Consider the following 113,085-nt stretch of genomic DNA (forward strand, 5'->3'; position numbering starts at 1 on the left):
CGTCGACTGATTCCCCTGCGCCCCCGGCCGGTCTGGCTGGGGGCGTGTTCCTGCGCCCCCCGGCAGCCAGGCATGGCCTGGCTCTACTGTCGGTTTCCCGGGGTAGTGCCGGCCGCTGGCCGGCAACCTCGGCGGACCTGCAGCCAAGGCATGGCCTGGCTCTACTGTCGGCCCCGGCCGGGGTATGCTGGCCGCATGCAGACCACCACCCAGCTTGCGCGTCCGATCGACCGCTATTTCGCCAGCTACTCCGACGACCACCGCAATGTGGTCAACCAGCGCATCCACGTGGTGGCGGTGCCGGCGATCCTGTGGTCGGTGGTGGCCCTGCTGTGGTGCGTTCCGCCGCTGATCACCTGGTTCCAGTACGGCATCTGGTCGGCGTTCGCGATGTTCAGCGCCTGGTGCTTCTACAACAAACTGTCGCGTCCGCTGGGCATCGGCATGCTCATCCAGTTCTTCGTGTTCGGCTGCCTGTGCCGGCTGCTGGAAGCGGAAATCGGCCTGCACAATCTGCTGTGGCTGGCCATCGGCGTCTTCGTCGTCGCCTGGATCGCGCAGTTCATCGGCCACAAGTTCGAAGGCCGCAAGCCCAGCTTCCTGACCGACCTGACCTACCTGCTGATCGGCCCGGCCTGGGTGATGGCCAAGGCCTATCGCAAGCTCGACTGGCGCTACTGACCGGCGTCGCCGCATCGACGGCTTTGTTTCCTGAACGGGCAGATGCCATCACCCACACTGCACGGCGTGCCTGCCAGCCTGCCGCGGTGACCTCCTCTCCCAGCCCCGCCCGACGGCGGCGGTCCCTGTGCGACAGGGGCTGCGGTCTCCCTGCGTGGGCGTAGGGTGGACCCGTCAGCCAGGTCCTGACGGGTCATCCACGCGGCATGCTGCATCGCAGAAAAAATGAATCAGCGCACGTTACATGCAATTGATCGCTGTTCAATGGGTTTCGGCGACATTTGGCAGCCTGTTATGCTCCCTGACCTGCTCGTGAATCATGGATTCCCTGCATGCTCCCCAGCCTGCCCCTGCTGCTGGCCCTGCCGTTCCTCATGGCAGTGGCTGTCGCAGCCTTCCCCCGTAGTTCGCGCTCGACTGCTGCCTGGCTGGCGGCGCTGGCGCCGTTGGGCGGGCTGGCGATCCTCGCCTGGCTGACCCCATCGGTGCTCGATGGCCAGGTGGTGCGGACGATGGTGCCGTGGCTGCCGCAGATCGGCCTGGACTTCACCCTGCGCCTGGATGGGCTGGCCTGGATGTTCGCGGGACTGGTACTGGGCATCGGCGCACTGGTGGTGCTGTATGCGCGCTACTACCTGAGCCCGCAGGACAGCGCGCACCGCTTCTATACCTACCTGTTGCTGTTCATGGGCGCCATGCTGGGCATGGTGCTGTCGGGCAACCTGTTGCTGCTGATGATCTTCTGGGAAATGACCAGCATCAGCTCGTTCCTGCTGATCGGTTTCTGGTCGCATCGCCAGGACGCCCGCGAGGGCGCGCGGATGGCGCTGGTGATCACCGGCGGCGGCGGCCTGGCCCTGCTGGCCGGCGTGCTGCTGATCGGCCGCATCGTCGGCAGCTTCGACCTGGACGTGGTGCTGGCTGCCGGCGAGCAGATCCGCGCCAGCGCGCTGTACCCCTACGCGTTGTTCCTGGTACTGGCAGGCATCTTCACCAAGAGCGCGCAGTTCCCGTTCCACTTCTGGCTGCCGCACGCGATGGCCGCGCCCACCCCGGTGTCGGCCTACCTGCACTCGGCCACCATGGTGAAGGCCGGCGTGTTCCTGCTGGCGCGCCTGCATCCGGCATTGGCCGGCAGCGATCTGTTCTTCTACACGGTCAGCGGCATCGGTGCGATCACCCTGCTGATCGGTGCCTGGAACGCGATCTTCCAGCATGACCTGAAAGGCTTGCTGGCCTATTCGACGATCTCGCACCTGGGCCTGATCACCCTGCTGTTCGGCCTGTCCACGCCGATGGCCGTGGTCGCCGGTGTGTTCCATATCCTCAACCACGCGACATTCAAGGCGTCGCTGTTCATGGCCGCCGGCATCATCGACCACGAGACCGGCACCCGTGACATGCGCAAGCTGGGTGGCCTGCGCAGGCTGATGCCGTTCACCAGCGCGCTGGCGATCATCGCCTCGCTGGCGATGGCCGGCATCCCGCTGCTCAACGGCTTCCTGTCCAAGGAAATGCTGTTCGCCGAAGCGCTCTCGGCCGGCGGCACCGACACCATGCGCACGGCGGTGTCGATCGCTGCGCTGCTGGCCGGTGTGTTCGGCGTGGCCTACAGCCTGCGCTTCGTGCACGACACCTTCTTCGGCAAGGGCCCGCATGGCCTGGACCGCGTGCCGCACGAGCCGCCGCGCTGGATGAAGGTGCCGGTGGAGATCCTGGTGGTGATCTGCGTGGCGGTGGGCATCGCCCCGGCACTGACGGTGGCGCCGGTGCTGCACGCGGCGGCTGCCTCGATCCTCGGCAACGCGATGCCCGAGTACAACCTGTCGATCTGGCATGGCTTCAACCTGCCGCTGGCGATGAGCGCCGCGGGCGTGGTCGGTGGCGTGGCCCTCTACTTCGGCCTGCGCAAGCTGATCGACCTGCATGGGGTAACCAACACCACGCCGGGGCGCAACGTCTTCCACCACCAGCTGGACCTGCTGTCGGCCGGTGCGCAGCGGTTGACCGCCGGCATCGCCAACGGCAGCCTGCAGCGCATGCTGCTGGGCCTGGTGCTGGTGGCGATCGTGGTCGCCGCCGCGCCCTACATCGCCAACCCGGCCTCGCCGGACTGGACCCAGCCGCAGCCGATACCGCTGCTGGGCTGGGCACTGTGGCTGGTGATGATGTCCTGCGCGGTGGCGACCCTGCGCATGTACAAGCAGCGCCTGCTGGCGGTGCTGCTGGTCGGCGGTGTCGGCCTGATGGTGGCGCTGACCTTCGTGTTCCTGTCCGCACCGGACCTGGCGCTGACCCAGCTGCTGGTGGAGATGGTGACCCTGGTGCTGATGCTGCTGGGCATGAACTACCTGCCCGCACAGTCGGGCCCTGAGCGGCCGCGCTGGCGCAAGCGCCGTGATGCGCTGATCGCGATCGTGGCCGGTGCCGGCCTCGGCGCGCTGGCCTACAGCGCGATGACCCTGCCGCCGAACACCATGGCCGGCGAACTGCTTGCCCGCGCCCTGCCCGAGGCGTACGGCCAGAATGTGGTCAACGTGATCCTGGTCGACTTCCGCGGTTTCGATACCTTCGGCGAGATCACCGTGTTCGGCATCGCCGCACTGGTCGTGCATGCGCTGCTGCGGCGTACGCGGATGGCGCCGGAGCAGATCATGCCCGGCCCGCCGATCAAGCTGCCGGTGCCGGCCGATCTGGCCCAGATCATGTTCCCGCTGACCCTGACGGTCTCCATTTTCCTGTTCCTGCGCGGCCACAACGCGCCGGGCGGCGGCTTCATCGCCGGCCTGGTGCTGGCAGTGCCGCTGCTGATCCAGTACGTGATCCAGGGCACCGCATCGGTCGAGTCGCGCTTCGGCTTCGACTACATCCGCTGCATCGGCACCGGCCTGCTGATCGCCATCCTCAGTGGCGCCGCGTCGATGCTGTTCGGCGTGCCGTTCCTGACCAGTGGTCACCTGGACCTGCATCTGCCGTTGATCGGTGATGTACCGCTGGCCAGCGCGATTGGTTTTGATATCGGCGTGTACCTGGTGGTGTTCGGTGGCGCGATGCTGATGCTGTCGATGATGGCCACCGTCAAACCCTCGCGGACGCGCACCGCGCGCAAGGGCGAGATCGACCTGCAACGCCGCTCGGCACGAACGGGGGAGATGCACTGATGGAACTGGCCCTGGCCTCTGCGATCGGCGTGCTGACCGCCATCGCCATCTACCTGCTGCTGCGCGCGCGCAGCTTCGATGTGATCCTTGGCATGACCTTCCTGTCCTACGCCACCAACCTGCTGATCTTCGCCGGTGGCCGCGTGGTGCAGGGCAAGGCGCCGGTGCTGCAGGAAGGCGTGGAGAGCCACCTCGGCAACTACACCGATCCGCTGCCGCAGGCACTGGTACTGACTGCGATCGTGATCGCCTTTGCGATGACCGCCGTCAGCATCGTGCTGGCCATGCGCAGCCGCAGCGACAACCACAGTGACCATGTGGACGCGCACGAGCCGGACGAAGATGCACCGCCGCGCCGGGGCGAGGACCGCGCATGAATCATCTGGTGATCCTGCCGATCCTGGTACCGCTGCTCGGCGCTGCGCTGTCGCTGTTCGTCGAACATCGCCGCTATGGGCCGAAGGTACAGCGTGCCGTGGCGTGGACCTCGCTGGGCGCGCTGGCGGTGGTGGTCGGCCTGTTGTTTGCCGACACCGCGGGCGGCGACATCCGCGTGTACCTGCTGGGCGACTGGCCGTCGCGGCTGGGCATCGCGCTGGTCGCCGACCAGCTGTCCGCCTGGATGCTGCTGACCACCCTGCTGCTGGCCATTCCCTGCCTGCTGCATGCGTGTTCGGGTTGGGACCGGCGCGCACCGCACTTCCATGCGCTGTTCCAGTTCCAGCTGGTGGGCCTCAACGGTGCCTTCCTGACCGGCGACATCTTCAACCTGTTCGTGTTCTTCGAGGTGATGCTGATCGCCTCCTACGGCCTGCTGCTCAGTGGTGGCCGCGGCCTGCGCATGCGCATCGGCCTGCACTACGTGGTGTTCAACGTCACCGCCTCGACCCTGTTCCTGATCGCGCTGGGCCTGCTGTACGCCTCGCTGGGGTCGTTGAACATGGCCGAGCTGTCGCAGCGCATTGCCGAGGTGCCGCCTGCGCAGCTGACCCTGGTGAAGGCGACGATGGGCCTGTTGTTGTTGGTGTTCTGTGCCAAGGCCGCGCTGATGCCGCTGTACCTGTGGCTGCCCGAATCGTATGCGCGTGCACCGGCGGCAGTAGCGGCGCTGTTCGCGATCATGACCAAGGTGGGCCTGTATGCCGTGCTGCGCATCCAGATGCTGTGGTTCGGCGAGGATGCGGGTGCGATGGCCGGCTACGGCCGCGACTGGCTGCTGTGGGCCGGCGTAGCGACGCTGGTGCTGGGCGGCCTGGGTGCGTTGGCCGCAGCGCGCCTGCGCGTGCTGATTTCGTACCTGGTGATCGTCTCGGCGGCGACGCTGTTCATCGCCTTCTCTGTCGGCACGCCGAAGGTGCTGTCGGCCGGCCTGTACTACCTGCCGCACAGCAGCTTCGTCGCCGCCGCACTGTTCCTGGTCGCCGACCTGATCCGACGCCGCCGTGGCGGCGCCAGCGACCGCAAGGAAGTGATCGCGCCGATGCCCGGCAAGGAGACGCCCGCCGTGCTGTTCCTGATTGCGGCGGTGTCGGTGGCCGGCCTGCCGCCACTGTCCGGCTTCCTGGCCAAGGCCGCGCTGTTGGCCGGCATGCCTGCCCAATACACCGGCGCGGTGTGGACGGCGGTGCTGGTCAGCAGCCTGCTGGTCATCATGGGCCTGACCCGCGGCGGCATCCGCCTGTTCTGGCGCGTACCGCTGCCTGATCCCGATGCACCGCCACCGCGCAAGGCACCACTGCGCCGCGTAGAGCTGTTTGCCGCCTGCATCCTGCTGGCCTACGGCATCGGCATGACGCTGTTCGCTGCTCCGCTGATGCAGCACACCGACGCCATCGCCACCCAGCTGCTGCAGCCGGGCGATTACGTGCAGCAGTTGCGCGCGACCACACCGGAGATCCGCCAGCCGTGACCGCCAAGCGCTCCCCGATCCGCCGCCTGCTGCCCTCGCCCGCGCTGAGCGTGATGGTGGTGGTGTTCTGGCTGCTGATGTCCGACAGCTTCACGCTCGGCCAGTTCCTGCTGGGCCTGCTGCTGGGCGTGGTCATTCCATTGTTCGCTGCGCGCCTGGACCGCGAGTTCGCCCGCATCGGCACCCTGCGGCCGCTGCCGAAGCTGCTGTTCGTGACCCTGTGGGACATTCTGATGTCCAACATCCGCGTGGCCATCCAGGTGCTGGGCCCGGAAAAGAACATCCATCCCGGTTTCATCTGGCTGCCGCTGGACATCGCCAACATCCACGGCATTGCCGCGCTGACCAGCATGATCACCCTGACCCCCGGCACGGTGTCGGCCGCACTCAGCGACGACCGGAAGTTCCTGCTGGTGCACGTGCTGCACCTGGAAGACCCGCAGGACCTGATCGACACCATCAAGCGCCGTTATGAAGCCCCATTGATGGAGATCTTCCCATGACTGGATTCCAGATCATCCAGACCACCCTGGTGGTATGCATGCACGTGGTCGGCCTGGCCATGCTGCTGGCCACCTGGCGCCTGCTGCGCGGGCCGACCGTGCCCGACCGCATCCTGGCACTGGATACGCTGTCGGTGACCGCCATCGCCGAGCTGATGCTGTTCGGCATGTACCTCAATTCGGCGATCTACTTCGAGGCGGCACTGATCATTGCCATGCTCGGCTTCGGCAGCACGGTGGTGCTGAGCAAGTTCGTGCTGCGCCGGGACATCGTCGAATGATCACCTTCATCCAGATCGCGCTGTCGATCCTGCTGCTGTTCGGCTGCTTCTTCATCCTGGTCGGCGCGCTGGGGCTGGTGAAGCTGTCCACCTTCTTCAAGCGCCTGCACGCACCGACCAAGGCCAGCACGCTGGGCGTGGGCTGCGTGCTAGTGTGCTCGGTGTGTTACCACATCTTCCTGGGCCAGGATCCGCAGCCGCGCGAGCTGCTGATCACCGTGTTCCTGTTCATCACCGCGCCGATCAGCGCGCACCTGATGGCCAAGGCGGCACTGTCGCTGCTGATGGAAACGCGCCCCACTCTGCCGGGCAACGAGCGGGCGGAAGAAGAGCAACTGCCGCCGCCGGAACCAGAGCGGGAAGAGGAAACCACCGCGCGTTGACGGTGGGTGCCGACCGTTGGTCGGCACGACCCCGGATAACCGCCAGTAGAGCCAGGCCATGCCTGGCTGCGGGTTCGCCGAGGTTGCCGGCCAGCGGCCGGCACTACCGGGTCCACGCGCGGGGTGGACCCATCGCAGCGGTCAGACCGGTGTGACCAGCGCGATTTCCAGCCCCAACCAGGCCACGAACGCCCCCAGCAGTACTGCACCTTCGATGCGGCTGATGCGCAGGTCGCCGCGCAGCATCGGGTACAGCACCAGGGCGAAGGCCAGCAGCGCCGGCAGTTCCAGACGTACGAACGAGGCCGGCAGCGCCAGCGGCTGCAGCAGCCCCATCGCACCGATCACCAGCATCAGGTTGACCACGCTGGAACCAAGCACGTGGCCCAGCACCATGTCGCCGTGGCCACGGCGCGCTGCAGCGACGGCGGCTGCCACCTCCGGCAACGCGGTGCCGATCGCCACCGGCAGCAGACCGACAAGCAGCGGCGTCCAACCCAGCGCAGTGCCGAAATCAGCGGCAGCACCGACCACCAGGCGCGCGCCCCAATACAACGCCAATGCGGCAATCAGCACGCGCAGCACATTCAAGGGCAGGCTGGTGCGGCTCAGTGCCGACTCGGCGATGATCGCCTGCACCTCGGCGCTCTCATGGCGCCCGCGTCGCAGCAGCAGGAACTGCACCACCACGAACCCGGCCACCAGCACGCCGGCCTCCCAGCGCAGCAGGCGGCCATCGAGCCCGAACACGATCAGCAGCAGGCCCGCGGCCAGCAACGCCCACCACAGCACCGTCTGCAGGCGGGCACGCAACAACAGCGGCGCGGCAATGGCAGCCATTGCCAGGGTCAGGCCAAGGTTGACCACGCTGCTGCCGACGGCGTTGCCCAAGGCCAGCTCCGGCTGGCCCATCACCAGCGCGCGGGCGTTGACCGCCAGCTCCGGCAGCGAAGTAGTGATGCCCAGCAGCAGCAGGCCGGCGGTGAATGCGCTGGCACCGAAGCGCTGCGCCAGGCCGGAAACGGCTTTGACGATGGAGTCCCCACCCAGGGCCAGCAACAGCAGGCCGAGCAGGAACCAGGCAATGGCAATGGCGATCATCGAGCACTCCCCAGCGGTCGTGGCGCGATTCTACGCTCGGCCCACCCGTTGCGGGTGAGCCGAGGAGGGAGGATCAGCCGCAGCCTTCGGCGTAGTCCACCTGCGGGGTCCTGCCGACCCGCCAGGCGCCGACCTTGCCGTCAGCGCCTAGTGCGAAATCGATGATCGCCGCGCCCTCCTGCGCCGGCCGCACGCGCAGGTGCTGGGCCTTGTCGTCGTACTTGTCCGGGCCGACGTCTGCGCGCTCGGGATAGAGCACCTGCAGCTCGCCCAGGGTCATGCCGACACGGCCGCCACCGGGGGCGACAATGGACGGGCTGCGTACGTCGTAGCGGACCAGCTTGCGCGCCTCGAACATCAGGCGCGGGTCTTCGGCACCCTGCGGGCGCAGGAAGTAGCAGCGTTCATTGGCATCGTCGGCAGGCAGCGGCTTGCCGCCGGCATCGGTACCCAGGCCCTGCAACGGCGTGCCGAAGCCACTGCGGACCTCGGCGATGCCTGCGCCCAGCGTGGCGCCGCCGAAGCCATCCAGGCGTGCCGGGCTGTCGCTGCGCGGGTCCACCGGCGAAGCGGTGGCCAGATCGGCGTCGGCCGGAACGGAAGCATCCTTCGCCGGTGTGGTGGCGGCGGCAGGTGCGTCCGGCGCGGCGGTTTCGGGACTACGGTTGCAGGCGGCCAGCGACAACAGCAGCAGGCCGGCAATCGGGAGGTGCTTCATCGGTGCGGATCCTTGGCACAGGGTGGGTGCACGCTACCCCAGCGCGCGTGCAGGCGCTGCATTGTCATCGCGGTTTCATCGCCCTCATTCAGGCTGGGCGAGCACCGACTTGGCTGTCCACCCCATGCAACCGCGCAAGACCGACCTCGCCCGAACCGCGCTGCAGGCCCACCGCGCGCCGCTGGACATGCGCCAGCGACGGCTGCTGATCCTGTGCGATGGCCAGCGCAGCATCGCCGAGCTGACCGCACTGCTGGGGCAGGACGCGGCAGCGATGGTGATCCAGCTGATCCAGGCCGGATATCTGGTGACCGGCGCGGACGCCGCCGTTTCCACGCAACCTGCGCCGAGTGTGGCTGCTGCCCCGCTGGCGCCGTCAGCCGCCGCAGCGTCCGCCGCGCCAGTCGAGCGACGCCGCTCGCTGGTCGCCGCGCGCATCTATGTGCTGGGAATCCTGGAGATGCAGCGGCACCCCAACGCAGCGGCGTTGTTCCGCGACCTGCAGCAGGCGCGCGCCGAAGGCGAGGTCCTGCAGGTGATGCAATCAGCGCTGCAGGTGCTGCCGGCGCTGACCTCGGAAGGCTACTGCCAACGCGTGCGGCAGCGGCTGATGGAGGCGCTGCCGGTGGAGCATTGCAGCGCGTTCGCGGCCATCGCCTGATCCGGCGAACAGCATCCACGCATGGCGTGGATCTACTGCATCACGAACCCGGTTGGATCCACGCCGCGCGCGATATCACGCTTCGCAGTAGATCCACGCCATGCGTGGATGCGGTATCGCGCCACCCGGTAGATCCACGCCATGCGTGGATGCGGACGATCAACGGAAATTGTTGCGCAGGCCGTTCCAGCACTGCTGGTAATCGCCCTGCCGGTGGCCCGCAGCCAGCGCCTGCACGGTCGGGCGGATCACGCCGCGGGTCTCGAACATGAAGGCCATGGTGTCCTTGATCACGTCCGGCTTGGACAGGTCGGCACTGGAGGCCTTATCGAAGGTCGGCGCATCCGGACCATGACCGCTCATGCAGTTGTGCAACGACGCACCGCCCGGCACGAAGCCTTCGGCCTTGGCGTCGTAGGCACCGTGCACCAGGCCCATGAACTCGCTGGCGATGTTGCGGTGGAACCACGGCGGGCGGAACGTGTTCTGCGCCACCAACCAGCGCGGCGGGAAGATCGCGAAATCCATGTTGCTGGTGCCCGCGGTGTCGCTGGGCGAGTGCAGCACCAGGAAAATCGACGGATCCGGGTGGTCGTGGCTGATCGAGCCGATGGTGTTGAAGCGGCGCAGGTCGTAGCGGTACGGTGCGTAGTTGCCGTGCCAGGCCACAACGTCCAGCGGCGAATGGTTGATCGGCGCACGCCACAGGCGCCCATCGAACTTGGCAATCAGTTCGAAGTCGCCGTCGACGTCTTCGAACGCCGCATGCGGGGTCTCGAAATCGCGCGGATTGGCAAGGCCGTTGGAGCCGATCGGGCCCAGGTCGGGCAGCTTCAGCAGTGCGCCGAAGTTTTCGCAGATGTAGCCACGACTCGGACCGTCAGGCAGCTCGACACGGAAGCGCACGCCGCGCGGAATCACCGCGATCTGCTGCGGTTCGATCTCGATCACGCCCAGCTCGGTCAGCAGGCGCAGGCTGCCCAGCTGCGGCACGATCAGCAGTTCGCCGTCGGCGTCGTAGAAGTAGCGGCCGACCATGTCACGGTTGGCGGCGTACAGATGGATACCAACACCGGCATGCGCATCGGGCGAACCATTGCCGCCCATCGTGTACAGGCCTTCGACGAAATCGGTCGGCAGCTCCGGCAGCGGCAGCGGGCTCCATCGAAGCTGGTTCGGCGAGGCTGGCTGCGCACCGAAATCGCACTGCAGCTGCGATTGCGCGAACGGAGTGAACTCACCGTGGGTCACCGCCGGACGGATCCGGTACAGCCAGCTGCGGCGGTTGCTGCCGCGCGGTGCGGTGAACGCGGTGCCGGTCAGCTGCTCGGCATACAGGCCATGGGCCACCTTCTGCGGTGAGTTCTGGCCGACCGGCAGTGCGCCAGGCACTGCCTCGCTGGCGAACTCGTTGCCGAAACCGGACTGGTAGCCGCGGGCGGTGATGGCGCTGGACATGGGGGGCTCCTGGGTACGGCGGGACCGGAACGGAAAGCAGCCGAGCATGGCTCGGCTCTACAGATAGGCAGGCGCCGGAACTGGCCCGGCGCTACCGAAGACCTTACAGCACGCCGCGACGAATCTGGTCGCGCTCGATGCTCTCGAACAGCGCGGTGAAGTTGCCTTCGCCGAAGCCTTCGTTGCCCTTGCGCTGGATGATCTCGAAGAAGATCGGGCCGATGCAGTTCTGGGTGAAGATCTGCAGCAGCTTGCGCTGATGGGTTTCCGGGTCGGCGTCGATCAGGATCTTGTTCTTCGCCAGGCGGGCAACGTCCTCACCGTGATTCGGTACGCGCTGGTCGATCACGTCGAAGTAGGTCTCCGGCGTGTCGAGGAAATCCACGCCCTGCGCGCGCATTGCTTCAACGGTCTCGTAGATGTTCTCGGTGAAGCAGGCGATGTGCTGGATGCCCTCGCCCTTGTACGCGTCCAGGTACTCGTTGATCTGGCTCTTCGGGTCGGACGACTCGTTCAACGGAATGCGCACGATGCCGTCCGGCGCGGTCATCGCCTTGGACACCAGGCCGGTCTTCAGGCCCTTGATGTCGAAGTAGCGGATTTCGCGGAAGTTGAACAGGCGCTCGTAGTAGTCCGACCACTGCTGCATGTTGCCGAAGTACAGGTTGTGGGTCAGGTGGTCGATGAAGGTCAGGCCGAAGCCCTTCGGGCGCAGCTCGGCGCCGGCGATCAGCTCGTAGTCGCCATCGAAGATGCTGCCGGCATCGCCGTAGCGATCCACCAGGTACAGCATGCAGTCGCCGATGCCCTTGATGACCGGGGCGTTGACCGCCTTGCTCTCCGGCTTGAAGGCGATGGCTTCGGCGCCATTGCCCAGCGCGGTCTGGTAGACCTCCGCGCCCGGCTTCTTGAAGCGGATGGCGAAGCCACAAGCGCACGGGCCATGCTTTTCAGCGAAGTCGGCAGCGAACGAATCGGGGTCTTCATTGACCAAGAAGTTGACGTCGCCCTGGCGATAGACGGTAATCGGACGCTGCTTGTGCTTGAGCACCGCGCTGAAGCCCATCTTGCGGAAGTACTCGTGCAGCTCGGCACCACGGCCGGCCGGTGCGGCGAATTCGACGAACTCGAAGCCGTCGATGCCCATCGGGTTTTCGAAGGTGGTGACCTGCATGCCGGGGTTGGGATGCGAGGCGGACGGGACTGCGGTATTCATGGCGTGGCTCCGAATCGGTGCCGCATCGGCACAAACCAGGTGCGGGCGGGGTTGGACCCGGCGAGAATGCAGGGTACGGACCCAACACTTATAGTTACACTTGAAACCACCAGCAAGGTGCACCGCAACATGAGCCCCGCCGATCCCGCTTCCACCCGCCTGCGTGCCTCCCACGTCCTGCTCGACCTGGAACAGTTCCTGCCGTACCGGCTGAGCGTGCTGTCCAACCGGGTCAGCGGCAACATCGCCAAGCTGTACGGCGACCGTTATGGCCTGGCCATCCCGGAGTGGCGGGTGATCACCATCCTGGCGCTGTACCCCGGGTCGTCGGCCAGCGAGGTCTCCGACCGCACGGCGATGGACAAGGTGGCGGTCAGCCGCGCGGTGGCGCGCCTGCTGGAACGGGGTTTCATCAAGCGTGAGACGCATGGCGATGACCGCCGTCGTTCGGTGCTGGCGCTGTCGGCGGCGGGATTCGAGGTGTACGAAACGATCGCACCGATGGTGATCGAGATCACCCGCAAGCTGATGTCGGTGCTGAGCGAGGAAGAGGAGCAGGTGCTGGAGAAGCTGATCCTGCGCCTGGCCGGGGATGGCCTGGAGCGGATGGGCGAAGGGGTCTGACCCCTTCGGGGCGGCGCCCACCCCGCCGCTCTTGGTAGGTGTCGACCTTGGTCGACACATGGACCCACGCCAGGCATGGATGATGTCGCGGGCTGCGCTGTGAGGGGTCAGGCGCAGGCCATTGATGACGTGCAACGCGCGGTGTTCATGTCCCGCCGACGAACGGTCTTTCGGCCGGGTTCGACTCGACGTGTCGCGTTTACCACCTGATGTTTCGGCATCGGGCCGGTAGAGTCCTGATCGACAGAGCCGTTGTATCGAAATTCGCGCATCGAATGGCATTGCCTATTGGACGGCCGGTCCCATCGGCCCGAGGGTAGGCGCGCAGCGGAGCACCGCTGCCGGGGTTGAAAGCCCGATGATCAAACGCGTAACGAGGCTGCACCAATGGAGCCCATCTGACGGTGGGCGCCATTCTGCAGCCGGGTCTGCCTTATGGCGGGCGGTGCGTGGGGCCTGGTGCCCACCGTTTTCGCGTTTGAGCGGTCTTTCAACCACGCATCGCCTGCCGCCTTTCCGGCGGCCTCTCCCCGGAGCTTCGCCATGACACGCCCCCATCACCCCACTGCCGACCCCATCGACCGCGAAGCCGACCTGCAGCGCATCGATGAGGCGTTGGCCACGTTGGAAACCGTCACCCAGGCGTGGTTCGAACATCAGCGCCTGAAGGCCTGCCAGCCGGGCCTGCTGCTGTCGTTGAACCGGCTGCTCGACCTGACCAGTCTCGCCAAGGGCTATGCCAGTGCGCTGAGGGTGATTGCCGAACCCTGACCCTGGTGGAAGGCACCTCATGGATGACACGCCGCCCCTCACCCTGCCGCATACCCACGATCTGCTGGCTGATATCCGGGAACTGATATCCACGGCCCGCGCCGGGATGGTCAGGACCGTCAATGCCGAACTGACGCTGCTGTACTGGCGCATAGGACGTCGCATCCATGTCGATCAGATGGGTGGACGTCGGGCACGCTATGGAGAGGTCCTGTTCAAGCGCATCGCCAGGACACTCTCTGCCGAGTTCGGCGGTTCGTTCGGTGAAAAGAGCCTGCGCAGGATGGTGCAGTTCTCCATCGCATTTGCCGACGAGCAGATTGTCGTATCACTGCTACGACAATTGAGCTGGACCCATTTCATCGCGCTGATCCCGCTGTCTGATCCGCTCAAGCGCGACTTCTACGCCCAGATGGCCAGCACGGAGGGCTGGAGTGTCCGCATGTTGCGCCAGCGCATCGACTCGATGCTGTACGAACGTACAGCACTTTCCAGCCAGCCCGAGCAGACCATTGCCAATGAGCTGTCGGCGTTGCGCCGGAACCAGCAGCTCTCCCCGGGCCTGGTCCTGCGCGACCCGTACGTCCTGGATTTTCTCGGGCTGAAGGAGTGCTGGGACGAGCAGGAACTGGAAGGCGCCATCCTGCGTGAAATGCAGGGATTCCTGCTTGAACTCGGGGCAGGCTTCAGTTTCGTCGCCCGCCAGAAACGCATCCAGATCGACGACGATGACTTCCATCTCGACCTGCTGTTCTACAACCGCCGCCTGCGCAGGCTGGTAGCCGTCGAACTGAAGATCGGTGACTTCAAGCCAGCATACAAGGGCCAGATGGAGCTCTATCTGCGTTGGCTGGATCGTTATGAGCGGGAGGAAGGTGAAGAGGCACCGCTGGGCATCATCCTTTGCACAGGCAAGAAGGCAGGCCAGATCGAGTTGCTGGAGCTGGACCGCTCAGGCATCCATGTGGCGGAGTACCTGACATCCCTTCCCTCCCGTGAAGTCCTCAAGCAACGGCTGCAGGCCGCCACGGAGCGTGCGCGGCAACGCATGGAGTTCACTGCTGCAGAGATCGACCGTTAGGGGATCAACAGATCTACACCACGCGCGGATGGCCCACGCACTCAGCTCAGATGCTTGCGCCGTGCATGGATCCACGGCACCGCAAGCGCGCCGATGGCGCCGCCGGCAAAGCCCAGCGAGGCGGCAACGGTGGCCGCTTCAACAGCCCCGGGCAACGCCAGCGCGGCAGTGACCAGCAGCAGCGACGGCAGGCCGACGAAGGTGCCCAGGAAGAACGGCCAGCGCGGCGACCAGGTGTTGAGCTGCAGCAGGCTGACCGGCTGCCATGCCTCGGACGAGGCGTCTTCGGCGATCTTGGCGACCACTCTGCCCAGATCCACTTCCGGCAGCAGCTTGCCCGGACGCGCGGCGGCAATCGCTTCGGCCACGGCTTCAACGGGCGGGAAGCTGCCCGGCCAAGCCACCGCTGCGGGCACGCCATAGGCGGTCAGCAGGGGCACGCTCAGCCACGGCGCCACCAGCGGGCGCAGCCTGCGCCGGCCATGCACGCACCAGATCTGGGACTGGCCGTGCGCGGTCACGCTGTACAGCGCCAGCTCGCTCGGCGGCGGATAACCCAGCATGGTCACCCGCGCCGCCAGGCTGTCCTGGTCCATCGCACGCAGGAAGCCGGGGCGGCTGCGCCCTTCCTGCATCCAGGCCAGGCCCAGCGCGCCGACCAGATAGGCCTCGGCGACATCCTTGCTGCCCGCGTTGGCGCGGTCATCGCTGGCCAGGTACCAGGCCAGTGACTTCGGTTCGGGTACATCGACCAGGCCCCAGCGGCTGTCATCGCCCAGCACATGGCGCACCGGCAGGCGGGCCGGTGCGGTTTCACCACGCTCGGCGGGCTGCAGGAACGGCAGCACGCCCTGCACGAAACTGGACAGGTCGATCGCGCGCACGCCGTTGCCGTGCCATTCCGGTGGCAGCAGACCGGCCAGCTGCCCTTCGGCGGCCAGTCGATCCAGCCGCGCCTTCTGTTCCACCAGCTTCTGCACTGCGCCCTTCAGCACCACGTTGTCGGGCAAGGCGATCTGCGGCAAACGGTGCCGCGGCGGTGCGAGTTCAAGCGTTGCTGCGCCGGTGCCTGCGTCATCCAGCAGGGCTTCCTGCGGTGGCAGGGTCACGCCGTCGCCTGCTCCGCCTTCGGCCAGTTCAGTGGCAGGTTCGTGCAGACGTTCGGCGTGATCGCTGTGCATGGGCGTTCCGGTAGGTTGCATCGACGGGTCGTCGACTGAAGTCCTTGCCGGTAACGGCGTGCGCACGCTGAAGTTGAGATGTGGAGTCGGAGAGTGTGACGGCGCGCGCAGTAGATCCACGCCATGCGTGGATGGCCGGGCAGCGGAGAGGCTGCCGGGCAGGCCCGGTGCTACCGGTCAGGCGCCCACTGCTTGAGGAACGCCATCACGCGTGCGGTCTGCACGGTCTTGCCCTTGCGCATCGCTTCGCTGGGCTGCGGCGCCAGCAGCGTGCCGTCGGCATCGATCACCAGCAGGTGCGGATGCTCGCCTTGCAGCGGCGGGAACTGGCCCAGGAAGGCCGCGTTCGGATTCTCGGCGCTGTCGTTGACCTTGACCCACACGTAGTGGGCATCACGGAAGCGGCGCAGATCGCCATTGCCTTCCACGGCTTCATCCAGCGCATGGCAGGGCTCGCAGGCGGCGTTGCCCACTTCCAGGATGATGCGCTTGTTGCCGCGCTGGGCTTCGACCTTGGCCGTTTCCAGGTCGGCAACGGGATTGCGGGCCGGGTCGAACTGCGCGCCAAGCCCGGCGATGGCGGCGATATCGGCCGCCGCCGGGGTGTTGCCCGAGGCCACCGGTTCGCTGGGGTCAGCGACCGGTGGCTCGGTGGGGCGGGTATCCAGGGGCTGCGTGGGCTCGGGGGCAGCGGGAGGTTGAGGCTGCGAACAGGCGCCGATCAGCGCCGCACACACCACTGCCACCACTGCACCACCGAACGTTGTACGCATGCCCACTACCCTCTCATTACTTCACGCCGTGCATCAGCTTGTTGATCAGCGGCGCGACCAGGAACAGGACCACACCCGAACCGATCAAGGCCCAGAACCCGAAGGTATACCCCTTCAGTGCCGATTCGACCGTCATGCCGCCTTCACCACTGACCGCGCCGGCGAAGATGCCCGACAGGTTGTTGCCGATGCCGGTGGACAGGAACCAGCCGCCCATGCCGAAGCCGACCAGGCGCACCGGGGCCAGCTTGGTCACCATCGACAGGCCGATCGGCGACAGGCACAGCTCACCGACCGACTGGATGACATAGACCATGAACAGGGTCCAGAACGGGATCTTGCCGTCCACGACCATGGTCGACAGGGCGAACATCAGCAGTGCGAAGGCCGCGCCGTTGAACAGCAGGCCGAGGCCGAACTTGCGCGGGATGGACGGATTGGCGCGGCCCAGGGCCACCCAGATCCAGGCGATGATCGGCGCCAGGGTGATGATCGCCACCGAGTTGACCGACTGGAACCATGCGGTCGGGAAGGTCCACTCACCCAGCTGGCGGTTGACGATGTTCTCGGCCAGGAAGGTGAAGGAGCTGCCGGCCTGTTCGAAGAACATCCAGAACATGACGTTGAAGGCGAAGATGATCAGCATGGCGATCACGCGGTCGCGCTGCACCTTGCCCTCGCGGATGCCTTCCACCAGCAGCAGCACGGCCAGCGCGGCAAACATCACACCGAGGATCCAGGCCAGCGCGGTGGCGCCGGTGGCGAGCAGGAAGTAAGCCACCGGAATGGCGAACAACGAACCGACCAGCACCATGATGACGCGGCCGAAGCCTTCAGCACCGGCCGGCGGTGCGCCGATGCCCTTCAGGCCGGCACGACCGATGTAGAACCACACCAGCGAGACCAGCATGCCCACGCCGGAAGCGATGAACACGACCTTGTACGACGGCATTTCCGAGGTGCCGAAGACCTTGCGGGCCAGGTACTCGGTCAGCACCGGAGCGATCATCGCGCCGATGTTGATACCCATGTAGAAGATGGTGAAGCCCGAATCACGACGCTCGTCCTTCAGCCCGTACAGCTTGCCGACCATGGTCGAGATGTTGGGCTTGAACAGACCGTTGCCGACGATGATCGTGGCCAGGCCGAGCTTGAAGATGTGCTCCTGCGGCAGCGAGATCATGAACAGGCCGATGGCCATGATGACCGCGCCGGTCAGGATCGAGCGCTGGTACCCCAGTACCCGGTCGGCCACGTAGCCGCCGAAGATCGCGGCGGCGTACACCAGCGCCAGGTAGGCGCCGTAGATGCGGCTGGCGTCGCCTTCACCGGCGGCGTTGCCGTTGTAGAACTGGGCAACGATGTACAACACCAAGGCCCAGCGGATGCCGTAGAACGCAAAGCGCTCCCAGAACTCGGTCATGAACAGCATCCACAACGGGCGCGGGTGGCCCATCGTGGTGTTGAAGTCCGGCAGCGCCGGCTCTGGGGTGTTCGCAGTGGCGTTTACGCTCATGCGGAATTCCTGGTTCGGTGGATGGAGGCACGTCCGATGTGCGGTGAAGCAACGCGCGAGGATCACCGACTTCTGGCGTTCACGTCAAATACACGCCGTTTGAGGCAGGTTGCGGCCTGCTCGCTGAACTTGCATCTGAAACGATCCAGCCAGCCGCAGGCGGCCAAGCTGAATGGGGATCAGGCCAGATCGGGTGGGGGCGCGACCTGCAGCGTGGTGCGCACCTGGAACAATTCGGGGAAGAAGGTCAGTTCCAGCGCCTTGGCCAGGAAGCCCACGCCGGATGAGCCGCCGGTGCCGCGCTTGAAGCCGATCACCCGCATCACCGTGCGCATGTGTCGGAATCGCCACAGCTGGAAGGCTGTTTCCAGGTCCACCAGGTCCTCGCACAGCGAATACTCGCGCCAGTAGCGATCGGTGTCCTGGTAGATGCGTTCGAAGACCGGCTGCAGTGCATCATCGGCCACATGCGGCTGGGTCCAGTCGTGCGCCTCGTACACCGCCGGCACGGCGTGGCCGAAGCGGGCCAGGTACTTCAGGAACTCCTCGTACAGGCTCGGCGCCTCCAGCACGGTGCGCAGCTGCGCCTGCCCGGCCGTGTCGTGCTCGAACACCTGCAGCATCTGCGCGTTCTTGTTGCCCAGCAGGAACTCGATGTAGCGGTACTGCAGCGACTGGAAGCCCGAGGACGGGCCCAGCACGTCGCGGAAACCCATGTACTCGGATGGGGTGAGCGTTTCCAGCACCGACCACTGCTCGGTCAGCTGGCGCAGTACCTGCTTGCTGCGCGCCAGCACCTTGCGGCACTGCCAGACTTCATCGCGCTGCAGGAAGCCGATTGCCGCACCCAGCTCGTGGCCGAGCAGCTTCAGCCACAGCTCGGAGGTCTGGTGCTGGATGATGAAGAGCATCTCGTCGTGATGCGGCGGACTGGACAGCGGCTGCTGCGCGCTGAGCAGCTGGTCCAGCCGCAGGTAGCCGCCGTAGGTCAGGCGCCCCTGCAGATCGGTGTGGATACCGGCTTCGAGATCGCGTTGGTTGTTGTCGACGGACATGGGCGGGACCAGATCGGGGGCGGCAAGGGTAGCGCGTTGCTGCCGCGCTGGCAGCCGCGATGACCGTACCGGGGCGTGCGGTGCGGCTGTGGAACGGCCGTTGCGCGTGGAACCGTTTGCGCCGTTCTACTGGCGCTCAGCCCAAGGCCGTTTGTGATGCTTTGCAGCAATGGCTGAATACGCTGAAGTTATTGGCATCAAGCACCCGGAAGGGGGTACAAAGGCCGGTAGGCCGTGCTGCGCCGCAGGAGAGCTTTTTCGTACGCATTCCTTAACATGGCGATTCATATCATTTGTAACTTCTCTGTCGAAGGTGCAGTACGCAATGACGGTTGCCGCTGAGTTCAAGATCGAATACCTGCAGTATCTGGACACGGACGGCACGCTCGTCCGCGATGATCTGCCCGAAGCCCTGCGCGACCCGCGCGCGTTGCTGCCGATGTTCAAGCAGATGCTGTTCGTGCGCGTGTTCGACGGCAAGTCGATCGCGCTGCAGCGCACCGGCAAGCTGGGCACCTACGCCGCCTGCCTCGGCCACGAAGCCGCGCATGTGGGCATCGGCGCCTCGATGCAGAAGGACGACGTGTTCGCACCGTCCTACCGCGAATACGGCGCCATGTTCATGCGTGGCGTGCGCCCGCACGACGTGCTGATGTACTGGGGCGGCGACGAGCGCGGCAACGACTACGGCGGCAATGCGGCCAAGGACTTCCCGTTCTGCGTGCCGATTTCCACCCAGTGCCTGCACGCCGCAGGCGCTGCGCTGAAGTTCAAGCTCAACAAGGAACAGCAGATCGCGGTGGCCGTGTGCGGCGACGGCGGCAGTTCCAAGACCGACTTCTACGCCGCACTGAATTCGGCCGGCGCCTACAAGCTCCCGCTGATCCTGTGCATCGTCAACAACGGCTGGGCCATCTCGGTCCCGCGTTCGGCGCAGACCGGTGCCGAGACGCTGGCACAGAAGGGTCTGGCCGGCGGCCTGCACTGCCTGCAGGTGGACGGCAACGATCTGATCGCGGTGATGGCCGCCATGCTGCAGGCGCGCGAACGTGCGCTGGCCGGCGACGGTGGCACCGTGCTGGAACTGATGACCTATCGCCTGTCGGACCACACCACCGCTGATGACGCGCGCCGCTACCGCGACGACGCCGAAGTGAAGGATGCCTGGCAGCGCGAGCCGATGCTGCGCCTGCGCAAGTACCTGACCAACGCCGGCGTCTGGAGCGAGGAAGAAGAAGCTGCCTGGACCGCCGAGTGCGGCAAGCGCGTGGACGAGGAAGTGAACCTGTACCTCAACACGCCGGTGCAGCCGGTCGAGGCGATGTTCGATTTCCTCTATGCCGATCCGCCGCAGGACCTGCTGGCCCAGCGCGCCCAGGCGATCGCCCTGGAGCAGCGCCATGGATGAGATCAAGAATGGCGCGTCCAGCGCGCACACCAACGCCGCCGACAGCGCTGCCGTCGCGCGCGGAGAACAGAACATGACCGACACCCCGATCACCCTCATCGAAGCCATCACCCAGGCGCTTGCCTGGGAGCTGGAGCATGACAAGTCGGTGCTGGTGCTGGGCGAAGACGTGGGCGTCAACGGCGGCGTGTTCCGCGCCACCGCCGGCCTGCAGCAGCGCTTCGGCGCCGACCGCATCCTCGACACCCCGCTGGATGAAACCACCATCGCCGGCCTCACCATCGGCCTGGCCGCGCAGGGCATGAAGCCGGTGGCCGAAGCCCAGTTCGATGGCTTCATGTACCCGATGGTCGACCACATCATCTGCCACGCCGCGCGCCTGCGTTACCGCACCCGTGGCCGCCTGCACTGCCCGATGGTGCTGCGCGTGCCGTGGGGTGGTGGCATCCGTGCGCCGGAACACCACAGCGAAGCCAACGAAGCGATCTTCACCAACGTGCCGGGCCTGCGCGTGGTGCTGCCGTCCTCGCCGCAGCGCGCCTATGGCCTGCTGCTGGCCGCGATCCGCGAGCCGGATCCGGTGATCTACATGGAGCCCAAGCGCATCTATCGCCAGTACAAGGAAGTGGTCGTCAACGACGGCGAAGCCTTGCCGCTGGACGTGTGCTTCGTGCTGCGCGATGGCACCGACGTGACCCTGGTGACCTGGGGTGCGCAGGTGAAGGAAGCACTGGAAGCGGCCGACAAGCTGGCCGGCGAAGGCATCAGTGCCGAAGTCATCGACGTGGCCACGCTGCGCCCGCTGGACTTCGCCACCATCGCCGAGTCGGTGGCCAAGACCGGCCGCTGCGTGATCGTGCAGGAGGCCCCGAAGACCGCGGGCTTCGGTGCGGAAATCGCCGCACGCCTGGCCGAGGAATCGCTGTACGACCTGCTGGCTCCAGTCGAGCGCGTTACCGGTTACGACACCCACATTCCGCTGTTCCGCCTGGAGATGAAGTATCTGCCGAGCGTGGAGCGGATCGTGGCGGCGGCCAAGCGCGCGGTGGCGGCAGGCTGACATGCGGGCCCGCCTTCTCGGGGCTTACCGCAGCCAGTATCCCAACCCGCTCCGGTTCCGCACCGGCCAGATCGTCGAAGTAGGCGTACGTGACGAGGAATGGCCGGCGTTTGCCTGGGTGCGCACCAGTGATGGGCGCGCCGGATGGGCACCGGTAGCGTGGTTGCAGCTGTTGGACGATGGTCGCGCAGAAGCCCTGCGCGACTATGACGCCCGCGAGCTGGATGTGGAGAACGGCGAGATGGTCAAGCTTCATCACGAACACGGCGGGTGGTGGTGGTCCGAGCGCGCCAATGGCGCGACGGGCTGGTTGCCTGCCCGCGAACTGGAACTGCTGGAAGAGAACTGCAAATGAGCCAGACCAAGAACTTCAACCTGCCCGACCTGGGCGAAGGCCTGCCGGACGCGACCATCGTCGAATGGTTCGTCAAGGAAGGCGATGTGATCAAGCTGGACGAGCCGCTGGTCTCGATGGAGACCGCCAAGGCCGTCGTCGAAGTGCCCTCGCCGTTCTCCGGCACGGTGCTGAAGTTGTCCGGCGCTGCCGGCGACATCATCCCGACCGGCGCGGTGCTGGCCAGCTTCGCGCTGGACCCGAACCTGCCGCAGCGCGCTGACGGCCAGGACACCGGCCACAGCCACGGCCATGCCGCTCCGGCGGCACCAGCCGCACCGACGCCGCCGCCGCTGCCAACCGCAGCCGCCCCGGTAGCTGCTGAAGAAGCCAAGCCGGCCGCCGCCGAGCGTGATGACGCCGGCACCGTGGTCGGCGCGATGCAGAGCTCCAACGCGGTGCATGCCGAACAGGCGCTGGCCGTTGGCGGCGTCAAGGCCGTGCCGGCCGTGCGTGCCACCGCGCGCAAGCTGGGCGTGGACCTGAGCCGGGTGCGTGCCACCGGCACCGATGGCGCAGTAACCATGGCCGACGTCAAGCAGGCCGCTGCCGATGGCAGCGCGAAGATCGGCGCCGCACCGGCAGCGGTTGCTGCACCGGCGGCTGCCGCACCGGCTCCGGCCCAGGTGGCCGCGCCGGTACAGTCCGACGCACGCACCCCGCTGTCTGCCGCTGGCAAGCCGATGCGCACCCAGCCGCCCGGCGTGGTTGCCAAGGGCCAGCCGGAGCCGCTGAAGGGCGTGCGCCGCAACATGGCCCGCGTCATGGCCGATGCGCACAGCAAGGTCGTGCCGACCACGCTGAACGACGACGCCGACATCCACGCCTGGCTGCCGGGCAACGACGTCACCGCGCGCCTGGTGCGCTCGATCGTGGTCGCCGCGCAGAAGGTGCCGGCGATGAACGCCTGGTTCGACGGTGAAGCGCTGACCCGCACCCTGCATGCGCAGGTGGACATCGGCATCGCCGTTGATACCGACGACGGCCTGTTCGTGCCGGCGCTGCGCAATGCCGACATGCTGGATGCACGCGGCATCCGCGAAGGCGTGAACCGTCTGCGCGAGCAGGTGGAAGCGCGTTCGATCGCAGCGTCGGAACTGAGCGGCTACACCATCTCGCTGTCCAACTTCGGCATGTTCGCCGGCCGCTACGCGACCCCGGTCGTGGTACCGCCGTGCGTGGCCATCGTCGGTGCCGGCCGTGCCCGCCACCAGATGACCCCGGTGATGGGCGGTGTGGAAGCGCACAAGGTGATCCCGCTGTCGGTGACCTTCGACCACCGCGCTGCCACCGGCGGTGAAGCGGCCCGCTTCCTGCGCGCGATGATGGACGATCTGGCGCTGGCCAGCTGATCCGGTAGGTGCCAACCTTGGTTGGCACATGAATGAAAAACGCCGGGCAATGCCCGGCGTTTTTTGTGCGTCTTCATCCACGCATGGCGTGGATCTACTTCGCGCTGATCAATCGCGCGCGACCATGCCCTCGGCGCGGCTGTAGACACGCAGGCGATGGCCATCGGGATCGACGCCGACGAAGGTGTGACCGAACTCCAGCGTCACCGGCGCCTGCGCGATCTGCACACCGAGTGCGCGCCAGGCATCGTGCAGCTGCCGTACTTCATCAGGATTGGCGACCACCATCGCCAGCTCGGCTGCACCGCCCTCCGCACTCACCGACGGCTGCACGTCATCGCGTTGCCACAGGCCCAGCGCTGCGCCATCGCCGAGCAGGAACAGGGCAAAGCCGGGCGACTGCTCGACCGGCGGCATGCCGAGGATGCTGCTGTAGAAGGTGGCGCTGGCGGCGACGTCGCGCACGTACTGCAGCAGGGTGCTGGGCTTGAACATGGGGAAGCTCCGTTGTTGGGAGCATTCATGGTGGCCCTGCCCTGCTGACAGTTCCTGTCAGCAGTGTCGAGCTTGCTCGCGCCCTGGCTCTGGTAGATGTCGAGCTTGCTCGACTGCTGTTGCCCTGGCTCTGGTAGATGTCGAGCTTGCTCGACTGCTCTTGCTGTTCGCGGAGAGCCGTCGAGCAAGCTCGACATCTACCAAGAGCAAAGAGCAAAAGCGTCGAGCAAGCTCGACCTCTACCAAAGCAGGTACGTCACGAACGGTCCAGCCAATCCGGGGCGATGCCCTGCGCCTTCTGCCAGCGCCGCAGCAAGGTGGCACGCGGCACAAGATAGTGATCCGGCAGTGCGCGCACATGGCGGATGCGATCCAGGCGGAAATGGCGGAAGTCCTCGCGACCCTCGCACCACGCCGCCAGCATCGGCACTTCATCGAAGTATCCCAGTGCGAACGGCCAGACCACGCGCTCGCTGCGCCGTCCCTGTGCATCCTCATAGGCGAACTGCAGCCGCTGCTGCGTGCCCACCGCTTCGCGCACGGCCTGTAGGCGCGCCGGGGGCACCTTCGCCGCCGCACGCGAAGGACCCACCCGCAGGCCGCTGTCACGCAGTGCTTCGCGGCGTGCTGCCGGCAGCACGTGCGCGATGCGCGCCAACGCATCACGCGCGGCCGCGGCCAGCGCCGGCTCGGTGCGTGCCGCCACCCAGCGCAAGCCCAGCACCAGCGCGTCGATCTCCGCCGGTGGCAAGGTCAGCGGCGGCAGCACATCGCCCGGTTCCAGCTGGTAGCCGACACCGGCTTCCCCACGCAGGTCGGCGCCCTGCTCGCGCAGCGTTTCGATATCGCGGTACAGCGTGCGCAGGCTGATGCCCAGCTCGTCGGCCAGTGCCTGCCCGGCGACCGGTCGGCGGTGGCGACGCAGTACCTGCAGCAGCTGGGTCAGACGCAGCGCGCGCGACATCAGTCCACCAGGTCTTTCGAAGCCACCACGTGCTCGCCCGGTGCCGGCGCCAGTGCCGCGTTCACCAACGCCCGCGCAATACGCGCGGCCGGGTTGATACGCCACGCACGCGGCAGCACCGGCCGCAATGCACCCAGCACCTGCAGGGCGAACTGTTCGCCGCGGCGCGCCTGTGGGCGGTGGCCGCCGATCAGGCCCGGCCGGACCAGAGTCAGCGAAGCGAAGCCCAGCGCGCGCAGGTCGCGCTCCAGCTCGCCTTTTACCCGGCTGTAGAAGATGGCCGAACCCGGATTGGCCCCCGCCGCCGAATTCAGTACGAAGGCACGGGCGCCCTGGGTCCTGGCCAGGCGGGCGAAGGCGAGCGGGTAGTCGTGGTCGATCCGGTAGAAGGCCTCGCGGCTTCCCGCCTGGGCCATGGTGCTGCCCAGCGCGCAGACCACCGCATCCACCGGTGCCCAGCCGGGCGCATCCGGCAGCTGATCGAAGTCCAGCACCGGGGCGTGCAGTTTCGGGTCGCGCAGGTCCAGCGGCCGTCGGGTCGGGGCCACCACAGCGCGGCAGCGTGGGTCGTCCAGCAGCATCGGCAGGGCCAGCCCGCCCACCAGCCCCGTCGCCCCCAGCAACATCACACGCATACCCACCTCCACTGCGGCATCCTGTCGCCCATCCTATCGGTTCAAGCCACCGCCAGTTGCGCCGATATGCTGTGACCAGCCTCCCTGCCACCCCAGGATTCGTTCCATGACGGACCAGCCCGACCCCCGCCCTGCCCCCGGCACCGCCATCGGACCGCCTGCGCGCGTGCGCGCGGTTGTCGACGACGGGCGCGGCGACCGGGTGGTGCTGCAGGGTGGGAACAGCGTGGCGTTGCAGCAGCTGTTTGCCGGGGCCGATGCACCCGAGCCACTGCTGGCTGCCTTCGCCAATGGCATGGCCACCCTGCCCGGCGAGCTGGGCGACATGGGCGACCGCCTGCAGTCGGCGCAGGCCAGTGCCGACTGGCCGCGCTATGGCCGGGCGATGCGGCAGCTGATCGACAAATACATCCGCACCATCGACCAGCATTCGCCCGATGGCCAGCCCGACAGCCTGCGCCTGTCCGAACAGCTGCGGTTGCTGCTGGGCGGCGCTGTGGTGGCGCTGCTGCAGCACGATCCTGATCTGCGCGAGCAGGCGCAGGCGTTGGCCGTGCGCCTGCGCCAGTGGCAACCGGGCGCGGCGCTGGAGCCGATCGAACAAGGTGCGCGCGAGCTGGGTCACCAGATCGGCGTGCGCGCCGAGAGCTGGCAGGAACAGCAGGCACTGCTGCTGGAATTGTTTGCACTGCTGCTGGAGAACGTCAGCGAGCTGCTGGATGACCGCAGCTGGCTGCAGGGCCAGATCGCAGCCGTGCGCCAGTTGCTGGCCGGGCCGCTGGAAGCCGAATCGGTCGAGCGCACCCGCGCCGAGCTGCGCGAAGTGATCTACAAACAGGGCCTGCTGCGGCAGGGAATCGACGATTCGAAAGCGGCCATGCGTAGCTTGATGGGCGAGTTCATCGAGCGCATGGACGGCATGGCTGCCAGTACCGGTGAATACCACGACCGCATCGGCAGCTACGCGCTGCAGCTGCGCGAGGCGCGCAGCATCGCCGACCTCAACCACCTGCTGCAGGAAGTGATGCAGGACACCGGCAAGGTGCAGCAGCAGGCGGCGCAGGCGCGTGATCACCTGGCCAGCGCACGGCAGGAAGTGGAACGCGCCGAACAGCGCATCAACCAGCTGGAACAGGATCTGCGCGCGGCCGGCGATCTGGCGCGTATCGATCCGCTGACCCAGGCCCTGAACCGGCGTGGTCTGGATGAACTGCTGCAACGCGAACTGGCACGCGCCGCACGCAACAACTCGCCGTTGGGGCTGGCGGTGATCGATCTGGATGATTTCCACCAGACCAACGACGAACACGGCCACGCCGGCGGCGACGCGCTGCTGCAGCATCTGGTGGCGGTGTGCCGGCTGCTGCTGCGTGCTACCGATGGCATCGCCCGGCTCGGTGGCGACGAGTTCGTGCTGGTACTGCCGGAAACCCCCGGTGCGGACAGCATGGCCACCGTGCAGCGCCTGCAGCGTTCACTGGCGCATCGCGTGCTGACCGTGCAGGACCGGCGGGTACCGGTGCATTTCAGTGCCGGGCTTTCACAATGGCAACCGGGCGACGACGCGGATTCGATGCTGCGACGCGCCGATGACGCCCTGTATGTGGCCAAGCGCGAAGGCAAGAACCGGGTGCACGCCGGGTAGTACCCCGGCGCACCGGAAACCGCTTGGTAGGTGCCAACCTTGGTTGGCACGCGCAGGAATCAAACCGCCGACCAAGGTCGGCCTCTACCGGGCAAGGCACCGGAAACCGCTTGGGTAGGTGCCAACCTGGGTTGGCACGCGCGGCAAACAAACTGCCGACCAAGGTCGGCCCCTACCGGGCAAGGCACCGGAAACCGCTTGGTAGATGCCAACCTTGGTTTGCACGCGTGGCAAACAACCCGCCGACCAAGGTCGGCCCCTACCGGGCAAGGCGCCGGAAACCGCTTGGTAGGTGCCAACCTTGGTTGGCACGCGCAGGAATCAAACCGCCGACCAAGGTCGGCCTCTACCGGGGAAGGAGCTGGCGCTACTTGCCGCGCAGCTTCTGCACGCCGGTCACCACCGCCAGCACGATCGCACCGGCAATGATGCCGACCACCATGTTGCCCAGCGCGTTGACCAGCCAGCCCCACTGGCCTTCGCCGCCCAGCGCCTGCACCGCGTGGTGCAGCGCCGGCACGTTGTGCACCAGGATGCCGCCGCCGACCAGGAACATCGCTGCGGTGCCGGCCACCGACAGGAACTTCATCAGCCATGGTGCCGACACCAGCAGGCCACGGCCGACCGCCGCCAGCGCTGCGCCCTTGCGCGACAGGTACAGGCCCAGGTCGTCCAGCTTGACGATGCCGGCGACCAGCCCATAGACGAACACGGTCATCCCCAGCGCGATCACCACCAGGGTGCTGACCTGGTTGATGAACGACGCCGTGGCGACCACCCCCAGCGACAGCACGATGATTTCGGCCGAGAGGATGAAGTCGGTGCGGATCGCGCCCTTCACCTTGTCCTTCTCCCACGCGACCATGTCCACCTGCGCATCGGCCAGCGCCTTGCGCCGCTCGGCCTGGTGTTCGGCGTCCTCATCGGCTGAATGCAGGAAGCGGTGCGCCAGTTTCTCCACGCCCTCGAAGCACAGGAAGGCACCGCCGATCATCATCAGCGGCACGATCAGCGGCACGTTCCAGCCGCGGCTGTGCAGCCAGGCTTCCAGCGCGCTGATCGCCAGCGCCGCCGGCACCAGGATCACCTTGTTCACCAGCGAACCCTTGGCCACCGCCCACACCACCGGCAGTTCGCGGTTGGCGTTGACGCCGGTCACCTGCTGCGCGTTCAGCGCCAGGTCGTCGCCCAGCACGCCGGCGGTCTTCTTGGCGGCGACCTTGGTCAGCACCGAGACGTCGTCGAGCAGGGAGGCGATATCGTCGAGCAGGGCAAACAGGCTGGCACCGGCCATGGGGGATCCAGTTAAGGGAATGAGCGGATTCTGACCGATACCGGGGCGGCTGCGGTAGCGGTCGGATTCACCGCATGCCTACCGCCCCCCGGCGACACTGCGAAATCCGGTAGTGCCGGCCGCTGGCTGGCAACCGCGCAGTTCCGGACATTGCCGGCCAGCGGTCGGCACTACCTGTCCTAGTCGCATGGGAGTTCCGCTTGAGCAATCCGCCCACCGCCAATGGCAATCCCCCGCTGGTCAAAGGCATGAACCGGCGCAGCCAGATCCTGCGCCTGTTGATGCGCTATCGCCATTCCGGCGTGTTCTCCGGCATGAACCTGGACGCTGCCGGCAGCCACACCGATGTGCCGCCTGACGGCAATCCCGAGCAGTTCGTCAGTGACCTGGAAGCGCTGGGGCCGACCTTCGTCAAGCTCGGGCAGATGCTGTCCACCCGCCCGGACATGGTGCCGGTGGAGTTCGCCACCGCGCTGGAGCGGATGCAGGAGAAGGTGGCCGAGATCCCGGTCGAACGCATCCACGCCATCGTCGAACAGGAACTGGGTGCGCCGGTGAACAAACTGTTCGCCGCATTCGATCCGCAGCCGCTGGGGTGCGCGTCCATCGCCCAGGTGCATCGCGCGGTGCTGCATGACGGCCGCGAGGTGGCGGTGAAAGTGCAGAAGCCGGAAGTGGCCGCGCAGCTGCGTTCGGATCTTGAAGTGCTGCGCAGCTTCGCCCTGGCCGCCGACCACCTGACCCAGATAGGCCGCCGCGTGCGCCTGCGTGACTGGCTCAACGAGTTCTCCAAGACCCTGATGCAGGAGCTGGACTACCACGCCGAGGCTGAGAACCTGTCGCGCTTCGGTCGCCATCTGAAGCCGTTCCGGCGCCTGTGGATTCCGCAGCCGCTGTGGGATTACTGCAGTCATCGCGTGCTGACCATGGAACTGGCCAGCGGCGTACGCGTGGATGCCATTCCCGATGTGCGTCGCACCGAACAGGCAATGGACCCGCTGGCGGCGGCGCTGATCCGCGGCTATCTGGACCAGATCTTCGTGCACGGCGAGATCCATGCCGATCCGCACCCGGGCAATCTGCGGGTACTGCCCGATGGGCGCCTGGCGATCTTCGATCTGGGCATGGTCGCGCACATGCCGCCGCGCCTGCGCGAGCGACTGCTGAAGATCCTGTTCGCCGCCGTCGATGGCCGTGGCGAGGAAGTGGCCGACGACCTGATCAGCATCAGCACCCGGCTGGAGGCGTTCGATGAAGAGCGTTACCTGCGCGAGACCGGCCAGCTGATCGCACGCTATGCGGCCAGCGCGAATTTCTCCGAAGGGCGCGTGGTGCTGGACATGGTGCGCATCGCCACTTCGTCCGGATTGCGTACGCCGCCGGAGCTGAGCCTGCTCGGCAAGGCCCTGCTCAATCTTGAAACCGTATGCCGATTGCTGGCACCGGATCTGGATACGCGGCGCATCGTCGAACGCCAGCTGCAACACGTCATGCGCGCGCGCCTGAAGAAATCCCTGTCGGCCGCCAACCTGGCCAGCGAAGCCATGGAGGTGCAGCAACTACTGCGCGACGGGCCGCGCAAGCTCTCGGACATCATGGCGCTGCTGGCCGAGAACCGCCTGCAGATGAAGGTGACCGGGCTGGAAGAGTCGCGGCTGATGGAGAACCTGCAGAAGATCGCCAACCGTGTGGCCGCCGGCATCATCAGCGCAGCGTTGATCATGGCGGCGGCGATGATGATGAAGATCGATACCGGCTGGCATGTGCTCGGCTATCCCGCCATCGCCTTGGTGCTGCTGTTGATCGGCGTGGTGCTTGGTCTGGGCATCGTGACCAGCGCATTGCTGTTCGATCGGCGCGCGCGTTCGCGCGAGGAACGCGGGCACCGATAGCGTTGACGCGTTGTCGTACCCACGCGTGTCGTGGATCTACGAAAACAGCGCATTCATGCGGTTTTTAATGCAATCGAGCGTGAGTTTTCACGCTCGATTTACGTTCGCGGCGTGATATCGCACGCGCGATTTCAACAAACATTTCAGTCAGGTTCGTGCATGCACTATCGGGTCATCGGCCTGTCATGCAGATGTGCTTGCAGCAGCGCCGGTTGGATGGACACGCGTCGGTACGACGTCCATCGCCACCCCGTCACTGCCGAAGCTGCCCATGCTCTGGATTCTGCTGCTGTCGCTGTTGTTGTTGTCCTGGTTGTTCCTCGCGTCCGCAAAGTGGGTGTGGTGGAAAGCCTGCTTGTTCTCGCTGTTGCTGCTGGCGCTCAGTGCCTGGTGGCTGATCGACAAGCTGTCCGGTGACGGACTCAACGCCGCCACCCTGTACCACCTGGGTGCGGACATGGAAGGCGCCGGTGTCGCCGACTTCAAGGGCTATATCGCCGGCTTCATCGTGCTGGCTGCCGTGTCGCTGCTGCCGCTGTTCGCGACGCGGGTGAAGCGTTGGCGCCGCCCCACGGCCGGTGGTGCGTGGTTTGCCGGTTTCGCCGCGCTGTGGGTGGCCACGATCATGATCAGCCCACTGGCACGCGATGGCCAACGCCTGTACCAGCAACTGCGCCCGGTGGATTTCGCTCGTATCGCCCCCGAATACCAGGTACCCACTCAGGCCCTGCAGCGCCCACGCAACATCGTCTGGATCTACGGCGAGAGCCTGGAGCGCACCTATCTGGATGAGGCGGTGTTTCCCGGCCTGATGCCCAATCTCAACCGCTTGGCGGCCAAGTCGCTGGATGTGCGCGGGCTGGCCTCGGCCGAAGGCGGCGGCTGGACCATCGCTGGCCTGGTGTCGTCGATGTGCGGTGTGCCGCTGACCACCTCGCAGGGCGATGAGAACAGCATGGACCGGATGGGCAGCTTCCTGCCCAAGGCCGTGTGCCTGGGCGACTACCTGAAGCAGCAGGGCTACACCAACCACTATCTGGGCGGCGCCAACGGCCAGTTCGCCGGCAAGGGCCAGTTCCTGGCCAGTCATGGCTTCGATGAAGTACATGACCTGGCCTGGTTCAAGCAGCAGAAGAAGATCGGCCGCATCCACTATTCGGCGTGGGGCGTGCATGACGACGTGCTGCTGGACACTGCCTACCAGCGCTTCGAGCAGCTGTCGCGGCAGGACGCACCGTTCATGCTGACCACGCTGACCATGGACACGCACCACCCGGCCGGGCATCTGCCGGTGGCCTGCAAAGGCACGCGTTACCAGAGCCAGCACGGCAACATCGGCATGCTCAATGCGCTGAAGTGCACCGACCGCCTGATCTCGCAGCTGGTGGAGCGTATCCAGGCCAGTCCGTATGGCAAGGACACGCTGATCGTGATCGCTTCAGATCACCTGGCCATGCCCAATGATCTCAGCCATATCCTGACCAGGCAGAAGCGCGAGAACCTGCTGCTGTTCCTGGGTGACGGCGTGACCCCGCGCCAGCTGGCGGCCGAAGACGGCTCGACGCTGGATTCCGGTGCCACCCTGCTCAGCCTGCTCGATCCGAACCTGCAGACGATGGGCTTCGGCCGGTCGCTGCTGGACGACAAGCGCACGCCGAGTGCCAGCGCCGCCGCGCGCCGCGATGGCGGCCGCGACTATCCGCAATACCTCGCCTTCGCCCGCTCGCTGTGGCTGGGTGAACCGACCCGGCAACTGAAGATCGACGGCGATGACCAGGTAGTGGTGGGTCTGCAGCACGTGCAGCCGCCGGTGCTGCTGGAGTACGACAAGGACTGGGAGCTGAAATCGGTGTACCTGGAAAACACCTCACGCCAGTTCGACGATGCCGACCCGGACAACACCCTGGCCTACGTCGATCGCTGCACCGCGTTCGAGGATGGCTCGGCCGACGGCGACTGGTGCGCGCTGCTGGTGAACCGCGACAACGGCATCAAGCTGTACCGCGATGGCCAGCTGCGCAACGGCATCGACGTGGATGCACCGCTGGATGCCTTCCAGGGCCCCCGCCCCAGCGTGCGCCAGGCACACATGATCACGCAGAAGGGCCGTCGTACCCGGGCCGGCCAGTACATGCTGCAGCTGGTGGCGAGCACGCGCCCGGATCGCGGCTTCTGGATCGAAGCGGTTTCTTCGCAGCGCAAGGTGGTGCTGGCCCAGCAATGGGTGCAGCCCGATGCCGACGGCAAGATCAACGTGTCGTTCGGTCTTGACCACGAAGTGGACGATCTGGAAATCCGCGCGTGGTTGAACCACGCCGAGAAGCTGGCAGTGGATACGTTTGCCCTGGTGCCCTCGCGCGGGCGACCGCGGGGGTAAAGGGGGTTCGGCAGGGCTGCGCCCTGCACCTGCCGAGGCCGAAGCAAAAGCAACGGCCAAATCGGCTCTGGGTTGTCTGTGGTTGGGCAGGGCGGTGTGGGTGTGCAGGACACGCCGTAAACCCATCCCTGGGGGCTCGATGGCGCCATCCATGGCGCCAACGGTCCTGCACACCCACACCGCCCCACCCCCGAAAGTTTCCCGGTGACGGTTGGTGGTAGATCCACGCCATGCGTGGATGAATCTCCATCGAAATCGAATATTTCGACAATTGAACGAAAAACATCCACGCATGGCGTGGATCTACCGTGTCGACCAAGGTCGACACCCACCAAGAGCAGGCCATGACATTCCGACAGATCGCGGGAATCTGTCGAAGGCGGGGTGGGTCCGGTTGCGGGGGTGTAAGCACCATGGATGGCGCGCCCAAGCCTACAGGGACGTACTTGCGGCGTCCCCCGCAACCGGACCCACCCCGCCATCCCACAGGAAACCCGCTTTTGCTTCGGCAGTTGCTGTTGCTTCGGCTTCGGCAGGTGCAGGGCGCAGCCCTGCCGACCCACCCTCTTACTGCTGCGGATCTCGGGTGATGTGGATGTCCGTCGGCGTGGACAACGGAATGTTCCGCTCGGCCAGGATCTGCAGCAGGCTGAAATACAGATCGCTGCGCGTGCCATACACCTGTCGCGGGCTGGCCACGTAGGCGAAGCTGTTGATGGTGATCTGGCCGCCAGCAATGCTGTCGATGTACACCGACGGCGCCGGCTGCTGCAGCACCGTGTTGTGCGCACCGTAGGCATCCAGCAGCGCCTGCCGCAGGCTCGCAACGTCGGTGCTGGCCGGCACCGCGAACTGGATCTGGATGCGGCCCTGGTTGTTGCCCATCGTCATGTTGCGGATGGTCTTGGTGATCAGTTCCGAATTGGGCACGATCAGGGTGGACTTGTCGCTCACCTGGATCTCGGTCGAACGCACGTTGATGCGCTTGATATCACCTTCCTGGTCACCCAGCTTCACCCAGTCACCGATCTTCACCGGGCGTTCGGTCAGCAGGATCAGGCCGGACACGAAGTTCTGGATGATCGCCTGCAGGCCGAAGCCGATACCCACCGAGAGCGCACTGACCAGCAGCGCCAGGTTCTTCAGGTTCAGGCCCATCGCGGTCAGCGCCCACAGGCCCACCAGGATGATGCCGACGTAGCCGGCGATGGTGCTGATCGAATTTCGTGCACCCAGGTCGAGTTCGGTCTTGGGCAGGTAGGTATCGGTCAACCAGCGCTGCAGCAGCTGGGTCAGGCCCATGCCCACCAGCAGCACCAGCACGCCGGTGACGATGCGGCCCGGCTGCAGCGTCAGGTCCTTGTTGATCACGATGCCATTGGCCAGCGAGGCAATGCGTTCAACGATCGTGCCGATGTTGCCGAACGGTGCGGCCAGCGCCAGCAGGGCGATCAACACCACCAGGGTGCGCAGCATCGCCGACAGCAGCACGCCCGCCTGTTCCAGCTTCGACACACTCAGTCCGGTGCTGAGCAGGATGGTCTGGCCAACCTTGCTGTCGGCGTTGAGCAGCCAGGTGGAGAAATCGTCGACGAACTTGAACAGCAGCGTTGCCGCCAGCACCACGATGCTGCCGCCGATCAGCTGCTGGTTCACGAACTTGGCGAAGTTCACATAACCCAGCAGGGTGGCGATGATCGCGGCGACCACGGCGATGTTGCCGGCCACGCGGGCCAGCACCAGCCAGCTGCTGCGTCGTACCGGCAGCTGTGCGCCAAGACCGTCGGCCTGTGCTTCCAGCTTCGCCTCGGCCTCGGCGGTCTGACGCCGGTGCAGGCGCGCCAGGGTCACCAGCATGGCCATGATCAGGCCCAGATAGGTCAGCGCGATCACACCATCCAGCGCCACCGTGGTGACATCGCTGGTGCGCGTGGCGCGATCAAGTGCCACCAGCACCGTGCTCAACCAGGCCAGTGCCGCAGCACCCCAGGCGTACTTGCGCAGTTTCAGCGCGGCAGTGTCATCGAGGTTCAGCAGCCGCCAGGAAGGCCGCTTGGGCACCAGCAGGCAGGCGCTGAGCGCGGAAATGAAGGCCGCCGCGAACGTCGCCGCCTGCACACCTTCAGCCACGCTCTGCAGTCGCGGCGGAATCGCGCCAATGGCATCCAGCGCGGCCACCAGCACTACCACGGCGTAACCGGGCAGCAGGGTACCCACCAGCAGCAGCCACATGGCCAGGCCGGAGCGGCGCAAGCGGCCGTCGGGGGCGCGCTCGGACGCGGCGAAACGGCGCCCCAGCGCGCGCAGCCACAGGCGCAGCGGGAACATCATCACCAGTGCCGCCGCCAGCCCCAGCAGCAACGTGCCCCAACCGTGGGTGGCAATGGCCGTGGTCAGCGCAGCACGGCCCTGCTGGGCCAGGGGCGTGACGCGGGCGATGTCGTTTGGCAGCTGGTCGGCCACCTGTCGCCACAGCGTCGGTGACAGCGGCGAGGCGACCTTGCGCCCCAGTTCCTCGGTGCGCTGCGCGTTGCGCTGCTTGTCGATGTCCGCGCTCAGCTGCTGCGCGCGCACGGCGCTGGACTTCGCCTGGGCAATCGATGCCACCAGGGCATCGCGCTGGCGGGTCAGCGTGCGCCGCTGCGCGGCCAGCTCCGGCGGTTCAGCGGTGTCCTTGGGCGCATCGCCCAGCTGCGTCAGCTGCTCGTTGAGCTGGTCCAGCTGCGGCTGCAGGGTCTTTTCCAGCGCCTCGGCATCGCGCTTGGCCTGTGATGCATTTTCCGAAAGCGTGCCCAGCGTTTCGGTGGCCTCGGCGTCAACGCGCTTGCGTGCAACATCCTTCAGCGTGCTGTCGATCTGCGCCAGCTGCTGCTTCGGTGTGGGGTCATCATCCTGGGCCAGTGCTGGCACAGCCAGCAGCAGCGTGCAGCACAACAGCAGGCCCAACCAGGGGCCACGCACCAGGATCGTTCGGAAGAAAGAAGACAAGCCAGCCACACCGGTTCACGCGGACCACCGCGCCTGCGCGCGACTATACGGCAGGTGCTGTAAACGGCGGATGCGCAGGCGCTGGCGGGTGGCTGCGGCTCAGTACTTCAGCCGCAGCTCTTCCACCTGTGGCTGCTGCAGCGCGTACCACTCCTGGAATTCTTCCTCGGTGATCTCATCCGGCGCGTACACCGCGATCGGGTGCCAGGCATGGTCGGTCGGCAACGGCTGGCGCGGCCCGGCGCGCAGGCTGTAGGCCACGCCTTCGTAGTCCACCAGATCGTCGACCTGCGGCCACTGCTCGCGGGCGAACTGGGTTTCACTCTTCAACAGGATCACCTGGTACATCGGCACCTCCACTGCGGTTGGATCGGAAAAACGCGGCGCTGGCGGAAGCATACCGCTGCGCCGATGACGGCACGCGCTCCGTCGGGGCGACGGAACGTTCTGGACATGGCCCTCGCCCCGGCTTCACCCGCCCGTGGCAGCGCCCTCGTCATCGTGGAGGTCCTCTCCTGCCACGCCTGACAATGACCGACCTGCCGCCCCTGAAGACCGTCGCCGACCTCAAGCTGCCCCGCTACCTGGGCACCTGGTACGAGATCGCCCGCCTGCCGATGCGCCATGAGCCGGAGGGCTGCACCGACGTGTCGGCCCATTACCAGCTGCTCGACAACGGCAACGTGGGTGTCACCAACCGCTGCCGCATGGACGGCGAGGTCGAGGAAGCCACCGGTGAGGCCTGCGCGATCGACAACGACAGCGCGCGGCTGGAAGTCAGCTTCCTGCCCAAGGGCCTGCGCTGGCTGCCCTTCGCCAAAGGTGACTACTGGGTGATGCAGGTGGCGCCGGACTACAGCGTTGCCCTGGTCGGCAGCCCGGATCGCAAGTACCTGTGGCTGCTGGCGCGTGAGCCCCGACTGGATGCCACCGTGCAGGATCATTATCTGGCAGCCGCACGCCTGCAGGGCTTCGATCTGTCCGAACTGATCCAGACCCCGCATACCGGCCACCCCACCGCCTGAGCACGAACCCGCATGGACCTGAAGAGTGGCTACCCGTGGTGGGCGGTGCGCAACGGCCTGATCCAGGCCTTCCCGCCGCTGGAACAGGATCTGCACTGCGATGTGCTGGTGGTCGGTGGCGGCATCACCGGCGCGCTGATCGCCGATGAGCTGTCGGCCCATGGGCACGACGTTGCAGTGATCGAGCAGCGCGACATCGGCTGGGGCAGCACCGCAGCCAGTACCGCGTTGCTGCAGTACGAGATCGACACCCATCTGCTGGAGCTGGCCTCGCAATATGGCGAGGACGCTGCGGCGCTGGCGTACCAGGCATGCGCGGATGCGATCCCCGCCCTGCGCCAAGTGGCACGCGGCCTGAAGGACGTGGATTTCAAGCAGATGGACAGCCTGTACCTGGCCAGTCGCCGCCGTGACGTACCGCGGCTGATGGCCGAAGGCGAGGCGCGCCGTGGCATCGGCCTGGATGCGCGCTGGCTGGACCGGGAGGCGCTGCAGGAACGTTTCAGCGTCGATGCCGGCGGCGCGTTGCTGACCCGGCAGGCCGCGCGCGTGGATCCGTACCGTCTGGCCTATGGCCTGCTCGAGCGCGTGCGCAAGCGCGGCGGCGTGGTCCATGACCGCACCGTGCTGCATGCACTCACCCCCAGCGCGCGCGGCGTGACTGCGCGCACCGAATCCGGCATGCAGATCCGTGCCCGCCACGTGGTGCTGGCGATGGGCTATGCCAACCAGCAATGGCTGGACCCACGCGTAGCACGCAACCGCAGCAGCTATGCCTTCATCACCGACCCGATCAACGCCGACGAGCTGGGCTGGCTGCAGCGCACGATGGTCTGGGAGAGCGCGCGCCCCTACCTGTACCTGCGCGCCACCGGCGACCGCCGGCTGCTGGTGGGCGGGCTGGACGACGCCATCGATATTCCCGCCCGCCGCGATGGCCGGGTGGAAAGCAAGGCCCGCAAACTGATGAAGCAGCTGCTGCAGTGGTTCCCGCACCTGCAGCCGACCCCGGCGTTTTCATGGGCAGGCACCTTTGCCGAGACCGCCGACGGTCTGCCGTTCTTCGGGCCGCATGCGCAGTGGGGCCCTAGGGTGCAGTTCGCCATGGCCTACGGCGGCAACGGTATTACCTATTCAATGATCGGTGCCGGGCTGCTGCGGGCCGGGATCGAGCGGCGCAAGCATCCGCTGGCGGCGCTGTTCGGGTTCGGGCGGTTGTAGCGTGCAGCCAGGCATGGCCTGGCTCTACCGCAAGCGGGCGCCGACAGGCATCATTCAAGCAACGCCTGCTAGCGTCGGCCTGTACCGCCGCGTGCTGCGCGGCCCCTCTCCGTTGGAGCGCCGTCATGATCCGCCCCCTGACCCTCCTGCTGTGCCTGGCCGCCCTGCCCGGGACCGCGTTGGCGCAGTCCGCCGCTGGCGCCACCGCGCCGCAGGCCTCCGGCCTGGACCTGTCCGTGCCGCAGACGCCGATCCGCTATCTCAACGATCCGACCATGCAGCAGGATCCGCCGGGCACGTTCTACGGCGACAAGACCGGCCCGCGCGTGAATGGCGACGGCAGGATCGCCGACGTCACGGATGACAAGGTCAAGGTGTCCGGCAGTTTCACCACCGGCATCGGCTACGCCAAGAATTACGGCAACACCCACTACAACGCCGCCACGCTCAACCTCAGCAAGAACTACACCAACGATGAAGGCAAGACCCGTGGGGTCAACGTCAACATCCACGTGAGCGAAGGCAAGGGCCCGGGCTTCTTCGGGCCATATGGCGGTGGCGGCTACTACGGTGGTGGCCCGGGCTATTGGGACTACCCCCCGCCTTACGGCTGGTAAGGGCCCGCTCCATCGTTCGGGACACCCCACGCTTGGTAGGTGTCGACCTTGGTCGACACGCTCTTCGGCCCTGTGCCGACCAAGGTCGGCATCTACCGAAGCGCAGCTCGACCCGGCCAGCGGCCGGCTCTACCAGGTAGGTGTCGACCTTGGTCGACACGCCCACCCGAGCAGGCATCAATCCAGCCAGCCATCACGCTCGCTGTGCAGGATGCGGCCGTCATAACCACTCACGCGCACTTCCACACGCTGGTTGCGGGCATTCCGCGCTTCCAGCGACCACGTCGCTCCATCGCGTTCCAGCGAATGGATCTCACGCAGCCCCTGCGACTGCGCCTTGGCCAGCACCTGCTCGGTGCCCAGCAGCGCGCGGCTGTCGTGCTCGTCGAAGATCTCGCCGGTCTTCGGGTCCACATACACCTCGCTGAAGCGACCGTCGGCGCGGCTGACGTCGGCTTCCCACAGGCCATCATCGCGCTCGATCTCATGGATCTGGGTGTAGCCGGCCTTGCGCAGGGTCTGTTCGACCTGGGCCATGCCCAGCGGTGCGGCCTGGGCAGCGGGAGCGATGGCAAGCGCAACGAAGGTTGCGAGGGTGAGCGACTTCAACATGGGGGTTCTCCTGTTCGGTGCCGGACCATCCCGGCAACGCCACGATGCGCCGCGTGGTTAACAGCCACTTAGCCAGCGCTGTTAGCCAACCGTTAGTCGGCGGCGGCACACTCGCGCCTGTTCCCCATTCCCCATCATCCACGTGCCGATCCTGTCTTCCCTGTCCCTGCTGCTGGCGCTGGCCAGCGCCCCGACCGCCACCGGCCCCGCCCAGGACCCGGCGCAGCAGGTCGCGCGCCGGGCCGTGCAACAGGGCCGTTACGTGCCGCTGGAAAGCGTGGTGCGCGATGCACTCAAGCGCCACCCCGGCCAGCTGCTGGAAGTGGAGCTGGACGATGGCGTGTACGAAGTGGAGATCCTGCGCGCCGACGGCGTGGTGGTGGAGCTGGACTATGATGCGCGCAACGGCAGGCTGCTGAAGACGGAGCTGGACGACTGATGCGCATCCTGTTGGCCGAAGACGATGCCGCATTGGCCGAGCGCCTGCAGCCGCTGCTGGAGCAGGCCGGTTACGTGGTTGACGTGGTGGCCGATGGTCGCCAGGCCGAGGAGATCGGCCAGGTGGAAGACCTGCAGGCCGCCATCGTCGATCTGGGCCTGCCCGGGCTGGATGGCCTGAGCGTGATCGAGCGCTGGCGCGGCAACGGCCGCGACTTTCCGGTGCTGGTGCTGACCGCGCGCGGACGCTGGCACGACAAGCTGGCCGGCTTCGATGCCGGCGCCGACGACTACCTGACCAAACCCTTCCAGGCCGACGAACTGGTGCTGCGCCTGCGCGCGCTGATCCGCCGCAGCCACGGCCATGCCAGCCCGCGCCTGCAGTGCGGCCCGCTGCAGCTGGACGTCAATGCCGGGCGCTTCGACCTGGATGGCCAGGCGCTGGCACTGAGCCCACAGGAATTCCGCCTGCTCAGCTACTTCATCCACCACAGCGGCCAGGTGATCGGCCGCGACCGTCTGGGCGAACACGTGTTCGATGGCGGCCACGATCCCGATTCGAATGCGCTGGACGTGCTGCTGGGGCGCGTGCGCCGCAAGCTCGGCACCGACCTGATCCAGACCGTGCGCGGCCAGGGCTGGCGGTTGGCCGCGCCGTGAGCCGGCAACCGTCACTGCGACGCCGGCTGCTGTTGGCCGGTGGCATCGGCCTGCTGCTGGTCTCGGCACTGGCCAGTGCGCTGCTGGGCGAACTGTTCAAGCGCAGCGCGCGCGACCGCCTGGACAACGAACTGCAGCAGGACATGCTGACCCTGCTGGCGCAGGCTGAGATCGATGCCGACGGCCAACTGCAGCTGCGCCAGGAACCCAACGATGCGCGCTTCCAGCGTGTGTTCTCCGGCGCGTACTGGCAGATCGCCGACGGCAGCGGCAAGGTGCTGCTGCAGTCGCGTTCGCTGTGGGATGAAACACTGGCCGCATCGGCTGCGGGCGCGGCCGCACGCAATCTTCCCGGCCCGCTGCAGCAGTCGCTGCGCGCGCGTGTGCAGCAGGTACGCCTGCCACGCGCCAACGAACCCTATGTCGCCGTGGTCGCCACCGACCGCAGCGCACTGGACGCGGATGTCGCTGCGTTCCGCCAACGCAGCGCGATGGCGCTGGCGGTACTGGTCGCCGCGTGGCTGGCGGTACTGGCCAGCCAGGTGCATTTCGGCCTGCGCCCGCTGCAACGTCTCGGCACGCAGCTGGAACGTGTGCGCCGCGGCGATGCGCAGCGCATCGATACGGCGGGACTGGGCGCTGAAATCGCGCCGCTGGGTGACGAGCTCAACGCGCTGCTGGACCACCAGCAACGGATGGTGGCGCGCGCGCGTACCAGTGCGCAGGACTTGGCGCATGCGCTGAAGACACCGTTGAGCGTGCTCGCCGCCGAAGCCGATGGTGAAGGCCGCGAGTGGCGCACAACACTGCGTGAGCAGGGCGCGCGCATGCAGGCCAGCGTCGATCGCTATCTTGCCGCCGGGCTGACCGCCGATCATCGCGAGCGCACGCCGGTGGCGGCAGTGGCGCAGGCAATGTGCAGGTTGATGGCCCGGGTGCATGGCGAGCGTGCGCTGCAGTTCCAGGCCGAGGGCATTGCCGACGACCTGCAGTTCGCCGGCGCCAGCGCAGACCTGGAAGAGATGCTTGGCAACCTGCTCGACAACGCCGGCAAGTGGGCGCAGCGGGATGTAGCAGTGACGGCGCGTGCGGACGAAGGGCAGTTGCGCATCGACGTGCGTGATGACGGCCCGGGTCTGGCAGCCGAGGCGCTGGCGCAGGTTACCCAGCGCGGCGTGCGGCTGGATGAGCGCGAAAGCAGCAGCGGCCTGGGATTGGCCATCGTCGGCGATATCGCCGCCAGTTATGGCGGGCGGTTGGCGTTGGAGAACGCGCAACCGGGGTTGCGAGCGACGTTGTGGTTGCCGGTGGGGTGACGCGCCGCTGCGCTCGCCGGGCCTGGCCCGGCGCTACCGGATCACGCGCCACCCGGTAGGTGTCGACCTTGGTCGACACGCATCAAGAGCGCCGACCAAGGTCGGCAACTACCGGTGGTGCATCCACCAGCAGTCGATGGCATCCAGCACGATGTGGATCATCAAACCAATCCCCACCAGCCGCGTCTTCTTCGGTACGCACAGGCCCGCATACACGGCAATCGCCGGCGCGGTATGCAGTGGATGGAAGCCGATGCTGCAGCGGTTCGGGGCGTAGATCGGATCGGCCAGCAGATGGTCCAGGTCGATGATCCAGCCCAGCAGCAGCAACAGCCACGCCGAGGCGAAGCGCTTGCGCCAGAACAGCCATGCCAGCAACGCTGGCACGGCGGCATGCAGGAACAGGTGGAAGATCGCGCGTGCGCTCATCAGACGGGGCTCATCACCGCCGGTAGCGCCGGGCCATGCCCGGCGTTCCCGCAATCATCAGACCAGTGGCTCGTCAGACAGGTAGGTGTAACCGGTCAGTCCCGCTTCCAGCGCTTCGGACAGTTCCTGCGCACGCTCCGGCGACAGGTCTGCCGATGCCACGCGGTCGGCGTAGGCCGCACGCAGGTCATCCAGCTTGTAGCCCACGTAGTCCAGCATCACGTCGGTGGTATCGCCGCGACGCTGCTGGGTGATGGCGTAGCCATCGGCATCGGCCAGCACTTCCACCGCGTCGGTATCACCGAACAGGTTGTGGATGTCGCCGAGGATTTCCTGGTAGGCACCGACCATGAAGAAACCGATGCGGTAGCTCTCGCCATGCTTGATCGCGTGCAGCGGCAGCGAGCTGTCCAGGCTTTCGTTCTCGACGTAGGTCTTGACCATGCCATCGGAATCGCAGGTCATGTCGGCGATGATGCCGCGGCGATCCGGCGTCTCGTTCAGGCGCTCGATCGGCACGATCGGGAACACCTGGTCGATCGCCCACGCATCGGGAATCGACTCGAACACGCTGAAGTTGACGAAGTACTTGTCGACCAGGCGCTCGTTCAGTTCATCCAGTGCCGGGCGATGGCTCTTCTCGTCGTAGCTCAGGCGCGCACGCACACCGTGGGCGATGGCATAGAACAGATCGTCGATGCGCGCACGCTGCGGCAGGTCGATCTGGCCCAGTGCATAACTGGACAGGCCTTCGGCGTGGAAGTGCTGTGCTTCCTGGAACAGCTCCACCGCCGGACGCACGTCCAGTTCTTCGTGGATCTCGCGCAGGTGGCGGATCGAAGCCGGCTCATCGTCGTGCTGGTCCGGCACGCGGCCTTCCTGCGCCTGTTCCACTTCGGACACATTGGCGATCAGCACCGCGTGGTGCGCGGTCATCGCGCGGCCGCACTCGGTGACGATGCGCGGCGGGGTCAGGTCGTGTTCTTCGCAGGCATTGGCCAGCGGCTGCACGATGTTGCTGGCGTACGAATTCAGGCCGTAGTTGATCGAGCAGAAGCTGCGCGAACGGGTGCCTTCGTAGTCCACGCCCAGGCCACCGCCCACGTCGACGTGGGTGATCTTCGCACCCAGCTGTGACAGTTCGACGAAGTAACGGGTGGCCTCGCGCATGCCGTTGGCGATGTCGCGCACGTTGGAGATCTGCGAGCCCATGTGGAAATGCAGCAGGCTCAGGCAGTCGGCGTACTCGGTATCGCGCAGCGATTTCCACAGGTCCAGCAGCTGGCGCGGGGAAAGGCCGAACTTGGCCTTGTCGCCACCGCTGTTCTGCCACTTGCCGGCGCCCAGCGAGGCCAGGCGCATGCGCACGCCCAGGCCCGGCTTCACGTCCAGTGCCTTGGATTCTTCCAGCACCAGCTTCAGCTCGGACGGCTTCTCGATGACGATGAAGGTCTGCAGGCCCAGCTTGCGGCCGATCAGGGCCAGGCGGATGTACTCGCGGTCCTTGTAGCCGTTGCAGACGATCAGGCCACCGGGGCGCGACAGCGCCAGCACGGCCATCAATTCCGGCTTGCTGCCCGCTTCCAGGCCGAAGCCCTCACCGTGGTGGCTGGCCAGGGTGCCGGCCACGCCGCGGTGCTGGTTCACCTTGATCGGGTACACAGCGGTGTAGCCGCCCGGGTAGTCCCAATCCTGCTGGGCCTGCGCAAAGGCGGCCTGCAGCTTGCCCAGGCGCTGGCCGAGGATGTCCGGGAAGCGCACCAGCAGCGGCAGCTTGGCGCCGGCCGCGCGCGCAGCATCCACCACCTTGGGCAGCGACACCACCGGGCCATCCGCCCCGGTCGGTCTCACCACCATGTGCCCGGCCTGATCCACGTCGAAATAACCATCCGCCCAGTGCGGGATCGAGTAGGTCTTGCGGGCTTGGTCGAGGGACCAATCGGTCATTGCAGTCGGCCTTGTGGCAAATAAAAGGGGGGGCATGATAACGCCTATATGCCCACAGGTTCGTTATCATGCGCGCCCGCGCCCGCGGCAGGTTCCAACCTGAACGGGCCGATCCGTCCGGATGCGTGGCACCCCGCCTTCAGCCCGGCTCCATCCCTTCCGAACAGGAATGCTTTCCCATGACTGACAACAGCAACTGGTACATCGAACACTTCGAGCGCACCGGCTCGGCCATCGGCTACCGCATCACCGGCAAGCTGGACGAAGTGCAGTCGCCGTTCCAGAAGATCGAGATCTTCCAGACCACCGACTGGGGCAACCTGATGACCATCGATGGGGCCATCATGCTGACCAGCAAGGACAATTTCTTCTACCACGAGATGATCAGCCACCCGGTGCTGTTCACCCACGCAGCCCCCAAGCGCGTGGTGATCATCGGCGGCGGCGACTGCGGCACCCTGCGCGAAGTGCTCAAGCACAAGGGCGTGGAGAGCGTGACCCAGTGCGACATCGACGAGCAGGTGACGGTGATGGCGCGCAAGCACTTCCCGGAACTGTGCGATTCCAACAACGACCCGCGCGCCGAGCTGATGTTCGATGACGGCGTGGCCTACATGGCCAATTGCCCGGCCGGCAGCGTGGACGTGGTGATCGTCGATTCGACCGACCCGGTCGGCCCGGGCGAAGGCCTGTTCAACAAGGCATTCTACGAGAGCTGCTTCAAGGCCCTGAAGGACGACGGCATCCTGGTGCAGCAGTCCGAGTCGCCGCTGATGCAGCTGGACCTGATCAACGAAATGCGTACCGAGATGGGCAAGGCGGGCTTCGGCTCGTTCAAGACCCTGCCGTTCCCGCAGCCGTGCTACCCCACCGGCTGGTGGAGCGTGACCCTGGCGCGCAAGGGCGACAGCAGCTTCGACTTCCGCCAGGCCGATTCGGCCGCCAAGACCTTCGACACCCTGTACTACACCGCCGCGCTGCACACCGGCGTGCTGGTGACCCCGCCGTTCGTGAAGGCGGCGCTGAAGGGTTGATCCTGTAGAGCCGAGCCCATGCTCGGCTGCTTCTGCGCGAAATGCAGCCGAGCATGGGCTCGGCTCTACAACAGAACGCGCGGGGCCCAAAAACAAGAACCCGCGCTGGCGACAGCGCGGGTTTTTGCCTTCTGTAGAGCCGAGCCATGCTCGGCTGCTCTTCGGACAGGTTGCGGTAGACCAAGCCGAGCATGGGCTCGGCTCTACAACATGCCCCGCGGAATCCTGTAGAGCCGAGCCCACGCTCGGCTGTTTTTCCCTTAAAGCGCCCAGATACCAGCAATCACCGCCACCACCAGGCCCCACTTGATCACCTGGTAGGCCACCACACTGCGCTCGCGCAGGGCCTTGGCCTTCAGCCGCACCTTGTAGACGCTGCCGAAAGCCTTGTTGACGCCACCGGTCGGGTCACCCGGCAGGTTCGGCGATGCACCACCGGCCAGCAGCGTGGACGCCACCAGGCGGTTGAACAGGCCCGGCAGGCCGAAGCGCAGCGGACGGGCGATATCGCAGAACAGGATCACCCGGTCATCGGGCGTCTCGTTGTGCGCATGGTGGATGTAGGTCTCGTCGAACATCATCCACTCGCCGTCGCGCCAGCTCTTCTTGATGCCGTCCACTTCGATGTAGCAGGCATCGTTGTTGGGCGTAGCCAGGCCCAGGTGCAGGCGCAGCGAACCGGCAAACGGGTCGCGGTGCGGGCGCAGCTCGCTGCCCGACGGCAGCTGCGCGAACATCGCCGCGCGCACGTCCGGCAGCGATTCCAGCAGCGCGGTGGTCTTCGGGCACATCGCCTTGGCGGACGGGTGCGAGGGGCCGTACCACTTCAGGTAGAAGCGCTTCCAGCCCCGGCGGAAGAACGAATTGAAGCCGGCATCGTTGAACGTGCTGGAGGCGGCGATCGCCTGCGCATCGCGCAGTGCCAGCGCCTCGTCGCGGATCATCTGCCAGTTCTGCCGCAACGGCTCCAGCTGGGGGAATTCCTTGCCCGGGTCCAGGAACGGCGTGGTCGGCACCTTCGAGAACATGTACATGACCACGTTGATCGGGGCCATGAAGCTGGAATGGTCCAGCAGCTGGCGCGACCAGCGCGCACGGACCTTGCCACGGAAGTGGATGTACAGCACGCAGGACACGAACAGCGCCGCAAGTACGATTTTGATGATCAAAACACTTTCCTCCAGCACACGCCGGACAGGGAAACAGGGCGATGCGGCCGCAGGGCCGGCATCAGTGGGGGAACGCGGCAGGAGACGGGGACGTGCCGGGAGGGTGCGGCCGTCGATGTCGCGTGTAACAGCTTATGGTCGGCAGGCCGTGCGCCGGGGTCAAGCCGGGCGTGCGCGGCGCGCAGCGCGGCCGTGTGAGCGGCAACGGCTGCTCTTGCAAGTCATTGAAATGAAATGACTTTGAAAAAAGTGAGACACAATTGTCCGAAAATGCGCGACGAACTGTTCCAGCCACGAGGCCGACATTTCTCCGACAAATCGTGGAATAGCGAACTCGCCGGTACTAAAATTGACTTAACGAAAGTTTAGCCAGTTACCCAAGTCGTACCGGTTCGCTTGACGCTTCAGCGCCGCCCACCGGGTCGCCCGAGACCCCACATGATCCCTTCCATTACTCCCTCCCCGTCCTGCGGCGATGACGCCGTGGCGCCGCTGCTGCTCAAGCGCGGTGAACGCTTCCTCGCCCCCGATGTCTACCGCACCTGCCTGGACGGTCGTCCGGCGGTGGTGAAGGACTACTCCCGCTACCGTGGCACCCCCGTGTCGCCGATCGCCCGGCTGATGGTGCGCCGCGAGGCGCGCATGCTGGAACGCCTGGGCGGCTGGAAGCACGCCCCGGCCCTGCTCGGCACCCTCGGTGGCCTGGCACTGGGCATGGAATTCATCCCCGGCCAGACCCTCAGCACCGCTCAGGCCGTGGGCAATGAAGTGTTCGAGCAGCTGCAGCACGCGATTACCCGCCTGCATGCCGCCGGCATCACCCACAACGACCTGCATGGCACCAACGTGGTGGTCAGCGCCGGCGTGCCGGTGCTGCTGGACTTCACCTCGGCCTGGCGCGTACCGCGCTGGCTGCGCCGCAACCCGCTGAGCCGGCAGCTGAGCCGCAGCGACATGAAGAACCTGCTGAAGATGCGCCAGCGCGTGACCGGCCAGGCGCCGAGTGCCGCGCAGGCGGCGCTGGTGGCCGACCCGGGTTGGGTGGCAGCCGTGCGCCAGGGCTGGAAGCGGTTCTACAAGTGGGCCAAGCGCCGGTAGATGTCGAGCTTGCTCGACCGCTTTTCTGTAGAGCCGAGCCCACGCTCGGCTGCTCTTTGCACCAGCCGAGCGTGGGCTCGGCTCTACAAAAACGCCTTACAACGCGTCCGCGTCCAGCTCACCGGTACGAATACGCACCACGCTACCCAGGTCGTACACGAACACCTTGCCGTCGCCGATCTTGCCGGTGCCCGCCGCCTTCACGATGGCTTCCACCACCACCTCCACCTGATCGTCGGTCACCGCCACTTCCAGCTTCACCTTCGGCAGGAAGTCGACAACGTACTCGGCGCCGCGGTACAGCTCGGTATGGCCCTTCTGGCGACCGAAGCCTTTCACTTCCGTCACCGTGATCCCGGTGACCCCGCGCTCGGCCAGCGCTTCGCGCACGTCGTCGAGCTTGAACGGCTTGATCACCGCCATGACCATCTTCATCGTCTATCTCCTGTATTCCGGCGTGGAGGATAGCGCCTGAACGCGGCCGGTGCGAAACCCGCAGCGCCTGTCCGGCGGGCCGGGGCCACCAGTATCCTTACTGCCGAACAGCCGTGGCCGCGCCGGATGCGCAGGCCCACCACCCCACGGAGCACCCCATGATCGACCTGAACCAAATCGATGACCTCGCCCGTCGCCTCAGCGACCTGGTGCCGCCGGGCCTGCGCGAATCGCGCGAGGAACTGCAGGCCACCTTCAAGAGCGCGCTGCAGGCGGGGCTGGCCAAGCTGGACCTGGTGACGCGCGAGGAATTTGAAGTGCAGCGCGCGGTGTTGTTGAAGACCCGCGAGAAGCTGGATGCGCTGGAAACGGCGGTGCGCGAGCTGGAAGGCCGCAGCAAGGCAGAATAAAAAAGGAGGCGCATCGCGCCTCCCACTTACAGAGTATTTCCCTGTTGAGGCCTTGCAGCAAGGCCCACCCGGCGCCCTAGACTCGCCGGCCTGTCGATCCGGCAGGACAAGTAGGGGTAGCGCCGATGGCGCAGGACACCGAATGGACACCCGTTTCGCATGACACCTGCGACCAGGTTGCCGGGCCGTTTTATCACGGCACCCGGGCTGACCTCGCGGTGGGCGAACTGCTGAGCGCGGGCTTCCGCTCCAACTATCGCGACAGCGTGGTGATGAACCACATCTACTTCACCACGATTGCCAAGGGCGCTGGGCTGGCTGCGGAGATGGCCCGGGGTGAGGGGCGACCGCGTGTGTATGTGGTGGAGCCGACCGGGTCGTTTGAGGACGACCCGAATGTCACCAACAAGAAGTTTCCCGGGAATCCGACGCGGTCGTATCGGAGTGCGGAGCCGTTGCGAATTGTTGGGGAGATTATGGAGTGGGAAGCCTACGACGCGGAGTTCGTTCGGCAGTTGATGGCGTTTGTTGCTTCGGGGAGTGGGGAGATCATCAACTGATGGCCTATTGGCGTTGAGCGTTGCGCACTTCTTCCTCGGCATCGTAGATGTCCAGCCCGAGCTCAATGCCGCGCTGCCCCAAGGCGAGCAAAACACGAGGCGAGAGCGATACACCATCATTGCTGCTGCCCATGAAAAGACCGCAGAACAGGTCAGGCCGGAACCGTGCCAGTGACGCCCATATGGCGAGATCTCCGGTGAGTTGATCGAGGATCTCGAAGATCTGAGCTTCCAGATCCTCAGGCTCACGACGCTCCGCGTCAAGTCGCCAGCTTCCGGTCCTGGCGACACGCACGACGCCGGATTGGCTGCCTTTTAGTTCCTGGCCCTTGTGATGCGAGGCGGTCGGATTCGCGCTGAGCAAGGCACTGACTTCGTCTGGCAAGAGGTCGTCCCCGAAGAAGCGGAGGGTTACCTGGGAATGATCGAATGCTGCCAATAGAATTAAGTTGTCCCTTCTAGTACTTCTTTCAATCCGTACGCCGCGTCGGCTTCAGTTATCTACCAATAGCACACATAGAAGCGGACAACTGGCAGGCTCGGCTCTCAACGGGCAATTACTCGCAGGCTTCGCGCCTCAGGTCGACAGTTCAGATCGAGCATTCGGAATGTGTGCATCCTCAACTAGGTGACGGCCTCAATTTCCCCCTCGGCAAACCAACCCTGCTTAAGCATCGCAGTTCGTGCGATCTCGACAGAATCAGCGTAATAAACTACCGCCAAACTGTCCTCGGCTCGACTACAGGTTACATAGAAGAGCCGACGCGTCCGGTCGATGGACGTTTCCTTGCCGGCTGCCGCGTTCTTCAGATCCGTCTCGCTTTTTTCCTTTGCGCCAAATAGCTTGTCGTAGGCAAACATGAAGCCACGAGCTTCTTCGTCGCTTACGATCACCATCACGCGCGGGAATTCCAGCCCCTTAACCCCTTGGTGTGTGTCGAAGCTTGAAGTGCCTTGAACGTAGCGGTCGTAGCGCTCGATCTCGTCGAGCGGTGCTTCCAGCGCCAGTCGCCATCCACCAAGTTCCGTCTTGAGGTTCAATTCCCCATCGTCCTCGCCAGCCGCGTCTTCCTCTTCGACGGGCGCGTCCGGTGCCACGAAGGGCGCCAGGACATCTGGAATCGTAAAGAGCCGCTTCTCGGCGATGTAGCGCAGTACCTCCCTCGCCGTAGGCACCACCTCGCTCGAGGCCAAGTCCAGTAAGCCATCGCACGCGGCCTTCGCGCCAGCGAGCACTGCTGCCTGATCCTCGCCAGCCTCCTCAAGCGACTTGCGCTCAAGGAGAGGCGACGTCTTGCGAACGATCGACGCAGCCGCGAACCGGTCGGCTGCCCTAAGTGCCGCGACGAGTGGCAGAACCTCACGAGTAAAAAAGCCGATCCCGGCCCCCGTACCCTGCAGAAGGCTCGTCCTGATGCGCTCGACGGCGTATAGCGGACTGAAGAACCGTTCGAAGCCGAAACGACGAGCGGACATCAGGTGCTCAAGCGCCAGGATCTTTATGGCCTCAGAGGAGGACCATCCCTCGTCGTTGGTGATCTCTCGCATCCGTCCGGCAACAGCCACTTCCGTCGCCGGCTTGTCCGCCCCCTGCGGTGCAATGAAGAGGCGAACGGCACCCGCTGCGGCATCGCTCCGCGGTGTCTGCTTTTCACCGTCATCATCTTGTCGGACGCGATTAATCAGCTCCACAACCCGCGTCGAGCAACGATGGTTCATGATCTTGCGCGGCCGAGCCCAACCCTCTGGAATGGCTTCAGTCAAGCGCTCTTTTCCGTCGGCGTAGATCCTTTGCATCGTGTCGCCGAAGAGCCCAAGGCAGAAACGCGTTCGGTGATCCACCTCGACGCCAAGCAGCGAATCCATGAGCTGACGGCTCGTATCCTGACTCTCGTCGATCAATAGCACTGGGAACGTCGTGACGAGGATGCGACGCAAGCCCGGCTTTCCGGCAAGAAAATCTGCCGTCATCGCGATCACCTCGGAGTGGTTGAGAGAGTCGCGCGTCCGGTTATCCCCGGTTGGGCTGTAGACGAAACGGACAATTGATTCCAGGTTTTCGTATCGGCGCCGCTTGCTCTCTATCGAGCGGGCGCGATCGACGGCTGCCCTGCTTGCCGCTCGCCCTTTCGCCTGCGCTTCCTCCAACTCGGCAATGTCCTGAAGCAGCCGGGTAGCTATCCATCCCCGGATATCGTTGTCGTAGCCCGAAATCAGAGACCACGCGAAGGCGTGGATTGTCGAAACTTCGACACGAGGATCGAACTCCAAGCGCTGCTTGATCTCGTCGCAGGCCGCATTGGTGTAAGTGATCACACCGATTCTCTGACCACTCATCGACAGATTGCGGCCCTGCCGTTCACAAACAGTTCGAATGGCCTCGACAAGTGAACGCGTTTTTCCTGATCCCGCGCCCGCATAGAGAAAGAAGCTACGCGGCTTGGCGAGATCCAGACAGCGGATGATGGTTTCATCGGCCTCGGCGTCGTGGAGATCATCCGCAGTGCTCATCACGGGGCCTGCTCAGGTTGCGGTGCGTTCGGTTCGGAGAGCTTAATTTCAGGCAGGATTTCGGCCTGCTTTTTCTTCAGCTGCGCCAGTAGCCATTCCAATCCTTCGGCGATGTAGCGTGGCACAACCAGGCCATCGAACCCAGGATCCTCCAATAGGTCAAGGGCAAACTCGGCCTTCTTGCCGTCCTTCAATGCCTGATACATCCGGCTGCCAATCGCCGCGGCACCGCCGCCAGCCTTGATCGCCTCCCTAAACTTCCGCACCAACCCGGTCCCCTCAAACGCTGCGAAGAACGCAATGTTCTCGAATGCAAGCGCATCTTCAAAAGTGTACGGAACTGCCGTGTCCGGGTCCGCGGCCCCTGGTGGCGCCACCTCCACGGGCATCTGATAAGCCACGCGGACTGCAAAAAGCAGATCGCCCTCGAAGTGCCGGGTCTTGACGTCATCATCAGCATCGATGAGGGCGTCGGCGTCATCCATCGCCGGGATCCACGTTTTCAGCGTGGCGTTATTGGTCTTCTGGCCTGTCCCCTTGGCGGGTTGGACTGAATTGCCCCCCGTTCCCGTCAGGGTATCCAAGTCCGTAATGACGAGCGTCAGGAGGCCTAGATGCTCGATCAATGGCCTCAGCTTATGAGCATGGCTCCCCCCGATTTCAAGCAGCGTGACGTAGCACTGGTTAAGCTCGTCATAGTGCACCCGGATGAAGTTTGGGATCAGCATTCGCTCCGCCGGTCCTTCCACGAGGATGGCAGCGTCAGCAAAGAACAGGTCGGCGTGTTGCGCGCGCAGGTATCGGGTAACGAACCGCTCCGTCTCGCCATTGGCCCCAAAAACCTCTGACATGTTGATCACAGTTGAGACGGGCACTTTCGCGACCATCCCAGCGGGGAGGCGACGAAAGTAACGAAGGCAAGAAAATGACGTCTCGTGTGCGACGTGACTAGAATGGGTGCTGACCACGAGTTGGGTTCGCAGTTTCGCATTGCTCCCAAGATCCTCATGTGTGCGCAGCACTGCGTAGGCCTTCTTGATGAAGACTTGCTGGACCTGCGCGTGTAGGTGTGCCTCCGGCTCTTCGACTAACACAAGGTGCAGCGGTTCGATGTGGGCAGCTGATGTTGCCATTGAGGCCTTGCCAACGCGCATCCACGCGTCGCGGAAGCTCATTAGACGAAAGATCATCGAGATGAGATTCTGATATCCCAAGCCGTTGTTTGCTTCGGGCAGGCGCAGGATTGGTGTCATGCCGCCGTCGTCCGCAATCACGTCGACCTCGAAGGTGACGGCTGCGCTGTGATTGAGGCCATCGATCGCCTTCAAGCGAGTCGACACCCGCGGCCTAGGGTCGGTCACACCGGGATAGCCCATACCTTCGACCTCAGTGAAAGCAGTCTTGAAGCTCTCGGTGAGGCGCTTGTCGAACGCGTCTTGCGCGGCTTCGATAGCCTGCAGTGCCCCCAGATCCTTGGGAGCGGGTCCTTTCGTTGGGTCAAGATGTTTGGCGTAATAGTTCTTCAGCTGGTCTGAAAGACGACTTCCCGCCACAGCAGCCGGTGCATCTTCGTCCTCCTGCGACGGTTGCTCCTCGCCGAATCCACGCTGCGCCGGAATATCATGCACGCGAATGAGGCCAGCGAAGACATCGCTTCCAATTGGGAGCGACGTTGGTGGCAGAACCTGGGGCTGGGCTTGAAACTTGCTCGGCTCCAAAAGCCTGGTCGGATCAAGTGAATAGGCCTGAACCGTGAAGTAGGTCGACAGGCGCCTACTGAGGAAGTCGACGAGACTCTCCGGCCAGATCGTCAGCTTGGGTGGTGCCGGCGGCGGATCGGCGTCCGGATGCTCGGCTGCCACGGCGGCGACTGCAGCTGCCCGCATCGTCTCTGCGTCACCGAGCGCTCCCATGAAATCCTTGTAGAGGAGCTTCAAGTCCTTCGGTTCATAGCGGAGACGGACGCCGAGAATGCCACCTTCCCAGTCAAGCGTCGGAATTAGATCGCGTACATGATGCATCTCCCCAGATTCAACATGCAGCCAAATATCCAGCATCGGCAGGACTGACACCCACGGGTCGATGACAAGATCGACAAGTTCTTCTTTGTCACGTGCCTCGACCCACCGCTTTCCGATGTCAATGACAGTTGGCCAGTGACAAAGGGTTAAGTCGTGCATCTCGAAGGGGCAGCGCCGTGGCGATAGAAAGCGCCGTAGGGCAAGCATCGCCGAGGTCTTACCGCTGTTGTTTGCGCCGACAAACAACGTCGTCGTTGCTGCAAGATCGACGCGGATCGAAAGCAGCTTCCTGAAATTTGAAATCTCAACAAACTTAATATGCATTGCCCCACCCCCCTAACGTCGGTGCAGTCATTGACCAACCTTTCAAATAATCGACTTGTCCAAGCTGAGTATAAACCTGAGGAACCTTCCTACAGTCTGCTTAGGATCGATAATTCCAGGCATCGTGCGGCCATGAGCGGGCATTCAATGGCTACGACTCCCTGCCGACTTCGGCATCCTACAGAAAGCCGATCTTCTCTTCGAAAGAACGCCTCTTCACGTCCAATCTCCTTGGATTCAGAAGTTGGACTCCAAGTCCTTTCGCTACTCAACGTTGGAGAGACGTCGCGCGTTGACCGATCGAGCGTCCTGGTAGAAGTCTGCTTTGGCTCGAGTGCAGCCCTTCCCTAGCCCCAACCCCGATAGGTCTTCATAATCACCCTGCCCTGCCCAATGTTCCCTACCGGCCAGCAGCGGACGCTCGCAGCAACCCGGCCAGGCACAATCACGAAGCGGCTTGGCCCTGAAAAATGTGCTAGGCCAGTCCTAGCTTCAACATGTCCAACAGGTCCTTGTCTTCATGCCGTTGCTCCCACGTGGAGAGAAAGCAGAAGCTCACGCCGCTTTGCACGGCGGCCTTCTGAAACACGGCCTGCTCTTCCTTCGTGATCGGATACTCAACCGGGTCAAAGTGCAGAAGCGCCCACGGCTTGAAGAATGAGAACCCAGGCAGGAGTTCCGAGAAGACTTCCTTCAGCTTAGGCCGGATGGTGGAGAAGTCCCTGATCGCCCCCGCGCGATTGCCAAGGGCGTGACACTGGCGACGGATGGTCCTGTCTCCACCGACCACGCGGGCAATGAAGTGGTCCTGGCGCACTTGAACGTAGAACAGCTGGCGGCGAAAGATCTTCATCCCCATTTCAACGCCACCTGCTCAACAGCCGTCCGTGTACCTGCATGCCTGCCATCAATGCGCGAGCTGCGTCTGCTGCGCGCTTGAACCCCGGCGCAGCAGGTACAGCGCAACCAGGAATGGCCACAGCGAGTTGATCGACGAGAACACGCGCTGGGTCAGCCCCCTGAACCCTTCCGGATCCGCTCCCACCACGTTCAACCAGAGATAGACGATGCCCCCGATGCTCACCACAGCGGTCACGGCGTACGCCCTTCGGTTGGCAGACCACGCGCTCAGTTCGATATGCGACATCGCCGGTGCAATGATGTTTGCGATGCCGATGGTGTAGAAGCCGTGCATTGGATGGCCCATCGGCCAGAGCCCGTTGGTCAGCATCGAGACGCCAAAGACCATCCAGCAGACGGCACCTACGGCAATGCGGCGACCGGACTCCCGCCACACCCCAATGGAGAACGCCACGAAGCCCACGCCGGAGCCGATGGCGGCGATCCTGCCGCAGATGCTTGCGAGCGTTGGCGCCTGCAGCAGCTCGCTGGCGTGTTGTGCAAGCGGGTTGTAGCCCGGCGCGAAAACGGCGGCAACACTGGTCCAGAACAGGAACCACGGAAGCGGGACCAGACCCGCAGACAGAAGAAGTCGATTGCGGCGTAACACGTGCAGTGATCCTTGTATTGGCCTGCGCCAGTGGGTGGAATCCGTTCAAACGCCGCAGAATCCTCCTGCTGCGGGCAGGACAGTTCTGCGTGACTACATCGGTAGTCAGAATGTGCGTGGCGCCCTGCGGGGGTCAATAGGCGGAAAGTCACTCAAGCTTGAAGGCGAAGCACGCGGTACCCATCAACCGCCGCCGGACCGATGCTGTCGCATTTGCCGCATCCTGCGTCCCTGCCGGAAGGTTCTGACGACTCCATTCCAGAAGTGCCGTTTTCCTAGCACGGCAAGGCGCTCGCCCCTTTCCGCGCTATGCCACAATGCCAAAAACGTCTCGGGCTTTGGCGGCATTGACCCCAACCCCTTGGCATTCCAAACAACATCAGGCAACTCTGGTAGAGCCACCGACAACGGGTGGCCGGGCGTCGAAAACCCGAGTTCTAGGGATGTTGTTTACGCTTGTCAGCCGGCACCGCCACGCGTGGTGCCGGCTGGCAATCCGTCTGCCGGCTATGGCGGACGGTGCGTGGGGGTCTTGTACCCGCCGGTTTGTCCCTAGCCCGGTTTTCGAGCCACGCATCGTCCGCCACCTTTATCGGTGGCGGCTTCTGCCTGCTTGCACGGAGCCTGCCATGACCACGCCACACTCCCCTCCCCCGCGCCCCATCCAGGAAGCGCCCTCGCCTGCACCTGCGCTGGACTCCAACAGCCTCATCGCCATCCTGCGCAGCATCGGCGCAGGCGCTGCGGCCGACGGTCAGCCGTGGCCCGAACGCCATCACCTACGCAGCCGGCAGATGCAGCTGTCCGACGCCGACTGCGCGCTGACGGGCCAGCGCATCGTGCAGGAACTCCTGCTGGCAGCCGAGCGCACGCGTCAGAACGGTGAGCCCGACCAGCACGTGGGCGACCGGGTGATGGAAGGGCTGGTGATGGCCGATATCGCTCTTACCGCCTTCATCCACGAGCGGGTACGGCCAAGGGAATGACAGCGCGCTTTTGAGCATGTCTTTCTTCCTGTGCGCGGGGCTACGAATGAAGAAGCACGGCCTTGCCGCTGCGGCGCTGTGCGGCGCCTTGGCCGTTGCGGTGTGGATGCAATGGCCCGAACCTGCAGTCGAGCAGGTGTGGGCCTATCAAACGCTGCACGCGTTCGATTACCGGTTGTTGCGCGGCGATGCGCTCGGCTTCGTAGCTGCGAAAGCCCAAGAGGGATTTGAGCTGCACACGCGGTATTCCGAGGCGACGTCCTTCGAGATCCGGTGCAAGGGCGTTCGGGTGATGACGGTGGAGAATGCATCCTCACGTGTGTCGATCCGAATCCCTACGGATGCACTGCGGCGTGCACCCGATATCGCGCGCCTACACGCCAATGTCCCGCGTTGGCTGGATCACGACCAGAGCCGCGGACGGTTGCTGGTGGCGCCTGAAGAGCCGTCGTGGTTTGAGGCGAGCATGCGTAGCGTCGTAGAGCGCGTGCCCCGCAAAGAGCAGTGCGGCCTCGACGCTACGGTTGGACGGTACCGTTCGCAAGAAACGGTACGCTGGTAGGGACACTGGCCCGAAGACAGTCCCGTATGGGTCAGGCGCAGCGCAGGATCGCTACCGGGACTTCTCTGGCTGCTCGTCGAGCCGGTACAAATGCTGCGGCCTGGCCCAACAGAAGCACCGTGAGTACGCCAATCGCTAAAAATGGCGCTTCGATCCTGGCTACCTCGTAGTACCGGGCCACGGCCATGTTCAGGCCGATGGCCAGTGCGGTACCGACAACAGAGCCGGTGGCGGTGAGAATCAGGTTCTCCACCAGGAAGTAACGGAGGATGTCGGATTTCCGGGCGCCCAGTGCGCGCCGGATACCGATCTGCCGGTACCGCTTGCGGACCCAGAAGCTGGCCAGTCCGTACACACCCGTAGCGGTTACCACCAACAGCGCCAACCCGGAGCTCAGGAACATGATCGCCATGGTCTGATCGTGGCGGAAGTAGTCGGCGCGAAGCTCCCGGAACGAGGTGCTGCGGGAAATCGTGCGGTTCGCATCGCGTTGCGACAAGGCCGCTTCGCTGGACGCAATCACGTCCGCCACTCGCCCATCAGCACTGCGGATGGCGAACATCACGCGAGGCCCGTCCGGAATCAGCGGCAGGATGAGTGACATGTCGTTATCTGCATCGGTCTTCAGAACTGGTCGGGAAAGCGTCTTGACGATGCCGACCACCTGGATGGGATGCTGCGCATCGGCATACAGGAACTTGCCGACTGCGCCGCCCTCCGGAAACAGCTTGTCCGCCAGTGCCTGGGAGACAACGGCCTCGCTCGCCTTGTAGAGCCCGGCATAGTCGGCGCTGGCCTCCATCGGCACAAACGCCCCCGCAGACAGATCACGGCCGGCAACAATGGTCAGACCCAGCACCTTGGCTGCAGGCGAAGATGCCGTGTAGACAGCCGGCTCTGCCTCGACAATGCCGGAGATATCATTCCCTTCAAGCACCTTGTTGGTGAATCCCACCGTCCAGCTGCGCTGGGAAAGGGGAATCGACTCTGCTGCGATGGCCTGCTCCACGCCTGGCTGCTGCCGGATGGCCTCCAGGTCGGTCTTGATCGAGGCTGCAGGGTTGGCTGCTGCAGGCCCGAGGTACTCGGTCTCGATGACGCCCAGGTTCACCTCTTCCAGGCCCGTCTTGTAGGTGAGGGTTCCCAGCCGCTCGGACAACAGAAACGCAAGGTTCGTAACGCAAGCCGTGGCAACCAGCACCTGCACCAGAAGAATGGACGCGATGAAGCGGTTGCGAGTAAGCGCCCGGACGATAAGGGGGACTTCTGCAATGCTCATTCTGAAGCCTTGATCTGCATGGCCAGACGGCCTGAGGTAGCGCGCAGCGCAGGGAAGAACGCAGCGATGACACTGGAAGCACACGCCAGGCCAACGGTGAGAACGGCCATGCTGAGATCCATGTTTGCCAGCGAGGCGTAGTCCTCCGGCTGCATCCGCACAAGGTAGAGGCCGGCCTCCGCAACGATCAACCCCACCGCTCCGCCCAGGCCGCCGATGATCAGTGCTTCAGTGCAGAGCTGATAGATGACGTCCTGCCGGCGGGCGCCCAGCGCTCGGCGGACCGATATTTCATGGGACCGGCGGATGAAGCGGGCGAAGATCAAGGCACTCATGTTCAGCAGGCAAACGATCAGGAACCCCAGGCACAGCGCCAACTGCAGTTTTACCTCGTTGGGGATGATGCGATGCTCGACCAGGAAGTCCTTCAAGGACACCATCCGCGGTGCGGTTGTCCTGTCAAACCTCCCCGCCTGGTGCTGTGTACGTGCGTAGTTGCCCAGGAAGCGCTCGTACTGCTCGACACTGGCCACGTCAGGCAATTCGGCCCAGAACTGGATCCACGACGTCCGAGCGTCCTGCAGGCGATTGGGTGATTTGTCACGACTCCATGAGAAGACGCTGTTGGACACCGTCATCTGCATTTCTGCCGCAACACCTATCGGGATGAAGAAGTCTTCGCGCCCCTTGAACACATCCCGCTGAAGGTCCGTATAGAACCGGGGGCGCGGGCTCCACGGACCCGCAACACCCACCACCGTGAATGCTTGGCCGCCAAGCCGAACGGTTGTTCCCACCAGGCCTTCACTGCCCAAACGAGCAGCCAGTTCCTGACTCAGCACGACAACCCGGGCGTGGGCAGCATCATCTTCACGTGTCCATGCCCTGCCTTGCGCCACTGGGATGCCGAACATGGCAAACGCATCTGCAGTGACATACTGCCCCTGCGTGAAGAATGGGATCTGCACGCTGCGTTGGGCATCCACCAATAGGCGAGCAGATGCCAGCGCGGTCTGATGGGAGGCGGGGGCCTGCCGAAGCAGGTTCTGCGCATCTACCCAGGTGAGGGCCACGCGCGGGTCCATGCCTGGCTTGACGTCGTAGGACGTGGGGAGTGCGTCAATGAAGGGGTGATAGAGATGCTCGCTTCGCCCGGGTAGTGGATCCCACGTCATTGTCCGCACGACAGTAAACATCGTCATGCTTGCGCCGATGCCCAATCCCAGCGCCAGGATCAGCGCGGCGCTCATCCCCTTTGTTTCCAGAAGCCTTGTGCGGGCCAGCGCAACGTAATAGCCGAACATATAGGTCTCTCTAATGCAGGAAGGTGGCCGCAGTCGGAATCACGTCCACCGGCTCAATCGAGATCCACGCTGTGCTGTTCTGCGCCCTGTCACAGGCTTCCAGCAGATGCATCAGGCGGAAGCGCGAGCGCTGGACGATACGAAGGATCGCTTCGATGTCCTTCTCGCTTCGTTCCTTGATGAACGCCCTGGGTACCTTGTTCTGATTCAGGGCATCCACAGTGGCCTCCAGGGTCAGATAGCTGAGCCGTTGGGTGGAGGCGCTGTCGATGAAGATCGAGGCACTTTCCGCCATGCGCGGCAAGAACGCCGCCAGCAAGGCCTGGATGCTGTCCTGGGAGTGGTTGAAGTCGGAGAAGACCATATCTATTCCGTCGTCAAACGCGGGGGCCTGGGCAATATCGGCGAAGCCGATCTCCTGCCAGTTGGCTACCACGTGACCCTCGACCCCGGCCCACTGGAATACGTGCTTCAGGAAAGCGGGATAGTCCTGCCCCGTCTCCCGCAGTGAATCGGCAAGCGGCCCCTGCAGGCCCTCGATAAACCTGACGCCCGGCTCGCTGGAGAAGTGCGAGCCATTGTCGTAGGTGTGGATGACACCGCCACCGTTCTCCCGCAGCGCACCGGCCATCCAGGCCGCAGTGACGCCAAATCCGGTTCCTAGTTCGACCACGGTACGCGGACGCATCCGCTTGACCAGGCTGTACAGCAGTACGCACAGGTCCTCGCTACCGTAGACCCAGCCCATGGACTCACGCAGCGAGCTCAGCTTTTCAAGCAGCATTCACACCTCCGGCGTTGCCGGCAAGCAACCACGCGTCCAACGCGTCCTGCACAGCCGCATCGGCGGCGACGGAACGAAGGTAGGGCGAGAATGCGTGGAAGGTGACTGCCTCGTCGGTCACGTACAGGAGCATCTCTCCCGCTTCGGAACGGAAGGCCTGTGCAGCTGCTCGCGTCAGCTGCCCGCACACAGCATCATCGACCTCAACGCTTCCACGGGGAAAGTGGATTCCGTTGTAGTCCGGCCCAAGGAACCACACGATCACGGGGACGCCCTTCGGCCTGGAAACGTGGAACTGATGCCTGCGGCGCTCTTCGTCATCAAGCTGCCGTTCCTGCCGCCAGTCAAAAAGTGACCATACCGACTTCTGCATGGGGTCTTCGATGCGGGACAGGTCTGGTTCTTCGTAGCCAAAACTGTATGCGAAGTCGGGTGTATTCGCCTCTGGAAGGGCGCGTTCAAGTTCAAACCACTGCACGTTCAGCGGGGCCAGGCACCGCGACACGCCGCGCGCGCCCGTGTCGTGACAAAGGCTCACCCCCAGCGCCAGAAGCGGCTGCAGGCGGATATGGAACCAGCGGACGTCCAGCCCGCGCTCGGCAAGGAACCGTTCGATCTGCGTTTCTTCCACAGAGAAGACCCGGTTCACCACGTTGGCTCCGCGGAACAGACTCTCAAGATGCGCACCGGGGCTCAAGCGGAGAACCTCGGGCCAGGGTTGACCCTCCATTACCGGTATCAGCTCATCAATGTGTATGGCAGGGACACCCGTAGCCAGCGCCCGCAGCGCGACCGGGTCAAGGTGATCCGCGTGGATGACGACCGTTCTGCTCATTGCTGCCACTCCCCGTAGCGATACTGACGCTTCATCTCGGCCTGCATCTGATCGATCATCTGCCCGACCTCACCATTGATGGCATCCTTGCTCATCAACCGACCGCTGAGATCCTGCTCGATCAGGAAGCCGGCGGCGCAGACGGCCAACCTGCGCTGGACGTGGCGCTTGGCGGTTTCACCCAAGTCCGGAGAAATCTCGAGATGACGCTTGAGCAGGCGGTGACACACGTAGTAGACGAAGACCGCGTGGATATAGGAGGAGTTGGGAATGGGATTGCCAGACCACGGAGACACGACACGGTGCCGGTAGTCATTGGCAACGAAGAACCCGTTGGCAAGCTCCCATGCGGCCAGATAGTTGTGGGTGCTTTCATGCATGATGCTTTCCATGCACGCCTCAACCAGAAGTTCGGGGTTATGCGTGTTCAACAGTCGAATGGAACCCGGCTGCCTCGGTACATGCTCGGAGCCGTAGCGGCCGGCTTCGTCGGACGTGACTTCTGCCGACTTGCGTACGGTGATCCGCCGGACGAAGTTGCGGATGAGAACGCCGTACAAGGGCTCTGACCGATCAATCGCCGCCAGCGCCTCTGACAGCTTTCGCGAGACATGCTCGCGCTCCACATCGGTCAGCGGCAAGCACGGTTGGCTCAGCACTCCAGAGCGTGGCTCATGGTGCCGCGCCGGCGGGCTCTCAAGGTCCAACGCGATACAGTCACCCAGCTTCGGCAACTGCCGAAGCGTCCACACTCCAGCAGCATCCTTTTCGGCAACACAGTCTCCAACCGGACTGTACAACTGCCACTGCCTCGCCTCCCTCAGATATCTGCCTGTCCGTCCCTGCGCCAGCTCCGAAATCGACTTCTCCCGAGCGATGATGTCGTGCAGCGCGCCAAGCGCGCGGGCCTGTTCCTCGGCCCTTTCCTGCTCGTCGGCTCCCGCCTCCAGCCTGCCCTTCCGCGCAGACTCCAGACACAGATGCTGCTCGCAGAACTCGGAACTGAGCAGTACACGGGCTTGGCGATCAGGCCCGATTGACTGGTAGATCTGGTGCATGGCACGAGCCGTGACTCCGTATTGCTGGTCAGCAAGCACTTCCTGAAGTCGCGCTCTCATCCTGCGAAGTCTTGACCACAGGATGCCCTCGACGACCGACTCCATGCATTCTGTTGTATCTGCGATCTCCATCAGGCAGATCGGGCTTCTTACATCAGGCCGTTGCGCCTGGGTCATCGAATTCATTCTTCTACTCCATGCGGTGATCGCCGTCCTCGCCGCTTGCTCCTGGCCGCTCTTATCCACCCTTCAGATCCACCTTGAGGCCCAAGATCGAAAACCACCTCTGGCCTCCATAGGCTCTGTATGACAGCGATCCACGTACGAGGGGCGGAGAGATCCCCGCCCCTCTCTCTTCAGACGTCGAATCGGGAATCCGCGGCAATGCGCGAAACAAATGCCATCTGCTTGCTCGCCGTGTCATGGTGGTGATGCGATCCGAAAGAATCGGAGTGATGGTGCCCATCTGCGAGAAGCGCAGATTCTTCGTTTCTGAACTCACTAGTGCTCAGAGACTGCATATCCGCCTGGATAGACGTCGACGCCACAATGTCATTGGCGAAAGTGCTGTTCGATGTCGCAGCAGAAGCCGAGCCTGCGGCCGCGACACCCGCAATGATCAGCGTGAGGGACGAGAGAGTCTTCACAGCAGTGCGTTGGGTCATTTTTCTTTACTCCATGTAATGGTGGGCACTTGATCTTCTGAGTTGCGAACGTGATCAGCGTTCTGGCTCAACTTGATTCAACGACCTTCCGGTATCCGGCTGCAACCTCGCTGCTGTGCCGCGCACAGCTCCTGCCTCGCTTGGGCGGTTGCGCCTCAGCTTTCACTACGTCCAGAGGACAGCCATCATGGGGTGAGTACTTGTATTTTCACTTGTGGGCTTGCCCTGAAAGGACGCCGCTGTCGCTAACGTCTTGGCCATGGATAGGGAGGACACGGCGTTCATCCCATATCGCCACGTGTCAGAAGCAGCGTCCTCAGCACATTCAAGAAGAGATTCGTGCGAGAACCGACATAGTAGGCCTGCTACAGAATTGACGATCTGTATTGGCGCTCACACACTTCTCCGCATGTCCTGTGCAAGGCAGCCTAGGAAGGGGAGTATTCATGGAGTTCCGCACTGATTCACTGTCAGCCCGGATCCGCGTTGCGCGTATCAGCAACGGGCTATCTCAAACCGATCTCGCCAAAGCCCTGAACGTAAACCGGGCGACGGTGGGCCACTGGGAACGCGAACTAGGCTTCGTGCCGTCTATCGACCATCTGCATGCGCTGAGCAGGGTCACGTGCGTGAGCGTATCTTGGCTGATTGCGGGGGACACCATCGCCGATGGTGGAAAGCCAGAAGGAATGCGCCTGCAAATGGAAGCCCGCATGTTGACGGCATCGCGCAACCTTCCGATCTCCCTTCTCGACAATATTGTTGAGTTGATGAGGTCTGCCGAACGCCATATCTGAGGTAGTCCCGACGACTGAACCACACGTAGTGGCTGGCCGGACAAATCCTAGATGCCCTGCCGAAGTATTCCGATGGTGATCGGCACGTCGCCCCCTCACCATCAAGCGCCCTCTGCAGGAAACCACACATGAGCCTGGCGCTGGTCCACAGCCGTGCCCGCGCCGGGGTCGACGCCCCGCTGGTGCGGATCGAAGTGCATCTCTCCGGTGGCCTGCCCGTCACCCAGATTGTCGGCCTGGCCGAGACCAGCGTGCGTGAGTCGCGCGAGCGCGTACGTGCCGCCCTGCTCTGCGCGCGCTTCGACTTTCCGCAGCGGCGCATCACCTTGAACCTTGCCCCAGCCGACCTGCCCAAGGAAGGCGGGCGCTACGACTTGGCGATTGCCCTTGGCATCCTCGCCGCCAGCGGTCAGGTCGATCCGCAATCGCTGCTGCAATATGAGTTCATCGGCGAGCTGGGCCTGACCGGCGAACTACGACCGGTATCCGGCGCGCTGCCCGCCGCCATCGCCGCCGCCGAAGCTGGGCGCATCCTGATCGTGCCGCCCGGCAACGCTGCCGAGGCCGCGCTGGCCCAGCACGCGGATGTGCGCGTGGCGCGTACCCTGCTGGAATGCTGCGCCGGGCTGGGCAATCCACGCTTGCTGCCGCAGGTGGAACGCGTGGAAACCACACCGTTGCCAGTTCCGGATCTGGCCGACGTACGCGGGCAGGCGCTCGCGCGCCGGGCGTTGGAAGTGGCGGCGGCCGGTGGCCATCATCTATTGCTGATCGGCAGCCCCGGCTGCGGCAAGACCCTGCTGGCCTCGCGCCTGCCCAGCCTGCTGCCGGATTCCGAAGAGATCGATGCCCTGCAGTTGGCGGCCATCACCTCGGTCAGTGGCGAAGGGCTGGACCCGAAGCGTTGGCGACAGCGGCCGTTCCGCGCGCCACACCACAGTGCGAGTGCAGCGGCGTTGGTGGGTGGCGGTAATCCGCCCTGCCCCGGTGAAATCTCGCTGGCGCACCATGGCGTGCTGTTCCTGGATGAGTTGCCCGAGTGGAACCGCAGTGCGCTGGAAACCCTGCGCGAGCCGCTGGAGTCGGGCCACATCCGCATCTCTCGCGCCGGGCGCAGCGTGGTGTATCCCGCGCGCTTCCAACTGGTGGCGGCAATGAACCCCTGTCCCTGCGGCTGGGCCGGCGACCGCAGTAACCGGTGCCTGTGCAGCGACGAGCGCATCACCCGCTACCGCGCGCGGGTATCAGGCCCGTTGCTGGACCGCATCGACCTGCACATCAACGTGAGCCGCATGGACGCGGTGGAGCTGCGCGAGAGTACGCCGCTGGGCGAGCCCAGCGCCAGCGTGCGTATGCGGGTGGAAGCGGCGCATGCACGGCAGCAGGCGCGTGGTGGCCTCAACGCGCACCTGGCTCCTGCTGCCCTGCGTGCGTGCACGCGTTTGAGCGAAGCCGACCAGGACCTGCTGGAACACGCCATCGAGCGACTGCAACTTTCAGCGAGGGCAATGCATCGCATCCTGCGCGTGGCGCGCACGATCGCTGACCTGGCCGAAAGTGGAGCCATCCAGACCGCGCACCTGGCCGAGGCCATTGGCTACCGGCAGCTGGATCGGGGCAAGCCAGGCACCTAGCACGCTGCTGCATGCATGAAGGAATCAGATTCATCTGATATCTGCGATGCCACCTGCGCCCTGACCATTTCCGCGAGCCCATACACAAGGAGATGCGGTTTTGCTCAGGATGCTCATCATGGGCGGGCAGGAGGCCGCCCGTCAGCGGATATCACGGACGATAGGACGGCGCGGCCTGATCCGCATGGAATCGATCTACAGCGTGGACAGCGGCCTGTCGGTGCTGGAGTGGCGCAACTACGATCTGGTGGCAACGTTCCTGACGGCTGGCCTCGGCAAGCGCCTGCAGGAGTCGTTCGTGCTGCGCGATGCAAAGGTGCAGCTGGTGCTGTTCGGCATGGGGTTGAGCGAGGAGGTGGCCAGCATTCGTCTGCGCCTGCGCGCGCAGGGCCTACCGTCGCCGATTCTGGTCCGGACCGACTTTGACAGCTACGACGAATCGCTGTTCTGGCGATCGCTGACGGCACACATGATCCTGCCGTCGGTACAGGAGGGCCTTGGCCCCCTCCCCGCCACGGGCGACGCGTGCGACCATGCAGGGCCCAGTCCCTAGCGGTGCCTGCCTCGCCAGGTGCCCGCCCAGCCATTCATGAGCACTCCCCAGCCGCCGCACCTGCCGACCTCCGATGCATCCACTCCGCCGACACCTGCGGCAACCGGCGGCGGCGGGTCAGTGGGTGAAACGAAGATGCGCGAAATCGCGGTGCGGATCTCGCAGTACTTCCGCGATTTCCTCGAGTCCGATTTCAAGCGCGCGCAGGCACCCCGGCGCCGCATCGTGCTGACCAGCGATTCCGGCTTCCGCGCGGGCATGCGCACGGCGCCCTATCCGGCGTTGGACAAGGAACTGTGGAAGCTGCTGAGCCGGCCCTCCGGTGAGGAGCTTTCCTTCACCATCGGCCCGCGCAGCTATACCCGGCCGATCAGCGCGACGCTGCGGCGGATTGTCGAAGAGCAGGTGAACGCCATCAGCGAGACCGCCATCGCCACGGTGCGCGTGGCGGTGCTCGACACGGCGCGTGCCAGCATGGCCGGCGCTCTGGAGGACCCGGAAGCCTGGGTGGAATCGTTGCAGGGCAGCCTGGTGGATGCGATGTGCGTTCAGGTCGTGCGGCCGCTGATCGCGCATCTGGCCGGCCCGCTGCAGGGCCAGGCGTACTGGGTTATGGATTCGCTGCACGCGGCGGAATCGGACCTGGTCACGCGCTCCGTTGTCGATCTGTACCAGACGCTGCCGGAAGTGCTGGCGCGCCTGCTGGCCACCGGCGACGAGCTGCCGCTGCAGTTGGCCTGCGAGCACCAGCTGACCCGCGACGGCACGATCAGCGCGCTGATGGCCTTCTTCGAGAACTTCGTGGCAGCCGATGCCTTCCATGAGTTCCGCGACCTGGAAACCTATGTCGCCACCGGCGATGGCCTGCAGCTGTATCTCTACGTGGGCACGCTCAAGTACGCGGGCGTGCAGTACCCGGTGTTCTATCTGCCGCTGGACGTGGTGCGGGCCAAGGATGGGTCCGGTTACACCCTGACGCTCAGCAACCGTCTGTTCGCCAACCGCCGCGCGATCGACTTCGTACTGCAGGAGCTAGCCGTGGGCATGGCACGCGAGTGGGTGTCGCCGATCCAGGAGCGCATCCAGTACCTCGACCCGGCACAAAGCCTGTTTGAAGTGGCGGCATCGCTGTTCCGGCAGGTGGCCAACGCGGTGGATCTGGGCGGCGACGTCTCGCTTTCCTCGTCCGCCAGCGAGGCATCCACCGCCACCGTGGCGCTGTCGCCGGCCCTGCACCTGGCTGCATTCGAGCGCGCCGACGAGGCGCTGTTGAATGATTTCGAAGAGATCATCGACCAGGCCCGCAATGGTGGGTCGAAGCTGGTGGATCTGTTCCACGGCATGGTGGAAGGCGTGCTGATGCGCAACCCCGAGCCGATCGGGGAACGGGTGGAATCGGCCTGGGATGCGCTGCCGCTGGTGGAGCGCATGGTGTTCGATTCGCCCATCCCGCTGAACGAGGAACAGCGCAAGATCCTGCTGGCCGTGCGCGAGCCGCAGGGGCGGATCGTGGTGGTCGAAGGCCCGCCCGGCACCGGCAAGTCGCACACCATCACCGCCATTGCCGCCGACTGTGCGTTCAACAAGAAGAGCTGCCTGGTGCTGTCGGACAAGACCGAAGCGCTGGACGTGGTGTACGACAAGCTGTCCGATGCGATGAGCCGGGTTCGCCACGATCGTGATTTCCCCAACCCGATTCTGCGGCTCGGCCAGCAGGCAGCCAACTTCAAGCGCCTGACCTCCACCGGCACCATCAGCCAGATTTCGGCCTTCGCCAAGGCCATGAAGGCCAACCAGCCCGCCCTTGAGAGCGAGCGGCAGGACACGGCGCAGACCCTGCGGCAGGCCATTTCCAGCACCGTGCAGACGCTGGGGCGTGTCTCGCTTGCCGCCGTGAAGACCATGCACGAGCAGGAAGCGGAACTGGGCGAGCGCGCGCCTGCGGTGCTACAGCAGGTGCACGCGGTGATGGATGCCAACGTGCTGGCCGAGCTGGAAGCGGTGACCGCACAGGCGGACGTACTTGAAGCTTATCTTGCCGATCTGTTCGGCAGCACCGACTACACCCCGGCGTCGCTGGACGAGCGCATCCGTCGCGATGCGGTGACAACGGCCTTCCTTGCTGACCGACCGGTTGACGGCTGGGAGCTGTTCGAGTCGTTGGATGCCGACCAGGTACGGCTGCTGGGCACGCTGCTGCTGCAGTACCAGCAGCTGAAAATGCCGGTGCTGGGCTATCTGCTGCGCGGCAATGCGGTGCGCGGCCTGGAGCTGCAGCTCAACCAGCTGGGTACCACCCGCCCACTGCTGCTCAAGCACGATGCAGCGGCACTACAGGCCATCGTGCAGGGCGCTAACGCGCTGCGCATGAAGCTGGAGGCCGAAGGTCTGGGCGCACAGCTGCCGGCCAGCTATCGGCAGATCGCCCACGGCGCCGCGCCGGGACCGGGTGCGGCGGTTGCACGCCAGGCAATGACCCTGCTGGCGCGGCTCAATCCGGCCATCGTCGAGACCCTGCTGGCCGAGCCGAAGGACGACCCGGCGCTGTGGGCGCTGACCCTGCGCTTCCTGCAGGGCTGGATGGCCACGCGCAAGGCCTTCGTCGATGCACCGCAGTACGACTATGTCGGCACCAAGACCAAGCTGGAGCGCCTGAACACCTCGGTGATGAATGCCCACGTGGATGGGCGCCTGATCAGCTTCATGGATCATCACCGTGCCGACGCGCGCGCGCTGGCAGGCGTGATCGCCAACCGGCAGAAATTCCCAGTGGACAAGTTCGAGAGCGTGCGCGAGTCGTTCCCGGTGATGATCGCCAGCATCCGCGAGTTCGGCGAGTACATGCCGCTGGCGCCGGACCTGTTCGACGTGCTGGTGATCGATGAAGGCTCGCAGGTATCGGTGGCGCAGGCGCTGCCGGCGCTGCTGCGCGCGCGCAAGGTGGTGGTGCTGGGTGACTCCAAGCAGTTCTCCAACGTCAAGGCGGCCAACGCCAGCATCGCGCTGAACGACAAGTACCGCTCGGACCTGGTCAACTACTTCCGCGCCAACGTCAGCCAGCAGGCCGACGTGCTGGAACGGTTGGCCATGTTCGATGTGAAGCGCTCGGTGCTGGAGTTCTGCTCGCTCTCGGCCTCGTACTCGGTGATGCTGCGCAAGCATTTCCGCAGCTATGCGGAACTGATCGGGTTCTCGTCCTCCACCTTCTACAACCACCAGCTGCAGGCACTGAAGATCCGCAGCCGGCCGCTGCAGGAGGTGATCCGCTTCAGCCAGGTCGATGCCAGCGGGCACCGCACCAGCCGCAGCACCAACGACGCCGAAGCAGCCTTCATCGCCGAGCGCCTGGTCGAACTGCTGGCTACCGACGCTCCGCCTACGGTGGGCATCATCACGCCGTTCCGCGAGCAGCAGACGCTGTTGTCCAAGGCGCTGTTCAACCATCCGCGCGGCCGCGATTTCGAAGAGCGGCTTCGGCTGAAGGTAATGACGGTCGACTCCTGCCAGGGTGAGGAACGCGGGCTGATCTTCTATTCGATGGTGGCGACCGCCGGCCAGGATGCGCTGAACTACATCTTCCCGGTCAGCCTGACCGGCGCGGTGGATGCGGTGGAGGACAAGCTGAAGGTGCAGCGTCTGAATGTCGGCTTCTCCCGTGCGCAGGAGGCGATCTGGTTCGTCCATTCGATGCCGGTGGATGCGTTCCGCGGTGCCATCGGCAATGCGCTGCGTTACTACGCCAGCCAGCTGGACCGCCCCGCGCCCGACGCCGCGCAGACCGACGCGCGCAGCCCGATGGAATCGAAGGTGCTGCAGTGGCTGCAGCAGACGCCCTTCGTGCTCGCTCATGGCGATGCGGTCGAGATCATTCCGCAGTTCCCGGTAGGCGACTACCTGCGCCAGCTCGACCCGACCTACCAGCACCCTGCTTGGCGCGTGGACTTCCTGGTGACCGTGCAGACCGTGCGCGGCGCACTGCAGATCGTGATCGAGTACGACGGCTTCGAGTTCCATTTCCGCCGCGACAAGCCGGTGCATGTGGGCAACCACGAGCGTTATCTGGTGGAGGCCGACGTCGAGCGCCAGCTCACGCTGGAAAGCTACGGCTATCGCTTCCTGCGCATCAACCGTTTCAACCTCGGCAGCGACCCGGTGCAGACACTGTCCGACCGGCTCTATCGCCTGATTGAGGTGGCCGGCACGGAAATCCGCTCGGCCGCGGTGGATCAGGTGATCGAGCAGGTGCAGGGACTGGAGTCGAAGGAAAAGAAGGTCTGCAGCCGCTGCGGGCAGATCCGCAGCCAGGAGGAATTCTTCGACCCTGACCTGCGCGCCGGTGCTGGCGGGGTGGGACGGATCTGCATGCCCTGCAAGGTCAGCTGACGGGGGCGATGGCACGCGTGGTGGGTGATGCGGGACGGATCAGGATCCCATCATGCGGAGGGGATCCTGGCCGCGTACCGCCACCGCCGCCAGGCGGCGGCTGACGAGCGCGTACAGTTCCTCCAGCTCGGCGGCGCGGTCGGCGGTCATGTTCGCGCCGAACAGCACGCGTGACAGCGCGAGCTTGTGGGTGTCGTCGGGATAGCGCGCCCGCGCCCGGTACACGGTCTGCAGCACCAGCCAGGCCAGGCGGAAGCCGCCCCCGGGCAGGGGCCGGACCACGCGGTCATAGACCTGCCAGAACTGGTACTCGGCCTCCAGGTCGACCGTCGGTGCTGCGAACGGCACCGGACGCGCACGTCCATGGGCGCGCCTGCGGACTGGAGGAAAACGGGGGTTCTGCTGTGCCATGCGTACAGGATGACCCAGCAACATTGTGGGAACCTTGCGTTGGTGCCACGAAATCAGTGCAGATCGTGCAAACAGCGGATGGGGTCGGAGCCCTTTGCGTGGCAGAGGGATCCGACCCCGGTCATGGCAGCCGCCGAGGAACGCCAAGTGCATCCACGCATGGCGTGGATCTACGGGCAGAGGATCAGAACGACATCGAGGTGCTGAACATCACCTGCCGCGGTGCGCTGCGCTGCAGGGTCTGGTAATCCCCCGAGAACGACGAACCGGCGATGGTGGCGGTGCCGATGTTGTTGCGGTTGAACAGGTTGCTCACGTCCAGCCGCAGCTCCAGCCCCGGCAGCAGGCTGTCCGCCCCCAGCTTGTAGGCCGTGTATGCGTTGACCTGCCAGAACGTCGGCACGCGGATGTCGTTTTCATAGGTGAAGGGCTGGCGCAGGTACGAGGTGCTGGTTGCGCCGAAACGCCAACCGCCAAAGTGCGCGGACAGGTCGCTGACCAGCGACAGCTGCGGATAGCCAGGCTGTGCGTTGCCCTTGATCGGGTACACGGTATCGCCCACCACGAAATCGCTGTCGTAGTACGAGCGTGCCAGCGCGATGCCCTGGTAGAACTGCAGGTGATCGGTGAGGTCGGCGGTGATGCCAAGATCGGCGCCGATCACATGCATCTTCGGCATCAGCCGCACCGTATTGATCTGTGCGAACTGGGTGCCGATCGCCGCCGACAGCAGGCGGTTGCGGATGTCGTTGTAGAACACGTCCGCAGTCACCGTCAGCCGGTCGAAGCGATGGCTGGCACCGACGGTCAGGTTCCAGTTCTTCTCCGGCCGCAGGGTGCCGGCCACGCGGTCGAACTCTTCCTGGTCGGTGATGGTCCAGGCCGATGCGGTGTAGCCGATGTTGCCGCGCTGGGCCACGCGATAGCCGTTCATGGTGTTGGCCAGGTCGATGAAGGCATCGGTCCGCTCGGTAGGGCTCCAGTACAGCGACACATGCGGCAGGAAGCTGCTCTTGGCACGCAGCGTACCTGACACCGGGCGCTCCGGTGCATCGCCGATTCCACCCCCGGTGGTGCTGAAGTCCACCGCCTTGAAGCCCAGCCCCAGCACCAGCGTGTCGGTGACGGCGTAGTTGTCATGCAGATAGAACTGCCGTGAACGGGTCACCCAGCTGGATGCGTTGTCGGTCTGGAACGCCGGCCCGTACACGTCGAACGGCCCGGTGGCCTTCAGTGGCGTGCCTTCGCCCAGCAGTGGCTGCTGGTACCACTCGGTCTTGGCGGCCGCCTTGCTCTTCTCCTGCCAGAAGCCGGTGGTGATGGTGTGCGCACCGGCTTCGAACTGCAGGTTGAACATGCCACCCAGACGGTTGAGCCGGGGCGTCTGCACCTGCTCGGAGAAGGGCGCACCGTTGGGTGACGGCACAGTCGGGTCGGTCAGGGTGGCCTGGGTGTGGCTGTTGGCGTTGTACAGCTGCACGTTGCCACTGAGCGCGGGCGTGATCTGGAAACGGTGGTTGATCGACGCGACGCGGTCGCGGGTCACCTGGCCGGTGTCGTACGGAATCAGCTCGGACAGCTCACCGCAGGTGTAGGCGCCGCAGGATTTGTCGGCGTTCTCCGGCGAGGCCACGTAGTAGGCCCACGCATAGTCCGGATAGAAGCTGTCGGCCTTCCAGCCCAGCTTGCGGATCATGTCGAAGGAGATGTTGTTGTAGCCCCACACCGCGGCCTTGCTGTCGGACAGGAACACGGTGAAGTCACCCCATGCCACATCCTGCTGGGCCTTCAGGTCGCCGCGCAGGAACTTCTGCGTGCCGGCGCCCTGGTACTTGTCGGCCGACACCCGCTGCAGGTCGACCAGCAGCTTCGGGCCGTGCTCGCCCAGTTGGCCGCTCTGGCCGGAGACCGTGGTGACCAGCGTGTTGTTGCTGCCCACGCCCTGCTTGACGCGCAGGCTGGGGGTGTCCTGCAGCTCCGCCAGACGGTACTCGAGGCTGCCGCCATTGACGCTGCTGGAGAACACGCTGACCGGCGCGCCGCCCGGGCTGACCGTGATCGAGCCGATGCCATCGGGCACGCCGACGTTGACCACGCTGGTGCCGGTAAGCGAGAGGAAGCCGTTGTCATTCAGCGGCACGCCTTCGAAGGTGATGCCCATTTCATTCATGCGGAAACCACGTACGAACAGGCTGGTGGCGGAGATGTCCAGACCGAGACCGTCGGTGGCGGTGTAGCTCGCGCCCGGCACGTTTTTCAGCATCGACAGGCCGTTGTTGCCCGACACCATCGCATCCAGGTCGGTGGCATTGATGACGTAGCGGTTGGGGCCGACCACCTGGGTGGGGGCAACAGCGGCACCGCGCGGCGTGGCGATGACCTGCAGCGCGTTCAGGGTGGTGGGGGTTTCATGGGCGGCGTCGGTCGACTCGGCAGCGTGCAACGGTGCAACGAGAGCGGTGCCGATCGCCAAGGCAATAAGCGTAGGTGGAGTGTTCATGGCCAGATCCAGGGTGCAGGGGAAAGGTGGCGCAGACGCATGCCCAGCGCGATGCAACGCCGATATGCGGCGCGCTGGCTGGCGGCGATTGCGTTGAAGGAGTGACGGCGCGGTGCGCGTCGGTCAGCAGCGGATGGAAGCGGTGATCTTCCGGGTGATGCGGCGGGGTGATTTCGACGTGCGGAATTCTTGCATCGCACTGCCGCATCCGCCATTGCACCGTGGTACAGCGCCAATGGCGATAGGGATGGCCGGGCTATACGTGGGTATAGCCTTGGCGTGGTAGAGGCCGACCTTGGTCGGCGCTTGCCGTCTGCGTGTGCCAACCAAGGTTGGCAACTACCTGGGCAGATCGACGCGCGGTTACTGCAGCACGTAGGCTTCGATCGCCTTGGCCACGCCTTCATCGGCGTTGGTCGCAGTCTCGAAACGCGCGGTAGCCTTCACTGCATCGATGGCATTGCCCATCGCCACGCTGGTGCCGGCGTACTGCAGCATGGTCAGGTCGTTTTCCTGGTCGCCGATGGCCATCACGTTGGCGCGATCGATGCCCAGGTGCTCGGCCAGCTTCTGCAGGCTCGGCCCCTTACCAGCGCGGCGGTCGAACACTTCCAGGAAGAACGGCGCACTCTTCAGCACTGCGAAGCGCTCGGTGAGCGCGGCTGGAAGGCGCGCAATGGCAGCGTCCAGCACCTCTGGCTCGTCGATCATCATCAGCTTGATGAAGGACATGCCCGGGGCCATGTCGGCCACGCGGCGGTACGACAGTGGCATGCGCGAAAGATGCGAGTCGGCCACGGTGTAGATGCTGATGTCCTGGTTGGGCGTGTACATGCGCTGTGCGTCCAGCGCCTGGAAATGCACGCCGATCTCGCGGGCGACCTGTTCGCAGTACACGAAATCATCGAAGCTGAGCGGGTACTCGACCACCGTTTCGCGCGGGCCGATGCGCTGCACCAGGCCACCGTTGCAGGCGATGCAGTAGTCATCGTCGCCATCGATGCCAAGTTCCTGCAGGAACGGCGCCAGCCCCGGCACCGGGCGGCCACTGGTCAACACGATATGCACGCCCAGCGCACGCGCCTGGGCGATGGCCTGCTTCACGCGCGAGGTGAGCTTGTGGACGGGGTCCAGCAGGGTGCCATCCATATCGATGGCGACCAGTTCGATGGTCGATTGCCTGCGACCCATGTCCATCATCTTCAACCAGTGCGGGGGACGCCCATTTTAGGTCAGTCCGCCGGGTACTGCCGGCCTCATGCCCGGTTCACCTCCGCGCCGCGTCGGCCGGAGATACTCATGGGGCCTGTGCGTCCCCCACCGCAGGACGGCCCTATCGACCGCCCTTCCCTGGACACTCCTTCGACGCATGACCTACCAAGCGCCCGACGCCAACGACACCGCCCCACTTGCCCAGCAGATTGAGGACCTGATCGAAGGTCTGCCCGGCGACCACATCCGTGTCGGCACGCTGCTGCACGCACTGGGCGACGAAGGCCTGATGCTGGTGGTGATCCTGCTGTCGGCGATCTTCCTGATTCCGGTGTCGATTCCCGGGCTGAGCACGGTGTTCGGTGCATCCATCCTGCTGATCGGCCTGAGCCGTGTGCGCGACCGTCCGCTGTGGGTGCCGCAGCGCTTGGCCGACAAGCAGATCGCCACCGACAAGCTGAAGGCCAACCTGGGCAGAGCCCTGAAATGGGTGCACCGGATGGAACGCCTGTCACGGCCGATGCGACTGGCAGCGATGGTGCGCTCGAAGAAGATGATGCGCTTGAACAACCTGGCGCTGGTGTTCGCCACGATCCTGCTGATGCTGCCGGCCGGGCCGATCCCCTTCAGCAACACATTGCCGGCGCTGGCGTTGATGTCATTTGCGATCGGCTTCATCCAGCGCGATGGCGCCGCGGTGGCGGCCGGCTACGGCTTCGTGGTGGCGTCGGTGGTGTACTTCGGCGTACTGCTGGGCGGTGTGGGCTTTGCAGCCGAATCGGTGTTCAGTGGGATGCGTACCGGGTCGTCAGCGCTGTAGAGCCGAGCCCATGCTCGGCTGCTCTTCCATCTGGGCGTGGAAACCCCGCGCTGCGCACGTCAGCCGAGCATGGGCTCGGCTCTACAACACGGGTGACGCGCGGGTGGCCGGCTACTTCGCCGACACCCGCCACACCACGTCGCCCACGTCGTCGGCGACCAGCAACGCACCCTCCGCGTCGATGGCCATGCCGACCGGCGCGCCCATCAGCGTCTTCTCATCCTTGGACGCGAACCCGCTCACCACCGCTTCCGGGCGGCCGGCCGGCTTGCCATCCTTGAACGGCACGTACACCACTTCGTAGCCGCTCAACGGCGAGCGGTCCCAGCTGCCGTGCTCGCCGATGAAAGCGCCGCCGTGATACTTCGCCGGCAGTGCCTGACCGGTGTAGAACAGCAGGCCCAGCGGTGCCACGTGCGAGCCGATGGCGAAGTCCGGGCGGATCGCCCTGGCCACCAGGTCCGGCCGCTGCGGCTGCACGCGCTCGTCCACGTGCTGGCCGTAGTAGCTGTAGGGCCAGCCGTAGAAGCCATGCTCCTGCACCGAGGTGAGGTAGTCCGGCACCAGGTCGGCACCGATCTCATCGCGCTCGTTCACCACCGCCCACAGCTTGCCGGTGCTCGGCTCCCAGTCCAGGCCGGTGGGGTTGCGCAGGCCCGAGGCGTAGATGCGGCTGCCGCTGGTGGCCACGTCCACCTCCAGCACCACCGCGCGGCGGTACTCGACGGCCAGGCCGTTCTCGGTGATGTTGCTGTTGGAGCCCACACCCACGTACAGCTTGCTGCCATCGCGGCTGGCCAGCAGTTCCTTGGTCCAGTGGTGGTTGATGGTGCTGGGCAGGTCGGTGAACTCGCTGCCCTTGTCGGACATGCGGGTTTCGCCGGGCACGTAGTGGTACTTCATGATGTTGCCGGTGTTGGCCACGTACAGCGTGTCGCCGATCAGCTGGATACCGAATGGCGAGTGCAGGTTTTCGATGTAGACGTGCTGGGTCCAGGCGTTGGTGCCCGGCGTGCGCCGCAGCAGGGTGACCCGGTTGCCGCCCTTGCCGGCCTTGCCCGAGCGCGCCTTCACCTTGCCGGCGATCCACTGCTTGGGCGTGGTGACCGGCTCTTCGCCCGGGCCATTGCCTTCCACCACCAGCACATCGCCGTTGGGCAGCGACAGCAGCCGGCGCGGATGCTGCAGGTTGGCGGCGATGCGTTCGATCTTCAGGCCATCGGCTACCGACGGTGCCTGGCCCTCGGCCCAGCCCACGCCCTTGGGCACCTGCATCGGCGGCATCAGGTAGTTCTGCGGTGCAGGCAGCGGTGGCTGCGCACCGGACTGATCGGCCGGGTGGTATTCGGCTTTGCCGGCACATGCGGCCAGCGCCAAAGCCAGCGAGAGCACGCCCACGACGGGCAGGATGCGCTTAGCCATGACGGGCTCCTTGCAGTACCGGCTGCTGCAGCGATAGCAGGATGAAGCCGAGCGCGATCAGTGCCACCGTCAGCGCGGAAAGGAGGGTGCCCGGTACGGCCGCCGCATAGGCGTCGCGGCTATGCACGAAGGCGTTCCAGATGGCCAGCACGATGGCGACCAGGTTGAGCAGGAAGTCCAGCCGATCGGTGCCGGTGGCGGTGCCGTTGCGGCGCCACACCGCGAACAGGTTGATCAGGCGCGGCAGGATGGCGATCAGCAGGCCGAAGGTGATCAGCCACGCGGCCGACTTGCCCCACATCACCTCGGCGGTGTTGAGGTAGAGGATGTCGAAGATGAGGCCGGCCACGAAGAAGCCGAACGGTATCGGGTTCAACAGGCTGAAGAGTGTTGTGCCGAGGCCGCGGTGGGCCTGGGCGACAGGGTTGACCATGGTCGTGCTCCGTACGGGGAAGGGGTGCACGGGCTGTAGTAGCACAGCTGCCCGGGAAGCGGCGCGACGACGCCCTGTAGTGCCGAGCCATGCTCGGCAGCTCTTGCCGCAGCGGTCGAACGGTTTCCACGCTACGCCGGTTCGTCGTCACGTATCTCATGGAACGGCAGCATGGTCTCAAAGCCGAATTCATGTTCCATGCTGGTGCGGACCAGGCCGCCAATCGCGTACCAGCTGGTGTTGGCGTGTACATCGATGCCACGCCAGCCACCCTCGGCCAGCAGGTCCAGCGTCTGCGCTCGTGGCATCTTCACCCTCTCCTCCCGCAGCAGCGCGCGTCGGTGCCGTTTCATAAGCAGGCGCAGCTGCTTCACCGTGGTGATGTTGAAGGCAGTGAGCTCCGGCAGCAGTTCGGCGATGTCGGCGTCGGTCCCATAGTCATGACGACGGTGATACAGCGACAGCACCACCTTGCGGATGCTGGCCACAGTGAGCAGCTTCTGGTCTGCATGTCCGCGGGCGGGTTGCGTGGCGTTGCCGGCCATCGATCACCCCTTCAACCGGCTGTAGTTCCATCCCGTTTCCCGATCCTGCAGGATCCAACGATCGTTGATACGTTCAGGACATTTCTTGAATGGGCCGACACTACTGGCAGCCACATCGCGTGCCTTGCGCGCGAAGCCGGGATACTTCCGCATGGCGGCACGTTCGGGAATGACAGGCGTGGTTGTCTCAACGCAATCAGCCGGCAGGTTCAACCGGCCGCTGGTCGTCCGGAACACCAACCAGGATTCGTTGGTGTCCAGATCATGCGTTTCCTGGATATCGATCGCATCGATGGGTAGCCACTCAGGCAACCAGCCACGCTCGATGGCTTCGTCCGCAGCGGCTTCCTGGAACGTGGCGTAGCGGGCGCTGAGAACTTCGCAGCCGGAGAGCGCCAGCACCATGAGTGTCAGCAGGCTACTGCCCATCGTTGTGTTCATCCCGAACCATCAGCTATGGGGTCGCGACCCCGGCAGAGAAAGAATATTGCGGGCACAAGCAGGACGCGATGCTGGCATCTGCACGCGGTCGCAATCCGAACAGCCCCCATCCGCTTGGTACATGTCCTCCAGCCAGGATCAGCAGCGCATCGGCTCTGCTGGCCATGCCTCCACAGGAATGCGTATGGGGCGGCGGTGCGGAGTCCATGCCGTTCAAGGCGACGATCCCTGATGGTGTGCTGCTGGCATGTCGCAGGTTGGCCGAACGTGCGCAGGATGGTGTGTGGATGGAATACGCGAAGGCAGCGTGAAGATGCTTGCGCGCAGTCGTCATTACCAGGCGGCATGAGTGTTTGTGACGCAATTGGCACATCAGCACATTGGCTGCGTGAAGAGGTAGGGGGTTGTTCGTTGTGTCGCGTTTGGCTCGTTGCGATGGGGCAGATCCGCCCCGCCGTCCTGCCATGCCGATTCACAACAGAAGGATTCGTGTATGAAGCGACACACGCAACGCTCCGCGCCACCGCGCTCTGCGCGCCTGGCCCTGGCCACTGCCCTGGTGCTGGGCAGCCTGGCCCTCACTGCCCACGCGCAACAGGCTGATCCGCTTGCCGGTCGACAGTGGCATCTGCTCAACACCGGGCAAGCGGTGCTGGGCGATACCCTGCCGGTGGCCGGCAACGATCTCAACGTGGATGGGCTGTTCCGCAATGGCATCCGCGGCCAGGGCGTCACCATCGCCATCGTCGACGACGGCCTGCAGATCGCCCATCCGGACCTGGCGGCCAACGTGGCGGCTGTTGCGGGCAAGAACTTCGCCAACGGCAGCAACAACCCTTCGCCGTCCGACCCCAACAGGGACAACCACGGCACGATGGTCGGCGGCATCGCCGGTGCGGTCGGTGCCAACGGCGTGGGCGTCCGCGGCGTTGCGCCCGCCGCCACGCTGAAGGGCTTCAACGTGCTGGCTTCGGATGCAGGGGGCAACCAGCTGAGCAATATCGAGTACTCGTGGTGGGATGGTGCCGAGTCGGCCGATGTGCAGGTGTTCAACAACAGCTGGGGCGCCGGTCCCAGCAACCCCAACCTGCCGTTCGCCTTCAGCCAGAACGACGTGGCATCCAATGAGCAGGCCCTGTCCGGCACGCGTGGTGGCCGCGGCGGCATCTACGTAAAGGCGGCGGGCAACAACTTCGACAACGCCGCGATCAACCAGTTCCAGGACGTCTGCACCGCCGACACCAGGAACCGCAGAACCGGCTGCGTGCCGGCCGGCCGCGATCCACGCAACAACCTGTTCAACGTGATCACCGTGGCGGCAGTACGCGCCGACGGCGTGCGTTCGTCGTACTCGTCCACCGGTTCGGCGCTGTGGGTGTCCGGCTTCGGCGGCGAGAACGGCTGGCAGCGGCAGTACGTGCCGAACCAGTTGGCGGTTCGCTACGATCCGGCCATCCTCACCACCGACGTGACCGGCTGCGCGCAGGGCAGCAACACCAACGCCCAGCGTTACAACGCGCTGGACAGCAACCTGTCGGCCCTCGACAGCACCTGCAACTACACCGGCAGGATGAACGGCACCTCGGCAGCGACGCCGATGGTGTCGGGCGTGGCAGCGCTGGTACTGGAAACCAATCCGAACCTGTCCTACCGCGATGTGAAGTACATCCTGGCCACCACCGCTACCCGCAACCACCCGAACCAGCCGGCGGTGACGCTGGCCGACGGGCGCACGCTGGTGCCGGGCTGGACGGTGAACGCCGCCAACCGCGCGTACAGCAACTGGTACGGCTTCGGTGTGGTCAATGCGGCGCGTGCCGTGCAGGTAGCGGAGAACTTCCAGTCGCTGGGCCCGCTGCTGGACACCGGCTGGCGCACCACCACGCGCACCGTCGCCATCGGCAACACCACCAACGCCGCTGCACGGCTGACCTTCCAGGTAGCCAATGGTGCACGCAACATCGAATCGGTGCAGCTGGGCTTCCGGGTGAACCACAGCAACACCCGCCAGCTGCAGTTCGTGCTGATCTCGCCCAGTGGCACGCGCAGCGTGGTGCAGCCGGCCTTCACTGCCATCGGCTCCGGCACGGGTGGCGTGCAGCGCAACTTCACCAACTGGGATCTGCTGTCCAGCAATGCCTTCCTGGATGAAAACGCCACCGGCACCTGGACGCTGGAAGTAACCGACATGGGGCAGGCCGCGAACGCTGCATCGCGCGGCAACCTCGAATTCTTCAAGATCCGCGTTCTGGGGCACTGATGATGAAGACGACCATTCTGTTGAGCACGCTCGCCTTCGTGGCGATGACCTCCCCTGCCTGGGCACAGAGCTCGGGGCAGACCCCACCGGCCCGGAGCCTGTCCACCGTGGATGCGCAGGAACTGAAAGCTTCCGCCACCGGCCGTTCGTTCGATGTGGGCGGCGCGCGTTTCCAGCTGTCTCCTTCGACCACCGTGAAGCAGGCCGCAGGCGGTCAGTTCACGATTACGCCGCAGGCGGCGGCGACCACGACCAGCGCGCGCAGCAAGCGCTCGCTGGATGGTGCAGCAGCAGGCGGCGCTGATGCCGGTGCCGGCAAGTTCGCAGCGGCGGTTTCCAACGACGGCGCACCGGTGGTTGCGACCTCGCGGGTGAAAGTGTTCTTTACCGATGCGGCCTCGGCCCAGCGCGCGGCCACCGCCACCGGCGGCACCGTAGTGAAGGTGTCGAAGGCCTCGGGGCGCGCGATCGTAGAGTACCCGTCGGTAAATGCTGCACTGGACGCGACCACCAAACTGCTGTCGACCGCGGGTATCCGCGCGGCCGAGCCGGACGTGGTGCAGTGGGAAGAGAAGAAGTGATCTAAGGCGTTGCGTGGTGCCCCCGGTCGGTTGGCTCTCCTGGCCGGCCGGGGGATTGGGAGCGGGCGTGCCGACCAACGGTCGGCCCCCACCAGGATCCCAAGGTCGCCCCCCACCAGAGCGATGCGCTTTTCAGCGCGCGGCGACGCTGGTGTTGTGCGGCAGCTTGCACGCGGCCAGTGCTTCACTGCCGGCGGCCGGATGTTCCGGCTCCAGCAACAGCCGCTGCACGTCCGAGAACAGCTGTTCCACCGGCATGCCGTAGGGAGCGAACAGGCGCAGGCGACCCTGGCGGTCGAACACGTAGCCGCCGGCGATGTGGCTCATGGTGTAGGTATCCGGCAACTGCCCGGGCTCTTTCTCGTAGAACGCCTTGAAGTCGCTGGCCATCGCCGAGAGCTGTGCTTCGTCACCGACCAGCGCCATCGCCTTCGGGTCGAACGCGTGCACGTAGGTGCGCGCGACTTCGGGGGTATCGCGCGCCGGGTCCACGCTGACGAACACCACCTGCAGCTGGTCGGCATCCTTGCCCATCAGGTGCTTTACCTGGCTCAGCTCGACCATGGTGGTCGGGCACACGTCCGGGCAGCTGGTGAAGCCGAAGAACAGGTAGGTCACCTGCCCCTGCAGGTCCTTCGGGCCACGCAGGGTGCCGGCGCTGTCGGGCATGGTCCAGTGCTGGCCCAGCTCCTCGCAGGCGATGTCCTTGGAATAGAAATCCATGCGCGACTGGGCGCTGCAGCCGGCCAGCAGGCCGAGTGCCAGGCCTGCGGCAAGCAGCGGCAGGCGGAGGGAACGAACAACGGAAGCAACACGCATCACGGGTACCACCAACACGAGGTGGGCGCGGTCTCGGTCAGGCCTGCCCTGGGGGGAGAGAGGGCTGAGGTGCCAGGGCGATCGCGCACTCCATGCCGATCGCCCCGGCCACGGTCAGTTGATCATCATGTGGTAGTGCATGCTCCAGATGATCCAGATCGACAATGCGACCACGATGAACAGGATCACCAGGGTGAACACGAAGCTGGCGAGGTTCCAGCCACCTTCGGACTTGCGGTCCATGTGCAGGAAATACACCAGCTGCACCAGGATCTGCGCGACGGCGAAGCCGACCAGCAGGAACAGCGTGACCGGCCGCGACAGCACCGGGTTCATCACCAGCGCGAACGGCACCACCGTCAGCAGCGCGCACAGCACGAAGCCGATCAGGTAGGACTTGGTGGAACCGTGCGCATTGCCGGCGCGCGAGGTTTCGACGTGGGCCATGTCAGAAGGCTCCGATCAGGTAGACGAAGGTGAAGACGCAGATCCACACCAGGTCCAGGAAGTGCCAGAACAGGCTCAGGCAGGACACGCGGGTGATGTTGGTCGGGGTCAGGCCACGGCGATACACCTGGTGCATCACCACCGCCATCCAGATCAGGCCGCTGGCCACGTGCAGGCCGTGGGTGGCGACCAGGGCGAAGAACGCCGACAGGTAGGCACTGGTGCTGGGGCCGGCACCTTCATGGATCAGGTGCGAGAACTCGTACAGCTCCATGCCGATGAACGATGCACCGAGCACGAAGGTCACGCCCAGCCAGCGCAGCACCGCTGCCTTGTCCAGGCGGTGCATGGCCAGCACGGCCTGGCCGTAGGTGATGCTGGACACCAGCAGGATGAAGGTCTCGGCCATCACGAACGGCAGCGAGAACAGCTCCTTGCCGGTGGGGCCGCCAGCGTAGGCGGTGCTGAGCACCGCGTACGAGGCGAACAGCGAGCCGAACAGCACCAGGTCGGACATGAGGTAGACCCACATGCCGAACACTTTCATGCCGCCCTGTTCGTGGGCGTGGTCGTGCTCATGGTGGTCGTCGTGGACCAGCGCGTCGCTGTCCAGTTGCGGACGGGTCAACAGGTTCATGCGCCTGCCTCCTGCAGCTTGGCGTGGTTGGCCGCTTCGGTACGCGCCACCTCCTCGGAGCTGACGTGGTAATCCACGTCCTCGTTGTAGGAGCGCGCGATCAGGGTGACGATCATCGCGATGAAGCTGGCACCGGCCATCCACCAGATGTGCCAGACCAGGGCGAAGCACAGCACCAGGATCCAGACGTTGAGGATCAACGGCACGCCGGTGTTCTTCGGCATGTGGATCGGCGCGTACTTCTTCGGCGGCGGCGGCAGGCCGCGCTTCTTCGCTTCGTGGAAGGCATCCAGCTCATCGGCCTTGGGCACCACGGCGAAGTTGTAGAACGGCGGCGGCGATGGCGTGGCCCATTCCAGCGTACGTGCATTCCACGGGTCGCCGGTGAGGTCGAGGTTGCGCTTGCGGTCGCGCACGCTGACGTAGATCTGCACCAGCATCAGGATGATGCCTGCGAACACGAACAGCGCACCAATGAACGCAGCGATCAGGTACGGCGTCCACGCCGGGTTGTCGTACTGGTTCATGCGTCGGGTCATGCCCATGAAGCCGAGCATGTACAGCGGCATGAAAGCCAGGTAGAAGCCGATCACCCAGCAGGCGAAGGACCACTTGCCCAAGCGCTCGTTGAGGGTGAAGCCGAACACCTTCGGGAACCAGTAGACGAAGCCGGCCAGGTAGCCGAACAGCGCACCACCGATGATGGTGTTGTGGAAGTGGGCGACCAGGAACAGGCTGTTGTGCAGCAGGAAGTCCGCACCCGGGATGGCCAGCAGCACGCCGGTCATGCCACCGATGGTGAAAGTGACCAGGAAAGCGATGGTCCACAGCATCGGCACGCTGAACTCCACGCGGCCGCCGTACATGGTGAACAGCCAGGTGAAGATCTTCACGCCGGTGGGGATGGCGATGATCATCGTCATGATGCCGAAGAAGGCATTGACGCTGGCACCGGAACCCATGGTGAAGAAGTGGTGCAGCCAGACGATGAAGGACAGGATGCCGATCGCCAGGGTGGCGCCGACCATCGACTTGTAGCCGAACAGCTTCTTGCGCGAGAACGTGGCGGTCACTTCAGAGAAGATGCCGAACGCAGGCAGCACCAGGATGTACACCTCCGGGTGGCCCCAGGCCCACACCAGGTTCACGTACATCATCGGGTTGCCACCCAATGTGTTGGTGTAGAAGTTGAAGTCCAGGTAGCGGTCCAGGGTGAGCGCACCCAGGGCCACGGTCAGGATCGGGAAGGCGGCGATGATGATCACGCTGGTGACCAGCACGGTCCAGGTGAACACCGGCATCTTCATCAACGTCATGCCCGGCGCACGCATGCGCAGGATGGTGATGAACAGGTTGACGCCGGTCAGCAACGTACCGATGCCGGACGCCTGCAACGCCCATATGTAGTAATCGACACCGACCCCTGGACTGAACTCGATGCCCGACAGTGGCGGATAGGCGACCCAGCCGGTCATGGCGAACTCGCCAACACCCAGCGAGATCATCATCAGCGCAGCGCCGACCACGAAGATCCAGAAGCTGAAGGCGTTGAGGAACGGGAACGCCATGTCGCGCGCGCCGATCTGCAGCGGCACGATGATGTTCATCAGGCCGACCACGAACGGGGTGGCCACGAAGAAGATCATGATCACGCCGTGCGCGGTGAAGATCTGGTCGTAGTGCTCCGGTGGCAGGAAGCCATCACTGCCCGGCCCGGCGGCCGCCAGCTGTGCGCGCATCATCAGCGCATCGGCGAAGCCGCGCACCAGCATGACCAGCGCGACGACCACGTACATGATGCCGATCTTCTTGTGGTCCACGGTGGTGAACCAGTCGCGCCACAGCACGCCCCACAGCTTGAAGTACGTCACCGCGCCGAGCAGCGCGAGGCCGCCCAGCACCATGGCCGCCAGCGTGACCACCACGATCGGCTCGTGCAGCGGCACGGCCTCCCACGTCAATTTACCCAACATGTTCGTTACTCCTGGGAAACCTGGGCACCGGCGGCCGTACCGGCCGGGGCCGCAGCAGCGGTGTTCTCACCGACGCCGATGAACTGGTCGATGACTTTCTTGAACAGCAGCGGTTCGACGCTGGAGAAGTGCTGCACCGGCGCGTTCTTCGACGGTGCGGCCAACGCCTTGAACTGATCGAAGCTGAGCGCATCCGGTGCGCTGCGCACCTCGGCCACCCAGCGATCAAAGTCTTCGTTGCTGCTGGCGGTGGCCATGAACTTCATGTTCGAGAAACCATGGCCGCTGTAGTTGCCGGACATGCCACGGAACTGGCCGGGCTCGTTGGCGATCAGATGCAGCTGCGTGCGCATGCCGGCCATCGCATAGATCTGCCCACCCAGCTGCGGGATGAAGAAGGTATTCATCGTCGAGTTGGAGGTGATGTTGAACGCCAGCGCGCGGTTGGCCGGGAAGTTGAGCTGGTTGACCGTGGCGATGCCGAGGTCCGGGTACACGAACACCCACTTCCAGTCGGTGGCGATCACGTCTACGTGCAGCGGTTCGCCGGCCACGTCCAGCGGCTTGTACGGGTCGAGCTCGTGGGTCGACTGCCACACGATCACCGCCAGCACCGCGATGATGATCAACGGCACGCCCCAGACCACCACTTCCACCTTGGTGGAGTGCGACCAGTCCGGCGTGTACTTGGCCTTGGTATTGCCGGCGCGGAAGCGCCAGGCGAACACGAAGGTCAGCACGATGGCCGGCACGACGACGATCAGCATCAGGCCGATGCAGATCAGGATCAGGTCGCGCTGTGCGATCCCGACCATGCCCTTCGAATCCAGCAGCACCCAATCGCAGCCCGTCAGGGCGATGCAGGCCAGGGCGACCAGCGCCAGGCGGATGCGGTTCCAGCAGATATTCATTGGAGGTCAACCCTGTTGAAGATGCGCGCTTGACCGGCTCGCCTGCGCGCAGCGCCCGGGCGTGGAGCGGCTACACTGTGGGTACGAGGTCGCCTACAAGCAGGCGAACCACTCCAATCAAGCCCATACAAGATACATCATTGTATGGACTTGTGCATCTGCACGTATGGAAAAATCCGACCGATGACGCCTCCTGCTGCCGGCCGCCGCCTGAAACACCCCAACCGGACCTGGGTTCGCCCCTTCCGTGAGGGCGCGGGACCGCTGTACCTGCAGATCGCCCAGCAGGTGCGCGAGGCGGTGGACGATGGCGTGCTGCGCCCGGGCGACCGCCTGCCACCGCAGCGCGATCTGGCCCAGCAGGTGGGGGTGGACCTGACCACGGTCACCCGCGCCTTCGCCGAGCTGCGCCAGGCCGGGCTGCTGGACGCACAGGGCGCCGGCGGCACCTTCATCGCGATGTCCGCGGGCAACCGCAGCACCTCGGTCGACCTGAGCATGAACATCCCGCCGCTGCTGGGCAGCGCGCCGTTCGCGCAGGGCATGGAGGCCGGTTTCCAGCACCTGGGCCAGCAGTTGGGCCAAGGCGAGCTGATGAGCTACCACGTCGGCGCCGGCAGCCGCGACGACCGCGCTGCGGCCGTGCAATGGCTGGCGCCGATCCTTGGCCCGGTGGGCGCCGAGCGGGTGGTGATCTGCCCCGGTGCGCAGACCGCGCTGTGCGCGCTGATCCTGGCCCGCACCCAGCCGGGCGAACTGATCGCCGCCGAACAGCTGACCTACCCGGGCCTGCTGGCCGCCGCGCGGGTGCTGCAGCGGGGCGTGGTGCCGGTGGCGATGGACGCCGAGGGCATGCTGCCCGATGCGCTGGAAGAGGCCTGCCAGCTGCGTCGGCCGCGCCTGCTGTATCTGGTACCGACCATCCAGAACCCGACCACGGCGACGATGTCGGCGCAGCGCCGGCAGGCCCTGCTGGCGGTGGCGCGGCGGCACGAACTGACCGTGGTCGAGGACGATCCCTACTGGCTGCTGGCCGGCGATGCCGCCCCGCCACTGGCCGCGCTGGCCGACGGTGGCTGCCCGGTCTATTACATTTCCACCCTGTCCAAGTGCCTGGCCCCCGGCCTGCGCACGGCCTACCTGGTGGTGCCGGCCGGCCAGCCGATGGAGCCGGTGCTGGACGCCCTGCGCGCGATCGCGCTGATGCCCACCCAGTCGATGGTGGCCGTGGCCTCGCACTGGATCCGCACCGGCCAGGCGCAGGCGATGGTGCAGCGCTTCCAGCAGGAACTGCGCGAGCGCCAGGCCATCGCCGCCCGCTACCTGCCGGCCCGCCGCCAGGCCCATCCGGCCGGCCTGCATGTATGGCTGCCATTGCCGCCGCGGCTGGATCAGTACCGCTTGATCCAGGCCGCGCAGGAACAGGGCCTGGGCATCGCCAGCTCCGACGCCTTCAGCGTGGAAGAACCGCCACCGGGCAACGCCATCCGCCTGTCGCTGGGCGGGGCCGTGGACCAGGAGGCATTGGCCGGCGCGCTGGCCAAGCTGAACGAGATCCTGTCCGAGGCGCCCGACGCGCGGCATTCGGCGATCGTCTGAACCACCCCGCAAGCCATAACCATACAAGATGATATCTTGTATGCAATGTATGGACCGAGGGACGTGCCGCAGATGGCCGCCGACAAACTGAAGTTCCACCTGGTGATGGTCGGCTGCGGCGGCTTCGTCGTGCTGATGCTCGCCGCCCTGGCCTGGGTCTGCCTGCAACCGCAGACCGTGGATGTGCAGGCCGCCGAGCGCCACGCCATCGAACAGTGCCTGCAACGCAGCGAGGACGCGGCGCGCAGCGAGATCCAGCGCCGCGCCCAGGCCGATTCCTGCCGCGAGATGCGCAAGCAGTACGTGCACAAGTTCGGCGAGGACGGCTCCTGATGGGCGCGACCGCGCCGCGTCCACGCCGTTCGATGCTGCCGGTGATGATCGCCCTCGCCTGCCTGTTCATGGCCGGCGTCGCGGCGGCACTGTGGCAGTACTTCGGCTATGGCGAGCAGTCCACGTTCGCCGAACAGGCCATCGTCTTCGATGACTCGCAGCTGCGGTTGTCGGCGGAACTGGCCGGCGACACCGGCCGCATCCGCGTGGTGCATTTCTGGGACCCGGCCTGCGGTGTGTGCAACCGCGAAACCGGTGCGCACCTCAGCTACCTGATCAGCATGTACCGCCGCGCCGGCATCGACTTCTATGCGATCCGCCGCCCCGGTACCGCAGGTGAGCTGCCCGAACCGCTGCGCAACAAGGTCATCAACCTGCCGACCATCGACGGCATCGAGAACATTCCGGCCAGCCCGGCGGTGGCGATCTGGGACCGGCAAGGCCACCTGGCCTATGCCGGCCCGTACAGCATCGGCATGGTCTGCAATTCGGCCAACAGCTTTGTCGAACCGTTGCTGGACAAACTGGTGCGCGGGGAAACCGTGCGCCCGAAAGGACTGCTTGCCGTGGGCTGCTACTGCCCGTGGCAGGCCAAGCGCTGAGGACGCGCGATGACATCACCGACGCTGGCCGGCGCAGCCGCCGCAAACAACAACGGCGGTCACCTGTCCGAACCGACCGATGGTTATGGACAGGCTCCCGCCGTTGGAAGCAACGATACGCCCCGACATCCTCCGTACATGCCGCGACCCGATGTCGCAGGGCCTGGCGTCGCAGGGCTGGGCTGGGTGCAGGACGTGCACGTGCACAGCGGTCCGATCTACCTGCGCATCGTCAACACGCTGGAGCGCACCATCAATCGCGGTGGCCTGGCGCCCGGGCAACGGCTGCCCTCGCAGCGTGCACTGGCACAGCAGCTGGGTGTGGATCTGACCACGGTGACTCGTGCGTTCGATGAAGCACGCAAGCGTGGTCTGATCGAAGCACGTGGTCCGCAAGGCAGCTTCATCGCACCGCCCAAGGCCGGTTTTGATCAGGCCGTCGATCTCAGCATGAACGTGCCGCCGGTACCCGACGCTGATGCACTGGCGGACATGCTGCGTCGTGGCGCAGCGGCGGTGCTCGCGCGCAGCAATGCGCCGAACCTGATGACCTATCACCTCGGCGGTGGCAACCCGACCGATCGCCACGCGGCGGCGCGCTGGCTGCAGCCGATGCTGGGCACGGTGGACGATGCACGCCTGCTGCTGACCGAGGGCGCGCAGGTGGCGCTGGCGGCGATCCTGGTCAGCCAGGGACGCGAGGGCGACGCGATCCTCTGCGACCGCTTGGTGTATCCGGGCCTGCTGCAGGCGGCCGCCGCACTGGGACGGCGACTGGTCACGGTGGAGGGCGACGAACAGGGCATGTGCCCCGAGGCGCTGGCACGCCAGGCCCGGGAATGTGGCGCGCGCCTGGTCTACCTCAATCCCACCTGCCAGAACCCGACGGCGCTGACCGTGCCCACCTCGCGGCGCGAAGCGCTGGCGCGGGTTCTGGAGCGCGAAGGCCTTCTGGCGATCGAGGACGACCCGTACTGGCATCTGGCCGTCACCGCGCCGATTCCGCTGGCGACACTGGCGCCCCGGCACGTGTTCCATGTGGCCACGCTGTCGAAGGTGATCAGCCCCGGCCTGCGTACCGCGTTCGTGCAATGCCCAAGCGCCACCCACGCCGAGGCGATGGCTGCCGCACTGCGTGCCACGCGGTTGATGGGCCATCCGCTGGTATCCGCGCTGGCCAGCCAGCTGCTGCTGGATGGTTCGGCGCAGACGCTGCTGGTGCAGGTGCGCGAGGAAGCGCGCGAGCGCACGCGGATGGCGCGGTATCTGCTGGCGCCGTCATTGCTGGAGCGCGCCGATGGGCTGCATGCGTGGTGCCGGGTGCCAGCGCCGTGGACCGACGCCACGCTGGTGCGTACGGCGCAGCTGCAGGGCCTGGCGATCGCACCTTCATCGGCGTTCTGTCCGCCGGGCGCAGCGTTCGCGAGCGGGGTACGGCTGTCGTTGGGATTGGCTGCGGACCGGCGGCAACTGGAGAACGCGCTGCGGCGGATCGATCGGTTGTTGTTGTCCGATGCGTTGCCGGCGATTGACCGGTAGGCGGAGAGCATCCACGCATGGCGTGGATCTACTGGGCCCGTTTCGGTAGATGCCAACCTTGGTTGGCAATGCCCGTTCACGCCATGCCCGGGTGGTGCCAACCAAGGTTGGCGTCTACCAAAGCGGCGGCAGTTCAGGCCAGCGCGGCCAGCGCCTGCACCAGCGCATCCATCTGCGCGGGGCGGGTGAACACCGACGGCGTCACCCGCACGCAGGCGCCGGAGTCCAGACCATCGCGATGCGTGGTGAATATCCGGTGCTCATCCAGCAGCTGCTTCTGCAGCGCCTGGTTCTCTTCCACCGAGGTATGGCCGCGCAGGCGGAAGCTGGCCAATGCACTGGCCAATGCCGGATCCGGCGACGACAGCACCTCGATATGCGCCATCTGCCGCGCTGGCACCGTCCACCGCTCACGCAGGTAACGCAGGCGCGCCTGCTTGTTGGCTGCACCGATGCGCTGATGCAACGCGATGGCCTCGGGCAGCGCCAGATAGGCAGCGAAGTTGACCGTGCCGGTGTGCACGCGGCTGCCCACGCGACCATCGTCGGTCTCGCCCATGTACGGATCCAGGTCGGCCACGCGCCCCTTGCGTACGTACATCGCGCCCACGCCCACCGGTGCGCCGATCCACTTGTGGAGGTTGATGCCAACGAAATCGGCCTTCAGCTGCGGCACCGCGTAGTCGATCTGGCCGAAGCCATGCGCGGCATCGACAATCACATCGATGCCACGCGCACGCGCACGTTCGGCGATCTCCGCCACCGGCAGCACCAGCCCATGGCGGTGGCTGACCTGGGTCAGCAACACCAGCTTCAGGCGCGGCAGGCGCGCGAACGCCTCATCGTAGGCCTGCAGGATCTGCTGATGGGTTGGCACCACTGGCAACGCAATGCGCTCGACCTGCACGCCACGACGCTGCTGCAACCAGCGCATGGCGTTGATCATGCTGTCGTAGTCGACGTCGGCGTACAGCACCTGGTCGCCGGGCCGCAGGTGGTTGTAGCCGCCGATCAGCGCCAGCATCGCCTCGGTGGCGCCGCGGGTCAGCGCGATCTCGTCCGCGCCCACGCCGAGCATGTCGGCCACCTGCCGATGCACCGCCATGTACTCCGCCGGGAATGCATGACGCCCGTACCAGGCATTGCCACGATTCACTTCAGCGGTATGCCGCTGGTAGCTGGCCAGGGTCTGCTTGCCCATCGCGCCCCAGTAGCCATTCTCCAGGTGGTTCACTTCATCAGTGATGTCGAAGTGGCTGGCCACGGTTGCCCAGTAGCCTTCGTCGCGGGCCAGCACGTCCGGCGCCACGGTCGTTGCGGGAATCTGCATGGGCCCAGCGTAACGCGCGGCGCCTGCGGCAGGCAGTGAAGACAACGCCGCAGCGGCCGGCAGCAGCGCGCCGGCACGCAGCAGGGAACGACGGCGGCTGTCCATCAGAAGGTCAGCCGGTACTGCGCGTACACATTGGCGCCATCGGTGTCATACGGCGCGTTGCGCGAATAGATCAGGCCACGGCTGGCCTGGAAGGTGGCTTCATCCGGGTAGCGGTCGAACACGTTGTCGGCGCCCACGCGCAGGCTGTGGTGTTCGTTGATGCGATAGCCCACCGCCAGGTCCAGGAAGGTCATCGCACCGAACTGCTGGTAGATGTCGCCCGTAGCGTTGCCGGTGGAGTCGGTCCACTTGCCGTAGTAGCGCACGCGCGCCATCAACGACCACGCGCCGACGTCCCAGTTGCCGGTGAAGCTGCCCTTGTGCTCGGGCAGGCGGTCTTCGAACAGCACGCGCTGGGTCTCGTTGGTGGCCACCGAGGTGCTGCCGTTGTCGACGCGGGTCTGGTTGTAGTTGTAAGCCAGGGTCAGCGTCATGCGCCCGGCGCCGAGATCGCGCAGGTAGTTGCCGACCACGTCCACGCCGGTGGTGGTGGTGTCGAAATCGTTGGTGAAGTAGTTCACCGAGGTATAGCCCAGCGGGTTGGGCGTGCCGGCCGGAATGGCGAAGCTGGCCGACTGGCTGAAGCGGTCGCTGAGCGTGATCCGGTAGACATCGACCGAACCGGACAGGCCAATGTCCGTGCGCCAGGTCAGGCCCAGCGAGGCGGTGCGCGATTCTTCCGGGGTGAGCGGCTTGGCACCGAGCAGCTGCGCCAACGGATCGCTGGGCGACAGGCGGCCGCTGGTGAAGATCTGCAGCGTGCGCGTGTCCAGGCCCTGGGTAGTGCTGGTGGTATTGAGCTGGGCCGGCGTCGGTGCGCGGAAGCCGGTGGACACGGTGCCGCGCAACGCAACATCCGGGGTGATTGCAAAGCGTGCTGACAGTTTGCCGTCCACCGTGCTGCCGAAGCTGGAGAAGTCTTCATAGCGACCGGCCGCGCCGATGCTCCAGCGCTCGCCCAGCGGCACTTCCATGTCCACGTAGGCGGCCTTGCTGCGCTGGCTCCACTGCCCGGCCTGGCTGGCCGAGAAGCCCGGCGCGCCGTTGGAATTGGCTTCCAGGCCCGCCGCCGCACCGCGGCCCACCGCATACGAGGCAGGATCACCGGCACGTACCTGATAGGTTTCCTGGCGGAACTCGGCACCGAAGGCGACGTTGACCGGCTTGGACAGCGCAGCCACGTCCCATTCGTAGTTGAAGTCCGCATTGGCGTTCTTCTCGGTCTGGGTCAGCCGGCCGAGGTCGAAGGAGGTCGGGCTGTCCGGGCCCAGCGATGCGTTGATCGAATTTTTCAGGCTGTAGTCGATGGCGTTGCGGCCATATGAGGCGCTCAGGTCCCAGCGCAGCTTCGGCGTGATCTCGCCGCGCAGACCGGCCACCAGCTGCAGGTCGTTCTGCACGTTGCCGTACTGCGGGCTGAAGCCCACCGGGTAGATCGAACGCAGGTTCCAGCCCGGGAAGATGCTGGTCGTACGGTACGCGCCAGTGGTGGTATCCGGGTTGCGCCAGTTGAAATCGCTGACACCGTCGCTGTGGCTGTACAGGCCGAAGGCATACAGCTCGCGCGTATCGCTGGCATTGGCCTTCAGGTTGAAGCCTACGCGGCGGCTCTCCAGCTCCGGCTGGCCCCAGCGCTGCACCGGGTTGGGCACGTCCAGCTCCGGATGCGCGGCCTGGAAGGCGATGGCGTCGGGACGCTGGCGGGTGCGCGAGGTCGCATCGGAGTTGGATGATTCGGCGAACAGGGCCAGGCTGCCGTAGTCCCCCAGCGCCCAGCCGGTGCGCGCACTGAAGTCGCGCGAGGCGCCATCGCCCTGCGCGTACTGCGAATAGCCGGCGGTGATCTCGGTGCCCGGGCTGTCTTCCAGGATGATGTTGATGACGCCAGCGATGGCATCCGAACCGTACTGCGCCGACGCACCATCGCGCAGCACTTCGATGCGCTTGATGGCACTGGTCGGGATCTGTGCCAGGTCGGCGGCCTGTGCGCCGCGGTTGCCAAGCAAGGCACTGCGATGGAAGCGGCGGCCGTTGACCAGCACCAGCGTCTGGTCCGGCGACAGGCCGCGCAGCGTGGCCGGGCGCACGAACACCTGGCCATCGGCCATCGGCAAGCGCTGCACCACGAACGAAGGCACCAGCTGCGCCAGCACGTCCTTCAGGTCGGTGGAGTCGACCGACTGGATGTCCTGCTTGGTGAACACGTCCACCGGCGCCAGGGTTTCAAACTGGGTGCGGTTGGAGGCACGGGTACCGGTGACCAGCATCGCGTCGAGCTGGGTAGGTGCGGTGTGGCTGCCGCTGCTGCGGGTATCTGCCGTTCCGGCATCTGCTGCGATCGCGCCTCCTGCGCTGACCAGACCAAGGGCGAGGAGGATGGAACGCGACAGCTTCGAACGATGCACGGCGGAACTCCGGGAAGGCACGACGGGGCCAGGTGGGACCTGGACAAGGCGCGCAGTCTCGGCGTGGGATGTGAAGCAGCGATGACGTGGAGACGACAGTTGCAGCGGTTACGGTGCGGGCGCTGCCCGTACCGGGCGTGCGCTACCCGGCAGCGTCGTCGTCGAAGCCGAAGGTGGCCGCCCGCGCCGTCCGCAACGGGATGAACAGTGCGAGCGCGAAGACGACCAGGAAAGGGGCAGAGAGAAACGCCGCGTCGTTGCTGCCAATGGCGATGAAGTTGGCATGCAGATCGCCGATCCACTCCAGCCGCATCAGCACCAGTACCAGGCCTCCGATCGTGGGGCCCGGCAAGCCGCCGTGGCCGGCCATCAGCAGCGTCGGTGACAGCAAACCGGCCAGGAACGCGAAGCCGATGCGGTACAGCCATGGATTACCGCGCCAACGCGGCGCCCAGCGCCACATCAGCACCAGCAACGCCAAGGTCAACAGCGCCGGCAGTACGAGAACCGCGATCACCAGCCCGATCATCCGACCGACTCCACTGCTGTGGCATTGCGCGTCTGCTCTGGCATGTCCCTGGCCTCCATCGTGTCCATGAAGGCCGCATTGTTGCCGGTGCAACGGCAAACGCAAAGCCCCGCCACCGCAAGAACTGCTAAGCGCCCTACCTTTCGATCCATTACGCTGCCCGGCATTCGAACAAGGAACAGCGCGATGAGCGCGGCAGGCAAAGCGTTGTGGTACATCGAAAGCCATGCGGACAAGCCGCTGGCGCTGGCCGACATTGCGGCTGCCGCCGGACTGTCGCCGTTCCATCTGTCGCGCCTGTTCCAGGCCCGCACCGGTACGTCGGTGGTGCGCTACCTGCGCGGACGCCGCCTGACCGCCGCGGCGCAGCAGCTGGCCAACGGTGCCGGCGACATCCTGCAGGTGGCGCTGGCGGCGGGCTACAGCACGCATGCCGCGTTCACCCGTGCCTTCTGCGAGCAGTTCGGGCAGCCCCCCGAGTGCGTGCGCGAGCGGGGCCTGCAGGAGCTGGCACTGGTGCACGCGATCCGCCTCGACGATGCACCACAGGCCTGCACCGAGGCGCCCAGGCTGATCGACTGCACGCCCTTCCAGGTGGCTGGCATCGGCATGCGCCACACCCGCAACAGTGGTGGTGCGATTCCGGGGCAGTGGGCACAGCTCAATCGCGAATGTCCAACGCCGGCACCGGTCAGTTTCGGTGTGTGCTGCAACAGTGACGACGAGGGCGGCTTCGACTACATCGCAGCGCTGCCGGTGAACGCACTGCCATCGGTGCCGGCACACTGGCAGCGGGTGGATGTCCCTGCGCGCCGTTACCTGGTGGCCTGGCATGGCGGCCATATCTCCACCATCCGCTCGACCTGGTTCTGGCTGCTGGACCATTACCTGCCCGCCAACCACCTCAACCTGGCCAACGCGCCGGACCTTGAACGCTACGACACCCGCTTCGACGAGCATAGCGGCCACGGTGGCGTGGAAATCTGGCTGCCGGTCGATCACCGCCCTGCCTGACCCGGAGAGACTGACGATGCACGCAACGCGATGGATCCTGGCCCTGCTGTTGGCTTCGCTGTCGCCCATGGCGATGGCAGCGGCTCCCCTCATCGCCGGTGAGCGCCATGGTGTGACAACGCTGGAAAGCGCGGCGATACGCGATGGCGCGCACCGCGATGTGTTGCGCTTCACCGTGTGGTACCCGGCAAGCCCAGGCAGCGACGAGACGCCGCTCACCATCGGGCCAGCGGATGCGCCACTGTTCGAGGCGGGGCGCGCCGCGAAGGACGCCCCCATTGCCGGCGCGCGCCTGCCGACCCTGTTGCTGTCGCATGGCAATGGCGGTACCGCGCGCATGATGGGGTGGCTGGGCACCGCGCTCGCGCGCGCCGGCTACCTGGTGATCGCCGTGGACCACCCGGGCAACAACGGCGTCGATGAGATGACGCTGGCCGGGAGCGTGCTGACCTGGCTGCGCGCCGACGACCTGAAGGCCGCGCTGGCCGCAGTAAAAGCCGACCCGCAACTGGGGCCACACATTGATGCGTCGCGGCTGGGCGTGATCGGCTATTCCGCCGGTGGCTTCACCGCACTGCTCAGCGCCGGCGCGCGGCCGGACATGGCGCGGTTGCTGGCGTTCTGCCGGGCGCACCCGGACGACGGCGTGTGCAGACCGCAGCAGGAAGCGGCCACACATACGATGGAGGTGCGTCTTGCTGCAGCAGCATCGCCGCAACTGCAGCCCTACGTGCAGCACGCACAGGATGATCGTTCGATTCCCGGTGTCCGCGCCGTGTTCGTGCTGGCGCCGGCCATCGTGCAGGCATTCGCACCGGAGCAGCTGAAGGCGTTGCAGCAGCCGGTGGCGATCGTACTGGGCGCTGCTGATGTGGTGGCGTCACCAGCGACCAACGGTGATGTGGCGGCGGCACAGATTCCGAAAGCAACGCTGCACGCACTGCCAGGTGTCGGCCACTACGACTTCCTTTCAGGGTGCACGCCGCTGGCGAAGGAGCGACTGCAGGCGCTGTGTGTAACTGAGGTGCCGAAGGAACAGACTCATGCCGTGGTGGTGGAAGATGCGGTTCGCTTCTTCGGTGAGGCACTGCGGTAGAAGCTGTCGAGCACGGTTTGACGCTACGGCTTGCAGTAACGATTCGTTGCGCAGGTGATGACGCCACGCGAAGGTGCGCGGGACTACACTGCCCCCAGCGCTACACGGAGGATCGACCATGCGCCTGCTGCACCTCACCCTGCCGGTATCCGATGTCGCCAGTGTCGCCGCGTACTTCCGCGACGTGCTGCAACTGGGGGTGGCCGGCGACCAGGTCCGCATCGGCTGGAGCACGATCCAGCTGCAACCTGCCGGCGACCACCCTGTCGGCGGCGTGCACCTGGCCTTCAATGTGCCGGACAACCGCTTCGCCGAGGCCATGACCTGGCTGCGTGCACGCACGCCCTTCCAACGCAATCCGGAAGGCCGCGATTACTTCGCACTGGAAAGCAGCTGGCAGTCGCAATCGGTGTATTTCACTGGACCCGATGGCCTGATCCTGGAGCTGATCGGCCGCAGGCGCTTGCCGGCCAGCGAACGCAGCGGTGCCTTCCATGGCAGCGAGCTGACCTGCCTGAGCGAGGTCGGCCTGCCCAGCCACGATGTCGATGCGGTACGCGAACAGTCCAGCCAGCGCTTCGGCCTGCAGCCGATCAGCCCGCCGTCGCCGCAGTTCGCACCGATGGGCGACGACGAGGGCCTGCTGATCGTGGTCGCCGCCGATCGTCGTTGGTTCCCCGAACAGAAGGACCTGCCCAACGCGCAGGGACTGCAACTGCAGGTGGGCGATGTGAGCGGCAGCGGCGAACTGCACGATGCCGCGTTGGGCTGGCGGGTGCAGGCGGCCTGAGCTACCAGCTGCCCGAGGCGCCACCGCCGCCACTGCGGCCGCCACCACCGGACCAGTCGCTGGAACTGCCCGAGGACGAACTGGAAGACGAGGTGCTGGAGGAGGAACGGTAGCCTCTGGACGAACTGCGGCCGCCGCGGGCTTTTTCGCCGGGCAGCAGGGTGAACACCCAGATGAAGTACAGGAACAGCGTGCCCACGCTGGACACGATCGTTGCCAGCACGCGGGCGTTCTCGTCGCCGGCACGGTCGATGGCCAGCACCGCGCCCAGCGCATAGCCACCGGTCAGCAGCACCAGCACCACCAAGCGGATGGCGAAGCTGTTGCGGCTCTTCCGCCAGCGCGCGCGACCGGCCTGCACCAGGAAGAACACCAGCATGGCAGCGATACCGACCGCCAGGTTCAGCAGCATGTGCAGCGCAAGACTGGGCGGCAACTGGCCACGCACCAGCATCACCGCGAAGAAGCCGGTGCTGACGGCCAGCATGCCGTACAGCACGATGCGTACGCCGCGGCTGCGATGCCAGCACCAGCCCAGCAGGGTCGCCACCGGTACGGCGGGCACCATCACGAAGAACAGCGCCGGCAGCACGTGGCGCGGCAGCAGCAGCGTCGCAGACAGCAGCCCTGCAGCAATCACCGCCGTCACCAGCAGCGGCCGGCCCCAGGCAGGTAAGGTCGGCCACCTCGGCCTGGGCATCGCCGCATTGGCTGCCAGTGCCTTGCGCCGCCGCTCGCGGCGGTTGCCGGTGAAATCGGCTTCGGTCCTCGTCGCCAGTAGACGCGGTGGCGATCGCCATAGACCGGCCAGGAAGCCCGCCAGCAACGTCAGCGCGACGACCGAATCCCCTGCGCGCCAATCCGGCGGCAACACGTTGCGTGCCAATGAATCGTCCCAGGGCGGCAGCTGCTCGCCATCGACCAGCGCCACCAGCACTGCGGTGCCGTCCAGCACGGCCTGGTCCAGGTCTCCCTCGCGCAACCGCGGCACGATCGCCTTGTCGATGATGCGCGCGGCATAGGCATCGGGGATGGTGCCTTCCAGGCCATAACCGGTCTGGATGCGTACGCGCCGATCCTGCACCGCCACCAGCAGCAGCACACCATCATCGACACCGGCACGGCCCAGCTGCCATTGGTCGAAGACGCGCTGCGCATAGGCTTCGATACCTTCCTCGCCAACGCTGGGTACCACCAGCACCTGCAGCTGCGCGCCCTTGCGTGCCTGCAACTGCAAGGCCTGCTCGCGCAGCGTGGTGCGGGTGCTGGCCGACAGCGCGTCGGCGGTGTCCACCACCGGGTCATTCAACGCAGGGATCGGGGCTGCCGCCAACGCCAGCAGCGGCAGCAGGCAGAGCAGCAGCGCAAGCCACGCCCACGGCCTGGCAACGCGCGCCTGCGGCACCCGGCTCATGTGCCCTGCCCTGCCTCGATCTGCGCATACAGCGCCTGCAGCCGGGCAGCGTTCTGCGCGAACACCTGCAGATCCGCGTCGACCAGTGCCGGCCAGTCCGGTACATGACCCAGCAACTGCGCCACCTGTTCCTGCGGTGCGCGGTCAAAGCCCTCACCGAGTACAGTCAGATAGCGCTGGCGGAAGCCCTCCGGGTCCTGCTGGTCCTGCACATACAGCTGCACAGCCAGCAATCCGGCGTAGAGATAATTGACCAGATACTGCGGGTCGTCATACATCAGGCGCTTGCCGATCCAGGTGCTGCGCAGCTGCGGGTAGCGCTGCGGCTGCTGGCCGTAGCGCGCCAGCACCTGGCCGGTGAGCGCGTCCAGATCGTCGGCGGTGCCCAATGCATTGCTGGCCACGCCCTGATAAATCGACTGCTCCAGCTGCGCCTCCTCGGAGGACGTGAACAGCTGCAACACCATGTCGTCGAGCAGCGACTTCAGGTAATACGCCTTGGCGCGCGGGTCCTGCGCCTGCTGGTACAACTGGTCACGGAAGCGCAGCTCGTTGTAGATGGCGAACGCCTCGGTCATCCACGCACTGCCATTGAGATGCAATGGAGAGGCACGCCCGCGCAGCATCCACTGCCCATGCATGGCATGACCTGCTTCATGGGCGATCTCCACGTCACTTTCCAGATCGCCGCTGCGCAGCCCCACGAACAGCAGCGCCGGCGTGTCCGGTGCGAATATATGGAACGCGTCCTGGCTGCGGCTGCCCAGCACGTTGGCCAGGTCCATGCGCTTGTGCGCAGGATCCAGCAGCGCGCGCAGCTCGGCGACATACTCCGGCCCCAGCGGCTGCATGGCGTCGGCAGCGGTATCGCGCAGCTGTTCCAGGGTCAGCACCGGTGGCGTATAGCCAGCATCCGGCACGGTGGTATCCCACAGCTGCGGCGACACCACACCGCTGCGCCCGGCATGCTGCAGCAGCATGTCCTGGTAGTCACGACGGTCTGCCGCGTGGCGCTCGATCGCCGCCAGCGTCGCGTCGACCGTCTGCGTATCCATGCCCATGCGTCGATAGCCACGTGCGGTGGCCGAGCCGTCGCCCTGCAGACGCGCGGCGGCATCATTCACCTGCACCAGGCCCAGCAGTACCGACGCCATCGGTTCACGGCGCGACTGCACGCCCTGCCAGTACCCCTTCCAGCCGGCCTCGCGCAGCGCACGGTCCGGGTGCTGGGCCAGGGCCTGCTTGTCGGCGCCGGTATCCCAGCTGCGGCCAGCACCCTCGATACGCGGGTATTCCGCGCTGTGCATGATCTGCCGGCGCAGGCGCGCGAAAGTATCCAGCGCCGGATCGGCCAGTGCATCCACGGCATCATCCAGCTGCGCATTGGCGGGCGCCGCGCCTTCCTGCAGCGCGCGGGCGCGCAGGAACCCATAGGACGCCAGCCAGGGGGCATCCGCCGGCGCCTCACGCAGGGCGGCCCTGCCAGTGCGGGCGATACGGCTGCACTGCCCCATCACCTGGTCCAGCGCCTGCGCCGGGCGACGATCGCGTGCGTTGCGCGCGGCCTGCAGATGCAGATACGCATGGTGACGCAGGCACTGTGCCTGCAGCGCTTCGGCCTGGCGGAAGCGCGTGGCCGGCTCGCCCGCCGTGGCGCTCTGCAATGCCTCAACGCGCTCGCCCAGCGTAACGCGTGCCGTCTGTTCGGCGGCGGCGCTGGGGAAGTAAGCGCGGTCATCGGCGTGCAGCGACTGTGCGTGGGCGCCGAGGGAGGTGGCCATCGCCCACAGCGTGGCGATGACTACGGTAGTGGTGCGCATCCTGCGGGCCTGCATCGGCGTCTCCGTGCCTTGATCGGGCTTCGAGCCTAGCAGCCGCCGACGGTCCGCGCCTGTCCCGATCTGGCCTCAGATCGACTCGTCTTCGCGCTTGACCAGTGTCCAGCACGGCTTCTGCGCGAAGGTGTAGGTCTGCTGGTCGCTGCTGTCCGGCGTGCGGATCTGCACCTGCATCTGCCCATCAGCCACGGCCGTCACCTGCATCTCCCTGCCCTGCCCGGCCAGCCCGGCTGGATCGGGCATCACCGGCCATTCGACATCGGCCAATGCCACTGGGCGTTCCACTGTGCGCGGCTCAGGCTCGGCGCCAGCGTCAACGTAGCTGTCCAGCAGCGGATCGGCGGTTGCCTTTTCCTGCAGGGTGATCTCGTTGCCGAAGTGCTTCAGGAAGGTATCGAACGTGGGATGGGGGCACGCCGCGGTCGCCACGGCGGGCGCTGCTTCCACCGCCGTCGCTGTGCTGGCAGGTGCCGCTGCAGGGGCCGGGGCTTCAGCAGGCGCTGGCTGCGGCACAGGCGTGCAGGCGGACAGCGCAAGGCCAAGGGCGGGTGTCAGCAGCGCAAGGGAACGGCGGGGCTTCATGGGATCGTCCTGATTCCGGTCTGGTCGCGCCATCCTATCCTGCCGCCTACAATCGCGCCTTCCCGCCTGTTCGAGATGCCCATGCGCCGCCTCCTGCTCCTGATCGGCCTGCTGCTGCCCGCCCTGTGGCCAGCCTTGGCGATGGCCATCGAGGTCCGTGAAGGCGACCTGCTGTTCGTCACCGCGGGTCACGGTGGCCTGAGCGCGGCCATCGACGATGCGACGGGAAAGCAAGGGGCGCCCAGCTTCGACCATGTCGCGCTGGTGGCTTCGGCACCGCAGGGCTGGGAGGTGCTGCATGCCGACGAGAAGGGCTCGCGCCGGCAGACGCTGGACCAGTTCCGCGAAGACGCGCGTAGCAAGCAGCGGCAGGTCGTGGTCTATCGCCTGCGCGCGCCGCCAGGGAATGCCATCACCGATGCGGTGGCCACCGCGCGCACGATGCTGGGCAAGCCGTACAACACCGCCTATGTGTTGAACGACGAAAGCTACTACTGCTCGGACTTCATCGAACGCGCATTCCGTGCGCACCATGTGTTCGCGCTGCAGCCGATGAACTTCCGCAACCCGCAGACCGGTGAGATCTCCCAGCACTGGGTTGATCTGTATCGCGGCATGGGCCTGGACGTACCGCAGGGCCTGCCCGGTACCAACCCCAACGACATGGCCGCAGCGACGGTGCTGCAGCGGATCGGCGTGCTCGAATAAGCGAAGCCCCGCACAGGGCGGGGCTTCGTCGGTGATGGATGGCGGCTGCCAGGATCACTCTTCCTCGTCCTGCCCGCCCTGCTGCTGGTTCTGGTTGCGCTTCTGCTGTTCCTGCTGCTGTTGCTGCTGCTGGTCGCGGCCGCGCCCCTGCTGCTGATCCTGCTGGTTCTGCTGGCCCTGCTGCTTCTGGTTCGGGTTCTGGTTCTGCTGTGCCATGTCCGATCTCCAAATGCCACGCGCGGAATGCGGTGGACGGGGCCATCGTCGGCAGCGATTGGTTAACCATGCGTTGTGAGCGGGCTACACCGATGTGTACGCGCGTGAATGAACCGGCGCCAGCCCTTGCGGCACAAGCCACTGAAGGATTCATGCGGGTTTGGCATGTGGTCATGCTGCAGCCGGAAACGAACGCATTCAGCAGCCTGCACCGGCGTAGCGCGCGCAGAGGGGCCTGCCCCTTCGGTCCCGTCTGCAGAGCACGCAGGCAGGTTTCCGGATCGAGCGCGGGCTCGGCGCTGCACCCGCTACGGCATCACCGGCGGCACATAGACCAGGGTCATCCCCAGCAGCCACAGCAATCCCAGCACCAGCGGGATGTGCACCAGCAGCTGGATGAAGGTGAAGCCGACGATGTCGCGGGCCTTCAGGCCGAGCACGCCCAGCAGCGGCAGCATCCAGAACGGATTGATCAGGTTCGGCAGCGCTTCGGCAGCGTTGTAGACCTGCACCGCCCAGCCCAGGTGCGCCTTCAGCTCGTTCGCAGCCTGCATCACGTACGGCGCTTCGATGATCCACTTGCCGCCACCGGACGGTACGAAGAAGCCCAGCACCGCCGAGTACACGCCCATCACCAGCGCGAAGCTTTCGGTGCTGGCCACGTGCACGAACAGGCTCGACAGCCGATGCGCCAGCGTCTCGCCATCACCACCGGCGGCATGGGTGAGGATCATGGCGATGCCACCGTACAGCGGGAACTGGATCAGCACACCGGTGGTGCTGGGTACCGCCTTGGCCACCGCGTTGAGGAAGCTGCGCGGGCGCCAGTGCAACAGCAGGCCCAGCGAGATGAACATGAAGTTGTAGGTGTTGAGGTTGGCAATGGCGCTGACCAACGGCTTGTTGGCGAACTCGTTGAACAGCCAGCCGAAGGCCAGCAGCGAAAGCAGCACGGTCAACAACGGGCTGTATTCCAGCCATTCGCCCGGGCGCGTGCGGCGCTGCAGCGGCTCCGGTTCGGCCTGCGCGGCACCCGGGAAATCCTCGGCGGTGCGCGCACTGCCGGCGGCCGGAGCGGTCCACCAGGCGATCAACAACGAGACCAGGATCAACACGGCGGTCAGCACAATCGACTGCCACAGGAAGATGGTTTCGGTGAACGGCAGTACGCCGGTGATCTCCACCAGCCCCGGCGGCATGCTGGCCGGATTGGCCTGCAGCTGCGCGGCCGACGAACTCAGGCCCATCGCCCATACCGCGCCCAGCCCCAGATAGGCCGAGGCACCGGCAGCACGGTAGTCCATGCGCAGCTCGGTGCGGCGGGCCAGCGCGCGCACCAGCAGGCCACCGAACACCAGCGAGAAGCCCCAGCTGAGCAGCGAGGCCAGCATGCTGACCAGGCCGACGTACACCACTGCGCCGCGACCGGTGCGCGGTACGCGGGCGAGGAAGTCGATGAAGCGCGCCACCACCGGCGCAGTGGCCAGGGCATAGCCACCGATGACCACGAAGGCCATCTGCATGGTGAAGGGAATCAGGCTCCAGAAGCCGTCGCCGAAGGCGCTGGCGGTGGCCTGTGGGGTGGCACCAAAGCCCATCGCCGCCACCGCGACGATGACCACGCCCAGCACCGCGAACACATAGGCATCGGGGAACCATTTTTCCGCCCAGGCGGCCGAACGCAACGCTGCGCGCGCCATCCAGCCGTCCTGCACTGCTGCCGTCGAAGCCATCACCTACCCTCCCAGGTTCGATGACCTGATTCTGGGCGGTGGGGTGCGGGCTGTCTGCCACCTATTGGTCGTAGGTGGCAGGATGCCCGGCGCTGTGCGCCGCCGCCCGAGCATGGGCTCGGGCGCTACGCACAATCCGTGTAGAGCCGAGCCCACGCTCGGCTGCGCTTCTCAACGCAGCGCCAGATCCACGGCGATACCGGCAAACAGCGCGGCACCCACCCAGTTGTTGTGCAGGAAGGCCTTGAAGCACGGCCCACGCTCGCGGTTGCGGCAGATCCAGAATTCGTAGATCACCAGCAGCGTCGCCACCGCTACGCCGGCCAGGTAGTACCCGCCCAGCCCGCCGCGCACGCCCACCAGCGCCATCGTGGCCAGGAACAGTGCGTACAGCACGCCCTGGATGACCAGGTCCAGGTCGCCGAACAGGATCGCGGTGGAGTGCGAGCCCATCTTCAGGTCGTCTTCGCGGTCGACCATGGCGTACCAGGTGTCGTAGGCGGTGGACCACAGGATGTTGCCGGCATACAGCAGCCAGCCCAGCAGCGGCACCTCGCCCTGCACGGCCGCGAAGGCCATCGGAATGCCCCAGCCGAACGACATGCCCAGATAGACCTGCGGCAGATGCGTATAGCGCTTCAGGTAGGGATAGCTGGCGGCCAGGAACACGCCGATGAAGCTGAGGGCGATGGTCAGGCCGTTCAGGGTCAACACCAGGCCGAAGGCCACCAGCATCAGCACCGCGAACAGTGCCAGCGCCGCACGGCCGCTGATCGCACCGGTCGCCAGCGGCCGCGCCTTGGTGCGCTCGACGTGCGGGTCGAGCCAGCGATCGGCGTAGTCGTTGATGACGCAACCGGCCGAGCGGGTCAGCCAGACGCCCGCGGTGAACACGAACAGGGTCCACAGCGGCGGCAGCCCGCCAGCAGCCAGCCACAACGCCCACCAGGTGGGCCACAGCAGCAGCAGCGTGCCGATCGGGCGATCGGCGCGCATCAGACTCCAGTAATGACGCCAGCGCGGCGTCGGCGCCGGATGCGGCGCGGAAAGAGGGGTATCAGCCATGACACTAGGATACTCCTGTGCCTTCTGAGCGACTTTGCCGCCGGGGGGAGATTTGTGCGGCGAAACTGGATAGAATGCCCATCCCGCACCGCCTCATTGCGTTGCGATGCCCGCCCCGGCCCTGGCCGACGGCGCGGCGGTTCCACCACGCGCTCGTAGCTCAGCCGGATAGAGTAGTGGCTTCCGAAGCCATTGGTCGGGGGTTCGAATCCCTCCGGGCGCGCCATCTTCCCTCAGTCTTCGCCCCTGCCTGCCACCACGGCGTGGCGCGCTGGTCGTGGCTTCATTCGGCTTCCCGATCCCCCGCTGCGGCTCCGTTGACGCCAGGCTGGAAGGGAACCGAGCGGTGGGCGCAGCCGTGCACGTCGCGGACGATGATCGAGAATTCCTCCCCAGCGCTGATCGCGCCGGGCAGAAACGCGCCGTCGCCGTCGAACAGCACCGTCATTGCCTCGCCAGGGGCGATCGACAGCCGTGCCGCCGGAGGCGCAACTTCTTCGAGGATGACATTGAAGGACCGCCACGCCTGTTCGCCAATCCGGCGAACCTCTGCGGTGGCTGTCCTGGCATACAGGCGTCTGTCGGCGCTGGCCAGCAACAGCTGCAGTGGCCGAGAACCATGCGGATTGATCTGGAAGCGGCCGAAGGTCATGCCATCCACCCGTGCGATGCCGGCATAGGTGATGACGACTGTCGGGCATGAGTCCGCGCGTGGTTCTTGGGCGGCGCATGCGGTCAGGCCAATGGCCAGACAGAGGACGAGATGCCTGGTCACGCTGCAGATCCTCCATTGATGTTCCGCGTGCCGCCTACCGGATGATCCGGCAGCGACGGCAGGGCACCTGCACACTGCCGCTGCTCGACTCTTCAGCGCACTACAGCGCCGCCGAGCATCGGCCGAAGACGTTGGCGGGCTTCTCCCGCAGGCTCACAGCAACCACCCGGTGCTTCTGCTCGCCGCACCCACCCATGACCCCATACATGAGGAGAAGTCCCTTGTCGTTGATGTAGCCGATGAACTTGCCATTGCCTTCATCCGAAGCGGCCCTGACGAGATAGACGCTCTCCCCGGGTGCTGGCTTCAGGCCACTCAACGGCATTGAACCGATCTTCCCTTCAATCTCTGATGCCGATACCACGACCAGTGAATTCTTCCACATCCACTCCGCAATGGCGGCTTCACTGGCCGGATCAAGTGTGGAAATGCGGTCAAGCGGCAGAGTCGTTGAATTGCCAGGGAAGATCGCATCGGATGAAACATCTACCCAGTCCGATCTCCATTCCGTGTGTTGAAACTGGTTGATGCTGCAGCCTCCCAGCATTGGCAAGAGCAGCAGCGCTGCGCGCAAAACTCCAGCCATCGGCGTTGCTGGGGTACCCCGAATCCTCCTGCGCTTGCCGCGCCACAGACCGGTCAGATACCCGCTGGCGGGTGGGCCCACCCCATCGGGATTACAGGCTGATGCCCGGGCACCGGACGCCTCACTCATACTGTTCCACTCCCAACTTTCTACATCGGCCATCACTGCGGATCGACTTGCCAACTCATGGCCAGGATGTCTAGTGAACTGCCGGTGGTGCAGGTTTCGATGCGGAAGCACTGAAGTTCTGGCAGCAACACCCCCGAGGCCGCCCAGCGCTGTCTGCAGTCGGCCAGTACCTCGCTTCCATCATCGACATACGCACGCTCGATCGTGTCCTCACCCAGCACTCCGAAGTTGAGCGCCAATCGAGCGCCGCGGCATTCAACGAAGGTCACCTGCTCGTTACGTCCGTCGGGCCAGCGCACGTGGACCACTACTTCATCCTGATTACCCGGATTGCTGCGATCAACGGACACCGCAACCAAGGTGGCGTCCGACCAGGGCAGTTCGTTGAACTCAAGGATCATGCGTGGAGGCCTGCTTCTTGGCACGTACGTAGCTTCGATCTGGATCCACCTTGTCACGGCAGATCGTTCCTCGCGCATGCATCGCCATCGCTGGTACGTGGCATAGCAGAAGCGCGGTTACCCAGAGCGCGGCCATCGCCATCCACTGCTGCTCCATGTAGGCCCATATCAGCGGCAAGCCCGCGATCAGCCCGATGAATTGCGTGTATAGCAAGAACAGAAGATACACGCCGATTGATGGGTGTGAACGAAGCACGATCCCACAGCCTCGACAGAGCTTTTTCGGCCGACGCGCGAGTGCCGAAAGGATCGAAAAGCGCTGCCGATCGGCGGCGCACATGGGGCAGGCAAAGGTGAACAAGCGCATCAGACACCCTTTGTGCCGTTCTGCACGTTCAACCGTCATGCAATTTCCTTGCTAGGCGCCGGCGGACTGAACACACGGCGGTACCAATAGGTGTCACTACGCCTGAACCAGGTCGAGAAGGCTTCTGAATCGAACACCCTGAGCTGTTTCATGGCAATACGGTAGCGCTGGAAGAAAGCCAATATGTCGCGCAGCGCCTCGGCATCCACCCGTCGCCTATCGACCTGGATGTAGATGACCCGGCCCCGGCCAACCACGTCGATGACGCACTCCATCTGATCCAGCCAGCCGAAGAAATGCGCTTCGTCCCGTGGCGAATAGAACACCACACTATCGGCCTGTAGTTCCACCTTCTCCATTTTCATTGCGTGACCCTCTCCAGTCGAACGATTGCAGTTACCACAACTCTTGCCGGCTCCGCACCATGTGGGTGCCAGCTCACCGAAGATCCGTACTCACTGCGATGCTTCCAGATCGTGGGCGCTCATCGGTGGGTGTCGTCAGCGTCGTCCACACTCGGGAACTCCCCCCGCGCGCTGGGAATCAGCCTGACCGGGCGGCACGCTGTACTCGCCGCCAGACCTCGTCCGACATGGAGTTCTTCCACGTCCGGCCAAGCAGCTCACGAAAAGAAGCGTCCTGCTTTGCCAAGCTCTCCAGCCTCTCGATCTCTGCCTCGCCATGGGCCACCAAGTAGTCCTCCAATGGTCCAGCTGCGAGATTGGATAGTAGAGGTGCATCCACATCCATCTGCCTGACGGCCTCAATGAATTCCCATCCTCCGTCGGCATCCCGCTGAATGATGTCATCGACAACATCCAGCACCTGCATGTGCGATTGCCGCTCACTGGCGCCCATGGGAAGTCGATTGAACTGAACCCATGCTTCGGCGATCTTCTGCGGTCCACCATGCGGCTTTCCGGCTGATTCAATACCTCTATTTCGATGCATCCCAGATTTTCCCGGTTGAGAGGCCAAGCGAACAGCTTCACCCCGCCACAGGAGGATAGATTTCAACTGAGACACCAAGGCTCAGTTCAACAATTCTTTTGAGCAGGCTGTGATCAAGCTCAAAACCTCCCAACGCTTCCGTAAAGAGACTTACATAGAACTCCGCCTTCCCGCCGCCACCAACAATCTCATCCAAGAACCGAGCCTTGGCGGACAGCACATCGCACCACCTACGCAGCTCCTCGTCCAACTCAACACTCGCCTTGCTCACGAGCTGCATTGAAACGTACGTTTCGTCGTACAGGCCTCCATCCGAAGATGGCGGGCGTGGATCGCCCACTGTCCTTGAGAATCTGGGCGTCAGACCGAACTCCAACGCGATATCAGACGCCCGCATGGAGGGGTGCCAGATCCGCAGGGAAATATTCGTTACTTGAATAGACATGAGAGGCCTGGAAGGGTTCCGCTAAATGCTGAGTACCATCTGCAACCCGTTCTGCAAAACGATCTTCGCACGATCGAGGTCACGTCTGGAGATGGAGACAGACGCCAGCCCAACGGTTCGAGCGATATCGCATTGCGAGAAGAATGCGTCATACGTATCCATCATATCGGCGTGAAAAATCTTCCGCGGAGATTTTGCTACCACCCTGAAGAGATCCGTCATGAAATTCCAAGCATCAATAACAGCGTCTGGGCTAACTCCAACTCCAGAATCGACCGAAGATATCAAGGACTCGACGTCGAGCAGCGATTCACCCTCCCAGTCCAGAGCCCCATCGCAAGCAGCGACCTCGTGGTCAAGGCCCTCCTTACTGCCAGCCGACACAGGGCTCCCTTTTTTCGAAAGCACATGATCATAATCATCGGACACCCACGCAAACCAGACGATCCTCCCATGCGCAGCAATCCCAACCGGATATATATCAGCCATCACATCCCCTGCCAAAGTGTCACAATCATCCCTGACCTCTTCTGGAATTTCGTCCACCAGAGGATCTTGACTGAAATTGAAGAAGAACTTGTCAAACAATACCGGCTCGTCGCCACCCGGAGTGAAATGGGTTTTCGCATGCTCCTTATAGCTTGCTCACGCTTGCCCCCTGCCCTTTGCCCGGATCCTAACCAAGTTCCTCGCATACTCGCTGGGCACGCTCAGCAGGTGTCTCCGCAAGCGGCAGTTCAAACGCCACACCATCCCCGTCCAGGTCATTGGACGGCGCTTGATCGCCAAATACCTCAATCTTTTTGCTCCACTCCCAGGTCGCGACGTCGCGCGCAGGGTCGATCACCACACGCTGTGTACCCAAGTGATCGGGCTGGATGTACGCCAGTTCCAGCATGCCCGCTGCGGCCACATTGATCAGCGTCGCCAGATAGTTGTCCAACCAGATCACCTGATAGGCAAGGGTTTTGCCATTGATGCTGGCAGTGTTGCCCGCAGCGTCCTCGTTACGCGCTACGCCATCCACGGCAATAAGGCGCCGACTCTCTTGACCACCGCCGGCGAGGGCAGGCCGGCAGACCTGCCCTTGTCCACACAACACCGTCGCCTCGACCAGAACAATTCTGGCAGGAGGACGGGGCTACATCGAGCTACTCAAGTTCCTGCGTGCCCTCTGCCTTCTGAGCACTCCATCTCCGCAGTTCCCTGCGCAGCACGCGCGAGTAGCCTGCACGATCCAGTGCTCCCAACTGTGCCAATGGGACACGATACCTGCTGAAGACCGCAACGATTTCCCATACCTCGTCTTCTAGAACCGCATTTTGGTCGAGGCCAATATAAATGGTACCTCCCCTACCAACCACGTTATTTATGCAGCCTATTCGGCCAATCCACTCAAAGAAGAAATCCTCATCCTGTTGAGAAAAGAAATAGACGCTCTTGGCCTCAAGCTCCATACGTACTCACCGCTCACCTAATCAGTCCACCTGGATAGACATTCTTGTATCGCTTTGGATTTCGCTTGCTCTGCACATCCCAGTGCGGCCCACCGTGAGGCTTCCCAGCTGAATCGGTAGCTGGACCGGTCGGCACCCATGCGTCACCTGCACTGTCCTCTCAGCCATACCCTCTACCCTTTGGTGCGCGCACCCATTTCGGGCAATCTTTCCGGGGCAATACCCTTCAGACCCACCTGGCAAGCCCGGTGCTTTCGCGCCGTTTGGATCGCGGGCATCTTTGGGCTCCCGGATGTACGCCTGCTCCGGCACGCCCGCAGCTGACGCCTGGATCAACGCTACCGGATAGTTGTGCATCCAGATAGCCTGCCGCACCTGCCCGGTGCAGCCGAATGGTTGCCGACCCACCACCCGCCTTCGTCATAGACCGTGACCTGCGCATCGCCACTGACCGGCGAGCGCAGCACGCACTCGCTGCGGTTGTTGTAGCTGTAACTCTCCACTACAGCAGCGCCCTGCTTCACCACATTCATGCGGTTGGCATCGTTGTAGACAAACGTCTTGCTGCCAATGCTGGTGGTATTACCCGCGGCATCCTGGTTGCGCGCCGGCCGTCCACGGCAATCAGGCGATGGCTGCCAGCCGGATAGGTGTAGCTTGCGGTCCCCGCCGAGATGGTCAGCGACGTGCGTTCGCCGGTGGCGTCGTAGCCATAGGTTTCAATCGGCGTGCCCGTCGCGCCGTCCTGGGTCTGGGTCAGGCGGCTCAGCGCGTCATAAGCGTACTTGGCCAGCACCATCGATTCAGTGCCATTCTTCAACTCGGTGATCGAACCGACGGAATCATGGCCATCCCATCAGAAATGACGACCATCATTTCGGATCAATTATTTTTCCCGACTTTGTTATCCATACCAAGGGCCCGCCCAAAACGTAAAGGACAGCTTTCAACACCTCGGCGATCTTCTGACGCCTGCTCAAGGCAACGCTCGCTGAATAATTCTCACGAATAGCGTACCTCCTGCGTGCGATGTCAGCCCTGAAATCGCTTTGCGATCCAAAACTATTCGCTTCGATTTACTAGCCGTCAACCTCGTCCATTCGTCGAGCAACAGCCAAGCTCATAACTCTTCCAGGGACGATCAGCAGCAGCACATACCCACTCAAAAGGAACGGTATGGCTTGCCTCTCAATACCCCCTTGGAATCCGGACGCAACAACAACCAGCGTCCCAGCCACCCCGATCGCGGTTATCCATCGCTTTGATAATGCTACATCTCTTTCGTGCTCGACCCCATTTATCAGCGGAGCCACACCTTTCAGTACCAGGTACATCACAACCAAGTTCAGCATCGACCCAGCGATAATGAGAATGCACAACCTCCAACCTGTCGAAGGTGGAAGCAGCACGCTCATGAAATCAAGCGAAGCCAGGACGAAGCATATCTTCAATCGGCTCTTTGTACTCATCCTCATCTGACCTTGCACCAGCACTCCCCATCCGCTTCGGCGAACTTCAGCGCTTCGACGCCCAACCTCCCCTCGATACTGTTCAGAACCAGCGGAAATCTTCGCTCATCTGCATGCTGAAGGTGATACGAGGAATGGCTGGAAATTATCATTTGCATATTTCTCTAGCTCTGGCGAGAACGGCCGAACTTCCCCGTTCGACCTCAAGCTTCCGAACCAACTCGGAACATTCAGGACGGGCCCCAGTCTTCGCCCCATAGATCACGAGTTCACCAGCCCTATCTACTCCATCCAAATAAAGCACTGCGCAATCACCGGTAATCATACCAATGCGCAGCGCACGAACACTCTCAGTGCTAGCGCTTGGACTGGCCTCACCCTCGCACATCCCACCGTAGTATGCACTGCTCAGTTCAGCGTAGATGGGCTTTGTCTGCAGTTCTCCCAAACGACCATTGTCACATCCGCCCAAAACCATCCCTCCGATTAAGGCCAGGAAAAATGAGCGCGTCCAGCCACATCCGGGACGGCCTCTAACATGTGCACCATAGATCAGAAGCCCATCAGTTCGATCCACTCCAGACAAGCAGCGGACAGCGCGGCCGCTGGCGAGAATACGGGCCAAGGTGCAATAGGAAGAGAGCGATCGCAGCGCGCTACTCGGGATAGGGCAGCAATACAGACGGGACCTCCAATCGTCGCGACTAGTCACTATCGCCTCACTGAAATAGCAGCAGCAATGATGGCATCCTCCTGGTTCGAGCCGAGATGCATCTGGCATAGATGGAAGACGTCAGCGTCCCTGTACAACGACTGACCTCGCGTGAATAATAATTGCAGGCATAGTCAGCAGTAGCAAATACAGCAAGGTCAGCGCGGTAGCGCTTATCCATTGCCCCCCCCACAAAGGAAAAAATAACTGGAAGAGCAAGCACAAGCGTCAACCCGTTTGCATAGAAGATGAATGCAACGTAAGAGAGCTCACTTAAGCCGGATTCAATCGTACTGCCACAATGACTGCAGATAGTTTTAGGCCTCCTTTCCAGGCAGCCAAGCACCGAAAATCTCTGACCTTCTGTGCCACAGGCAGTACAAGAGAACGATAACAGTCGCATCATTTGCAAACCTCCTCTCCAACAACGGCCGCCGCAGCCACAGCTTGCGGATTTTGATGTGCCGCCTTGAAACCGGATCCATAGGCAGCAAGCGCAGAGACCGAAAGGCCAACAGGATAAGAGTAAATCATGCTAACCGCCCCACCCGAAGCAATTCGGCTTGCTGTCTGCACTGGATACTTTGACGCCACCGCACCGACAGCAATTGCACTTTGCTGGGGATGTGCTCTTACCTGATCCCATACAACACCCATCTGAGCATTCGTGTCTATCGCTTGCTGCAGCGGAGTCTGCCCAAGCAGACCCGCCTGAGCCGCCAATGCCGTACCGCCCCAAGCGACGCCCGTAATGTAACTCGATACACCATCGGCGACCTGTCCGACTACTCCTTTGCTTGGCAGTTGACTTCTGATTTGGCTGAAAGTCGCCGACAGGCACTCGCAATCCTTGAGACCTGATGGATCAACTGCACCCAGAGGCCCCCCTCGCACATAGCTGAAGGTACTTATTCCCCCGTCCAGCCCAATCGGATCACTCTGCGAGTACCGCCCCACCGCCGGGTCATACTCGCGCTGGTAGTTGTAGAACAGCCCACTCGCATCCGTCGCCTGCTGGCCCGGGAAGCGCAGCGCCAGATCAAACACCACACCATCCCCATCGGGGTCATTGGCCGGTACCTGTTCGCCAAACACCTCACTCCTGTTGCTCCACTCCCAAATCACGACATCGCGCACGGGGTCGATCACCACACGCGGTGTACACAGATGATCGGGCTGGATGTAGGCCAGTTCCGGCACGCCCATGGTGGTGTCTGGATCAACGCCACCGGGTAGTTGTCCAGGTGGTTGCCGGTGGCACAGCCCGCACCGCTCTTCAATCAGGAGGCCGTTGCGGCCGATCCAGCCTATCTCAAGGCCAACTCCGCGCAGTTTGGCCTCAAAACTGGCACTACCCATTCCCTACAGGCCGGCAGAGGACAGCCTCTAGCTCCTCATCATTGCGACGATTCCACAGGTATTGCCGCTGACCATCCGACCCCATCATTATTATTTCATGAGAATTTTTACGAACATCCTGCAGAGGAGCTGAAGGGGCATTGCACCTGTAGTAAAGAGCGATGCTGGGCGGCAGATTAGCTGCAAAGCCAAGCGAATCACGAATCAGAGGCGCGAGGTCTTTGCCAATCTTTAACATCCCATTTTCATTGATGTAGCGCATCGAATAGTTTGTATCATATGAAATATAGTAGAGGCCTGCCTCAGCATTCGACCGAATATGAATAGAGGAGGCATCCTCAGGAATAGCTACAACCTTTGCGACAGACAG

The 113,085-nt window shown here is 64.8% G+C and carries 109 protein-coding genes, 1 tRNA gene and 2 pseudogenes (2 of these 112 cut by a window edge); 47 read left to right on the plus strand and 65 right to left on the minus strand.

The features are described 5' to 3' along the window. From QOL57_RS11110 to QOL57_RS11145, 8 genes are all read left to right on the plus strand, one after another. A protein-coding gene (locus QOL57_RS11110) for a phosphoribosylaminoimidazolesuccinocarboxamide synthase (protein ID WP_165781007.1) crosses the window boundary here: on the plus strand, positions 1-10 show its final stretch. The gene continues 917 nt to the left of window position 1, outside the view; 10 of the gene's 927 nt are visible here — the last part of the coding sequence; the start codon falls outside the window, past its left edge; the stop codon is at positions 8-10. A gap of 185 nt (positions 11-195) precedes the next feature. Next, complete coding sequence (locus QOL57_RS11115) at positions 196-681, plus strand: Mpo1-like protein (RefSeq protein WP_089237384.1); 486 nt, start codon at positions 196-198, stop codon at positions 679-681. Between the two features lie 332 nt (positions 682-1,013). Further along, positions 1,014-3,842, plus strand: a complete 2,829-nt coding sequence (locus tag QOL57_RS11120) for a monovalent cation/H+ antiporter subunit A (RefSeq protein WP_089237386.1) — start codon at positions 1,014-1,016, stop codon at positions 3,840-3,842. Then, the gene (locus tag QOL57_RS11125; protein WP_089237388.1) at positions 3,842-4,219 is read left to right on the plus strand and encodes a Na+/H+ antiporter subunit C; all 378 of its coding nucleotides are present in this window, start codon (positions 3,842-3,844) and stop codon (positions 4,217-4,219) included. The genes QOL57_RS11120 and QOL57_RS11125 overlap by 1 nt, the downstream gene beginning before the upstream one ends. Continuing rightward, the gene (locus tag QOL57_RS11130) at positions 4,216-5,751 is read left to right on the plus strand and encodes a monovalent cation/H+ antiporter subunit D (RefSeq protein WP_089237390.1); all 1,536 of its coding nucleotides are present in this window, start codon (positions 4,216-4,218) and stop codon (positions 5,749-5,751) included. The genes QOL57_RS11125 and QOL57_RS11130 overlap by 4 nt, the downstream gene beginning before the upstream one ends. Before the next feature lie 53 nt (positions 5,752-5,804). Then, complete coding sequence (locus tag QOL57_RS11135; protein WP_244900718.1) at positions 5,805-6,254, plus strand: Na+/H+ antiporter subunit E; 450 nt, start codon at positions 5,805-5,807, stop codon at positions 6,252-6,254. Next, positions 6,251-6,535, plus strand: coding sequence for a K+/H+ antiporter subunit F (locus tag QOL57_RS11140; protein ID WP_025874598.1), 285 nt, complete (start codon positions 6,251-6,253; stop codon positions 6,533-6,535). The genes QOL57_RS11135 and QOL57_RS11140 overlap by 4 nt, the downstream gene beginning before the upstream one ends. Beyond that, a complete protein-coding gene (locus QOL57_RS11145; protein ID WP_089237394.1) occupies positions 6,532-6,918 on the plus strand; it encodes a Na+/H+ antiporter subunit G in 387 nt (128 codons plus the stop codon). The genes QOL57_RS11140 and QOL57_RS11145 overlap by 4 nt, the downstream gene beginning before the upstream one ends. 141 nt (positions 6,919-7,059) lie before the next feature. On the opposite strand, the gene QOL57_RS11150 is transcribed toward QOL57_RS11145, so the two are convergent. Together QOL57_RS11150 and QOL57_RS11155 are read right to left on the minus strand one after the other, a co-directional pair. Continuing rightward, complete coding sequence (locus QOL57_RS11150; RefSeq protein ID WP_089237396.1) at positions 7,060-8,019, minus strand: sodium:calcium antiporter; 960 nt, start codon at positions 8,017-8,019, stop codon at positions 7,060-7,062. A 73-nt stretch (positions 8,020-8,092) separates the two neighbouring features. Beyond that, a complete protein-coding gene (locus QOL57_RS11155) occupies positions 8,093-8,737 on the minus strand; it encodes a hypothetical protein (protein WP_089237398.1) in 645 nt (214 codons plus the stop codon). Between the two features lie 124 nt (positions 8,738-8,861). On the opposite strand from QOL57_RS11155, the gene QOL57_RS11160 reads away from it, so the two are divergent. Then, the gene (locus QOL57_RS11160; protein ID WP_089237400.1) at positions 8,862-9,398 is read left to right on the plus strand and encodes a hypothetical protein; all 537 of its coding nucleotides are present in this window, start codon (positions 8,862-8,864) and stop codon (positions 9,396-9,398) included. Positions 9,399-9,557: 159 nt separating this feature from the next. Here the strand turns inward: QOL57_RS11160 and hmgA are convergent, their stop codons facing one another. Both hmgA and hppD read right to left on the minus strand, forming a co-directional pair. Beyond that, positions 9,558-10,856, minus strand: a complete 1,299-nt coding sequence (hmgA, locus tag QOL57_RS11165) for a homogentisate 1,2-dioxygenase (protein ID WP_089237402.1) — start codon at positions 10,854-10,856, stop codon at positions 9,558-9,560. 103 nt (positions 10,857-10,959) lie between these two features. Continuing rightward, positions 10,960-12,072 (minus strand): 4-hydroxyphenylpyruvate dioxygenase, encoded by a 1,113-nt coding sequence (gene hppD, locus QOL57_RS11170; protein ID WP_170919610.1) that lies wholly within the window; start codon positions 12,070-12,072, stop codon positions 10,960-10,962. A gap of 129 nt (positions 12,073-12,201) precedes the next feature. On the opposite strand from hppD, the gene QOL57_RS11175 reads away from it, so the two are divergent. From QOL57_RS11175 to QOL57_RS11185, 3 genes are all read left to right on the plus strand, one after another. Beyond that, positions 12,202-12,696 (plus strand): MarR family winged helix-turn-helix transcriptional regulator, encoded by a 495-nt coding sequence (locus QOL57_RS11175; protein WP_050815698.1) that lies wholly within the window; start codon positions 12,202-12,204, stop codon positions 12,694-12,696. Between the two features lie 543 nt (positions 12,697-13,239). Next, positions 13,240-13,467 (plus strand): hypothetical protein, encoded by a 228-nt coding sequence (locus QOL57_RS11180; protein WP_089237404.1) that lies wholly within the window; start codon positions 13,240-13,242, stop codon positions 13,465-13,467. A gap of 19 nt (positions 13,468-13,486) precedes the next feature. Further along, positions 13,487-14,548, plus strand: coding sequence for a PDDEXK nuclease domain-containing protein (locus QOL57_RS11185; RefSeq protein ID WP_089237406.1), 1,062 nt, complete (start codon positions 13,487-13,489; stop codon positions 14,546-14,548). A 41-nt stretch (positions 14,549-14,589) separates the two neighbouring features. Here the strand turns inward: QOL57_RS11185 and QOL57_RS11190 are convergent, their stop codons facing one another. The 4 genes from QOL57_RS11190 to QOL57_RS11205 all read right to left on the minus strand — a co-directional run bounded on the left by QOL57_RS11190 (position 14,590) and on the right by QOL57_RS11205 (position 19,073). Then, the gene (locus QOL57_RS11190; protein ID WP_089237408.1) at positions 14,590-15,729 is read right to left on the minus strand and encodes a hypothetical protein; all 1,140 of its coding nucleotides are present in this window, start codon (positions 15,727-15,729) and stop codon (positions 14,590-14,592) included. A gap of 170 nt (positions 15,730-15,899) precedes the next feature. Then, positions 15,900-16,502 carry a thioredoxin family protein gene (locus QOL57_RS11195; RefSeq protein WP_089238152.1) on the minus strand — a complete coding sequence of 201 codons (603 nt, stop codon included), beginning with the start codon at positions 16,500-16,502 and terminating at the stop codon, positions 15,900-15,902. Between the two features lie 16 nt (positions 16,503-16,518). Then, on the minus strand, positions 16,519-18,018 hold the full coding sequence (locus QOL57_RS11200; protein WP_089237410.1) for an oligopeptide:H+ symporter: 1,500 nt from the start codon (positions 18,016-18,018) through the stop codon (positions 16,519-16,521). Positions 18,019-18,197: 179 nt separating this feature from the next. Then, positions 18,198-19,073, minus strand: a complete 876-nt coding sequence (locus QOL57_RS11205; protein ID WP_089237412.1) for a tryptophan 2,3-dioxygenase family protein — start codon at positions 19,071-19,073, stop codon at positions 18,198-18,200. A 325-nt stretch (positions 19,074-19,398) separates the two neighbouring features. Here QOL57_RS11205 and pdhA point away from each other — a divergent pair, with 325 nt between their 5' ends. From pdhA to QOL57_RS11225, 4 genes are read left to right on the plus strand one after another with little or no spacing between them, the layout of a single operon-like run. Next, positions 19,399-20,481, plus strand: a complete 1,083-nt coding sequence (pdhA, locus tag QOL57_RS11210) for a pyruvate dehydrogenase (acetyl-transferring) E1 component subunit alpha (protein WP_089237414.1) — start codon at positions 19,399-19,401, stop codon at positions 20,479-20,481. Then, positions 20,474-21,541, plus strand: coding sequence for an alpha-ketoacid dehydrogenase subunit beta (locus QOL57_RS11215; protein WP_089237416.1), 1,068 nt, complete (start codon positions 20,474-20,476; stop codon positions 21,539-21,541). The genes pdhA and QOL57_RS11215 overlap by 8 nt, the downstream gene beginning before the upstream one ends. A gap of 1 nt (position 21,542) precedes the next feature. Beyond that, positions 21,543-21,896, plus strand: coding sequence for an SH3 domain-containing protein (locus tag QOL57_RS11220; protein ID WP_025874583.1), 354 nt, complete (start codon positions 21,543-21,545; stop codon positions 21,894-21,896). Next, on the plus strand, positions 21,893-23,287 hold the full coding sequence (locus QOL57_RS11225; RefSeq protein ID WP_089237418.1) for a dihydrolipoamide acetyltransferase family protein: 1,395 nt from the start codon (positions 21,893-21,895) through the stop codon (positions 23,285-23,287). Before QOL57_RS11220 ends, QOL57_RS11225 begins: the two co-directional genes overlap by 4 nt. A gap of 108 nt (positions 23,288-23,395) precedes the next feature. On the opposite strand, the gene QOL57_RS11230 is transcribed toward QOL57_RS11225, so the two are convergent. The 3 genes from QOL57_RS11230 to QOL57_RS11240 form a co-directional block, all read right to left on the minus strand. Continuing rightward, entirely contained in the window at positions 23,396-23,782 is a 387-nt protein-coding gene (locus QOL57_RS11230) for a VOC family protein (protein WP_089237420.1), read from the minus strand. A gap of 256 nt (positions 23,783-24,038) precedes the next feature. After that, positions 24,039-24,746, minus strand: a complete 708-nt coding sequence (locus tag QOL57_RS11235) for a YafY family protein (RefSeq protein WP_089237422.1) — start codon at positions 24,744-24,746, stop codon at positions 24,039-24,041. After that, positions 24,746-25,381, minus strand: coding sequence for an NAD-dependent dehydratase (locus tag QOL57_RS11240; RefSeq protein WP_176429838.1), 636 nt, complete (start codon positions 25,379-25,381; stop codon positions 24,746-24,748). The genes QOL57_RS11235 and QOL57_RS11240 overlap by 1 nt, the downstream gene beginning before the upstream one ends. A 106-nt stretch (positions 25,382-25,487) precedes the next feature. Here QOL57_RS11240 and QOL57_RS11245 point away from each other — a divergent pair, with 106 nt between their 5' ends. Beyond that, positions 25,488-27,026 (plus strand): GGDEF domain-containing protein, encoded by a 1,539-nt coding sequence (locus tag QOL57_RS11245; RefSeq protein WP_089237426.1) that lies wholly within the window; start codon positions 25,488-25,490, stop codon positions 27,024-27,026. A 367-nt stretch (positions 27,027-27,393) separates the two neighbouring features. Here QOL57_RS11245 and QOL57_RS11250 read toward each other — a convergent pair whose 3' ends face one another. Continuing rightward, the gene (locus QOL57_RS11250; RefSeq protein ID WP_089237428.1) at positions 27,394-28,320 is read right to left on the minus strand and encodes a DUF808 domain-containing protein; all 927 of its coding nucleotides are present in this window, start codon (positions 28,318-28,320) and stop codon (positions 27,394-27,396) included. A 236-nt stretch (positions 28,321-28,556) separates the two neighbouring features. Between QOL57_RS11250 and QOL57_RS11255 the strand changes: the two are divergent. Together QOL57_RS11255 and QOL57_RS11260 are read left to right on the plus strand one after the other, a co-directional pair. Continuing rightward, positions 28,557-30,212: pseudogene (locus QOL57_RS11255) on the plus strand (AarF/UbiB family protein); the annotation flags it as partial. A 271-nt stretch (positions 30,213-30,483) separates the two neighbouring features. After that, positions 30,484-32,589, plus strand: coding sequence for a phosphoglycerol transferase I (locus tag QOL57_RS11260; protein WP_089237447.1), 2,106 nt, complete (start codon positions 30,484-30,486; stop codon positions 32,587-32,589). 567 nt (positions 32,590-33,156) lie between these two features. Here QOL57_RS11260 and QOL57_RS11265 read toward each other — a convergent pair. Continuing rightward, on the minus strand, positions 33,157-35,586 hold the full coding sequence (locus QOL57_RS11265) for a DUF3772 domain-containing protein (protein ID WP_176429839.1): 2,430 nt from the start codon (positions 35,584-35,586) through the stop codon (positions 33,157-33,159). 90 nt (positions 35,587-35,676) lie between these two features. Further along, positions 35,677-35,925 (minus strand): hypothetical protein, encoded by a 249-nt coding sequence (locus QOL57_RS11270; RefSeq protein ID WP_089237451.1) that lies wholly within the window; start codon positions 35,923-35,925, stop codon positions 35,677-35,679. Positions 35,926-36,107: 182 nt separating this feature from the next. Here QOL57_RS11270 and QOL57_RS11275 point away from each other — a divergent pair, with 182 nt between their 5' ends. The 3 genes from QOL57_RS11275 to QOL57_RS11285 all read left to right on the plus strand — a co-directional run bounded on the left by QOL57_RS11275 (position 36,108) and on the right by QOL57_RS11285 (position 38,440). Next, a complete protein-coding gene (locus QOL57_RS11275) occupies positions 36,108-36,602 on the plus strand; it encodes a lipocalin family protein (protein ID WP_089237453.1) in 495 nt (164 codons plus the stop codon). 12 nt (positions 36,603-36,614) lie between these two features. Continuing rightward, positions 36,615-37,823 (plus strand): FAD-dependent oxidoreductase, encoded by a 1,209-nt coding sequence (locus QOL57_RS11280; RefSeq protein ID WP_089237455.1) that lies wholly within the window; start codon positions 36,615-36,617, stop codon positions 37,821-37,823. A gap of 125 nt (positions 37,824-37,948) precedes the next feature. After that, positions 37,949-38,440: a hypothetical protein gene (locus tag QOL57_RS11285; protein WP_089237457.1), complete on the plus strand. Its 492-nt coding sequence runs from the start codon at positions 37,949-37,951 to the stop codon at positions 38,438-38,440. Positions 38,441-38,617: 177 nt separating this feature from the next. On the opposite strand, the gene QOL57_RS11290 is transcribed toward QOL57_RS11285, so the two are convergent. Next, positions 38,618-39,052, minus strand: coding sequence for a PepSY domain-containing protein (locus tag QOL57_RS11290; protein WP_089237459.1), 435 nt, complete (start codon positions 39,050-39,052; stop codon positions 38,618-38,620). 148 nt (positions 39,053-39,200) lie between these two features. Here QOL57_RS11290 and QOL57_RS11295 point away from each other — a divergent pair, with 148 nt between their 5' ends. From QOL57_RS11295 to QOL57_RS11305, 3 genes are read left to right on the plus strand one after another with little or no spacing between them, the layout of a single operon-like run. Beyond that, positions 39,201-39,491, plus strand: coding sequence for a PepSY domain-containing protein (locus QOL57_RS11295; protein WP_089238156.1), 291 nt, complete (start codon positions 39,201-39,203; stop codon positions 39,489-39,491). Continuing rightward, positions 39,491-40,150 (plus strand): response regulator transcription factor, encoded by a 660-nt coding sequence (locus QOL57_RS11300; protein ID WP_089237460.1) that lies wholly within the window; start codon positions 39,491-39,493, stop codon positions 40,148-40,150. The genes QOL57_RS11295 and QOL57_RS11300 overlap by 1 nt, the downstream gene beginning before the upstream one ends. Then, positions 40,147-41,466 (plus strand): HAMP domain-containing sensor histidine kinase, encoded by a 1,320-nt coding sequence (locus QOL57_RS11305; protein WP_089237461.1) that lies wholly within the window; start codon positions 40,147-40,149, stop codon positions 41,464-41,466. The genes QOL57_RS11300 and QOL57_RS11305 overlap by 4 nt, the downstream gene beginning before the upstream one ends. Positions 41,467-41,574: 108 nt before the next feature. Here the strand turns inward: QOL57_RS11305 and QOL57_RS11310 are convergent, their stop codons facing one another. Together QOL57_RS11310 and speA are read right to left on the minus strand one after the other, a co-directional pair. After that, positions 41,575-41,895, minus strand: coding sequence for a DUF6122 family protein (locus QOL57_RS11310; protein WP_033832425.1), 321 nt, complete (start codon positions 41,893-41,895; stop codon positions 41,575-41,577). A gap of 57 nt (positions 41,896-41,952) precedes the next feature. Then, entirely contained in the window at positions 41,953-43,842 is a 1,890-nt protein-coding gene (gene speA, locus QOL57_RS11315) for an arginine decarboxylase (RefSeq protein WP_089237462.1), read from the minus strand. Between the two features lie 179 nt (positions 43,843-44,021). Here speA and speE point away from each other — a divergent pair, with 179 nt between their 5' ends. Continuing rightward, a complete protein-coding gene (gene speE, locus QOL57_RS11320; protein WP_089237463.1) occupies positions 44,022-44,876 on the plus strand; it encodes a polyamine aminopropyltransferase in 855 nt (284 codons plus the stop codon). Between the two features lie 260 nt (positions 44,877-45,136). On the opposite strand, the gene QOL57_RS11325 is transcribed toward speE, so the two are convergent. Next, on the minus strand, positions 45,137-46,042 hold the full coding sequence (locus QOL57_RS11325) for an aspartyl/asparaginyl beta-hydroxylase domain-containing protein (protein WP_049465655.1): 906 nt from the start codon (positions 46,040-46,042) through the stop codon (positions 45,137-45,139). A 441-nt stretch (positions 46,043-46,483) separates the two neighbouring features. On the opposite strand from QOL57_RS11325, the gene QOL57_RS11330 reads away from it, so the two are divergent. Next, on the plus strand, positions 46,484-47,143 hold the full coding sequence (locus QOL57_RS11330; RefSeq protein ID WP_089237465.1) for an RIO1 family regulatory kinase/ATPase: 660 nt from the start codon (positions 46,484-46,486) through the stop codon (positions 47,141-47,143). Positions 47,144-47,239: 96 nt separating this feature from the next. On the opposite strand, the gene QOL57_RS11335 is transcribed toward QOL57_RS11330, so the two are convergent. Then, positions 47,240-47,578, minus strand: a complete 339-nt coding sequence (locus QOL57_RS11335) for a P-II family nitrogen regulator (protein WP_032977217.1) — start codon at positions 47,576-47,578, stop codon at positions 47,240-47,242. 158 nt (positions 47,579-47,736) lie between these two features. Here QOL57_RS11335 and QOL57_RS11340 point away from each other — a divergent pair, with 158 nt between their 5' ends. Both QOL57_RS11340 and arr read left to right on the plus strand, forming a co-directional pair. After that, positions 47,737-47,988: an accessory factor UbiK family protein gene (locus tag QOL57_RS11340; RefSeq protein WP_089237467.1), complete on the plus strand. Its 252-nt coding sequence runs from the start codon at positions 47,737-47,739 to the stop codon at positions 47,986-47,988. A gap of 125 nt (positions 47,989-48,113) precedes the next feature. After that, a complete protein-coding gene (arr, locus tag QOL57_RS11345) occupies positions 48,114-48,548 on the plus strand; it encodes an NAD(+)--rifampin ADP-ribosyltransferase (protein WP_089237469.1) in 435 nt (144 codons plus the stop codon). 4 nt (positions 48,549-48,552) lie between these two features. Here the strand turns inward: arr and QOL57_RS11350 are convergent, their stop codons facing one another. The 5 genes from QOL57_RS11350 to QOL57_RS11370 form a co-directional block, all read right to left on the minus strand. Continuing rightward, positions 48,553-48,987: a DUF4279 domain-containing protein gene (locus tag QOL57_RS11350; protein ID WP_089237471.1), complete on the minus strand. Its 435-nt coding sequence runs from the start codon at positions 48,985-48,987 to the stop codon at positions 48,553-48,555. A 185-nt stretch (positions 48,988-49,172) separates the two neighbouring features. Next, the gene (locus tag QOL57_RS11355; protein WP_089237473.1) at positions 49,173-51,059 is read right to left on the minus strand and encodes a UvrD-helicase domain-containing protein; all 1,887 of its coding nucleotides are present in this window, start codon (positions 51,057-51,059) and stop codon (positions 49,173-49,175) included. Beyond that, entirely contained in the window at positions 51,059-53,404 is a 2,346-nt protein-coding gene (locus tag QOL57_RS11360) for an AAA family ATPase (RefSeq protein ID WP_089237475.1), read from the minus strand. The genes QOL57_RS11355 and QOL57_RS11360 overlap by 1 nt, the downstream gene beginning before the upstream one ends. 475 nt (positions 53,405-53,879) lie before the next feature. Then, positions 53,880-54,257: a hypothetical protein gene (locus QOL57_RS11365; RefSeq protein WP_089237477.1), complete on the minus strand. Its 378-nt coding sequence runs from the start codon at positions 54,255-54,257 to the stop codon at positions 53,880-53,882. Between the two features lie 54 nt (positions 54,258-54,311). Further along, positions 54,312-54,914 (minus strand): DUF998 domain-containing protein, encoded by a 603-nt coding sequence (locus QOL57_RS11370; protein WP_033832432.1) that lies wholly within the window; start codon positions 54,912-54,914, stop codon positions 54,312-54,314. A 629-nt stretch (positions 54,915-55,543) separates the two neighbouring features. On the opposite strand from QOL57_RS11370, the gene QOL57_RS11375 reads away from it, so the two are divergent. Together QOL57_RS11375 and QOL57_RS11380 are read left to right on the plus strand one after the other, a co-directional pair. Then, positions 55,544-55,900, plus strand: coding sequence for a hypothetical protein (locus tag QOL57_RS11375; RefSeq protein WP_089237479.1), 357 nt, complete (start codon positions 55,544-55,546; stop codon positions 55,898-55,900). A gap of 46 nt (positions 55,901-55,946) precedes the next feature. After that, positions 55,947-56,462 (plus strand): cold-shock protein, encoded by a 516-nt coding sequence (locus QOL57_RS11380; RefSeq protein WP_089238158.1) that lies wholly within the window; start codon positions 55,947-55,949, stop codon positions 56,460-56,462. 31 nt (positions 56,463-56,493) lie between these two features. On the opposite strand, the gene QOL57_RS11385 is transcribed toward QOL57_RS11380, so the two are convergent. The 6 genes from QOL57_RS11385 to QOL57_RS11410 form a co-directional block, all read right to left on the minus strand. Beyond that, entirely contained in the window at positions 56,494-57,741 is a 1,248-nt protein-coding gene (locus tag QOL57_RS11385) for an FtsX-like permease family protein (protein WP_244900685.1), read from the minus strand. Continuing rightward, a complete protein-coding gene (locus tag QOL57_RS11390; protein ID WP_089237481.1) occupies positions 57,738-59,045 on the minus strand; it encodes an ABC transporter permease in 1,308 nt (435 codons plus the stop codon). Before QOL57_RS11390 ends, QOL57_RS11385 begins: the two co-directional genes overlap by 4 nt. A gap of 10 nt (positions 59,046-59,055) precedes the next feature. Then, complete coding sequence (locus tag QOL57_RS11395; RefSeq protein WP_089237483.1) at positions 59,056-59,829, minus strand: class I SAM-dependent methyltransferase; 774 nt, start codon at positions 59,827-59,829, stop codon at positions 59,056-59,058. After that, a complete protein-coding gene (locus tag QOL57_RS11400) occupies positions 59,819-60,664 on the minus strand; it encodes a hypothetical protein (RefSeq protein ID WP_089237485.1) in 846 nt (281 codons plus the stop codon). Before QOL57_RS11400 ends, QOL57_RS11395 begins: the two co-directional genes overlap by 11 nt. Continuing rightward, positions 60,661-61,908: a hypothetical protein gene (locus QOL57_RS11405; protein WP_089237487.1), complete on the minus strand. Its 1,248-nt coding sequence runs from the start codon at positions 61,906-61,908 to the stop codon at positions 60,661-60,663. Before QOL57_RS11405 ends, QOL57_RS11400 begins: the two co-directional genes overlap by 4 nt. Positions 61,909-62,078: 170 nt before the next feature. Then, entirely contained in the window at positions 62,079-62,387 is a 309-nt protein-coding gene (locus tag QOL57_RS11410) for a hypothetical protein (RefSeq protein ID WP_089237489.1), read from the minus strand. A 446-nt stretch (positions 62,388-62,833) separates the two neighbouring features. Between QOL57_RS11410 and QOL57_RS11415 the strand changes: the two genes are divergently transcribed. The 4 genes from QOL57_RS11415 (at position 62,834) to QOL57_RS11430 (ending at position 69,754) form a co-directional block, all read left to right on the plus strand. Beyond that, positions 62,834-63,184 (plus strand): helix-turn-helix transcriptional regulator, encoded by a 351-nt coding sequence (locus QOL57_RS11415; RefSeq protein WP_089237491.1) that lies wholly within the window; start codon positions 62,834-62,836, stop codon positions 63,182-63,184. Between the two features lie 128 nt (positions 63,185-63,312). Continuing rightward, positions 63,313-64,818, plus strand: a complete 1,506-nt coding sequence (locus QOL57_RS11420; RefSeq protein ID WP_089237493.1) for a YifB family Mg chelatase-like AAA ATPase — start codon at positions 63,313-63,315, stop codon at positions 64,816-64,818. A gap of 100 nt (positions 64,819-64,918) precedes the next feature. Further along, positions 64,919-65,371 carry a hypothetical protein gene (locus QOL57_RS11425; RefSeq protein WP_141134226.1) on the plus strand — a complete coding sequence of 151 codons (453 nt, stop codon included), beginning with the start codon at positions 64,919-64,921 and terminating at the stop codon, positions 65,369-65,371. A 36-nt stretch (positions 65,372-65,407) separates the two neighbouring features. Beyond that, positions 65,408-69,754: an AAA domain-containing protein gene (locus QOL57_RS11430; RefSeq protein ID WP_089237497.1), complete on the plus strand. Its 4,347-nt coding sequence runs from the start codon at positions 65,408-65,410 to the stop codon at positions 69,752-69,754. 39 nt (positions 69,755-69,793) lie between these two features. Here the strand turns inward: QOL57_RS11430 and QOL57_RS11435 are convergent, their stop codons facing one another. From QOL57_RS11435 to yidA, 3 genes are all read right to left on the minus strand, one after another. Next, a complete protein-coding gene (locus QOL57_RS11435; protein ID WP_238379492.1) occupies positions 69,794-70,102 on the minus strand; it encodes a hypothetical protein in 309 nt (102 codons plus the stop codon). 247 nt (positions 70,103-70,349) lie between these two features. Continuing rightward, positions 70,350-72,665, minus strand: coding sequence for a TonB-dependent receptor (locus QOL57_RS11440; RefSeq protein ID WP_089237501.1), 2,316 nt, complete (start codon positions 72,663-72,665; stop codon positions 70,350-70,352). 363 nt (positions 72,666-73,028) lie between these two features. Further along, positions 73,029-73,862 carry a sugar-phosphatase gene (gene yidA, locus QOL57_RS11445; RefSeq protein WP_089237503.1) on the minus strand — a complete coding sequence of 278 codons (834 nt, stop codon included), beginning with the start codon at positions 73,860-73,862 and terminating at the stop codon, positions 73,029-73,031. A 172-nt stretch (positions 73,863-74,034) separates the two neighbouring features. On the opposite strand from yidA, the gene QOL57_RS11450 reads away from it, so the two are divergent. Then, positions 74,035-74,697, plus strand: coding sequence for an exopolysaccharide biosynthesis protein (locus tag QOL57_RS11450; protein ID WP_089237505.1), 663 nt, complete (start codon positions 74,035-74,037; stop codon positions 74,695-74,697). 111 nt (positions 74,698-74,808) lie between these two features. Here the strand turns inward: QOL57_RS11450 and QOL57_RS11455 are convergent, their stop codons facing one another. The 4 genes from QOL57_RS11455 to QOL57_RS11470 all read right to left on the minus strand — a co-directional run bounded on the left by QOL57_RS11455 (position 74,809) and on the right by QOL57_RS11470 (position 77,526). Next, positions 74,809-76,119, minus strand: a complete 1,311-nt coding sequence (locus QOL57_RS11455; protein ID WP_089237507.1) for a sorbosone dehydrogenase family protein — start codon at positions 76,117-76,119, stop codon at positions 74,809-74,811. Then, positions 76,112-76,552, minus strand: a complete 441-nt coding sequence (locus QOL57_RS11460; RefSeq protein ID WP_089237509.1) for a DUF2231 domain-containing protein — start codon at positions 76,550-76,552, stop codon at positions 76,112-76,114. The genes QOL57_RS11455 and QOL57_RS11460 overlap by 8 nt, the downstream gene beginning before the upstream one ends. Before the next feature lie 131 nt (positions 76,553-76,683). After that, positions 76,684-77,097 (minus strand): hypothetical protein, encoded by a 414-nt coding sequence (locus QOL57_RS11465; protein WP_089237511.1) that lies wholly within the window; start codon positions 77,095-77,097, stop codon positions 76,684-76,686. A 3-nt stretch (positions 77,098-77,100) separates the two neighbouring features. After that, positions 77,101-77,526, minus strand: coding sequence for a hypothetical protein (locus QOL57_RS11470; protein ID WP_089237513.1), 426 nt, complete (start codon positions 77,524-77,526; stop codon positions 77,101-77,103). A 505-nt stretch (positions 77,527-78,031) separates the two neighbouring features. Here QOL57_RS11470 and QOL57_RS11475 point away from each other — a divergent pair. Further along, on the plus strand, positions 78,032-79,798 hold the full coding sequence (locus QOL57_RS11475) for a S8 family serine peptidase (RefSeq protein ID WP_089237515.1): 1,767 nt from the start codon (positions 78,032-78,034) through the stop codon (positions 79,796-79,798). Beyond that, positions 79,798-80,379 (plus strand): DNA breaking-rejoining protein, encoded by a 582-nt coding sequence (locus QOL57_RS11480; protein ID WP_089237517.1) that lies wholly within the window; start codon positions 79,798-79,800, stop codon positions 80,377-80,379. The genes QOL57_RS11475 and QOL57_RS11480 overlap by 1 nt, the downstream gene beginning before the upstream one ends. A 132-nt stretch (positions 80,380-80,511) precedes the next feature. Here QOL57_RS11480 and QOL57_RS11485 read toward each other — a convergent pair whose 3' ends face one another. The 5 genes from QOL57_RS11485 to cyoA all read right to left on the minus strand — a co-directional run bounded on the left by QOL57_RS11485 (position 80,512) and on the right by cyoA (position 85,166). Further along, a complete protein-coding gene (locus tag QOL57_RS11485; protein ID WP_089237519.1) occupies positions 80,512-81,198 on the minus strand; it encodes an SCO family protein in 687 nt (228 codons plus the stop codon). Between the two features lie 114 nt (positions 81,199-81,312). After that, positions 81,313-81,645, minus strand: a complete 333-nt coding sequence (gene cyoD / locus QOL57_RS11490; RefSeq protein ID WP_025877422.1) for a cytochrome o ubiquinol oxidase subunit IV — start codon at positions 81,643-81,645, stop codon at positions 81,313-81,315. A 1-nt stretch (position 81,646) separates the two neighbouring features. Further along, positions 81,647-82,282, minus strand: a complete 636-nt coding sequence (gene cyoC, locus QOL57_RS11495) for a cytochrome o ubiquinol oxidase subunit III (RefSeq protein ID WP_080149637.1) — start codon at positions 82,280-82,282, stop codon at positions 81,647-81,649. Continuing rightward, entirely contained in the window at positions 82,279-84,255 is a 1,977-nt protein-coding gene (cyoB, locus tag QOL57_RS11500) for a cytochrome o ubiquinol oxidase subunit I (protein WP_089237521.1), read from the minus strand. Before cyoB ends, cyoC begins: the two co-directional genes overlap by 4 nt. A 5-nt stretch (positions 84,256-84,260) precedes the next feature. Beyond that, positions 84,261-85,166 carry a ubiquinol oxidase subunit II gene (cyoA, locus tag QOL57_RS11505; RefSeq protein WP_089237523.1) on the minus strand — a complete coding sequence of 302 codons (906 nt, stop codon included), beginning with the start codon at positions 85,164-85,166 and terminating at the stop codon, positions 84,261-84,263. Between the two features lie 183 nt (positions 85,167-85,349). On the opposite strand from cyoA, the gene QOL57_RS11510 reads away from it, so the two are divergent. The 4 genes from QOL57_RS11510 to QOL57_RS11525 all read left to right on the plus strand — a co-directional run bounded on the left by QOL57_RS11510 (position 85,350) and on the right by QOL57_RS11525 (position 89,239). Further along, positions 85,350-86,765, plus strand: coding sequence for a PLP-dependent aminotransferase family protein (locus QOL57_RS11510; protein WP_089237525.1), 1,416 nt, complete (start codon positions 85,350-85,352; stop codon positions 86,763-86,765). A 72-nt stretch (positions 86,766-86,837) separates the two neighbouring features. After that, positions 86,838-87,098, plus strand: a complete 261-nt coding sequence (locus QOL57_RS11515) for a hypothetical protein (RefSeq protein ID WP_089238161.1) — start codon at positions 86,838-86,840, stop codon at positions 87,096-87,098. Beyond that, entirely contained in the window at positions 87,098-87,700 is a 603-nt protein-coding gene (locus tag QOL57_RS11520) for a DUF6436 domain-containing protein (protein WP_089237527.1), read from the plus strand. The genes QOL57_RS11515 and QOL57_RS11520 overlap by 1 nt, the downstream gene beginning before the upstream one ends. Positions 87,701-87,709: 9 nt before the next feature. Continuing rightward, positions 87,710-89,239 carry a PLP-dependent aminotransferase family protein gene (locus QOL57_RS11525; protein ID WP_089237529.1) on the plus strand — a complete coding sequence of 510 codons (1,530 nt, stop codon included), beginning with the start codon at positions 87,710-87,712 and terminating at the stop codon, positions 89,237-89,239. 133 nt (positions 89,240-89,372) lie between these two features. Here the strand turns inward: QOL57_RS11525 and QOL57_RS11530 are convergent, their stop codons facing one another. From QOL57_RS11530 to QOL57_RS11540, 3 genes are all read right to left on the minus strand, one after another. Continuing rightward, positions 89,373-90,674 (minus strand): aminotransferase class V-fold PLP-dependent enzyme, encoded by a 1,302-nt coding sequence (locus tag QOL57_RS11530; protein WP_089237531.1) that lies wholly within the window; start codon positions 90,672-90,674, stop codon positions 89,373-89,375. Next, entirely contained in the window at positions 90,674-93,079 is a 2,406-nt protein-coding gene (locus tag QOL57_RS11535) for a TonB-dependent receptor (RefSeq protein ID WP_089237533.1), read from the minus strand. The genes QOL57_RS11530 and QOL57_RS11535 overlap by 1 nt, the downstream gene beginning before the upstream one ends. A 142-nt stretch (positions 93,080-93,221) precedes the next feature. Next, entirely contained in the window at positions 93,222-93,608 is a 387-nt protein-coding gene (locus QOL57_RS11540) for a hypothetical protein (RefSeq protein ID WP_089237535.1), read from the minus strand. Between the two features lie 186 nt (positions 93,609-93,794). On the opposite strand from QOL57_RS11540, the gene QOL57_RS11545 reads away from it, so the two are divergent. From QOL57_RS11545 to QOL57_RS11555, 3 genes are all read left to right on the plus strand, one after another. Further along, positions 93,795-94,622, plus strand: a complete 828-nt coding sequence (locus QOL57_RS11545) for an AraC family transcriptional regulator (protein ID WP_089237537.1) — start codon at positions 93,795-93,797, stop codon at positions 94,620-94,622. 16 nt (positions 94,623-94,638) lie between these two features. Beyond that, positions 94,639-95,718: an alpha/beta hydrolase gene (locus QOL57_RS11550; RefSeq protein WP_089237539.1), complete on the plus strand. Its 1,080-nt coding sequence runs from the start codon at positions 94,639-94,641 to the stop codon at positions 95,716-95,718. 118 nt (positions 95,719-95,836) lie between these two features. Continuing rightward, entirely contained in the window at positions 95,837-96,508 is a 672-nt protein-coding gene (locus QOL57_RS11555; RefSeq protein WP_089237541.1) for a VOC family protein, read from the plus strand. Between the two features lies 1 nt (position 96,509). On the opposite strand, the gene QOL57_RS11560 is transcribed toward QOL57_RS11555, so the two are convergent. The 3 genes from QOL57_RS11560 to QOL57_RS11570 all read right to left on the minus strand — a co-directional run bounded on the left by QOL57_RS11560 (position 96,510) and on the right by QOL57_RS11570 (position 100,342). Further along, on the minus strand, positions 96,510-97,922 hold the full coding sequence (locus tag QOL57_RS11560) for a TPM domain-containing protein (RefSeq protein ID WP_089237543.1): 1,413 nt from the start codon (positions 97,920-97,922) through the stop codon (positions 96,510-96,512). Next, positions 97,919-99,757: a M3 family metallopeptidase gene (locus QOL57_RS11565; protein WP_089237545.1), complete on the minus strand. Its 1,839-nt coding sequence runs from the start codon at positions 99,755-99,757 to the stop codon at positions 97,919-97,921. Before QOL57_RS11565 ends, QOL57_RS11560 begins: the two co-directional genes overlap by 4 nt. Before the next feature lie 72 nt (positions 99,758-99,829). Further along, positions 99,830-100,342, minus strand: a complete 513-nt coding sequence (locus QOL57_RS11570; RefSeq protein WP_089237547.1) for a hypothetical protein — start codon at positions 100,340-100,342, stop codon at positions 99,830-99,832. An 81-nt stretch (positions 100,343-100,423) separates the two neighbouring features. Between QOL57_RS11570 and QOL57_RS11575 the strand changes: the two genes are divergently transcribed. Beyond that, entirely contained in the window at positions 100,424-101,050 is a 627-nt protein-coding gene (locus QOL57_RS11575) for a YiiX/YebB-like N1pC/P60 family cysteine hydrolase (protein WP_089237549.1), read from the plus strand. 54 nt (positions 101,051-101,104) lie between these two features. On the opposite strand, the gene QOL57_RS11580 is transcribed toward QOL57_RS11575, so the two are convergent. The 3 genes from QOL57_RS11580 to ubiA all read right to left on the minus strand — a co-directional run bounded on the left by QOL57_RS11580 (position 101,105) and on the right by ubiA (position 104,064). Continuing rightward, a complete protein-coding gene (locus tag QOL57_RS11580) occupies positions 101,105-101,266 on the minus strand; it encodes a hypothetical protein (protein ID WP_164745118.1) in 162 nt (53 codons plus the stop codon). 308 nt (positions 101,267-101,574) lie between these two features. Beyond that, on the minus strand, positions 101,575-102,999 hold the full coding sequence (locus QOL57_RS11585; RefSeq protein WP_176429840.1) for a TIGR00366 family protein: 1,425 nt from the start codon (positions 102,997-102,999) through the stop codon (positions 101,575-101,577). Positions 103,000-103,170: 171 nt separating this feature from the next. Then, complete coding sequence (ubiA, locus tag QOL57_RS11590) at positions 103,171-104,064, minus strand: 4-hydroxybenzoate octaprenyltransferase (RefSeq protein WP_089237551.1); 894 nt, start codon at positions 104,062-104,064, stop codon at positions 103,171-103,173. A 149-nt stretch (positions 104,065-104,213) separates the two neighbouring features. Here ubiA and QOL57_RS11595 point away from each other — a divergent pair. Beyond that, positions 104,214-104,290 (plus strand) — tRNA-Arg (locus QOL57_RS11595). A gap of 57 nt (positions 104,291-104,347) precedes the next feature. Here the strand turns inward: QOL57_RS11595 and QOL57_RS11600 are convergent. The 14 genes and pseudogenes from QOL57_RS11600 to QOL57_RS11665 form a co-directional block, all read right to left on the minus strand. Continuing rightward, positions 104,348-104,839 (minus strand): adhesin, encoded by a 492-nt coding sequence (locus QOL57_RS11600; protein WP_089237553.1) that lies wholly within the window; start codon positions 104,837-104,839, stop codon positions 104,348-104,350. 100 nt (positions 104,840-104,939) lie between these two features. Continuing rightward, positions 104,940-105,425, minus strand: coding sequence for a hypothetical protein (locus tag QOL57_RS11605; protein ID WP_089237555.1), 486 nt, complete (start codon positions 105,423-105,425; stop codon positions 104,940-104,942). A 161-nt stretch (positions 105,426-105,586) separates the two neighbouring features. Next, positions 105,587-105,955 (minus strand): hypothetical protein, encoded by a 369-nt coding sequence (locus QOL57_RS11610; RefSeq protein ID WP_089237557.1) that lies wholly within the window; start codon positions 105,953-105,955, stop codon positions 105,587-105,589. After that, positions 105,945-106,361, minus strand: a complete 417-nt coding sequence (locus tag QOL57_RS11615; RefSeq protein ID WP_089237559.1) for a hypothetical protein — start codon at positions 106,359-106,361, stop codon at positions 105,945-105,947. Before QOL57_RS11615 ends, QOL57_RS11610 begins: the two co-directional genes overlap by 11 nt. Further along, complete coding sequence (locus QOL57_RS11620; RefSeq protein ID WP_089237561.1) at positions 106,358-106,687, minus strand: hypothetical protein; 330 nt, start codon at positions 106,685-106,687, stop codon at positions 106,358-106,360. The genes QOL57_RS11615 and QOL57_RS11620 overlap by 4 nt, the downstream gene beginning before the upstream one ends. A 178-nt stretch (positions 106,688-106,865) precedes the next feature. Continuing rightward, a complete protein-coding gene (locus QOL57_RS11625) occupies positions 106,866-107,273 on the minus strand; it encodes a DUF6869 domain-containing protein (protein ID WP_141134227.1) in 408 nt (135 codons plus the stop codon). Between the two features lie 37 nt (positions 107,274-107,310). Continuing rightward, entirely contained in the window at positions 107,311-107,718 is a 408-nt protein-coding gene (locus QOL57_RS11630; protein WP_141134228.1) for a hypothetical protein, read from the minus strand. Between the two features lie 21 nt (positions 107,719-107,739). Next, entirely contained in the window at positions 107,740-108,306 is a 567-nt protein-coding gene (locus tag QOL57_RS11635; protein ID WP_244900689.1) for a hypothetical protein, read from the minus strand. A gap of 88 nt (positions 108,307-108,394) precedes the next feature. Beyond that, complete coding sequence (locus tag QOL57_RS11640) at positions 108,395-108,745, minus strand: hypothetical protein (RefSeq protein ID WP_089237567.1); 351 nt, start codon at positions 108,743-108,745, stop codon at positions 108,395-108,397. Between the two features lie 124 nt (positions 108,746-108,869). Then, the gene (locus tag QOL57_RS11645; RefSeq protein ID WP_089237569.1) at positions 108,870-109,175 is read right to left on the minus strand and encodes a hypothetical protein; all 306 of its coding nucleotides are present in this window, start codon (positions 109,173-109,175) and stop codon (positions 108,870-108,872) included. Positions 109,176-109,463: 288 nt separating this feature from the next. Continuing rightward, a pseudogene (locus QOL57_RS11650) lies at positions 109,464-110,032 on the minus strand (RHS repeat protein); the annotation flags it as partial. 222 nt (positions 110,033-110,254) lie between these two features. Further along, on the minus strand, positions 110,255-110,590 hold the full coding sequence (locus QOL57_RS11655; RefSeq protein ID WP_141134229.1) for a hypothetical protein: 336 nt from the start codon (positions 110,588-110,590) through the stop codon (positions 110,255-110,257). 1,168 nt (positions 110,591-111,758) lie between these two features. Beyond that, positions 111,759-112,715, minus strand: a complete 957-nt coding sequence (locus QOL57_RS21435; RefSeq protein WP_342351550.1) for an RHS repeat-associated core domain-containing protein — start codon at positions 112,713-112,715, stop codon at positions 111,759-111,761. Further along, positions 112,708-113,085, minus strand: partial view of a hypothetical protein gene (locus tag QOL57_RS11665; protein ID WP_141134230.1) — the 3' portion only. The gene runs 120 nt beyond the window's last position; 378 of the gene's 498 nt are visible here — the last part of the coding sequence; the start codon falls outside the window, past its right edge; its stop codon occupies positions 112,708-112,710. Before QOL57_RS11665 ends, QOL57_RS21435 begins: the two co-directional genes overlap by 8 nt.

This window comes from Stenotrophomonas sp. yr243 (assembly GCF_900184195.1).
In the GTDB taxonomy this organism is placed as follows: domain Bacteria; phylum Pseudomonadota; class Gammaproteobacteria; order Xanthomonadales; family Xanthomonadaceae; genus Stenotrophomonas; species Stenotrophomonas lactitubi.

Coding starts and splice junctions, on each gene's coding strand:
- QOL57_RS11620 (WP_089237561.1), bottom strand. CDS start 106,687: ATGAAAATGGAGAAGGTGGAACTACAGGCCGATAGTGTGGTGTTCTAT.
- QOL57_RS11515 (WP_089238161.1), top strand. CDS start 86,838: ATGGCCGCCGACAAACTGAAGTTCCACCTGGTGATGGTCGGCTGCGGC.
- QOL57_RS11540 (WP_089237535.1), bottom strand. CDS start 93,608: ATGATCGGGCTGGTGATCGCGGTTCTCGTACTGCCGGCGCTGTTGACC.
- QOL57_RS11655 (WP_141134229.1), bottom strand. CDS start 110,590: ATGAGCGTGCTGCTTCCACCTTCGACAGGTTGGAGGTTGTGCATTCTC.
- QOL57_RS11580 (WP_164745118.1), bottom strand. CDS start 101,266: ATGGCACAGCAGAACCAGAACCCGAACCAGAAGCAGCAGGGCCAGCAG.
- QOL57_RS11480 (WP_089237517.1), top strand. CDS start 79,798: ATGATGAAGACGACCATTCTGTTGAGCACGCTCGCCTTCGTGGCGATG.
- QOL57_RS11560 (WP_089237543.1), bottom strand. CDS start 97,922: ATGAGCCGGGTGCCGCAGGCGCGCGTTGCCAGGCCGTGGGCGTGGCTT.
- QOL57_RS11190 (WP_089237408.1), bottom strand. CDS start 15,729: ATGCACAGCGATCACGCCGAACGTCTGCACGAACCTGCCACTGAACTG.
- QOL57_RS11230 (WP_089237420.1), bottom strand. CDS start 23,782: ATGTTCAAGCCCAGCACCCTGCTGCAGTACGTGCGCGACGTCGCCGCC.
- QOL57_RS11525 (WP_089237529.1), top strand. CDS start 87,710: ATGACATCACCGACGCTGGCCGGCGCAGCCGCCGCAAACAACAACGGC.
- QOL57_RS11330 (WP_089237465.1), top strand. CDS start 46,484: ATGATCCCTTCCATTACTCCCTCCCCGTCCTGCGGCGATGACGCCGTG.
- QOL57_RS11530 (WP_089237531.1), bottom strand. CDS start 90,674: ATGGACAGCCGCCGTCGTTCCCTGCTGCGTGCCGGCGCGCTGCTGCCG.
- QOL57_RS11610 (WP_089237557.1), bottom strand. CDS start 105,955: ATGATCCTTGAGTTCAACGAACTGCCCTGGTCGGACGCCACCTTGGTT.
- QOL57_RS11385 (WP_244900685.1), bottom strand. CDS start 57,741: ATGAGCATTGCAGAAGTCCCCCTTATCGTCCGGGCGCTTACTCGCAAC.
- QOL57_RS11270 (WP_089237451.1), bottom strand. CDS start 35,925: ATGTACCAGGTGATCCTGTTGAAGAGTGAAACCCAGTTCGCCCGCGAG.
- QOL57_RS11290 (WP_089237459.1), bottom strand. CDS start 39,052: ATGTTGAAGTCGCTCACCCTCGCAACCTTCGTTGCGCTTGCCATCGCT.
- QOL57_RS11240 (WP_176429838.1), bottom strand. CDS start 25,381: ATGCGTGTGATGTTGCTGGGGGCGACGGGGCTGGTGGGCGGGCTGGCC.
- QOL57_RS11410 (WP_089237489.1), bottom strand. CDS start 62,387: ATGACCCAACGCACTGCTGTGAAGACTCTCTCGTCCCTCACGCTGATC.
- QOL57_RS11570 (WP_089237547.1), bottom strand. CDS start 100,342: ATGAAGCCCCGCCGTTCCCTTGCGCTGCTGACACCCGCCCTTGGCCTT.
- QOL57_RS11145 (WP_089237394.1), top strand. CDS start 6,532: ATGATCACCTTCATCCAGATCGCGCTGTCGATCCTGCTGCTGTTCGGC.
- hmgA (WP_089237402.1), bottom strand. CDS start 10,856: ATGTCCAGCGCCATCACCGCCCGCGGCTACCAGTCCGGTTTCGGCAAC.
- QOL57_RS11470 (WP_089237513.1), bottom strand. CDS start 77,526: ATGGGCAGTAGCCTGCTGACACTCATGGTGCTGGCGCTCTCCGGCTGC.
- QOL57_RS11475 (WP_089237515.1), top strand. CDS start 78,032: ATGAAGCGACACACGCAACGCTCCGCGCCACCGCGCTCTGCGCGCCTG.
- QOL57_RS11440 (WP_089237501.1), bottom strand. CDS start 72,665: ATGAACACTCCACCTACGCTTATTGCCTTGGCGATCGGCACCGCTCTC.
- QOL57_RS11140 (WP_025874598.1), top strand. CDS start 6,251: ATGACTGGATTCCAGATCATCCAGACCACCCTGGTGGTATGCATGCAC.
- speA (WP_089237462.1), bottom strand. CDS start 43,842: ATGACCGATTGGTCCCTCGACCAAGCCCGCAAGACCTACTCGATCCCG.
- QOL57_RS11380 (WP_089238158.1), top strand. CDS start 55,947: ATGAAGAAGCACGGCCTTGCCGCTGCGGCGCTGTGCGGCGCCTTGGCC.
- QOL57_RS11125 (WP_089237388.1), top strand. CDS start 3,842: ATGGAACTGGCCCTGGCCTCTGCGATCGGCGTGCTGACCGCCATCGCC.
- QOL57_RS11420 (WP_089237493.1), top strand. CDS start 63,313: ATGAGCCTGGCGCTGGTCCACAGCCGTGCCCGCGCCGGGGTCGACGCC.
- ubiA (WP_089237551.1), bottom strand. CDS start 104,064: ATGGCTGATACCCCTCTTTCCGCGCCGCATCCGGCGCCGACGCCGCGC.
- QOL57_RS11245 (WP_089237426.1), top strand. CDS start 25,488: ATGACGGACCAGCCCGACCCCCGCCCTGCCCCCGGCACCGCCATCGGA.
- QOL57_RS11615 (WP_089237559.1), bottom strand. CDS start 106,361: ATGACGGTTGAACGTGCAGAACGGCACAAAGGGTGTCTGATGCGCTTG.
- QOL57_RS11630 (WP_141134228.1), bottom strand. CDS start 107,718: ATGTCTATTCAAGTAACGAATATTTCCCTGCGGATCTGGCACCCCTCC.
- QOL57_RS11160 (WP_089237400.1), top strand. CDS start 8,862: ATGCAACCGCGCAAGACCGACCTCGCCCGAACCGCGCTGCAGGCCCAC.
- arr (WP_089237469.1), top strand. CDS start 48,114: ATGGCGCAGGACACCGAATGGACACCCGTTTCGCATGACACCTGCGAC.
- QOL57_RS11465 (WP_089237511.1), bottom strand. CDS start 77,097: ATGGCCGGCAACGCCACGCAACCCGCCCGCGGACATGCAGACCAGAAG.
- QOL57_RS11250 (WP_089237428.1), bottom strand. CDS start 28,320: ATGGCCGGTGCCAGCCTGTTTGCCCTGCTCGACGATATCGCCTCCCTG.
- QOL57_RS11185 (WP_089237406.1), top strand. CDS start 13,487: ATGGATGACACGCCGCCCCTCACCCTGCCGCATACCCACGATCTGCTG.
- QOL57_RS11575 (WP_089237549.1), top strand. CDS start 100,424: ATGCGCCGCCTCCTGCTCCTGATCGGCCTGCTGCTGCCCGCCCTGTGG.
- QOL57_RS11520 (WP_089237527.1), top strand. CDS start 87,098: ATGGGCGCGACCGCGCCGCGTCCACGCCGTTCGATGCTGCCGGTGATG.
- QOL57_RS21435 (WP_342351550.1), bottom strand. CDS start 112,715: ATGGGTAGTGCCAGTTTTGAGGCCAAACTGCGCGGAGTTGGCCTTGAG.
- QOL57_RS11395 (WP_089237483.1), bottom strand. CDS start 59,829: ATGCTGCTTGAAAAGCTGAGCTCGCTGCGTGAGTCCATGGGCTGGGTC.
- QOL57_RS11195 (WP_089238152.1), bottom strand. CDS start 16,502: ATGCGTACAACGTTCGGTGGTGCAGTGGTGGCAGTGGTGTGTGCGGCG.
- QOL57_RS11150 (WP_089237396.1), bottom strand. CDS start 8,019: ATGATCGCCATTGCCATTGCCTGGTTCCTGCTCGGCCTGCTGTTGCTG.
- QOL57_RS11550 (WP_089237539.1), top strand. CDS start 94,639: ATGCACGCAACGCGATGGATCCTGGCCCTGCTGTTGGCTTCGCTGTCG.
- QOL57_RS11285 (WP_089237457.1), top strand. CDS start 37,949: ATGATCCGCCCCCTGACCCTCCTGCTGTGCCTGGCCGCCCTGCCCGGG.
- QOL57_RS11235 (WP_089237422.1), bottom strand. CDS start 24,746: ATGTCGCGCGCGCTGCGTCTGACCCAGCTGCTGCAGGTACTGCGTCGC.
- QOL57_RS11220 (WP_025874583.1), top strand. CDS start 21,543: ATGCGGGCCCGCCTTCTCGGGGCTTACCGCAGCCAGTATCCCAACCCG.
- QOL57_RS11175 (WP_050815698.1), top strand. CDS start 12,202: ATGAGCCCCGCCGATCCCGCTTCCACCCGCCTGCGTGCCTCCCACGTC.
- QOL57_RS11430 (WP_089237497.1), top strand. CDS start 65,408: ATGAGCACTCCCCAGCCGCCGCACCTGCCGACCTCCGATGCATCCACT.
- QOL57_RS11135 (WP_244900718.1), top strand. CDS start 5,805: ATGGTGGTGGTGTTCTGGCTGCTGATGTCCGACAGCTTCACGCTCGGC.
- QOL57_RS11375 (WP_089237479.1), top strand. CDS start 55,544: ATGACCACGCCACACTCCCCTCCCCCGCGCCCCATCCAGGAAGCGCCC.
- QOL57_RS11390 (WP_089237481.1), bottom strand. CDS start 59,045: ATGTTCGGCTATTACGTTGCGCTGGCCCGCACAAGGCTTCTGGAAACA.
- QOL57_RS11450 (WP_089237505.1), top strand. CDS start 74,035: ATGACCTACCAAGCGCCCGACGCCAACGACACCGCCCCACTTGCCCAG.
- QOL57_RS11645 (WP_089237569.1), bottom strand. CDS start 109,175: ATGGAGCTTGAGGCCAAGAGCGTCTATTTCTTTTCTCAACAGGATGAG.
- QOL57_RS11625 (WP_141134227.1), bottom strand. CDS start 107,273: ATGCATCGAAATAGAGGTATTGAATCAGCCGGAAAGCCGCATGGTGGA.
- QOL57_RS11460 (WP_089237509.1), bottom strand. CDS start 76,552: ATGGTCAACCCTGTCGCCCAGGCCCACCGCGGCCTCGGCACAACACTC.
- QOL57_RS11585 (WP_176429840.1), bottom strand. CDS start 102,999: ATGGCTTCGACGGCAGCAGTGCAGGACGGCTGGATGGCGCGCGCAGCG.
- QOL57_RS11415 (WP_089237491.1), top strand. CDS start 62,834: ATGGAGTTCCGCACTGATTCACTGTCAGCCCGGATCCGCGTTGCGCGT.
- QOL57_RS11335 (WP_032977217.1), bottom strand. CDS start 47,578: ATGAAGATGGTCATGGCGGTGATCAAGCCGTTCAAGCTCGACGACGTG.
- QOL57_RS11155 (WP_089237398.1), bottom strand. CDS start 8,737: ATGAAGCACCTCCCGATTGCCGGCCTGCTGCTGTTGTCGCTGGCCGCC.
- cyoA (WP_089237523.1), bottom strand. CDS start 85,166: ATGAATATCTGCTGGAACCGCATCCGCCTGGCGCTGGTCGCCCTGGCC.
- pdhA (WP_089237414.1), top strand. CDS start 19,399: ATGACGGTTGCCGCTGAGTTCAAGATCGAATACCTGCAGTATCTGGAC.
- yidA (WP_089237503.1), bottom strand. CDS start 73,862: ATGGACATGGGTCGCAGGCAATCGACCATCGAACTGGTCGCCATCGAT.
- QOL57_RS11355 (WP_089237473.1), bottom strand. CDS start 51,059: ATGAGCACTGCGGATGATCTCCACGACGCCGAGGCCGATGAAACCATC.
- cyoD (WP_025877422.1), bottom strand. CDS start 81,645: ATGGCCCACGTCGAAACCTCGCGCGCCGGCAATGCGCACGGTTCCACC.
- speE (WP_089237463.1), top strand. CDS start 44,022: ATGACTGACAACAGCAACTGGTACATCGAACACTTCGAGCGCACCGGC.
- QOL57_RS11225 (WP_089237418.1), top strand. CDS start 21,893: ATGAGCCAGACCAAGAACTTCAACCTGCCCGACCTGGGCGAAGGCCTG.
- QOL57_RS11115 (WP_089237384.1), top strand. CDS start 196: ATGCAGACCACCACCCAGCTTGCGCGTCCGATCGACCGCTATTTCGCC.
- QOL57_RS11200 (WP_089237410.1), bottom strand. CDS start 18,018: ATGAGCGTAAACGCCACTGCGAACACCCCAGAGCCGGCGCTGCCGGAC.
- QOL57_RS11275 (WP_089237453.1), top strand. CDS start 36,108: ATGACCGACCTGCCGCCCCTGAAGACCGTCGCCGACCTCAAGCTGCCC.
- QOL57_RS11545 (WP_089237537.1), top strand. CDS start 93,795: ATGAGCGCGGCAGGCAAAGCGTTGTGGTACATCGAAAGCCATGCGGAC.
- QOL57_RS11405 (WP_089237487.1), bottom strand. CDS start 61,908: ATGAATTCGATGACCCAGGCGCAACGGCCTGATGTAAGAAGCCCGATC.
- QOL57_RS11400 (WP_089237485.1), bottom strand. CDS start 60,664: ATGAGCAGAACGGTCGTCATCCACGCGGATCACCTTGACCCGGTCGCG.
- QOL57_RS11565 (WP_089237545.1), bottom strand. CDS start 99,757: ATGCAGGCCCGCAGGATGCGCACCACTACCGTAGTCATCGCCACGCTG.
- QOL57_RS11120 (WP_089237386.1), top strand. CDS start 1,014: ATGCTCCCCAGCCTGCCCCTGCTGCTGGCCCTGCCGTTCCTCATGGCA.
- QOL57_RS11205 (WP_089237412.1), bottom strand. CDS start 19,073: ATGTCCGTCGACAACAACCAACGCGATCTCGAAGCCGGTATCCACACC.
- QOL57_RS11365 (WP_089237477.1), bottom strand. CDS start 54,257: ATGAAGATCTTTCGCCGCCAGCTGTTCTACGTTCAAGTGCGCCAGGAC.
- QOL57_RS11485 (WP_089237519.1), bottom strand. CDS start 81,198: ATGCGTGTTGCTTCCGTTGTTCGTTCCCTCCGCCTGCCGCTGCTTGCC.
- QOL57_RS11215 (WP_089237416.1), top strand. CDS start 20,474: ATGGATGAGATCAAGAATGGCGCGTCCAGCGCGCACACCAACGCCGCC.
- QOL57_RS11340 (WP_089237467.1), top strand. CDS start 47,737: ATGATCGACCTGAACCAAATCGATGACCTCGCCCGTCGCCTCAGCGAC.
- cyoB (WP_089237521.1), bottom strand. CDS start 84,255: ATGTTGGGTAAATTGACGTGGGAGGCCGTGCCGCTGCACGAGCCGATC.
- QOL57_RS11360 (WP_089237475.1), bottom strand. CDS start 53,404: ATGCATATTAAGTTTGTTGAGATTTCAAATTTCAGGAAGCTGCTTTCG.
- QOL57_RS11555 (WP_089237541.1), top strand. CDS start 95,837: ATGCGCCTGCTGCACCTCACCCTGCCGGTATCCGATGTCGCCAGTGTC.
- QOL57_RS11280 (WP_089237455.1), top strand. CDS start 36,615: ATGGACCTGAAGAGTGGCTACCCGTGGTGGGCGGTGCGCAACGGCCTG.
- QOL57_RS11455 (WP_089237507.1), bottom strand. CDS start 76,119: ATGGCTAAGCGCATCCTGCCCGTCGTGGGCGTGCTCTCGCTGGCTTTG.
- QOL57_RS11180 (WP_089237404.1), top strand. CDS start 13,240: ATGACACGCCCCCATCACCCCACTGCCGACCCCATCGACCGCGAAGCC.
- cyoC (WP_080149637.1), bottom strand. CDS start 82,282: ATGAACCTGTTGACCCGTCCGCAACTGGACAGCGACGCGCTGGTCCAC.
- hppD (WP_170919610.1), bottom strand. CDS start 12,072: ATGAATACCGCAGTCCCGTCCGCCTCGCATCCCAACCCCGGCATGCAG.
- QOL57_RS11130 (WP_089237390.1), top strand. CDS start 4,216: ATGAATCATCTGGTGATCCTGCCGATCCTGGTACCGCTGCTCGGCGCT.
- QOL57_RS11605 (WP_089237555.1), bottom strand. CDS start 105,425: ATGGCTGGAGTTTTGCGCGCAGCGCTGCTGCTCTTGCCAATGCTGGGA.
- QOL57_RS11260 (WP_089237447.1), top strand. CDS start 30,484: ATGCTCTGGATTCTGCTGCTGTCGCTGTTGTTGTTGTCCTGGTTGTTC.
- QOL57_RS11510 (WP_089237525.1), top strand. CDS start 85,350: ATGACGCCTCCTGCTGCCGGCCGCCGCCTGAAACACCCCAACCGGACC.
- QOL57_RS11310 (WP_033832425.1), bottom strand. CDS start 41,895: ATGAGCGCACGCGCGATCTTCCACCTGTTCCTGCATGCCGCCGTGCCA.
- QOL57_RS11300 (WP_089237460.1), top strand. CDS start 39,491: ATGCGCATCCTGTTGGCCGAAGACGATGCCGCATTGGCCGAGCGCCTG.